At 41.3% G+C, this 115343-nt stretch carries 97 protein-coding genes and 1 tRNA gene (2 of these 98 only partly in view); 52 read left to right on the top strand and 46 right to left on the bottom strand.

All coding sequences use genetic code 11. The features are described from left to right. The 3 genes from D3P12_RS13920 to D3P12_RS15695 all read right to left on the bottom strand — a co-directional run. On the bottom strand, nucleotides 1–59 hold the start of the coding sequence (locus tag D3P12_RS13920) for a plasmid mobilization protein (protein ID WP_118196481.1). Its footprint begins 337 nt before the window's first position; the window shows 59 of its 396 coding nt (coding positions 1–59); it begins with the start codon at nucleotides 57–59; its stop codon lies off the left edge, out of view. Nucleotides 60–209: 150 nt separating this feature from the next. Next, entirely contained in the window at nucleotides 210–485 is a 276-nt protein-coding gene (locus D3P12_RS15395; protein WP_165438713.1) for a hypothetical protein, read from the bottom strand. Next, nucleotides 461–601, bottom strand: a complete 141-nt coding sequence (locus D3P12_RS15695) for a helix-turn-helix domain-containing protein (RefSeq protein ID WP_317124667.1) — start codon at nucleotides 599–601, stop codon at nucleotides 461–463. The genes D3P12_RS15395 and D3P12_RS15695 overlap by 25 nt, the downstream gene beginning before the upstream one ends. 621 nt (nucleotides 602–1222) lie before the next feature. Between D3P12_RS15695 and D3P12_RS13905 the strand changes: the two genes are divergently transcribed. The 6 genes from D3P12_RS13905 to D3P12_RS13880 all read left to right on the top strand — a co-directional run bounded on the left by D3P12_RS13905 (nucleotide 1223) and on the right by D3P12_RS13880 (nucleotide 6503). After that, nucleotides 1223–1780 (top strand): YeeE/YedE family protein, encoded by a 558-nt coding sequence (locus tag D3P12_RS13905; RefSeq protein ID WP_118196477.1) that lies wholly within the window; start codon nucleotides 1223–1225, stop codon nucleotides 1778–1780. 67 nt (nucleotides 1781–1847) lie between these two features. Then, nucleotides 1848–2261 (top strand): YeeE/YedE family protein, encoded by a 414-nt coding sequence (locus D3P12_RS13900; protein ID WP_118196475.1) that lies wholly within the window; start codon nucleotides 1848–1850, stop codon nucleotides 2259–2261. A gap of 11 nt (nucleotides 2262–2272) precedes the next feature. After that, on the top strand, nucleotides 2273–2911 hold the full coding sequence (locus D3P12_RS13895) for a Crp/Fnr family transcriptional regulator (protein ID WP_118196473.1): 639 nt from the start codon (nucleotides 2273–2275) through the stop codon (nucleotides 2909–2911). Nucleotides 2912–3002: 91 nt separating this feature from the next. Next, nucleotides 3003–3815 (top strand): sulfite exporter TauE/SafE family protein, encoded by an 813-nt coding sequence (locus D3P12_RS13890; RefSeq protein ID WP_118196471.1) that lies wholly within the window; start codon nucleotides 3003–3005, stop codon nucleotides 3813–3815. A 10-nt stretch (nucleotides 3816–3825) separates the two neighbouring features. Next, nucleotides 3826–5214, top strand: a complete 1389-nt coding sequence (locus D3P12_RS13885) for an MBL fold metallo-hydrolase (RefSeq protein WP_118196469.1) — start codon at nucleotides 3826–3828, stop codon at nucleotides 5212–5214. Nucleotides 5215–5279: 65 nt separating this feature from the next. Next, nucleotides 5280–6503 (top strand): bifunctional alpha/beta hydrolase/OsmC family protein, encoded by a 1224-nt coding sequence (locus D3P12_RS13880; RefSeq protein ID WP_118196467.1) that lies wholly within the window; start codon nucleotides 5280–5282, stop codon nucleotides 6501–6503. Between the two features lie 150 nt (nucleotides 6504–6653). Here D3P12_RS13880 and D3P12_RS13875 read toward each other — a convergent pair whose 3' ends face one another. The 3 genes from D3P12_RS13875 to D3P12_RS13865 are packed head-to-tail and all read right to left on the bottom strand — an operon-like array spanning nucleotide 6654 to nucleotide 12320. Beyond that, entirely contained in the window at nucleotides 6654–7748 is a 1095-nt protein-coding gene (locus tag D3P12_RS13875) for an efflux RND transporter periplasmic adaptor subunit (RefSeq protein ID WP_118196465.1), read from the bottom strand. A gap of 27 nt (nucleotides 7749–7775) precedes the next feature. Further along, nucleotides 7776–10946, bottom strand: coding sequence for an efflux RND transporter permease subunit (locus D3P12_RS13870; protein WP_118196463.1), 3171 nt, complete (start codon nucleotides 10944–10946; stop codon nucleotides 7776–7778). A 9-nt stretch (nucleotides 10947–10955) separates the two neighbouring features. Next, on the bottom strand, nucleotides 10956–12320 hold the full coding sequence (locus D3P12_RS13865; protein WP_118196461.1) for a TolC family protein: 1365 nt from the start codon (nucleotides 12318–12320) through the stop codon (nucleotides 10956–10958). Nucleotides 12321–12464: 144 nt separating this feature from the next. On the opposite strand from D3P12_RS13865, the gene D3P12_RS13860 reads away from it, so the two are divergent. Further along, the gene (locus D3P12_RS13860) at nucleotides 12465–12689 is read left to right on the top strand and encodes a hypothetical protein (protein WP_118196459.1); all 225 of its coding nucleotides are present in this window, start codon (nucleotides 12465–12467) and stop codon (nucleotides 12687–12689) included. A gap of 128 nt (nucleotides 12690–12817) precedes the next feature. Here the strand turns inward: D3P12_RS13860 and D3P12_RS13855 are convergent, their stop codons facing one another. The 10 genes from D3P12_RS13855 to D3P12_RS13805 all read right to left on the bottom strand — a co-directional run bounded on the left by D3P12_RS13855 (nucleotide 12818) and on the right by D3P12_RS13805 (nucleotide 23330). Continuing rightward, on the bottom strand, nucleotides 12818–13294 hold the full coding sequence (locus tag D3P12_RS13855; protein ID WP_118196457.1) for a DsrE family protein: 477 nt from the start codon (nucleotides 13292–13294) through the stop codon (nucleotides 12818–12820). Nucleotides 13295–13315: 21 nt separating this feature from the next. Continuing rightward, entirely contained in the window at nucleotides 13316–14422 is a 1107-nt protein-coding gene (locus D3P12_RS13850) for a TlpA disulfide reductase family protein (protein ID WP_118196455.1), read from the bottom strand. Between the two features lie 21 nt (nucleotides 14423–14443). Continuing rightward, nucleotides 14444–16540 carry a protein-disulfide reductase DsbD family protein gene (locus D3P12_RS13845; RefSeq protein ID WP_118197111.1) on the bottom strand — a complete coding sequence of 699 codons (2097 nt, stop codon included), beginning with the start codon at nucleotides 16538–16540 and terminating at the stop codon, nucleotides 14444–14446. 2 nt (nucleotides 16541–16542) lie between these two features. Continuing rightward, nucleotides 16543–17160 carry a TlpA family protein disulfide reductase gene (locus D3P12_RS13840; RefSeq protein ID WP_118196454.1) on the bottom strand — a complete coding sequence of 206 codons (618 nt, stop codon included), beginning with the start codon at nucleotides 17158–17160 and terminating at the stop codon, nucleotides 16543–16545. 617 nt (nucleotides 17161–17777) lie between these two features. Further along, entirely contained in the window at nucleotides 17778–18263 is a 486-nt protein-coding gene (locus D3P12_RS13830; protein WP_118196450.1) for an ADP-ribosyltransferase-containing protein, read from the bottom strand. Between the two features lie 128 nt (nucleotides 18264–18391). After that, nucleotides 18392–18928: an ORF6N domain-containing protein gene (locus D3P12_RS13825; protein ID WP_118196448.1), complete on the bottom strand. Its 537-nt coding sequence runs from the start codon at nucleotides 18926–18928 to the stop codon at nucleotides 18392–18394. Between the two features lie 13 nt (nucleotides 18929–18941). Next, entirely contained in the window at nucleotides 18942–20198 is a 1257-nt protein-coding gene (locus D3P12_RS13820) for a site-specific integrase (RefSeq protein ID WP_118196446.1), read from the bottom strand. 296 nt (nucleotides 20199–20494) lie between these two features. After that, a tRNA-Pro gene (locus D3P12_RS13815) sits at nucleotides 20495–20568 on the bottom strand. A 29-nt stretch (nucleotides 20569–20597) separates the two neighbouring features. Further along, nucleotides 20598–22337 (bottom strand): DUF4091 domain-containing protein, encoded by a 1740-nt coding sequence (locus D3P12_RS13810; RefSeq protein WP_118196444.1) that lies wholly within the window; start codon nucleotides 22335–22337, stop codon nucleotides 20598–20600. A gap of 69 nt (nucleotides 22338–22406) precedes the next feature. Then, complete coding sequence (locus D3P12_RS13805; RefSeq protein ID WP_118197110.1) at nucleotides 22407–23330, bottom strand: NAD(P)/FAD-dependent oxidoreductase; 924 nt, start codon at nucleotides 23328–23330, stop codon at nucleotides 22407–22409. A gap of 195 nt (nucleotides 23331–23525) precedes the next feature. On the opposite strand from D3P12_RS13805, the gene D3P12_RS13800 reads away from it, so the two are divergent. From D3P12_RS13800 to D3P12_RS13765, 8 genes are all read left to right on the top strand, one after another. After that, nucleotides 23526–24467 (top strand): ABC transporter permease, encoded by a 942-nt coding sequence (locus tag D3P12_RS13800; protein ID WP_118196442.1) that lies wholly within the window; start codon nucleotides 23526–23528, stop codon nucleotides 24465–24467. Then, nucleotides 24467–25414: an iron chelate uptake ABC transporter family permease subunit gene (locus tag D3P12_RS13795; protein WP_118196441.1), complete on the top strand. Its 948-nt coding sequence runs from the start codon at nucleotides 24467–24469 to the stop codon at nucleotides 25412–25414. The genes D3P12_RS13800 and D3P12_RS13795 overlap by 1 nt, the downstream gene beginning before the upstream one ends. After that, nucleotides 25411–26172, top strand: coding sequence for an iron ABC transporter ATP-binding protein (locus tag D3P12_RS13790; RefSeq protein ID WP_118196439.1), 762 nt, complete (start codon nucleotides 25411–25413; stop codon nucleotides 26170–26172). The genes D3P12_RS13795 and D3P12_RS13790 overlap by 4 nt, the downstream gene beginning before the upstream one ends. Before the next feature lie 41 nt (nucleotides 26173–26213). Continuing rightward, nucleotides 26214–27149, top strand: coding sequence for a siderophore ABC transporter substrate-binding protein (locus D3P12_RS13785; protein ID WP_118196437.1), 936 nt, complete (start codon nucleotides 26214–26216; stop codon nucleotides 27147–27149). Nucleotides 27150–27425: 276 nt separating this feature from the next. Next, nucleotides 27426–30458 (top strand): SusC/RagA family TonB-linked outer membrane protein, encoded by a 3033-nt coding sequence (locus D3P12_RS13780; RefSeq protein ID WP_118196435.1) that lies wholly within the window; start codon nucleotides 27426–27428, stop codon nucleotides 30456–30458. 24 nt (nucleotides 30459–30482) lie between these two features. After that, nucleotides 30483–32198 (top strand): RagB/SusD family nutrient uptake outer membrane protein, encoded by a 1716-nt coding sequence (locus D3P12_RS13775; RefSeq protein WP_118196433.1) that lies wholly within the window; start codon nucleotides 30483–30485, stop codon nucleotides 32196–32198. A 121-nt stretch (nucleotides 32199–32319) separates the two neighbouring features. After that, entirely contained in the window at nucleotides 32320–32667 is a 348-nt protein-coding gene (locus tag D3P12_RS13770; protein ID WP_118196431.1) for a PadR family transcriptional regulator, read from the top strand. Then, entirely contained in the window at nucleotides 32664–35864 is a 3201-nt protein-coding gene (locus D3P12_RS13765; protein ID WP_118196429.1) for a glycosyltransferase family 117 protein, read from the top strand. Before D3P12_RS13770 ends, D3P12_RS13765 begins: the two co-directional genes overlap by 4 nt. Here the strand turns inward: D3P12_RS13765 and D3P12_RS13760 are convergent. Then, on the bottom strand, nucleotides 35861–36670 hold the full coding sequence (locus D3P12_RS13760; protein WP_118196427.1) for a response regulator transcription factor: 810 nt from the start codon (nucleotides 36668–36670) through the stop codon (nucleotides 35861–35863). The two genes, D3P12_RS13765 and D3P12_RS13760, sit on opposite strands and share 4 nt — an antisense overlap. Next, nucleotides 36660–39827 (bottom strand): ligand-binding sensor domain-containing protein, encoded by a 3168-nt coding sequence (locus D3P12_RS13755; RefSeq protein ID WP_118196426.1) that lies wholly within the window; start codon nucleotides 39825–39827, stop codon nucleotides 36660–36662. Before D3P12_RS13755 ends, D3P12_RS13760 begins: the two co-directional genes overlap by 11 nt. Before the next feature lie 208 nt (nucleotides 39828–40035). On the opposite strand from D3P12_RS13755, the gene D3P12_RS13750 reads away from it, so the two are divergent. The 7 genes from D3P12_RS13750 to D3P12_RS13720 all read left to right on the top strand — a co-directional run bounded on the left by D3P12_RS13750 (nucleotide 40036) and on the right by D3P12_RS13720 (nucleotide 50071). After that, the gene (locus D3P12_RS13750; protein WP_118196424.1) at nucleotides 40036–41199 is read left to right on the top strand and encodes a cellulase family glycosylhydrolase; all 1164 of its coding nucleotides are present in this window, start codon (nucleotides 40036–40038) and stop codon (nucleotides 41197–41199) included. Between the two features lie 38 nt (nucleotides 41200–41237). Continuing rightward, on the top strand, nucleotides 41238–44342 hold the full coding sequence (locus D3P12_RS13745) for a SusC/RagA family TonB-linked outer membrane protein (protein WP_118196422.1): 3105 nt from the start codon (nucleotides 41238–41240) through the stop codon (nucleotides 44340–44342). A gap of 22 nt (nucleotides 44343–44364) precedes the next feature. Next, entirely contained in the window at nucleotides 44365–45921 is a 1557-nt protein-coding gene (locus tag D3P12_RS13740) for a RagB/SusD family nutrient uptake outer membrane protein (protein ID WP_118196420.1), read from the top strand. A gap of 11 nt (nucleotides 45922–45932) precedes the next feature. Then, complete coding sequence (locus tag D3P12_RS13735) at nucleotides 45933–46985, top strand: glycoside hydrolase family 43 protein (RefSeq protein ID WP_118196418.1); 1053 nt, start codon at nucleotides 45933–45935, stop codon at nucleotides 46983–46985. A 15-nt stretch (nucleotides 46986–47000) separates the two neighbouring features. Next, the gene (locus D3P12_RS13730) at nucleotides 47001–47972 is read left to right on the top strand and encodes a glycoside hydrolase family 43 protein (RefSeq protein ID WP_118196417.1); all 972 of its coding nucleotides are present in this window, start codon (nucleotides 47001–47003) and stop codon (nucleotides 47970–47972) included. Between the two features lie 105 nt (nucleotides 47973–48077). Continuing rightward, complete coding sequence (locus D3P12_RS13725; protein WP_118196415.1) at nucleotides 48078–49175, top strand: MBL fold metallo-hydrolase; 1098 nt, start codon at nucleotides 48078–48080, stop codon at nucleotides 49173–49175. Nucleotides 49176–49192: 17 nt separating this feature from the next. Continuing rightward, the gene (locus D3P12_RS13720; protein WP_157970358.1) at nucleotides 49193–50071 is read left to right on the top strand and encodes an alpha/beta hydrolase; all 879 of its coding nucleotides are present in this window, start codon (nucleotides 49193–49195) and stop codon (nucleotides 50069–50071) included. 30 nt (nucleotides 50072–50101) lie between these two features. Here the strand turns inward: D3P12_RS13720 and D3P12_RS13715 are convergent, their stop codons facing one another. Both D3P12_RS13715 and bla read right to left on the bottom strand, forming a co-directional pair. Then, nucleotides 50102–51133, bottom strand: coding sequence for a DUF937 domain-containing protein (locus D3P12_RS13715; protein ID WP_118196411.1), 1032 nt, complete (start codon nucleotides 51131–51133; stop codon nucleotides 50102–50104). Nucleotides 51134–51274: 141 nt separating this feature from the next. Continuing rightward, nucleotides 51275–52078, bottom strand: coding sequence for a subclass B1 metallo-beta-lactamase (gene bla, locus D3P12_RS13710; RefSeq protein WP_118196409.1), 804 nt, complete (start codon nucleotides 52076–52078; stop codon nucleotides 51275–51277). A 77-nt stretch (nucleotides 52079–52155) separates the two neighbouring features. On the opposite strand from bla, the gene D3P12_RS15605 reads away from it, so the two are divergent. Beyond that, on the top strand, nucleotides 52156–55515 hold the full coding sequence (locus D3P12_RS15605; protein ID WP_245977458.1) for a sulfatase-like hydrolase/transferase: 3360 nt from the start codon (nucleotides 52156–52158) through the stop codon (nucleotides 55513–55515). A 102-nt stretch (nucleotides 55516–55617) separates the two neighbouring features. Beyond that, a complete protein-coding gene (locus D3P12_RS15600; RefSeq protein WP_245977457.1) occupies nucleotides 55618–57708 on the top strand; it encodes a family 43 glycosylhydrolase in 2091 nt (696 codons plus the stop codon). A gap of 29 nt (nucleotides 57709–57737) precedes the next feature. On the opposite strand, the gene D3P12_RS13685 is transcribed toward D3P12_RS15600, so the two are convergent. Together D3P12_RS13685 and D3P12_RS13680 are read right to left on the bottom strand one after the other, a co-directional pair. Continuing rightward, nucleotides 57738–58820, bottom strand: a complete 1083-nt coding sequence (locus D3P12_RS13685; protein WP_118196407.1) for an NADH:flavin oxidoreductase/NADH oxidase — start codon at nucleotides 58818–58820, stop codon at nucleotides 57738–57740. Nucleotides 58821–58822: 2 nt separating this feature from the next. Next, nucleotides 58823–59377 carry a DNA-3-methyladenine glycosylase I gene (locus tag D3P12_RS13680; RefSeq protein WP_118196405.1) on the bottom strand — a complete coding sequence of 185 codons (555 nt, stop codon included), beginning with the start codon at nucleotides 59375–59377 and terminating at the stop codon, nucleotides 58823–58825. A 404-nt stretch (nucleotides 59378–59781) separates the two neighbouring features. Here D3P12_RS13680 and D3P12_RS15830 point away from each other — a divergent pair, with 404 nt between their 5' ends. Then, nucleotides 59782–59940, top strand: a complete 159-nt coding sequence (locus D3P12_RS15830) for a type II toxin-antitoxin system ParD family antitoxin (RefSeq protein WP_205941109.1) — start codon at nucleotides 59782–59784, stop codon at nucleotides 59938–59940. A 197-nt stretch (nucleotides 59941–60137) separates the two neighbouring features. On the opposite strand, the gene fabF is transcribed toward D3P12_RS15830, so the two are convergent. After that, the gene (fabF, locus tag D3P12_RS13670) at nucleotides 60138–61379 is read right to left on the bottom strand and encodes a beta-ketoacyl-ACP synthase II (RefSeq protein ID WP_118197107.1); all 1242 of its coding nucleotides are present in this window, start codon (nucleotides 61377–61379) and stop codon (nucleotides 60138–60140) included. A 261-nt stretch (nucleotides 61380–61640) separates the two neighbouring features. On the opposite strand from fabF, the gene D3P12_RS13665 reads away from it, so the two are divergent. Genes D3P12_RS13665 through D3P12_RS13635 form a run of 7 tightly spaced genes read left to right on the top strand, consistent with a single transcriptional unit; the run spans nucleotide 61641 to nucleotide 69548 of the window. Further along, nucleotides 61641–63704, top strand: coding sequence for a TonB-dependent receptor plug domain-containing protein (locus tag D3P12_RS13665; protein ID WP_118196401.1), 2064 nt, complete (start codon nucleotides 61641–61643; stop codon nucleotides 63702–63704). 56 nt (nucleotides 63705–63760) lie between these two features. Continuing rightward, nucleotides 63761–64864: an HmuY family protein gene (locus tag D3P12_RS13660; RefSeq protein WP_118196399.1), complete on the top strand. Its 1104-nt coding sequence runs from the start codon at nucleotides 63761–63763 to the stop codon at nucleotides 64862–64864. 23 nt (nucleotides 64865–64887) lie between these two features. Continuing rightward, entirely contained in the window at nucleotides 64888–65763 is an 876-nt protein-coding gene (locus D3P12_RS13655; protein ID WP_118196397.1) for a heme/hemin ABC transporter substrate-binding protein, read from the top strand. A gap of 11 nt (nucleotides 65764–65774) precedes the next feature. Beyond that, nucleotides 65775–66821: a FecCD family ABC transporter permease gene (locus D3P12_RS13650; RefSeq protein ID WP_118196395.1), complete on the top strand. Its 1047-nt coding sequence runs from the start codon at nucleotides 65775–65777 to the stop codon at nucleotides 66819–66821. 11 nt (nucleotides 66822–66832) lie between these two features. After that, on the top strand, nucleotides 66833–67618 hold the full coding sequence (locus D3P12_RS13645) for a heme ABC transporter ATP-binding protein (RefSeq protein ID WP_118196394.1): 786 nt from the start codon (nucleotides 66833–66835) through the stop codon (nucleotides 67616–67618). A 17-nt stretch (nucleotides 67619–67635) separates the two neighbouring features. After that, a complete protein-coding gene (locus D3P12_RS13640; protein WP_118196392.1) occupies nucleotides 67636–68661 on the top strand; it encodes a hemin-degrading factor in 1026 nt (341 codons plus the stop codon). Continuing rightward, the gene (locus D3P12_RS13635; protein WP_205941108.1) at nucleotides 68661–69548 is read left to right on the top strand and encodes a ChaN family lipoprotein; all 888 of its coding nucleotides are present in this window, start codon (nucleotides 68661–68663) and stop codon (nucleotides 69546–69548) included. The genes D3P12_RS13640 and D3P12_RS13635 overlap by 1 nt, the downstream gene beginning before the upstream one ends. Before the next feature lie 26 nt (nucleotides 69549–69574). Here D3P12_RS13635 and D3P12_RS13630 read toward each other — a convergent pair whose 3' ends face one another. The 7 genes from D3P12_RS13630 to D3P12_RS13600 form a co-directional block, all read right to left on the bottom strand. Continuing rightward, on the bottom strand, nucleotides 69575–70942 hold the full coding sequence (locus D3P12_RS13630; protein ID WP_205941142.1) for a glucoamylase family protein: 1368 nt from the start codon (nucleotides 70940–70942) through the stop codon (nucleotides 69575–69577). A gap of 65 nt (nucleotides 70943–71007) precedes the next feature. After that, a complete protein-coding gene (locus D3P12_RS13625; RefSeq protein WP_118196390.1) occupies nucleotides 71008–71838 on the bottom strand; it encodes a LamG domain-containing protein in 831 nt (276 codons plus the stop codon). A gap of 23 nt (nucleotides 71839–71861) precedes the next feature. After that, nucleotides 71862–73352 (bottom strand): RagB/SusD family nutrient uptake outer membrane protein, encoded by a 1491-nt coding sequence (locus D3P12_RS13620; protein ID WP_118196389.1) that lies wholly within the window; start codon nucleotides 73350–73352, stop codon nucleotides 71862–71864. An 18-nt stretch (nucleotides 73353–73370) separates the two neighbouring features. Beyond that, nucleotides 73371–76361, bottom strand: a complete 2991-nt coding sequence (locus D3P12_RS13615) for a SusC/RagA family TonB-linked outer membrane protein (protein ID WP_118196388.1) — start codon at nucleotides 76359–76361, stop codon at nucleotides 73371–73373. A gap of 107 nt (nucleotides 76362–76468) precedes the next feature. After that, complete coding sequence (locus tag D3P12_RS13610; protein ID WP_118196387.1) at nucleotides 76469–76972, bottom strand: VOC family protein; 504 nt, start codon at nucleotides 76970–76972, stop codon at nucleotides 76469–76471. A gap of 18 nt (nucleotides 76973–76990) precedes the next feature. Then, entirely contained in the window at nucleotides 76991–77395 is a 405-nt protein-coding gene (locus D3P12_RS13605) for a hypothetical protein (RefSeq protein WP_245977455.1), read from the bottom strand. 70 nt (nucleotides 77396–77465) lie between these two features. Then, on the bottom strand, nucleotides 77466–78410 hold the full coding sequence (locus tag D3P12_RS13600; RefSeq protein ID WP_118196385.1) for an NADP-dependent oxidoreductase: 945 nt from the start codon (nucleotides 78408–78410) through the stop codon (nucleotides 77466–77468). 243 nt (nucleotides 78411–78653) lie between these two features. Here D3P12_RS13600 and D3P12_RS13595 point away from each other — a divergent pair, with 243 nt between their 5' ends. Continuing rightward, nucleotides 78654–79127, top strand: a complete 474-nt coding sequence (locus D3P12_RS13595; protein ID WP_157970357.1) for a hypothetical protein — start codon at nucleotides 78654–78656, stop codon at nucleotides 79125–79127. An 86-nt stretch (nucleotides 79128–79213) separates the two neighbouring features. Here D3P12_RS13595 and D3P12_RS13590 read toward each other — a convergent pair whose 3' ends face one another. Both D3P12_RS13590 and D3P12_RS13585 read right to left on the bottom strand, forming a co-directional pair. Further along, entirely contained in the window at nucleotides 79214–80587 is a 1374-nt protein-coding gene (locus D3P12_RS13590) for a TonB family protein (protein ID WP_118196382.1), read from the bottom strand. Nucleotides 80588–80616: 29 nt separating this feature from the next. After that, nucleotides 80617–80988, bottom strand: a complete 372-nt coding sequence (locus D3P12_RS13585; protein ID WP_118196380.1) for a BlaI/MecI/CopY family transcriptional regulator — start codon at nucleotides 80986–80988, stop codon at nucleotides 80617–80619. 135 nt (nucleotides 80989–81123) lie between these two features. Between D3P12_RS13585 and D3P12_RS13580 the strand changes: the two genes are divergently transcribed. The 3 genes from D3P12_RS13580 to D3P12_RS13570 are packed head-to-tail and all read left to right on the top strand — an operon-like array spanning nucleotide 81124 to nucleotide 82797. Beyond that, a complete protein-coding gene (locus tag D3P12_RS13580; RefSeq protein ID WP_118196378.1) occupies nucleotides 81124–81801 on the top strand; it encodes a CDP-alcohol phosphatidyltransferase family protein in 678 nt (225 codons plus the stop codon). A gap of 4 nt (nucleotides 81802–81805) precedes the next feature. Continuing rightward, complete coding sequence (locus D3P12_RS13575; RefSeq protein WP_118196375.1) at nucleotides 81806–82210, top strand: GtrA family protein; 405 nt, start codon at nucleotides 81806–81808, stop codon at nucleotides 82208–82210. After that, nucleotides 82207–82797, top strand: coding sequence for a YdeI/OmpD-associated family protein (locus D3P12_RS13570; protein WP_118196374.1), 591 nt, complete (start codon nucleotides 82207–82209; stop codon nucleotides 82795–82797). The genes D3P12_RS13575 and D3P12_RS13570 overlap by 4 nt, the downstream gene beginning before the upstream one ends. A gap of 76 nt (nucleotides 82798–82873) precedes the next feature. On the opposite strand, the gene phoU is transcribed toward D3P12_RS13570, so the two are convergent. The 5 genes from phoU to D3P12_RS13545 are packed head-to-tail and all read right to left on the bottom strand — an operon-like array spanning nucleotide 82874 to nucleotide 87098. Next, nucleotides 82874–83527, bottom strand: coding sequence for a phosphate signaling complex protein PhoU (phoU, locus tag D3P12_RS13565; protein WP_118196372.1), 654 nt, complete (start codon nucleotides 83525–83527; stop codon nucleotides 82874–82876). Nucleotides 83528–83582: 55 nt separating this feature from the next. Then, nucleotides 83583–84374, bottom strand: coding sequence for a phosphate ABC transporter ATP-binding protein PstB (gene pstB / locus D3P12_RS13560; protein WP_118196370.1), 792 nt, complete (start codon nucleotides 84372–84374; stop codon nucleotides 83583–83585). Beyond that, nucleotides 84350–85213 (bottom strand): phosphate ABC transporter permease PstA, encoded by an 864-nt coding sequence (gene pstA / locus D3P12_RS13555; RefSeq protein WP_118196368.1) that lies wholly within the window; start codon nucleotides 85211–85213, stop codon nucleotides 84350–84352. The genes pstB and pstA overlap by 25 nt, the downstream gene beginning before the upstream one ends. Then, a complete protein-coding gene (gene pstC / locus D3P12_RS13550; RefSeq protein ID WP_118196366.1) occupies nucleotides 85206–86093 on the bottom strand; it encodes a phosphate ABC transporter permease subunit PstC in 888 nt (295 codons plus the stop codon). The genes pstA and pstC overlap by 8 nt, the downstream gene beginning before the upstream one ends. A 3-nt stretch (nucleotides 86094–86096) precedes the next feature. After that, complete coding sequence (locus D3P12_RS13545) at nucleotides 86097–87098, bottom strand: PstS family phosphate ABC transporter substrate-binding protein (protein ID WP_118196364.1); 1002 nt, start codon at nucleotides 87096–87098, stop codon at nucleotides 86097–86099. 191 nt (nucleotides 87099–87289) lie between these two features. Here D3P12_RS13545 and D3P12_RS13540 point away from each other — a divergent pair, with 191 nt between their 5' ends. Then, on the top strand, nucleotides 87290–89260 hold the full coding sequence (locus tag D3P12_RS13540) for a sensor histidine kinase (RefSeq protein ID WP_118196362.1): 1971 nt from the start codon (nucleotides 87290–87292) through the stop codon (nucleotides 89258–89260). A 36-nt stretch (nucleotides 89261–89296) separates the two neighbouring features. Here D3P12_RS13540 and D3P12_RS13535 read toward each other — a convergent pair whose 3' ends face one another. After that, entirely contained in the window at nucleotides 89297–90232 is a 936-nt protein-coding gene (locus tag D3P12_RS13535) for an LCP family protein (protein ID WP_118196361.1), read from the bottom strand. 362 nt (nucleotides 90233–90594) lie between these two features. Here D3P12_RS13535 and D3P12_RS13530 point away from each other — a divergent pair, with 362 nt between their 5' ends. The 14 genes from D3P12_RS13530 (at nucleotide 90595) to D3P12_RS13465 (ending at nucleotide 106524) form a co-directional block, all read left to right on the top strand. Then, on the top strand, nucleotides 90595–91683 hold the full coding sequence (locus tag D3P12_RS13530; protein ID WP_157970356.1) for a sensor histidine kinase: 1089 nt from the start codon (nucleotides 90595–90597) through the stop codon (nucleotides 91681–91683). 21 nt (nucleotides 91684–91704) lie between these two features. After that, entirely contained in the window at nucleotides 91705–92313 is a 609-nt protein-coding gene (locus tag D3P12_RS13525) for a response regulator transcription factor (protein ID WP_118196357.1), read from the top strand. A 116-nt stretch (nucleotides 92314–92429) separates the two neighbouring features. Beyond that, nucleotides 92430–92831: a response regulator gene (locus D3P12_RS13520; RefSeq protein WP_118196355.1), complete on the top strand. Its 402-nt coding sequence runs from the start codon at nucleotides 92430–92432 to the stop codon at nucleotides 92829–92831. Beyond that, nucleotides 92806–93900 (top strand): sugar transferase, encoded by a 1095-nt coding sequence (locus D3P12_RS13515; RefSeq protein ID WP_118196353.1) that lies wholly within the window; start codon nucleotides 92806–92808, stop codon nucleotides 93898–93900. The genes D3P12_RS13520 and D3P12_RS13515 overlap by 26 nt, the downstream gene beginning before the upstream one ends. Before the next feature lie 25 nt (nucleotides 93901–93925). Beyond that, nucleotides 93926–94618, top strand: coding sequence for a TolC family protein (locus D3P12_RS13510; RefSeq protein WP_118196351.1), 693 nt, complete (start codon nucleotides 93926–93928; stop codon nucleotides 94616–94618). Nucleotides 94619–94665: 47 nt separating this feature from the next. Continuing rightward, nucleotides 94666–96810: an exopolysaccharide transport family protein gene (locus tag D3P12_RS13505; protein ID WP_157970355.1), complete on the top strand. Its 2145-nt coding sequence runs from the start codon at nucleotides 94666–94668 to the stop codon at nucleotides 96808–96810. A gap of 9 nt (nucleotides 96811–96819) precedes the next feature. Beyond that, nucleotides 96820–98250 (top strand): O-antigen ligase family protein, encoded by a 1431-nt coding sequence (locus D3P12_RS13500; RefSeq protein ID WP_118196347.1) that lies wholly within the window; start codon nucleotides 96820–96822, stop codon nucleotides 98248–98250. Nucleotides 98251–98361: 111 nt separating this feature from the next. Beyond that, nucleotides 98362–99564 (top strand): glycosyltransferase, encoded by a 1203-nt coding sequence (locus D3P12_RS13495; protein WP_118196345.1) that lies wholly within the window; start codon nucleotides 98362–98364, stop codon nucleotides 99562–99564. Next, nucleotides 99561–100439, top strand: a complete 879-nt coding sequence (locus D3P12_RS13490; RefSeq protein ID WP_118196343.1) for a beta-1,6-N-acetylglucosaminyltransferase — start codon at nucleotides 99561–99563, stop codon at nucleotides 100437–100439. The genes D3P12_RS13495 and D3P12_RS13490 overlap by 4 nt, the downstream gene beginning before the upstream one ends. After that, nucleotides 100432–101787, top strand: a complete 1356-nt coding sequence (locus tag D3P12_RS13485; protein WP_118196341.1) for a lipopolysaccharide biosynthesis protein — start codon at nucleotides 100432–100434, stop codon at nucleotides 101785–101787. Before D3P12_RS13490 ends, D3P12_RS13485 begins: the two co-directional genes overlap by 8 nt. A 119-nt stretch (nucleotides 101788–101906) precedes the next feature. Then, nucleotides 101907–103103 (top strand): glycosyltransferase, encoded by a 1197-nt coding sequence (locus D3P12_RS13480; RefSeq protein ID WP_118196339.1) that lies wholly within the window; start codon nucleotides 101907–101909, stop codon nucleotides 103101–103103. Continuing rightward, a complete protein-coding gene (locus D3P12_RS13475) occupies nucleotides 103100–104254 on the top strand; it encodes a glycosyltransferase family 4 protein (protein WP_118196337.1) in 1155 nt (384 codons plus the stop codon). The genes D3P12_RS13480 and D3P12_RS13475 overlap by 4 nt, the downstream gene beginning before the upstream one ends. Nucleotides 104255–104370: 116 nt before the next feature. Further along, a complete protein-coding gene (locus D3P12_RS13470; protein WP_157970354.1) occupies nucleotides 104371–104826 on the top strand; it encodes a gluconate 2-dehydrogenase subunit 3 family protein in 456 nt (151 codons plus the stop codon). A 6-nt stretch (nucleotides 104827–104832) separates the two neighbouring features. Further along, on the top strand, nucleotides 104833–106524 hold the full coding sequence (locus D3P12_RS13465) for a GMC oxidoreductase (RefSeq protein ID WP_118196333.1): 1692 nt from the start codon (nucleotides 104833–104835) through the stop codon (nucleotides 106522–106524). A 54-nt stretch (nucleotides 106525–106578) separates the two neighbouring features. Here the strand turns inward: D3P12_RS13465 and D3P12_RS13460 are convergent, their stop codons facing one another. The 3 genes from D3P12_RS13460 to D3P12_RS13450 form a co-directional block, all read right to left on the bottom strand. After that, entirely contained in the window at nucleotides 106579–107376 is a 798-nt protein-coding gene (locus D3P12_RS13460) for a hypothetical protein (RefSeq protein ID WP_118196331.1), read from the bottom strand. 18 nt (nucleotides 107377–107394) lie between these two features. Next, a protein-coding gene (locus tag D3P12_RS13455; RefSeq protein ID WP_118196329.1) for an IS3 family transposase occupies nucleotides 107395–108515 on the bottom strand; the annotation gives its coding sequence in 2 pieces (ribosomal slippage) (nucleotides 107395–108263 and nucleotides 108263–108515; 1122 coding nt in all). Between the two features lie 50 nt (nucleotides 108516–108565). Next, nucleotides 108566–109084 carry a hypothetical protein gene (locus D3P12_RS13450; RefSeq protein WP_118196328.1) on the bottom strand — a complete coding sequence of 173 codons (519 nt, stop codon included), beginning with the start codon at nucleotides 109082–109084 and terminating at the stop codon, nucleotides 108566–108568. 250 nt (nucleotides 109085–109334) lie between these two features. On the opposite strand from D3P12_RS13450, the gene D3P12_RS13445 reads away from it, so the two are divergent. After that, entirely contained in the window at nucleotides 109335–109589 is a 255-nt protein-coding gene (locus D3P12_RS13445; RefSeq protein WP_157970353.1) for a hypothetical protein, read from the top strand. 64 nt (nucleotides 109590–109653) lie between these two features. Here the strand turns inward: D3P12_RS13445 and D3P12_RS15825 are convergent, their stop codons facing one another. The 5 genes from D3P12_RS15825 to D3P12_RS13420 form a co-directional block, all read right to left on the bottom strand. Continuing rightward, complete coding sequence (locus D3P12_RS15825) at nucleotides 109654–110844, bottom strand: acyltransferase family protein (protein ID WP_118196324.1); 1191 nt, start codon at nucleotides 110842–110844, stop codon at nucleotides 109654–109656. A gap of 60 nt (nucleotides 110845–110904) precedes the next feature. Beyond that, entirely contained in the window at nucleotides 110905–112095 is a 1191-nt protein-coding gene (locus D3P12_RS13435; protein ID WP_118196322.1) for a glycosyltransferase family 2 protein, read from the bottom strand. Next, nucleotides 112095–113012 (bottom strand): glycosyltransferase family 2 protein, encoded by a 918-nt coding sequence (locus D3P12_RS13430; protein WP_118196320.1) that lies wholly within the window; start codon nucleotides 113010–113012, stop codon nucleotides 112095–112097. The genes D3P12_RS13435 and D3P12_RS13430 overlap by 1 nt, the downstream gene beginning before the upstream one ends. A gap of 325 nt (nucleotides 113013–113337) precedes the next feature. Further along, nucleotides 113338–114360: a UbiA family prenyltransferase gene (locus tag D3P12_RS13425; RefSeq protein ID WP_118196318.1), complete on the bottom strand. Its 1023-nt coding sequence runs from the start codon at nucleotides 114358–114360 to the stop codon at nucleotides 113338–113340. Continuing rightward, nucleotides 114344–115343: the 3' portion of a prenyltransferase/squalene oxidase repeat-containing protein gene (locus tag D3P12_RS13420; RefSeq protein ID WP_157970352.1), read on the bottom strand. The gene runs 89 nt beyond the window's last position; only the last 1000 of its 1089 coding nucleotides appear in the window; the start codon falls outside the window, past its right edge; the stop codon is at nucleotides 114344–114346. The genes D3P12_RS13425 and D3P12_RS13420 overlap by 17 nt, the downstream gene beginning before the upstream one ends.

Genomic DNA, 115343 nt, shown 5'->3' with positions numbered 1-115343 from the left:
TCATTCGGCTTCAACCTAATCAAAATTACCCTGGAACGATTTTCATCCGTATTTTCCATAATTTGTCGTTTAAGAGTGCGACTTCGGAGGATATTTTTACAATGACAGAACCTGACTTCGGAAGGGCGGTCAATTTCCGTTTGTATTACAAACGTACATCTTGCTGATTGCAGAAAACGACGCAATCTACCTTCAAAGGGCCTTCGATTTTAAGGGATCATCAGCTTCGATTTGCTTCGGAGATATGGTCGGTTTTTTTGCCTTCTCCACATCCAATCCAAAGCCTTCGCTCGCCAGTTCTTAACCGGAATTCCTTTCGTTCCGGTCCAGTGCCTAGCCGAGTATTCTTTGAAAAAAGTTTCGGCATCCTCTCGGCCGAAACCTTTTTGATCAAAGAAAATGGTTACTTGTACAAAACAAGGAATATCAGTAATAGTGCTCCTAGCCACATCGTCGATTCTTAATACATATCTTCCTTGTTGCACTTCTTGGCTTCCATCATGGCGTGAATATCTTCGTAGTCGTAGTAGATGGATCCGCCGATTTTTGTGTAGGGTAAAGTCCCCGTATCACGAAGCGTTTGGAGGAAGCCGTGGGAAATCCCAAGTAGTTTTTAACCTCAGTTGACTTCAACCATTTTTTGCCGGGCTGCCCTTTACTTTCTTTGACGATCTGCTTTATTTCATTTAGCATTTCATCTTTAAAATTCTCTAAATCGCCAATGGTTAGCAATTGATCTTTTGTTGGAAGAAGAGACCGAACTCCTTTCTTTTGTTGAGATACTAGTGTCATAATTCATTGAGTTTTGAATTACAAAAGAAGAAAGGAAGCGTATTGTAAATTCACACCTTGTAGGGGAGTTGTGTGTTTTTAGTGATTCTGGAACCCGCATTCTTTTGAAATCAGCAAAGGTCTCACGTTCACTTCACCAGTAAAGAGCTTTCACGGCATAAATTCTCCTTCGTACCTCAGTCCGATTTATTCCATGTTCTCTTGACAGGTTCATTCACTTAGGAGAGGGGAGCTTTATCAAAAGGAATCCGAGGTTTTGCGTTTAATTTTGAAGGAGTAAAATTTAGAGAAAGAAAGATATTTAATGAGATATCTCCAGACACTTTTATTCATTTGACATCCTTGTAACCTTAGGTTTTCCATTTATGTAACCTATGTAACACACCATCGGTCCGGTTCTTCCTACATTTGCAGTACTTAAAATTTAATTATGGAATGGATAGTAGCCCCCTGGCCCTGGTATGTAAGTGGCCCTTTGATTGCCTTAACCATGTTTTCTTTGCTTTATACCGGCAAAAACTTTGGAATGTCCTCCAACTTGAGGACTTTATGCACGATGTGCGGTGCAGACAAAACTTCTGACTTCTTTCGGTTTGACTGGAAAGGTCAGCGCTGGAATCTGCTCGTAATGGTCGGTGCTATTATAGGTGGATCTATCGCCGCTCACTTTTTATCATCTAATCAAATCCCAGATATCAATCCCAAGACGATCGATATGCTCCATGCATCGGGATTCAAAAGTGCAGGGACTGCTTATGTTCCTTCAGAATTATTTGGTGACCAGGCGTTCACTTCTCCCAAAACCATTATCATCTTACTCATCGGAGGACTTTTGGTAGGATTTGGTGCTCGCTACGCTGGAGGATGTACTTCGGGACACTCGATATCAGGATTGAGTAATTTACAAGTGCCTTCTCTCATAGCTACGATTGGATTTTTCATTGGTGGGTTGCTCATGATCCATCTTTTCTTTCCTCTGATATTTTAGCTAAAAACAAGAAAAAAACATCAGCAACATAATTTATTATAAAGATATCAACTAATCAAATAATATAATGAAAGGACTACGCTATCTTATTATCGGAACATTTTTCGGCATAGTAATGTATAAATCTGAAGCTGCATCTTGGTTTAGGATCTATGAAATGTTTAACTTTCAATCAATTCATATGTACGGGCTGATGGGATCGGCATTAGCCGTCGGCATCCTGATCGTTCAATATATAAAGAAAAGATCAATCAAAGATATTGATAATCAACCGATCGTGATAACGAACAAAGACAAGAGTATTTCTCGGTATTTGATTGGAGGGATCATTTTTGGATTGGGCTGGGCGCTTGCAGGAGCGTGTCCGGGTCCGATGTTTGTATTAGCCGGAGCGGGATATTTACCCATTTTTATTGTTATATTGGGTGCACTATTAGGCACTTGGATATATGGGCTGCTTAAAGAAAGATTACCGCATTAAAACCTGTGACGATGGAGGACTTGATTTATAACACCTATAACGGGAGATTCGAAAAGGCTTTGGTTGATGAAATAGTCTCTTCAGCAAAACTGGTAGAATTTAAGGAAGGTGATGTGTTGATTGATATCGGACGATATATTAAAACAGTGCCTTTGCTCATCAACGGAGCGATAAAAATCATGCGTGAAGATCATGATAAAGGAGAACTACTGTTATACTTTATCGAAAAAGGCGACACCTGTGCCATGACCCTGGCCTGTTGCGTGGGCGATAAAAAAAGTGAAGTTAAAGCCGTAGCAGAAAACGATGGACTGGTAGCAATGATACCTGTCAGTAAAATGGAAGAATGGTTGGGGAAATACAAAACCTGGCGTGCCTTTGTGATGGAAAGCTACAACAATCGGTTTATTGAACTACTTGGCGCTCTTGACAATATTGCGTTTACGAATATGGATAGCCGGCTTTACAACTATCTATTAGAAAAGAGTCAAGTGAACCGTTCAAATACAATTAACAAAACTCACAAAGAAATCGCTGAGGATCTGAACAGCTCAAGGGTGGTAATATCCAGGCTACTAAAAGTCTTGGAAAATGAGGGCAAAATCAAATTGAACAGAAATAGCGTTGAACTTTATCCTCCCAGGGATTAGTTTACAACCATTTATTACTGTGTAACACGTGTTACCATTTCCAACGTTTCGCCGCCGTAAATTTGTCCTATACTCATTTAACAAGTGAATAATGGAAGCAGAAGTAATCGGGTTCATTTTAGCCATTTTGGTTGGCATTTCGCTAGGACTTATCGGAAGTGGTGGTTCAATTTTAACAGTTCCGGTACTCGTCTATGTGATGTCTGTCGAACCTATTTTAGCAACGGCATATTCCCTTTTTGTTGTGGGAGCAACGTCTCTGGTGGGAGGCGTCCAAAATGTAATTAACAAGCAGGTCGACTTTAAAACCGTTCTCATATTCGGTATACCTTCCATTATCTCAGTTTACCTAACTCGTGCGTTTTTGATGCCTTTAATTCCTCACGAGCTGTTTTCTGTGGGACCCCTCGAAATCACGAAACCTATCGCCTTAATGGTACTTTTTGCCATTGTGATGATCTTTGCGGCCTTTTCGATGATTCGTCCATGCCCGGATTGTAATAATACAGACACGGGAAAAATCAAATACAACTACCCTATGATTTTATTAGAGGGAACAGTCGTCGGGCTACTAACTGGCTTGATCGGTGCGGGGGGAGGGTTCTTGATCATACCGGCCTTGGTGTTGTTGGCTAAAATGCCAATGAAGTTAGCCGTAGGGACTTCCCTTTTTATTATCGCAGCGAAGTCTTTGATAGGATTTCTGGGCGACGTACAAAGTAGTCAGACGATCGATTGGAGCTTGCTCCTTTCGTTTACGGGCCTATCCACTCTTGGAATACTAATAGGCTTTTATCTTTCAAGAAAAATCTCTGGTGTCAAACTCAAAACCGCATTCGGATGGTTTGTACTGGTTATGGGAATATACATACTTATCAGCGAATTATTTTTAAATCACTCTTAAATTCATAATTATGTTTTTTCAACACGTATACGACAAGTCTTTAGCACAAGCAAGTTATTTTATTGGTTGTCAGGCTAAAGGCGAAGCAATTGTTATCGATCCACAACGAGATGTTGACGTTTATTTGTCGATAGCCAAACAAAACAATCTCAAGATAACCCATATTGCAGAAACACACATCCATGCCGATTTTCTTAGCGGCTCAAGAGAACTTTCTGTTGTGACAGGTGCAAATCTCTATTTGTCTGATGAGGGCGGAGAAGATTGGCAATATCAATTCCCGCATACAGGCCTACTTCATGGAAATATCATGAAAGTCGGAAATCTGACTTTAGAGGTATTGCATACACCGGGGCATACCCCTGAGAGCATCAGCTTTTTATTAACTGATCATCCTGCAACTGTAGACCCCGTTATGGTATTCACGGGAGATTTTGTATTTGTGGGCGATATTGGGCGTCCCGATCTACTCGAAAAAGCCGCTGGAATGACAGGAACGATGGAAAAGGGAGCCAAACAAATGTATGAATCTATACAACGGTTTGCCGAGCTACCTGAGTATGTTCAAGTATGGCCGGGACATGGTGCGGGTTCTGCTTGCGGAAAATCGTTAGGCTCAGTACCCAGTTCAACTGTAGGATACGAAAAGATACGTAACTGGGCATTTCATTATCAAGATAATGAGGAAGGATTTATCCGTTATTTATTGGAAGGTCAACCCGAACCTCCCAAGTACTTTGCCATGATGAAACATCTTAATAAGGTGCCACGCCCCTTATTGATCGAGGTTCCTAGACACCCCAAATTAACTAAAAATCAGTTTTTAACCGCTTATAACAATGGCCTGAAGGTAATTGATACCCGGAATAAACTTGATTTCGCAAAAGGATTTATTCCCGGTAGTATTAATATCCAGGGGAACAATTCACTTTCAACCTGGGCCGGATGGCTGCTAAATTATCAGGAACAGTTTTTATTAGTGGCTGAGGATAGTCAGATCGAAGAGTTGACTCGTAAATTGATGCGCATTGGTCTGGACAATATTTATGGATACGTCTCCAATATCGAGGATTTGGATTTGAGTTTACAAACCGCTGATCTCATTGATATAGAAACTTTTAAGTCCCTGCAGGGGAAAGAAGGCGTTCAGGTTGTGGATGTTCGTGGACTTAACGAATATGATGCGGGTCATATTGCGGGCACAAAACATGTGTTCGTAGGAACGTTTCCGGACAATCTTGACAAAATAGATCCCAACAAACATGTGATAATTCATTGCCAAAGTGGAGACCGGGCTACGATTGCTTATTCTTTATTAAAGAGGCAGGGTTTTAAAAACGTTTCAAATTTTTCTGGAGGAATGAAGGAATGGGTAGATAAAGAAAACCCCATTGTTTAAAGCTTTGCAATAAATGTTGCTAAATTGCTTTTATTGGATTTGTTTTTCGGAAATTAGGGAAAAATATGAGGCGAAGTAAAGTTTTTTTTAAAAATAGCAATAATGAGCAATTGGTTGGGTACCTGGATCTACCCATTGAAGGAAAGCCACACACCTTTGCATTATTTGCTCATTGTTTTACTTGCACAAAAAACCTGAAAGCAGTTGGTAATATAAGCAATGCACTGACGCAAGCGGGTATCGGGGTTCTTCGTTTCGATTTTACAGGTCTGGGAGAAAGCGATGGTGATTTCTCAGATACTGACTTTTCAGGAAATGTGGAGGATCTGGAAGTGGCGGCAGATTTTTTAAAGCAAAACTATCAGGCTCCGGCCTTAATTATTGGACATTCGCTCGGCGGTGCTGCAGCTCTGATTGCTGCTTCAAGGATTGATTCAATCAATGCAGTTGCTACCATTGCCGCACCAAGTAAACCAGAGCATGTCACCCATTTGTTTGAGGAGAGCTTGGAAGAAATACAAAAGAAAGGTAAAGCCAAAGTACAGTTGGAAGGGAGGCCGTTTACTATTAAAAAAAACTTTGTCGATGATTTAATTAATCAGACACTTTTAGAAAAAGTAAAAAAGTTAAAGAAACCCTTGTTGATATTTCATTCCCCACAAGACATGACCGTGGATATTGAAAATGCCGAAAACATCTACAAAGCTGCATTCCACCCCAAAAGTTTTGTATCACTAGAAGGGGCAAATCATTTGTTAACCGACAAACGAGACTCTCTTTATGTCGGTAAAGTAATTGCTGAATGGGCATTTAGATACCTTACTATTCCTGAAGAACAAAATCTGATCAGCCAAAGTCAGGTAGCAGCTTCTTTGGATAAAACAGAACTATTTACCACTACCATGAAACTTGGTAATCATTCCTTTTTGGCAGATGAGCCTACTCAGTTTGGTGGAAATAACTTAGGTCCCTCGCCCTATGAGTATCTCTCGGGGGCTTTAGCTGCCTGTAAATCCATGACTGTTCAAATGTACGCAAGAAGAAAAAAGTGGGATGTAGAAAATATCACCGTACATATAGACCATTCACGACAGCACGTCGTTGATTGTGAGCAGTCAGAAAATAACGCCGCTAAAATAGATACCTTTCACTGCAAAATTTCCCTGGAAGGTGATTTAACCGAAGAACAGGAAATCCGGTTATTGGAAATTGCTGATCGCTGTCCCGTACATAAAACATTGAGTAATAAAATTCAGATAATTAGCCAGCTTTCTAATCCCAGGCCTTAGACTACGGAAATACCGTAATTGTATCCTAAGAACTTTATTTCTGTTCTCACCGACGCTACTTACTATATACGGATACTGCTCTAAGAGAAGATGACAAGATGGGGTAATACCCAACGTTGTCATCTTCATGCTTAACCTCATTAATCAACTCTAAGGTGAACTGAATATAACCCATGAACCTTCTTTAAGCTCTTCGGAGGCATTTTTGATGAGTTTGTCTGCTATATCGATTTCTCCAAAAACTTCCTGCAAGGAATCTACTCTCATACCCTCAACCACAGCGACTCGTTTAACTTTCTGCTGATGGTCAGCTTTCAAAACATAATTTCCTGACTGAGTCCGGATAACGCTACTCGTAGGAACCCATACTGATTTATCAGATCTTTGAAGCTGAAGTTGTACCTGAGCATATTCTCCACCATTTAAATTTCCGGTATTGTTGATCACATCATATTCTGTAAGAAGTGCTCTGCCATCTTTTTGAATGACATTTCCTGATCTGGACAGTACTGCCTCGAACGAATCACCGGGAAGGCTATTCACCGTAAATTTAACCTTCATTCCTTTGTGGACAGATTGCGAGTACTTTTCCGGAACCGCTATGGTCAGCCTTAATTTGTCGGTTTGGGCCAGTGTGAATAGCTCTCCGGTGTTGTCACCTACCAGAGCTCCTTCAGAAACGTTCCTCTCCATTACAATCCCGTCGAAGGGAGCTGTAATTCTCAGATAGGAATTCATCTGAGCCGGAATGCCCGACTGAGCTTTTGAAGCCTCAACAGCTGCTTTTGCAGCATTCAATTCACTGAGGGCCCGGTCTAATTCTATTTCGGCTACCGCGCCTCCAGTTTCGCCTGCTTTTTTTAATCGCTCATAAGCCTGTTTCGCAAAAATGTATTCCTGGTCGTATTTAATTTCATCTGATTTTGCAGAAAGATACTGTTGCATTATTTCAGGAGCTTCCAGAACCGCAAGCAACTGTCCTTTTCTAACCAAGCTACCCCGGTCTACATGGATTTTCTTGACGAATCCTTTGATTTTTGCATGTATTTTCACTTCTTCATAAGGCTTTAGTTCACCAGGCAAGTTGACGGTATAAAATGGTTGATCTAAAGTGGGCGAAATGATTTCAACGGTCGGTTTTACGTTGTCTTCTTGTCTTGTTTGGTCCACTGCTTCTGAACATGCGCTTACTACTAAAAGAAAAACTGAAAAGAAAAATAGTATATGTTTTGATGTTTTGTACATGATTGCTTTATTAATTTGGTTATTGAATTAACTTGAATAGTCAGGCGTAGAATATTTGCTTGCAGGGTCATCAGGGTCTAGGGACGGATTGGAGCGCTTTGCTTTTTTCTGTACCCAACTAAATAAGTTCGGTAATACAACAAGCGTGGTAATGGATGAAAAGATCAACCCCCCGATAACTGCCTGCCCCAGGGGAGCTACCTGCTCTCCGCCATCACCGAAACCTGACGCGATAGGTATCATCCCGGCGACCATGGCGATCGTAGTCATTAAAATTGGCCTCAATCTGGAAGACGCTGCCCATTTAGCCGCCTGTCTGGCTGAAAAATTAAATTCTTTACGATAGTATTCGGCTTGATTGACCATCAGCACCGCGTTAGAAACGGAAACACCGATAGACATGATAATCCCCATATATGACTGCAGATTCAACGTGCTTCCAAATATCAACAGAAACAGTAAGCTTCCACTTATCACTGCAGGAACAACCGATAGTAGCAGTCCGGAAATCGCAAAGGATTGATAATAAGCTGCCATCATTAGAAAGATTACCACAATGGCAATCAGTAACCCACTTTGAAGGCTATCCATCGTTTCTTTTAGCAAAGACAACAATCCCTCGATTTTCAACATCGTCCCTCGTGGCACCTCTCCCGCATTTTCAATGGCCAGATCTACGGCCTTGGCGGCTGAGCCCAGGTCTTTTTCGTGAATATTACCCAAAACGGTGACATATCGGTTGGGTCCCTGCCGGTTTATCTGCGCGGGAATATTAGTTCGCTGAATCGTCGCTACGTCTGCCAGGACAGGCCGGGCGGCACCGCTCTTGAGCGGGAGCGACATCAGCATCTCCGTCGACGTCACCTCTTGTTCCGGAAATTGCACTTGTACCTGGAACACTAGTCCTGATACAGGATCTATCCACATATTTTTATCCGTAAACCGGGACGATGAACTGGCCAGATTTAACACTTTAGTCACGTCTTTCATCGTGAGCCCAAATTGCGCTGCCAGCTCCCGATCCACTTCAATCTGTAGACTCGGATAGCTTATTGGCTCAGAAATCCGAACATCTCTCAGAAACGGAACCTTTTTCATTTCTGTTTCGATTTTTTTAGCGAACTGCCCGGCTGTTTGTATCTGACGGGAAGCGACCTTTATCTCCACTGGGGTCATTGCTCCCTGGCTCATAATTTTCGATACCAGTTCCATCGGTTCAAAATTGATCTTAACTTCCGGGAAGCGCTGCGCAACACGATTTCTTATCGAATCCTTTAAGCCCGCGCTGTGACCGGTATAGATGTCCTTATCGATCGAGATTTGCAGGATGGCCTCGTGAGAAGCGCTCGTAAACGAGAATATGGGATTGATGGGTGAAGAAGATGGCTGCAAACCCGCGTATGCAGAAGAGATAGTCAACGCGCCGTCCGCCATCTCACCTTTTATGATTTCGGTGATTTCGTGCACATATGATTCCGTTTTCTCCAGGCGCGTCCCTTCAGGGGCCACAATCCGCAGTTGCAAATCTTTTTCGTTGGATGTTGGTAAGATATCGGTACCAATAAAAAATCCGGTGATGGTTATCAGGACTCCGGCCACCAACACATACATCGACACGACAAGCGGCGTTCTCCTTTGAATCTTCCCGATAAAGTGCGTGTACTTAATTTTGAACCGGTTGAAACCCGATTGTCTTTTGCCAGCAATACGCCGCTGGTGTGGCTTTTTCTTCATCAGCCAGTTGGCCATAATCGGCACAAAGGTTTGTGAGAAGATAAAAGAAGCGATCATGGCACAGCCCACGGCAATTGACAAAGGCATAAACATATCTTTCGGTATGCCTGTCATCAGGAAAGAAGGGATCAGAACAGCCAGGATAGAAAGTAAGATCAGCAATTTTGGAATTGAGATCTCCAGCACCGCATCCAAAATGGCACGCGCCTTTCCTTTTTTCATTTCAAAATGCTGATGGATGTTCTCTATGGTTACGGTAGCCTCATCAACCAGAATTCCGATCGACAGGGCTAGTCCACTTAAGGTCATCATATTAATCGTCTGCCCCATCAGATAAAGAGCAATAACCGCCGTGAGCAGAGAAATCGGAATGGTCAAAACGACAATCAATGCACCCCTCGGATCTCTTAAAAATAAGAATACCATTAAACCCGTCAGGATAGCACCCAGAATCCCTTCAAATATCAAAGTGGACAAAGAGTTCTTGATATGTCCTGACTGGTCAAATACATAACTGATCCTTACGTCTTCGGGAAGCGTGTTCTTCAGCATGGGCATTGCCGATTTCAAGTTTTCTACTACATCAAGGGTAGAAGCATCAGCCTTTTTGATTACCGGTAAGTAAATTGAACGCTGTCCGTTAACAATGGCATAGCCGGTGGTAACGTCGCCTGCGTCCTCAACGGTAGCGATATCCCTGATAAATATGGTTTGGTTCTCATTAATACGAACAGGCGTATTTAGGAATTCCTCCGGGCCGTTTGCAATGGAGTTTACCGGGCTCATTAAGTTCTGTTCACCGATCCGAACGTTACCGGCAGGAGAGGGAAGGCTGTTCTGCGTGATCGCCAGCGTAACCTCTTCGGCCGATATGCCGTAAGATTGCATAAGGGAAGGATTGACCTTCACCACAATGGTGCGTGCATTACCCCCAAAAGGCGCAGGAGCAGTTACGCCGGGAACATTCACAAACATTGGACGAACCCGCGTTATAACTAAATTCTGAAGTTCGTTCAATGACCTTTGTGGGCTTTCAAACACAAGTTGTCCAATCGGAAGTGAACTGCCGTCGAAGCGAACCACCATAGGTGGTGTTGCTCCTGCCGGCAGAAACCCCATGGCCCGCGATACCATGGTCGACACCTCGCCGGCCGACTGTGCCATGTCGGTACCTGGATAGAAGGTGAGCTTCATCAATGTGAGCCCTTGAATGCTTTTAAATTCGATGTCTTTAACACCGCTGACAAACAGTAAAACTTTTTGGAATTCATTAGCCATAAACCCATCCATATATTGTGGAGTCAAACCTCCATATGGCATCGAAATGTAAATTGCAGGCAATTCTACTTCGGGAAATATGTCTACGTTAATGTTTTTTATTGCTGAGAAGGAGAAGTAGGTGATAGCGAGAATCGCTACCATAATACTGATCGGCCTTCTTAATGCAAATCGTATAATGTTCATTTGAGTTGATTAAAATATTTCGAAAAGGTTGCTAAAATCTGCTTTGAGTTCAGAATGAATAATTACTTGTTCCCATAATCCCCGGAAGGCCTCTATCTGCTTTTCCTCCGCTAGTTGCAATAGCAGCTGGATCTGTAGCAGTTCCGTTAAATTGATCAGGCCATTCTCATAGCGCGTGCGATATAGCAAATAGGCTTGTTCAGCCTTTTCTACGCCCAGTTTGGTCTTGGCCACCTGCTTTATTTGTTCTGAAATTTGAGAGCTTGCAGATCTTACCCCCGCGTCTATTCTTAACTCTTGCTGTTGATAGCTCGACTGGGCCATTTTCCCAAGTTCAGCGGCCCTTCTCTTCTCCAGGTTTTTATCATACAGGCCGGTAATGTTCCAGGTCAGACCTACACCGACCAGATAGTTGCTAGCCTGGTTGTCGAAGCTGTTCGCCCAGCCGCCGCCATCATTCCGGCGGTGACTAAAGCCCCTCGACGAAAGGCCGGCCAACAAGGAGACCGATGGCAACATGGACCTTTCGGCAAGTTTTTGCTGTAAATTTTGATACTCGATCTGATGGGCTAACTTATCCAGATAGGGATGTTTACGCTGATTTTGTGTCGCGAGTTTATGGGGCCTGGCCGTTAAAAATCGATGAGATGAAAAATCCTTTTGGTTCAAATCGACAGACAGGAATTCATTCAACTGATGCTTGCTGGCTTGAAGCTTCCCCCGCAGCAGATCTTCTTCTGAAAGAAGTTGATAATATGACGAAGATGCGAGAGCTGTGTCGGCACCCGGTGTCAAGCCTGCAGCTGCCAACACCTTTGAAACTTTATAAATTTCGTTGATACGCGAAACATTGTCTTGCGACCATTTTAACCGGACATCATTGTAAAGTATTTTTAGATACAACCTTGATATCAAACTTTGCAGGTCTAACTCGTAGATTGAAAGATCGCTCACCGCCTCCTGAACTTTCAGGTTTGAAGCTTGGTGTTCTGCATTCAGTTTACCAAAGGAAAATATTTCCCAATCGGCAAGGACAGAGCCGTACATATTAAATGACGTATTGATGTCATCTGAATCCGTACTACCGTTAATATTGAACATACCAGGTAATGGAAAGAACGCTCCTGAAGATGATTCCAGCGTCCCAAATGAATTCTGCAATTGAAGCTTGGCTTGCGGCAGTTGTTTGCTTTTAATAAGTTTCTGGTCCAGTTGGGCTGCATGTATTGCCGCAACTCTTTCATTGACACCCGGATACCTTTCTAAAGCAGTATTATAAACTTGATAAAGTTTGACTTCAGTTTTTTGTGCAAACGTATGTAAGAAGCTGATAATCAGGAAAAGTATCAATAAATAGTTCCAAGGTTTTCTCATGGAGATAATGATGGTTTGTAGTTAAATAAATTCTGATAATAGGAAGCTAAGGCCAATTAAGAACTAGCTAAAAAATAGAGAAGGAAGTGAAGGTATTATATAATTATTCTCTTGTTCTTCAAAAACAGTGGAACTGGAGATATAATGTACCGGAAGTTTGTTTTGGAGAAATTAAAAGGTTCTATAGAGCGCGAACTAGGTATCGTCGCGTTTATTTTAGTTAATAACCCGGTGATCATTAAATCTGTGCCGGCCGACCTTTCAACCTCCGACACAGAAATTTTAGTGCTTACTTCACTTAAAGTACAGGCATTTTCAAAATTCTTGTTTACAAGCGATTTCGGTTGTTTGGTAAGCCCCTCTTTGTAGTTAAAGCTACTCGATGTAATTTTATGCAAAGAACAATAACCCATGTTAAGACAAAACACGGTCAAGAGGAATATTATTGGCTTATTCATTTTTTGAATACAAGTCATTTGTTTGTGTATCAGATTTCCTTATGGATGGATAATTGCCCAGCCTTCATAATGACGAAGAATGATCTCGCCATTACCTGTTGGCACATATGAGATAAAAGGATAAAGTTCTGATTTGTCTATTTTCCGCTCTTTCAACGTGTTTTCACACTGCACCAGCGCAACACCCTTGCTTTTTAGATCGCTTAATGTTTCCTCGTACAAGCTACCCCGTTTGAAAATTTCTACTCCATCACCGAACACAACAAGCTCAATTTGGAGTTTTCCTTTAAGACGCGGATCGTTCAATGCATTTCCAATATTTTTTAGCGCCCCTTTTACTCGACGTTCATCGGATGAATTAATAATATACAGAGCCTTATAATTGTCTAACTTAGCGGTCGCCGGGGTGAATTCTGCTATCCCTCTCTGATTTTCAATTTGCGAAAACCCGGAATAAGGAATCAACAGGATGCCGATTGCTATTAGAAATGTCGTTATTACTATTATTGATTTCATGAAGTATAATTCAAATTAGGTTTAGAGATTTTTTTCTAAAAATTGCTTAAGGGCTGGTCCCCGTAGATTTTTCCCGATTATCTTACCGTCCGGATCAATCATAAAAGACGCTGGAATCGCCGTAATATTGTAAAGGCGGCCGGCTTCACTATCCCACATCTTCAGATCTGAAATTTGTGTCCATTCCAGTTTATCGTCTTCAATAGCTTTGAGCCAGGCACCGCGATCACGATCTAAAGAAACACCCAGCACAGTAAAGCCCTTATCCTTGAAACGATGGTACTGCTCTACAATATTCGGATTCTCCTGCCTGCACGGTCCGCACCAGGCCGCCCAAAAATCCAACAATACATACTGCCCTCTCAGATCAGATAATTTCGCTTCTTTCCCCTCCGGTGTCAGCGAAGCAAAGTCAGGTGCCATCTGCCCGATGCTTAGCGGTTTGATCTCTGCCATATGGTTAGCAAAAGATTGTACAACTTCGTTGTTTGGAAATTTACCTTTAGCTTCTTCAGCATAGCTAACTAAAACCTGTTCCTGTCCCACCGGATCAACCGAATAGAGCATCAGCATCCCGAAGAAGCCTGCCAGATTATCTTTGTTTTCTAATGAGAATTGAACAACCTGTTCTGAAAGATCAGCAATAAAGCGCTCGCTTTTTGCCATCAGATCAGTCTGGACAACAGCTGCCTCCTCACCATTTTCTATTCGCTTCTCAAACTCCTCCCCCAAAGCAGCCTGCTGCTTTTGAAAGGTTTCGCGAACAGCGCCAAGCTCTTTCAGTTTGGCGGAAGTCTCTGAACCGCTCACCTTATAATCGTTTGGGTTCTTCAAATCAACCTCAAACTCTACAGCTTCTCCGTTTTCCAGGACCAACATATAGGATTGTTCGCCGACCAGCAAAGTATACAGACCAGCGTGTGGTGCACTGCCTTCAAGGTTAAATTCTTTATTTTTATCCAACGTTGCGGTTTCAATTTGTTTGTCTCCTTCGAACAGTACAACATTATGGACACTATCTGCATTTTCTACTTGCCCTTTCAATGTAAATTTCGTGTCGTCAACCGCACCGCATGATGCTAAAAAAATCAATGTAAACATCTTGGTTAATATTAATCCTAATTTCATGGTTATCTTAATTTTTAGTTTCTAATTTTTATTTTTATATACTTCAAAGGCTTCTGTTCCTTTTCTCAGGAATTCAGCATAGTTTCCAATATTCAGATCAAATGCCGTAGGTGGAACGAGCTTTTGACCGTCGTGGTCCACGATTACGTAATAGGGTTGGGAGTTCGTCCCATAGACCGAAGCCTGCATATCGCTCCATTTTTGACCAATACGGGAGATATTCTTTCCGCTAAATTCAGAGGTATATTTCTCCGATTCTTCCAGTTCGGTTTTATCGTCGACGTAGAGAGAAATTAACACATAATCCGATTTCAGCTGATTCAATACAGAAGGATCAGGCCAAACGGAAGCCTCCATTTTTCGGCAATTTACGCAGCTCCAACCTGTAAAGTCAATCAAGGCCGGTTTATTCACCTTTTTTGCATAAGCAAGTCCCTCTTCATAGTCATAAAACGCATTCAAACCATGTGGCGCATGAAAAAGGTCTGCATATTTTTTTCCGGAGGATTCTCCATTTTTCTTGCTTTCCTCGCTAAAGTCTCCGTATGTAAGTTTATTCAGGTCAAAATCCTGCGTAGGTTGTGGCGGAAGCCAGGCACTTATCCCTTTCAAAGGAGCGCCCCACATACCTGGCACCATATACACAGTAAACGAAAAGATCAGCATGGCAAAAAACAGTCGCGGCAGGCCTATAATACCTCCTTTATCATCGGCCGATAGCTTCAGCTGGCCTAACAGGTAAAGGCCAAATAAGGTAAAGATGACAATCCAGAGAGATAGAAACACCTCCCTGTCGAGTATGCCCCAATGATAGGCAAGGTCAACGTTAGATAAAAACTTAAAGGCTAAGGCCAGTTCTAAAAATCCCAGAGACACTTTTACTGTATTCAGCCAGCCGCCCGATTTAGGCATTTCTTTTAGAAAGGATGGGAATAAAGCAAAAATAATGAAGGGAATAGCCAGTGCGACTGAAAAGCCCAGCATACCAATAGCTGGCCCAAGAAGGGAACCCTTGGATACAGCCTCAACCAGCAAATAGCCGATGATGGGCCCTGTGCACGAAAACGAAACCAGGGCCAGCGTAAAGGCCATGAAGAAAATGCCAATTAATCCGCCACGGTCTGATTTAGAATCAACTTTGTTAATGAAACGCGATGGTAAGGTAATTTCAAAGGCGCCCAGAAAGGAAACGGCAAAGACGATAATGATTGCAAAAAAAAGAAGGTTAAACAATGCGCTGCTGGCTGCCTCATTCAAGGCAGAGGCACCAAAAATAAGGGTCACAATCATCCCTAGAGACACGTATATGACGATGATAGAAATGCCGTAAATGACAGCGTTCCAGATTCCACTTGATCGGCTGCCACTTCGTTTGGTGAAGAATGATGTCGTTAAAGGCACCATGGGATAAATACAGGGCATAAGGAAAGCGGCAAAGCCACCAATCAGGCCGGCGAGGAAAATACCCCAAAGCGTGTCATTCTGTTCTGAGCGATCAGCTACCGGTTGAGATTCTGTAGCACGAGTAGAGTCGCCTGGCTCATTTGCAGTCTGCAGAACATTTTGGTCCGGTGTTTCTATTGCTGCTCCGGGGCCGGAAGCATCTGATTCGAAGGCTGTGTCTTTAAGTTTATCCTTCGATGCCGCATTCGACGCAACGGTAGCGGCATCTATCAGAACCTCAAAGGAAACCTCTTCCGGAGGAAGGCAGTTGGTGTCATTACAAACCATGTATTCGAGCGTACCAGAAACTTTAACCTTTGGCTTTGTAAGCTTAATCTTTTGCGTAAAGCGAGCCTTTGATTTATGCCAGGCAATCTGCATGTTAAAATTAGGATCGAAAGCTGATATAGCTTTAGGGCTTTCGCTTACAGAGCCGAGTAAAGAATAACCATTCCCTTCTTCAAATTTGAACGTGGTGGGGATGGGGCCTCCTTCTTCAATGAACTGGGAATATACATGCCAACCCGGTTCTATGGTTGCTGTTATTACTACGTTTGCCTCGTCTTCTCGAATGTCTTCAGCTGTCGTCTTCCATTTGACGGGATCATAGATTTGCGCATTAGCATATACTGCTCCTACTACTGTCAACAAGAACATCGATAATATTCTCTTCATCATTACTCAATAGTTAGTTTAGTCAAAAAAGTCTTAAATTCTTCGTTGGAAAAGTCGCCCATTCCTTCATGCTTGAAAACCACTTTGCCGTATTTATTTAAGACCAGGGTGGTCGGGATAGCACCACTCATATAGGAAGAGGGGATGGAGCTGGCTGGTGTGTAAACCGGTAATTCAAACTTTTTTTTATCCATAAACTTCTGGGACGAGGTGCGATTATTATCTACGTCTACCATCAGGAACATCACTTTCTCGTTGTCGCGAAATTCAGAATAGAGCTTGTTGATCGATGGCATTTCTGCAATGCATGGTGGACACCATGTTGCCCAGAAATTAATGAAGACAACTTTGCCTTTCTGGTCAGATAATTCTATAATCTCACCGTCAGGGTTTTTGAATAATATTTCTTCACTTTTACTGTTGGCGCTAATTCCGGCAGCTAATTCATCTGTCGGTCCCTTGGGCACTTCGGGTTGGAATAAGCCAATCTTCATAAGATTCTGCGTCATAAGACCCTTAAAGTCGGGACTTAGCAGCATGGCGAGCACGAAAATCACTATGATTCCCGTAAATATGTTGGAGAGAGTTAGCTTCTCCTTTATTTTCATTATATAATCCATTATACAATTATTTTGCTAACGCGTAGGGAGCATCAGCCATTCACACTAAATCAATACGTTGTAATATCGGAGTGAAGGGGTATTATATAATGATTGATCTGTTTTGAAGAAACAGTGGAAGAGAATTCGTTATAGTCCGTTTTCTCTCTATCCGGAATGATTTAAAACCTAAGCTTAGAATCGATAAGGAAAGATATAAACTGATGACTGTTAGGAATAGTGGAAGAGGTAAGGTGTTATTAGTTAATGTTGAAAAATCCAATAAAGATGCCTTTGTGATTTGGGTCTCAACGCATTGAAGGTCATCGTACACAAAAGCATCCGCGCTAACCGACTGTTTACCGCTCTTCTCCTGTTTTGAAAGCTCTACTGAGGGCAGAAAAGCGCTACTCAAAAGATTTCGAACCGGACAACTACTCGCCATCATGAAAAAAAGACACAGCAAAAGTACTGTTGCCTTAATTTTTCTATAAATGGTTGGATATTTCCGATTCATTAATTATAATTTATTATCTCGATACAAATATAGAAAATATTAATCAATTCATTTGTTTTTTTATGGAAGTAGTGTAATCTTAGGCATTAATATTACTTTTATGACAGATTGAATGGTGTATTTAGGATAACAGCGTTATTTGTTCCGCTGTAAAAAAAATGTATTCTAGTTCATCGTCGCCCAACGAAGAGATTATGCCATCATATCCTGCTTTTCTCATCGAATGGTGACTTCCTTCGGAATTCAATGCATCATACAATTCGTCTAATTCACCTAGGGAAATATTTTCATCCAATTGAGTCAGTGCATCTTCCTCTGAACGCAATTCACCTGTCAGCATTTCCCAGATGAGCGAGGCTTGGTTCTTCTCTGAAAAAATGCCTTCTATAGTTAGGTCAATTGCTTTTTCAATAACGATTCGTGCTTTGATAATCCTATTACCAAATAGTGCGGCATTTTCTTCCTTTTCGGTAAAGAAGAATCCATGGACTGTATTGGGGAATCCGGTATTAGTTCCTTTCTTAGTTTCATCAAAACGGTCGAATATTGCATTTGTTCCGTGATAAACTATTTTTGAGATCTGGGGTAGTGCTCTAAGGTTGCTCATGATTTTTGTTAAGCAATCAACTTGAATGGAGTAAACCGTCAAGGGCATGAGGCAACGAATGTTTATATACCCTTGATGGTTATGTGGAACGAAAGTAAATTTGAGATACAAAATGGGCGAACTAGCTCTTAAAGATCATCAGGTTTGAAACCGATCCGTTTTCTCGGTGGCTTAGGTTGATTCTGCTTCTCCAACAGTTCGTCAAGGTATTTAAAAACGATCTCCATGTTTTTATCCTGATTATCCAGCTTGTTTTTGATTTTTTCAACTTCTAGACGTATCTCGGTATTATCTGCTAGCATTTGACGTATTCTTGTAAAAATCCGCATTACCTGGATGTTAACCTCAATGGCTTGTTTGCTGTTCAATACGCTAGAAAGCATCAATACACCATGTTCGGTAAATACAAGAGGAAGCGCTCTTCTTCCACCCCATCTTGAGGTCGCAAATTGCGACCTCAAGTGCTGAAACTCTTCCTCATTCAATCTGAACATAAAGTCCTCCGGGAAACGGTCAATATTTCTGTTGACCTGTTCATTCAATCGTTTGGTCTGGATTCCGTATAATTCTGCCAAGTCACTATCCAACATGACTTTCTGGTCTCTGATGTAATAAATCTTGCTGATCACAATTTCATCGGGTACTATCAACTTTTTATTTTCCATTACCTAAATATAATTAGCCGTTTAAAACTTTCAATGTATTCTGCTCATTTTCCTCTAACCGATTCCTAAGATTTGCCATATCCTGACTGACCTTCTGCTCAACAACCTTGGCATAAATCTGGGTTGTTCGTATGGTAGTGTGTCCAAGCATCTTGCTGACCGTCTCAATAGGAACTCCGTTAGATAAAGTCACCGACGTAGCGAAGGTGTGTCTCGCCAAGTGGAACGTTAAGTTCTTCTTGATGCCGCATAGGTCGGCCACTTCTTTTAGGTAGCTGTTTAGCTTTTGGTTTGAAATCACTGGAAACATTGTACCATGTGCAATTGCCCGGGGGTTATCTTTGTATTTTTCGATGATGGCATCGGCCTTTGGAAGGATCGGGACATTCACTGAAGTGTCGGTTTTTTCACGCGTCGTTTTAATCCAACGATTTCCATCGGTCCCCAGCAGAATATTATCCGGAGTCAGCTGCATTACGTCTATATAGGCGATGCCGGTGTAGCAGCTGAAAACAAAAAGGTCTTTTGCGTATTGAATCCGCTGAACCGAGAAGTCTTTTTTCTCAATTTTTGATAGTTCATCGCTAGTCAGAAAATCGCGCTCTACCTTCTGCAACCTAAGTTTATAAAGTTCGAATGGGTTCTTTTCGATCCAGCCAAGTCTCACAGCTAGGCGGACCATCTTACGAAACCGTTCCAGGTGCTTCATGACGCCGTTATTCGCCATCCCTTTGTGATAATCGGTCGGTTCATACGTCCGCAGGAAATATTCAAACTGGGTAATGAACTGGTAATCCAATTCAGTAAGATAGATATCTGGCTTCTTAAATTGTTTCAGTAAAAACTCCTTGAGATATTTGACCGTGGTGAAGTAATTTTTGAGCGTGCCATACGCCAGCACTTCTTTCATATGCAAATTATGATATTCCATCAGCGATTGAAGTGTATTTTCCTGCTCTACAATTCCAAGGTATTTGTTTTTGATTGCATCAGCCGTTACGAGCTGTTTCTTGATAATGAATTCCTGGTAGTGGGAGGTAAGAAGTCCCCGGGTTTCTTCCAGATAACTATTTAAGGCTTTCAGCTCTACATTTTTCGGTTTGGCCATCCCTTTTACCTTGTTCCAGTCAGCGATATCAATTAATCGTTTAAGGGCGATCTCACTACGGCTTTTGTTTACCACGATACGAACATAAATTGCTGCCTTCCCATTTTTTCCACGGCTCATTCTCAAAACGAAATGAATTCCGAATGTGTTGGTTGATCTCATTTTACTCCTTTTAAATACTTAGATAAATTATTTCAAACTATTTTGTCGAAACAGTTCACCAGTGAACCAAAAAAGTGATTCATTTTGATACATTTGAGTTTACAGAATATCCATGTAAATATATGAATATCAATACCTTAACTCTTTCTGGTGAACAAATATAAAATTTATATCTGTTCACCTCTTTGTTCGCATGATAGGAAGAATAGTATGTATTGAAAAGGACGGTTTAAAAGCAAAAAAGCCTTTAAATCATATGATTTAGAGGCTTATGGATCCAGATGAACTGGCTTTCGTCGGGATGGCCGGATTTGAACCGACGACCTCCAGCACCCCATGCTGGCGCGATACCGGGCTACGCTACATCCCGAACTAACGAGAGCAAATATATAAAAAATGCTACTTGTTTAAAATGGCTTTCGCAGCATTGACGGTCACGGCAGCTGGTGTTTGCTCCAGCGTTTCGGCCTCGAAGGCATTGATCGCAGTCTCAAGTGCTTTTAGTGTTTCGGTATCTCCTGATTTCTTGAGTTCTTCAATAAGTATTTTTGCTTTTTCAAAGTCCTGGATACCTTCTCTTAGTCTCTCAAAACGAATGGATGTACGATTGCCGGGATAAACCAGGTAAGTGTCTCCGGCCGCCCAGGTGCGGAAGCGTGAGTCGCGAAGAGGATCTTCGTTCCAGCAATTGTAAGCCCACCTTAGATATCCATCGAAACCTTTATTTAAAGCGTGCCATGATAGCCAGGTAGCTTCTGCGTACGGAGAAGAGGTAAAGGTATTTGGGTAAGGTTCCGCACAGCAGGTGTAAAAGGTAGTGGTAAAGCCTTTTGCTCTCCGTTCTTGGATAACGTCATCCGTAATAGGCTGTTCATAAGCTACACAGTAGTCAATGAGGTCTGCTTGTAGATCTGGATGATAGTTTCCAGCCATTGAAATAAGAAAATTTGGGTCAGCAGCTTTAATAATTGCAATAGCGGCTTTCATATCTTTTTCTGGTCTTTCGTCCATAGCAATGGTGGTTTTGTCGAACCAGCCTTTTCTTTTTAAATGCCTCGCAAAATCTTGCAGCATGTTTTGCCAGTGGGCTTTGTATTCTTCGGTTTCGGGTTTAGCTACGAGAACTTGTTCGCTGTTTGAAGCCTCGTCAAAATAATAGAACTTCAAGTTCCAGGGGATCATGCTGTAACAGTTGATGAATTTATCGATCCCTAAATCCATCATGTATTCTACCCATTTGTCAAAATTTGTATAATCATACTCCCATGAACCATCTTTCTTTTTGGTCCACTGGATCATGCTGCCGTAGATATCATAGGTTTGAGAGTTCCATGGGTCATGGATGATGGTAGCAGTAATGCTTTTTTGTCCGGCGTCCGCTAAACGTGTCATAATGGGTTTCATGACTTCAAAATGTTTGTCACTCCAAGGTTCTACTCCATAGACACGGGCTACGCTGTACGGGTTTTGCCAAAGGTCTAAATGAAAGGACCATTCGCTAGCTGCCGGCAGGGTACGGTCGGTTACCTCTACTTGAAAGGGTAGGTCGGCCCTGTAGTCAGCTGATGATATTTTTAATGTGCCTTTGTAGATTCCAGCTTGAGCATTGTGGGGGATATCGATGCTGAGCCAAAGGGGTCTGCTGGTTTGAGCTTCTATTGAAAATGAGCTGATGTCATCGATTAAGTCTGCATGCAATGAGGTATCTAGTCCGGCAGGAATTCCGCAACCTGACTTTAAATCGCCTAAGTGATCGGTTAGTACATAACGAACAAAATTAGCGCGTATGTTTTCTTTGGGAATAGTACGTAAACCTGGTCCGGTTAGTTCATCCACCGTCAGCGTTACGTCTTTTAGGGCTTTCGCTGTCCAGATAAGAGCCTGGGTATGTACGCGCTCACCTTTCCATCCTTTTCCTTCCCAAGTAGATGATATCTGTGATTCAGAAGGTGCCGATGAGCGATGGAAGTGTTCATCAGCCGATACGAAACCGCTATAAGCGTCGGACGTAAAGTTTTTCCAGCTTGCTAAGTCTTTCGGCTTAGGATCTTCAAGTTCTTGAAATTGTACGTATTCTTTTAACTGGGCTTGTGCAGTAAAAGATGCGATTAGAAAAATTAGCGTAAGAATTTTGTTCATCCTGCTAATTTATTCTTTTTATTTAAATTTAAGGAAAGCTGTTTTTTCTAGTGGTCAATTGTAAGATTGTTAGACAAAACTTTCATCGCAGAGTTTTTTGTTGATCATCGCTCCAGCTAAGTTGCCGGTGGATACCGCATTGGCAACAGAGCGCATACCCGATGAATTATCACCAGCAGCGAAAACACCCTCGACACTGGTTTCCTGGAGCTTGTTTACGGAAATAAATCCATGATCATCGAGTTTGCAACCTAATTTTGCTGGAATATCGCTGTGCTGCTCAAAAGGAAGGCGGGCATAGAGAGCATCAAGTTCGATCATTGTACCATCTTCTATAATGAGATGTTCTATGTAGCCGTCTTGATGTTTGATTTTTTTTATGGGGGTTTCGATGACAGCGACGTCGTTTCGTATTAGCAGATCCAATTGCTCGCTCGTCAGATTTGTTCTTCCATTAGAGAAAATACTCAATTTATCTGTCAGGTTTTTGACCAGTTGTGCATGATGCATGGCTGCATCTCCGTCAGCTAGAATTCCTGTTTTTTTATGACGGTACTCAAAACCATGGCAATAAGGGCAGTGGATGATCGATTTGCCCCAGCATTCAGCAAAGCCGTCAATGTTTGGTAGGATATCCTTAATGCCAGTTGCCAGCAATATTTTTTTTGAATGGAAAATATTACCTGATTTAGTTTCTACTTTGAAACCATTGTCGCCGAATGTACAATTTATTGCCAGATCGGTTTTTATGTCGACAGTGTTATACGCAAGAACTTGCTCTTTGGCTAAATTGGCGATTACAACAGGGGCTTTCCCATCTTGTGTCAGGAAATTATGGGAGTGTGGAGTCGGCTTGTTACAAGGAGTCTCATGGTCAATGATTAGGACTTTTCGTAGCGATCGGCCTAGCGCCATGGCTGCAGAGAGTCCAGCGTAACTACCACCGATAATTATTACTTCATATGAATGATTGCCTGTTGTTTGGGTTTTCATAAGTGGAATTTCTATTTTATTTTTATTTATTGACATAAATGCAATGCAGTTGCAAATATATAAATAAAGATGCATTTAAGTTGCATTCGGTAAACTTGTTTTCTTCATATCAGACCCAATATTGACAAATTTATTACAATAACTTTGCTTCGATTCTTCTAATTAAGATTTATTATAAATAATATTGCAACGATTTTGAAAAAGCTTGCATTAGGCGGACTGTTAATAGCTCTGTCCATAATTTCTTTGTTTGTCGGCGTCGCTGATATTTCTCTGTCTGATTTGTTAAAGTCTGACGCAGAAACGATTCTGTTATTCTCGATAAGTCGTATTCCACGTACCGTCGCCCTGATACTAGCAGGGGTGGGGCTGAGCGTGTGCGGGTTGATTATGCAACAGATGACACAAAATAAGTTTGTGTCACCAACAACGGCGGGAACATTGGATGCCACGAAGATGGGCTTGTTAGCTGCTTTGATTTTTTTCCCATCGGTGGGTTTTATGGGGAAAATGATCTTCGCTTTTCTGTTTACTTTTTTTGCGAGTCTTTTGTTTTTGAAAATTATTCAGAAAATCCGCTTTAGAAATGTGGTGTTTGTACCATTGGTTGGTTTGATGTTCGGTGGTATCTTGAATTCAATTTCAACCTTTGTAGCTGTCCGTTTGAATATTGTGCAAGATACAAATGCGTGGATGATGGGGGATTTCTCAAGTGTTTTGCAAGGTCGCTATGAGTTGATCTATTTGAGTCTCCCAGCGGTTTTGATTACCTATTTATACGCAAACAAATTTACGATCGTGGGGATGGGCGAAGATTTTTCGAAAAATCTGGGATTAAACTATAACGCGGTAATGCAGATTGGATTGTTTTGTGTGTCACTCACCGTGAGTACGGTTGTTATCACAGCTGGTGCCATCCCATTTCTGGGTTTGGTGATACCGAATATCGTCAGCATGATGTATGGCGATAATGTGCGCAAAACGCTTCCGCTGATTGCGCTGTTTGGTGCTGTATTCTTGCTCGTTTGTGATATTATCGGCCGCGTCGTTATTTATCCTTTTGAAATTCCCATCGGGATGATGGTTGGAGTTATTGGCGGGGTTATTTTTCTAATCTTATTATTAAGGAAAAAGTAATGGGAGATAGAAAAAAGATTATCATTCTGGGGGGTACAACTTTGTTGGTCATCGCTGCTTTTTTATTCTACCGATTAGGAAACAGCTGGGAGTTCGCATTACAACTAAGATCTACAAAGATCTTGGCAATGCTTGTGGTGTCTTGTTGCGTGGCTTATTCATCAGTTGCATTCCAAACCCTTACGGCGAACCGGATTTTAACACCATCAATTATGGGTTTTGAGTCGGTTTATCTGCTCTTGCAGACCGTAATTGTGTTTATATACGGTGACCTGACCTTCAAGGTATTGAACAGTGTAGATAATTTTCTGCTCTCTGTTGTGTGTATGATTGGTTTTGCTTTTTTCTTGTATATTCTGATCTACAAGAAAGGGAAGAGCAATATGTATCTTCTGTTATTGATTGGTTTGGTGTTAGGGGTGCTGTTCAACACGCTGAGCTCTTTTATGCAGTTGCTAATTGATCCGAACAACTTTTTTATTATCCAGGGGAAAATGTTTGCCTCGTTCAATAAAATTAACGATGATCTGCTCGTCTATTCGCTAATATTGGTTGGTGGGTTGATGATCGTTGGGTTTTGGCTGGCGAAGTACCTGGATGTGATAGCTTTGGGCAGGGATCAGGCGATTAATTTAGGCCTGAACTATAATCGTATGATTCAGGTATTTTTAGCCATAATCGCTGTCTTGGTATCTGTTTCAACTGCTTTGGTAGGGCCGATAACATTCTTTGGTCTGTTGGTGACGAATGTGACTTATGAACTGATAAAAACGCACAAACATAGTGTTGTTATCTTTGCTTGCTGCCTGGTGTCGGCCATTACCGTTATCGGAGGGCAGCTTCTGATGGAGAGGCTGTTCGCTTTGTCAACGCCTGTAAGTACGATTATTAATTTTATCGGCGGACTGTATTTTATGTATTTGTTATTAAGAGTTAAAAAGATATGATCGAAGTAAAAAATGTAACGAAACAATATGGTGATCGGGTCATATTGGATGATGTCTCGATCCAGTTTCCAAAAGGTAAGATTACTTCCTTGATCGGTAGTAACGGTGCCGGCAAAAGTACATTATTATCCATTATCAGTAGATTGCTGCAACAAGATGATGGGGTGATTTTAGTGAACGAGAAGAATATCACTGATTATAAGAATAGGGTGTTGGCTCAACACTTGTCGATATTAAAACAGTTCAATCAGGTAGGACTGCGCCTGACAGTAAGGGAACTGGTTGCATTTGGCAGATTTCCGTACAGTCAGGGAAAATTATCCAAATCAGATAATGAAAAGATTGACGAAGCTATTGCGTTTCTGAACCTACAGGATATAGAAAATTCCTACGTTGATGAGTTGAGTGGCGGACAGAAACAGCGTGCCTACATGGCTATGGTGGTTGCGCAGGATACAGAATATATTTTACTGGACGAACCGTTGAATAACCTCGATATGAAGCACTCGGTTCAGATTATGAAAACATTGAAAAAGTTAGCAGATGAGCTTGGAAAAACCATCATCATCGTATTGCACGATATCAATTTTGCCTCACACTATTCTAACTTCATCGTTGCTTTAAAAGATCGGAAAATCAAATATTGCGACAAGACAGAAAATATCATCACAGAATGTGTTTTGAAAGATATATTTGATATCGACTTTAATATATCCGAATATAAAAACAAGAGGATCTGTAACTACTTTAATCACTAAATAATTAACTATCAGTCACTAATAATTTTAACTTTTATCTTATGAAGAATGTAATTGGTCTTTTCGCAGCAGTTTTGTTAATGGTATTTACGAGCTGTAATAGCGGTCAGCAAGGAGGGGGAGAAGAAGGCTCTCAGGAAACAGTTTCGGTAACGCATAATCTGGGGACAATTGAAGTGCCGGTTAATCCGCAACGCGTGGTCGTTCTTGAGTTCGGTGCTTTGGAGAATCTGGATGCCATTGGTGTAAAGCCAGTCGGGATTGCAAAAAGGGCGCTACCTGACTATTTAAGCAAATTTAAAGATGATGCTTCGATTGAAGATGTAGGAAATATTACGGAAGCCGATATTGAGAAGATCAATGAATTACAACCAGATTTGATTATCATCGGCGGTCGCCTAGCTGAGTCTTACGAAACTTTATCTAAGATTGCTCCAACCTATAACCATGCGAATAACACCGAGGACATTTTGGGGTCATTAGAAAATAATCTTACAAACTTGGGTAAGATTTTCGATAAAGAAGAGGAGTTTAAAGATGCTTTTAATGAAATTATGGCAAAAGCAGAGGCTGTAAAAGAAAAAGCAGATGCTTCGGAAGATAAAGCACTCGTAGTATTGCATAATAAGGGCAGGTTTAGCGCCTATGGTAGTAAATCAAGATTTGCTATTGTGCATGATGTATTGGGTGTTAAAGAAGCAAAGGAAGGCCTGGACACACATACACATGGAAACGTAGCTTCTAATGAATTTATTCAACAAACCAATCCGGATATCTTATTCGTAATCGACCGGAGTGCAGCAATAGGTGATCAAGCTTTAAATAAAGCCGATGTCGAAAACAAATTAATTCAGCAGACGAATGCTTATAAGAACGACAAGATTGTTTACTTGAACTCACAAGCTTGGTATTTGGCCGGTACTGGCATTACTTCTGTTAATATGATGATTGATGAGGTAGGCAGTGTGTTTAACTAAAGCTGAATGATTTGAATTTCAATCTGAGGCCACAGGTTCAGGTTTTGAGAAAAAGGGCTATATCATACTAGGATACGGCCCTTTTTATTTAAGCTCTTGGTTTCGATAATATCTATGTTTGGTAATTTTTTACGGCAATTTTTGTTTTCAATTTCCAAAAAATATTTGAAAATACTAAATATTTAATTTATCTTCGGGTACGGACACGATACCAGTGGGTACGAACCCAATATGTCCTAACCTAAAATTTATGATTAACCATTAATCGACTTGGATATGAAAAAAAACCAGTATGCCTCCTGGGCTTTAAAATCCCTATTGCTTATTTCCTTGCTATCGCTCATCAGTATCACTTCCTATAGTCAAAATACAGAAGTCAGTGGTAAGGTTACAGATTTGGAAACAAATCAACCATTGCAGGCTGTGAGTATTAGTGTCAAGGGGAAAATGACGAGCACTGCTACAAATGCAGAGGGAGCCTTTTCTATACAAGCTTCGCAAGGCGATGTGTTAGTTTTTTCATTTGTTGGGTTCAAAGATCAAGAAATTCCAGTGGATGGCGCTACGCTGGATGTGCAAATGGAAGAGGATCTGGCAGAACTCGATGAGGTTGTTGTAATTGGTTACGGGACACAAAAGAAAAGTGATTTGACTGGCTCGGTTGCCAGAATATCGATGGAGGATAAAGCGACACAATCTAACGTGAATTTGTTTCAAGCTTTGGTCGGTGCTTCGGCAGGTGTGAATTTAGAAGGAAGAGGCGGTGCAGCGAGTGAACCTTCACTGTCGGTACGTGGACAGACGTCTTTATCAGCGTCCGATAAACCTTTGATCGTTTTGGATGGGGTTATTTATAATGGAAGTATTTCGAATATTAATATCAATGACGTCGAATCAATAGACATTTTAAAAGACGCCAGTGCGGCCGCTGTCTATGGATCGAGATCAGCAAATGGAGTTATGTTGATCACGACCAAAAAAGGTACTTCTGAAAAACCTGTCGTTACGTTGAACGCATATACCGGTTTCCAAGATATGACCAACAACCCAATGCGTGTTATGAATGCGGAGGAATTTGCCGTGCGATTACTTGACTGGGATTGGCAAAGTAAGGTTTATGCTTGGTATAAAACAAATCCCACTAGCGCAGCGGAAAGGCCAGAACGTCCAGATGCAACGAACAGAGAAACCGTTGCTTCATATTTGAAGACACTTGAAGAGAAAGAGAATTATCTAGCGGGTAATTCCATCGACTGGGTTGATGAAGTTTTGAGAGTAGCACCGATGCAAAATTATAATCTGAGTGTACAGGGCCGTTCTGATCGTGCGAACTATTATATATCAGGCTCATATTCTGACGTGGAAGGTATTCAATTAAATGATCAGTTTAAACGGGTAACACTACACAGTAATTTAGAGAGCCAAATAAATGACTGGCTTACAATCGGACTTAATGCCTCTTTCAGTTCGCGTGACAATTCAGGAATTGCCGCCAGTCTTGCTGCCGCTAGAGATGCTAGTCCTTTGGTGAACAATTACATTGGACAGCCAAATTATGACATCTATTTAGGGGGAGAGTTATTTCAACCATACCCGTTAGTTAATACTTTTATCGATAATTCAGATATAAGTACCGAGCTTTTTGGAGTAGGTACTGCGAAAATTGATATTCCGTGGATTGAAGGCCTTCGCTATGAATTTAACTATTCCTATGTGTATGGAACACGAAATAATAATTCATTTCATAATAGCAATACACCATCGGGGGTTTCCAATAGAGGATTTGCACAAAAAGTGCCGTCGGAGTCGAGAGATTGGAATCTGAATAATATCCTGACTTATTCGCGAGACTTTGGTGATCACAGTATTAACTCCACGCTTCTGTTTAGTAGAGAAGGTCGAACTGGAAGTGGCTCTACTTTAGAGGCGTCCGGTTTTGATAACGAAATCTTAGGGTATAATAACATGGGGTTGGGGGAAATTGCTGAGGCTTCATCTTCGGCCTATGAGGAAAATAGCCTTTCATATATGGCTCGGGTGAACTATAGTTATCTTTCTCGTTATATGTTTACAGCCACTGTTCGCCGTGATGGGTTTTCAGGCTTCGGTGCGGGTAATAAATGGGCAACATTTCCGTCTGCTTCATTAGCTTGGGTAGCTTCAGAAGAGGATTTTCTTAAAGATCAGGGGCTTTATTTAAAACTGCGGACATCGTACGGTAAGAATGGTAACCAAGGTATTGGACGGTATTCGAGTCTCTCGCGGATGGGAACTCGCTACTATGTCTACGGACAATCGACTGCGATTGGTATATTTCCAAGTACCTTAGGAAATGAGGAATTGGCTTGGGAAACAACCTCATCTTACAATGTGGGCTTAGATTTTGGTTTTCTGCAAAATCGGATTACTGGTTCATTAGATTTGTATACTGCTAATACAACTGATGTCTTAGTGCAAAGGCAATTGCCTAGAAGTGCTGGTTATGCAAGTATCTGGACAAATATTGGTGGGATTAAGAATAAGGGAATTGAGCTTGATCTCAAGTCTAATAATTTAAGAGGCGAACTGACTTGGGAATCGAGTTTCACCTTTGCCTTAAATCGTGATGAAATTACGAAACTTTATGGAGGAGAGGATGATAATGATATTGGAAATGGTTGGTTTGTTGGAGAATCATTGAGTGCACTCTATGATTATCAAATGACGGGCGGCGTATGGACTGAAGAAGAGTTTTTTAGCGGAAATATTTTAGATGGATGGTATCCCGGACAGTTTAGATATGCTGATTTGAATAATGATGGCGTGATTGATCCGACTAATGACAGGAAGGTAATTGGCTATGAGGCCCCGAACTATCGGTTTAGTCTTGGTAATACTTTATCATATAAAAATTTCAGTCTATCTGTATTTATAAATTCTATTCAGGGAGGAAAAAATTATTATATGGCAAATAACGCCGAAATTATCAACCCTTTATTCTACTTCCCTGAGAGGCATAATAATTCGGCTGTTAATGACTATTGGAGACCAGATAGACCAACAACGAACACGACCGGTATTTATAACGTTCCACTTCGCCAGAGTGGTATCTACCAAAGCAGAAGCTTTGTGAGGATACAAGACGTTTCATTAGGATATAGCTTTGGAAAGGATCTATTGGATAAATTACAAATTCAGTCGGCACAAATATATGTCGCCAGTAAGAATCCTTATGTATGGACGAAGTGGCAAGGTTGGGATCCTGAATCTGGCGTAAGTGACACACCGGTAATGCGCAACTTTATTTTTGGTTTAAATATCAGTTTATAAGACATTTTGTTAAAAAACAATCATATGAAATTTTCACGAAATATACTCAATAGCTTCTTTTTGTTCATGGCTATGTTGATGTTGGGCTTGGTGTCTTCTTGTAGCAAGGATGTTTTAGAAGAAAAACCACTTGATTTTCTCTCGCCCGATAATGCTTATCTGACAGAGCCAGGCGCTCAACAAGGAATTACTGCGATTCACGACCGTGTTCGCGCAGCCTATTACTCATTTGGTGAATTCGGTGTTATGAATTGGGCCACACATGGTTCGGACATTGGGTACAACGGAGAAACGCCTGCCGCTGGTAGCTTATATTTGAATTCATACGAAGATATGACACCTGTGTGGAGGAACGTAGTCGATACCTGGAATGTGGGTTTTCAAGTTATCCAATGGGCGAATGTGTTGATGGATAAAGTCCAGAAGGCTGATCCGGCTGACTTCCAGGGAGGGGAGGCAGGACAGAATGTTTATATTGCTGAAGCGCGATTCTTCAGAGCCTTCGCTTATCGCTATTTGGTTTCTACATATGGTGATATTCCTTTAATTACAGAACCTGTCGTAACAGCGAAAGCAGATTTTACACGCGATCCGGTTGCAGAAATACATAATTTAATGGTTTCCGACTTTCAATTTGCCGCCGAAAATCTTCCGCGTCCGGGAGAGGAAGATGCGCCGGGTCGGATCACACAGGGACCCGCATGGCACTATCTTGCAGAAACTTATTTAGAACAAGGTAAACCTGAACTGGCGGTAGAAGCTGCATCTCATGTCATTAATGATTATAACTACAAATTAATGACTTCTCGTTTTGGGACTAGATTAGGTAACGACGTATTTGGCTCTGGAGACGTATATTTTGATCTTTTTGGTTATGGAAATCATAACCTTCCTGAAAATACCGAAGCAATGTGGGTAGTTCAGGTTGAACCGTTTATCACAGGAGGCGGACAGATTGCAAGTGCATACATTTTTGGACCGCGTTATTTTGACCTGGATTTAACCCCGGATGGCAAGAAGGCAATTTTAGGCGAGATGTATAATGGATTGCATACTGGCTATTCTGATACACTTGGTAGACCTACCGCAAATGCTCGAGGTACCAGCCTAGTGTATTATGGTGTATGGAAGGACAATTGGAATAATGATATCCGTAATGCTGAACATAATTTAAAACGGAATTTTTATTATGATAACCCTCAATCTGCCTATCACAAAAAGAAAATCGATTTTAGTCTGTATAGCCCGGCTAGAACCGATCCATTGACAGATACAACGAAAATTATTTTCCCGATTCACACCAAGTTTACCGATCCTTTGAATTATTTTCTACAACCGAATCGTTCTGGAGGTGGAATTACACATAAAGACTGGTATGCACTTCGTTTTGCCGAAACTTTATTGCTTAGGGCTGAAGCATACCTTGGTATTGGAAATACCGCGTTGGCAGCGGCTGATGTAAACGCGGTGAGAGAGAGATCGAATGCTAAGCCGGTCTCTGCAGCTGATATCGATATAGATTATATACTCGATGAACGCGTCCGGGAACTATACGGTGAAGAATGGAGGTTGATAATTTTAAGACGTACCGGTAAACTATTAGAACGTGTCCGAAAATACAACGATAATCCTCTTTGTCCTGGAGCGTTTATCAAAGAACATAATTTTAGGTGGCCTATCCCTCAGACTCAGATCGACTTAAACGTTGACGCTGATTTTCCACAAAATCCTGGTTACTAAAGGTTTTCATTTTTAGGTGATGAACGGAGCCGGCGCAATCTCCTCTTGGAGACCGTCGGCTTTTTTATTGCTTTTATATATATAATTTTCTTAGGTATATAAGAAAATTATATATTTGTGTATGAATTCGAATAAACAAATCGGTTTGCTAAAGGGTAGCCTTCAATTGATTGTCTTAAAACTATTGCAAGAAAAAGGCAGAATGTATGGATATGAGCTTACCCAAGTCGTTAAAGAAATTACCAACGGGGAGGTGCTATTGACTGAAGGTGCGCTTTACCCGGCATTGCATAAGATGGAGAAGGAAGGGCTTCTGGTAACTACTGTTGAACTGGTCGATAATAGAGCCCGTAAATACTATTCCCTGACACCACTAGGTCGAACAGAAGTGGAGGTTAAAATGGAGGAGACAAAAAGCTTTTTGGATAATTTGTATCTGTTACTCAATTTAAAACCTAAACTTTCATGAAATTAAATGCTCAAAAACGCCTGGAAATTCGTGCATATTTGGAGCAGGTTACAATTGATCGAAAAAATATCGATGAGTTGTTTGATCATATTGTCACTGACTTAGAGCAACGATCATCTTTTAGCAAAGTGGATGCTCATGAGATAAAGAAAATAATTGATCAGGAGTTTGATATTCTGATTAACACCGAACGAGATAAGAGAAATTATCGGCGATTGAACAATGTCGTAGGCTTATCCATTTTCTTTTTCGCACTGACTGTCTATTGGCTGACGATGGAACCGACAGTTAGCTTTTGGGATTGCGGGGAGTTTATCGCGGCTGCATTTAAGATGGAAGTAGGACATCAGCCAGGGGCGCCATTATTTCTTGTGGTCGGTAAATTATTTAGCTTTCTTCCCTTAGGGGATCTTTCGAAAGTAGCCTATTGGGTAAATTTCAGCTCTGTAGTGGCAAGCGCAGCGACGATTATGTTCTTGTTTTGGACAATAACCGCATTGGCCTCTAGTATTTTTTCTAAAGATAAGCTCAGACATAAGAAATTTAGCATTATATCTACAGGGGTGATTGGAGCCTTAGCTTATACCTTTTCTGATACATTTTGGTTTTCAGCGGTTGAGGCAGAAGTATATGCATTATCATCATTATTTACGGCAATTACATTTTGGGCAATCTTAAAATGGGAACGATATATAAATGATCGCTGGTTGATTTTTATTGCATTTATGATTGGTTTATCTACGGGTGTTCATCTGCTCAGCTTGTTAACGATTCCTGCCATAGCGCTTGTATATTATTTCAAAAAAACGAAAACAGCTTCAACTTGGGGTGTTATTAAAGCTTTAATAGTGGGATGCTGTTTTGTAATTGTTGTTCAATTTGGCATTCTTCAATATTTCGTGCTTGCAGCTTTTAAAGCCGACCTGTTATTTGTAAACGGACTGGGTTTCTCTTTTGGTTCCGGAGCGCTCTTCTTTATATTGATAACGCTCTTGATCCTCGTTTTTGGTATCTGGTATTCGGCACGGAAAGAAAAGTATCAACTGAATTTAAGTTTGATATGTACTGGTTTTATTTTGCTTGGATTTAGTTCATATATGATGATTGCAATAAGGGCAAATGCGAATCCGCCGATCAATTTGAGTGACCCCGATAATGCCTATTCACTTTATAACTATCTGGGCCGAACCAATTATGGTTCGACACCTTTGCTCTATGGAAATACATTTGATGCGGAACGTATCGATAGTGAAATAACGGGCAAGGCTTACAGAAAAGGAGAGAAGGGCTACGAAGTAGCCGGAAATACCTACAAAGCAATCTATGACAAAAATTTACTATTTCCGCGTACTCATAGTCAGGAGCCGCATCATGTCAAGTTTTATAGAAGTTGGATGGGGCTGGGTGGGGACAGTACCCCTACCTTTGCACAAAACCTGGGTTTCTTCACATCATGGCAAGTCGGTGTGATGTACTGGCGCTATTTTTTATGGAACTTTTCGGGCAAGCAGAACGATATCCAAGGATATGGCGATATAAAGAATGGCAATTGGATTACAGGGATCAAAGTTTTGGATACGATCCGGTTAGGAAATCAAGAGAAATTACCTCCAAGCATCGCGAATAATGAAGGTAATAATGTTTTCTATGGCTTACCATTTTTACTGGGTTTGGCTGGTATATACTGGTTATTTAGAAGAAAAAAGCAGGTTTTAACGGTGGTTATGACCTTGTTTTTCTTTACCGGATTAGCTATCATTATATACTTAAACCAAGATCCTATGCAGGTCCGGGAACGAGACTATGCCTACGTTGGTTCGTTTTATGCTTTTGCAATCTTTATAGGTTTTGGCTTTTTACTGGTAAAAGACGTTATACAACGAATTACAGCCCATCGAGTAGCATCGGCTATTGCTATGCTGCTTTGTCTTTTCGCTGCCCCATTTTTAATGGGAACCCAAGGCTGGGACGATCATGATCGCTCTGGAAAGACAACTGCTCTAGCCTGGGCAAAAAATTATCTGGATTCATGCGCTCCCAACGCAATTTTATTTACCAACGCAGATAATGATACATATCCTCTATGGTATGTACAAGAGGTTGAAGGTTATCGAACGGATGTCCGTGTGATCAATTATCAATTTCTGCACGATGCATCCTTTATCGATCAGATGAAGGTGAAGGTCAATGAGTCTGAACCTCTACCATTGAGCTCGGCGCATGCTACCTATAAAACTGGTGAGCGGGATTTCTTTCCTTATGTAGACTATGGTATTACGGATAGTGTGGAATTGAAGGATCTAATTGCTGTGATGACATCTAATCACAAGAATGATCAGGTTCAAATGGCTGATGGATCCTTTATGAATTCAATACCTGCTCGAAAACTCAAGCTAACAATCGATGCCGAACAGTTGATTGACACAAATACCATTCACGCTGATCAGGAATCGCAAGTTGTGTCTGAGATGGAATGGAGCTTTGATAAGTCCTATGCAACGAAAGCTGATCTAGTAATATTTGATATCTTGGCCACTAATAATTGGGAACGACCGATCTATTTTGCTACATCCGTTTCTGCCGATACCTATGTTGGTCTCGATAAGTATCTCTATCTTGAAGGTTATGCCTATCGGCTATTGCCTATAAATTCTGATGAACCAGAAGTTGACAAAACCCAGCGTACCAATACCGATGTTATGTACAGCAATCTGATGAATAAACTTGATTTTTCCTCATTTCATCAGGCTCGCTATCTGGATGTTGAATCAAGACGGGTTATTAATGGAACCTGGCAATTGAATAATGCATTAACGGCTAATCTACTTAAAGAGGATAAGGTAGATAAGGCAAAAGATATTTTATTAAAGAGTATGAGGGACTTACCACTCCGTAATTATTCGATTGCAGATACGTTGAACAAGTTAAATACAGTTCAAAATTTATATGCTTTGGAGATGACCGAAGTAGGAAATGGTTTAGCAAAAGCGACTACTGACTTTGTGAAAGCTGAACTTCTGTACGTTGCTACACTTGCTCCGGCTCATCAGGCTTCCTATCGAGATGAGGTTCAGCTTGGTTTATATGTATTAGACGAGCTACAGCGGATGACCGCGCGATATCAACAAGTGGAAATTCATCAGCAAATAAGACAATCGCTCGAACAAATGCTGAAAGCCTTTGCGATTGAGGCTTAGTCACCTATTGTATTCATTGGTTTTGCATTATTTAATGTCTCGCCAATGTACTGGGAAGGGGTCACGCCAAATTGTTTGTGAAAGTTCCTGCCGAACTGCGTTTGTGAGCTGTATCCGACCTGCTCTGATATTTCGTATATCTTTAATTGGCCTTCACTGAGTAAGATAGCTGCCTTTTTAAGTCGCGCCAAGTTGATGAAGTCATTTGGTGTCAAATCTGAGATCGCATTGATCTTTCTATAAAGTGTGGTTCTGCTCATACACATAAGGTCGGCTAAATGCTCAACGTCAAAGTGTATATCGGTCATATGTTCCTCTATTATCTCATTTAATCGTTCCAAAAAACAATGGTCAGCTTTTGAACGGGCCATTGTTCTCAAATGTACAAGGGGTGATTCAACAAAGTAGTCACGGAGTTTATTTCGATTAGCTAAAAGACTTTGTATCTGAGCGTTTAAATGCGCTATTGAAAATGGTTTTTCTATGTAAACATCAGCTCCTTGTTCTAACCCTTTGATTTTGGATTGCAAGGTGTTTTTTGCTGTTAACAAGATCACAGGAATATGACTATATGAGATATCCGATTTAATCGTGTGGCAAAATTCATAACCATCCATTTCAGGCATCATGATATCGCAAATAATAAGATGCACATTATGTCTGTCCAACAAGTCAAGACCAGTTTTTCCATTGGAAGCTTCCAGCACATCGTAAGACTCACTCAGATCATCTACAAGAAACTCCAGAATCTCCGGATTATCGTCAATGACCAATATCAAGGATTTCGTAGTTTTTTCATTTTCCATTTTCACTCTGATTTCTGTTGTGTATAAAAGGTAGTTTCAATACAAAAATGTTCATTTCATCTTCTGGGAGTGCCAAATACAATTCACCATTGTGTAGCTGCGCGAAGGATCTGGCTAATGCTAGTCCAAGTCCAGATCCCTGTCCTCCCTCTTTCAACCTGACAAACGTGTCGAATATCTTTTCCCGCATATGTATTGGTATAAGTTGCCCATCGTTTTTTACCAAGACGGTTAGCATATCATTGATGTCGGGTTTTTCGTCTAAATGAAGTATAATAACACGTTTAGCATATTTTAGTCCGTTCGTCAGCAAATTGCTTATAATCTGTGTCAGCGCTTCTTTGTCGACATATGCTATGCAAGGCATGGAAGGCAGATGCAATTTCAAACGAATGTTCTTTTGTGCAGCTACCATTTTGAACCGTTGGTAGTTATCTGTGAGAAGTTCATTCAAGTTGACTGATACGAAGTTTAGTTTATAACCCTGAACTTCTATCTTCCGAAAGTCAAGCAGCTGATCGGTTAGTTCCAAAAGCCGATCCGTATTTCTATCCATCGTTTGAAGGTGCTTTTGGATCAAAGGTTGTTCCTCCGTCTTCTTTAAGACCTTTTCTAAAGGCGCTTTAATCAACGTTAATGGAGTGCGGATTTCATGAGTCACATTGGTGAAGAAATCTACTTTAGCATGATACACTTCTTCTTCCTTCCGGTGCCGGATGAGCTCCAATTTTCTTCGGTTTCGTTCTCTGGTTCGGGAATGATAACTATAAACCAGATACCAAGTAATTCCTGCCGCGATAAGCAAATAGATTACATAGGCAAAGTGGGTTGCCCAGAACGGTGCCATGACAGTAATGCGGAGTGTTGTCTCCTTACCTTTAAAACTACCAGCTCCGTCTGCTACATTGACGCGGAAGGTATAATCACCGGGTGGAAGTTTTGTAAAATATGCTCTCCGGTTTGTCCGGATATGTGTCCAATTTTTATCCAAACCTTCCATTTTATAAGCATATTCTGTCATTCTTGGAGACACATAGCTTAGCGCAGCAAAATCGATGCTCAATGAAGATTGATCATGTTGAACGTAAATGTGGTCAGTAAAGGTAACTGATTGATTCAGGATGGTTTGATTTTCGCTATTAACCTCTAAGTCTTGGTTATGAATCTGCAAACCAGTAATGTAGACAGGGGGGTGGTAGGTGCTTTGATGGTAATTGGCAGGATTAAACCGGATTAGGCCTTTCACACTTCCGAAGTAAATATTTCCCTTATCGTCCTTCTGCGCAGAGTTATAATTAAACTGATCGCTTAACAAACCGCTACTCTTTGTAAAAACCCGGATGTCCTCACTTTCCGGATGAAAACGAACAAGCCCTTTTGACGTGGTAATCCATAAATACCGATCATTGTCTTCTACCATTGCCAAAATAAGATTACTCGGCAAGCCATTTTTCGTTGTGTAGCGTTTGAAGCTTCGTGAGGATGGTTCATACAGACAAAGACCCCCTTCTGTAGCAACCCACAAATTATGCTGACTGTCTTCAAAGATCCGATTTACACGATTGCTTCCTAAGCTTTTCTGATCACCCATCTTATGTAAAAACTTTCCTGCTTTTCCCGTTTTGGGGTTAGAAAAATAAAGTCCGTCGCGCCAAGTTCCCACCCATATTGTGCCTTCAGAGTCTTCAAAGATTGTCGTATAGAATATATACTGCGGAAAACCCCGAACGTATTGAAAATTCCTTTCTTTTTGATTGTACTTTAGTAGTCCGTTACCAGTCGCTAAAAGGATCTGTTCGTTTTGTGTTTTGTAAATGTTGAAAATAAAATTATTTGGCAACATGCCTTTTTCTGCATCGATACTATAATGTTTGATAACCTTGCCACTGGGAATGTCCATTAGATCCAATCCATGTTCAAAAGTGCCGACCCATAGCGTGTCACCACTTGCAAGCAATCCGTGTATATTGCTAAATGAAATACTTTGTGGCGTGCCTGACGGTTGATAATGTGTGATTTTCCCAGTAGGCAAATGCAGTTTATTTAAGCCATCGTCTTCTGTTCCAATCCACAGATTGTTATAATCGTCAAAAGTCAGCTCTCTTACAGCGTTCCCCGATATTCCGGTTGCTCCGTCATGAGGGAAATATTTTTCAAAAAAAGTGTTGCTGGATTCGTAATAATTAATTCCACCGAAGTAAGTACCACACCATATTCCCCCTTCCTGATCCTTACATAGTGTGTAAACCGCGTTATCGGATATCGCCCACGGGTGACCTCGTTGCTTCTTTAGGTTTGTAAATTGATTGCTCTCAATATTATAAATGAACACCCCGGCTTCTGTCGCAAACCAATACTCTTGGTTCCGGTGATGCATGATATCCCGGACAAAAATATCTGATCCAATTTCATGTTCGATAAAAAGGTCGGTATACACTCCTGAAGATATGTCAAACCTCTTCACCCCCTGTTTCGTTGTTCCTACAAAGAGGTAGCCCTTCCCACTGTCATAAATACTTTCAATCCACCGGGTTTCAACGTCAGGAGAATGACTGTACATCGGGTTCAGCTGAATTTTTTTCAGATCAGTATCATACGCGAGAAGATCACCATTCGTGGTACCAATCCAGATGCTATTTTCTTTGCCTAGTCGAAACGAACTGCAATTAAAACGACTGTTCGGAATAACCAACATGATTTTTTTCTCGTAAATATTGTATTGGTAGAGTTGAAAGTTATTAATGAACCAGATGTTCCCATCCAAGTCTTCCTGAATATCTAAAACTTCATTAACAATTTTATTGCTGAATAAAGAGAAGCTTTCGAGATCAGGGTTAAATATAAAAATGCCCTGATCCGTTCCCACCCATATTTTTCCATTTTTGTCTTCGCAAAGTGCACGGATAAAATTGCTTCCTAAACCGCTGGGGTTATCTGGATCGCTATGGAATACCTTAAAGGAATACCCGTCGAAGCGATTTAGTCCATCCTTTGTACCAAACCACATAAAGCCAAGGCGATCTTGCATGCTACAAAGCACAGCATTATTTGATAGTCCGTTTTCCACTTGATAATGACGGAAATAATAAGGCTGCGCAAAGCTTAGCTCGATCAGCAGCAAGCTCAATACAAGAGATATTGAAATAATGTATTTCACAAATTAAGTTTCGTCTGGCTATCCAAATATAGATGAAATTATGAAAATAGTTAGCTGGTTACTATTAATTGGCTATGGGACAAATTAATGAAAGAATGGTACGAATTGATGTAAAGCAGCACGTTAAAATTATCGTCCTTTGTATAGATGAGAAGGCTAGAGTCTTCTTCACCAGTTTTTTTAATCTAAATTAAAACCAATCTTTATTATGAGAAAGTACAATGTCTTTTGTATTGTAATTGCGGTCGCGTCCCTCTTTTTATTTAGCTGTAACCAAACTCCCGCCAACAATACCGACGAGAATGATAGAGCCCATACAACGGCAACTGCTTCCAGATGGTCAGAGGAAAAAGCAAACGAATGGTATGCGAAGCAGGAATGGCTGGTTGGAGCAAATTTTAGTCCTTCAACAGCGATTAATCAGCTGGAGATGTGGCAGGAAGATACCTTTGACCCAGAAACCATCGACCGGGAACTGGGTTGGGCAGCAGATATGGGAATGAATACCATGAGGGTATATTTGCATGACTTACCTTATGAGCAGGATTCAACAGGTTTTATTGATCGCATCGATCAGTTTTTGAAAATCTCAGAAAAGCATCATATCAAACCGTTACTTGTTTTCTTCGATTCATGTTGGGATCCTTTCCCCGAAGCAGGTAAGCAGCGAGCACCCAAGCCACATGTTCATAATTCTGGATGGGTACAGAGCCCGGGGCAATATGCGTTAAAGGACTCGACACAATACCCTCGGTTGGAACGCTATGTTAAAGGTGTCGTATCTCACTTTGCTGAAGATGATCGTATACTCGGTTGGGATATCTGGAATGAACCGGACAATATGACCGGTCCGTCTTATGAGGCAATTGAAATCAAAGATAAAGTAGATTACGTAATCCCTCTTTTAGATAAGGCATTCAAATGGGCTCGTTCTGTAAATCCTTCACAACCGTTGACTTCTGGTATCTGGGGAGGTGGCGATTGGTCTTCTCATGAGCAGCTTAAACCTATCGAGAAATTACAGATCGAAAATTCAGACATTATCAGTTTTCACCACTATGAAGAACCTGCTGACTTTGAAAAGAGACTTACAGAGTTACAGCGGTATAATCGGCCATTACTTTGTACCGAATACATGGCCCGACCCAATGGGAGTACGTTCGAAGGGTTTTTGCCGATCGCCAAAGAGAATCAAGTGGCCATGTTCAACTGGGGATTTGTGGATGGTAAAACACAGACAAAATACCCTTGGGACAGCTGGACAAAGACTTATACAGCTGAACCAGAATTGTGGTTCCATGATATCCTCCGTACAGATGGAACCCCGTATATAGCCGAAGAAGTAGAACTCATAAAAGAAATGACAAAATAATGCAATAAACCTTTTTATCACCTAATAAACCGTGTTGTATGAAAAAAAATATAAAAGGTAAGAGCCAATGGCCTAATCCGGTGAAGGTTGCTATATGCCTGCTGGTAAGCATCGGTACGGTAGGTTCGCTCAGTGCTCGTGAGCCAGCACATATGATACCGACCACCACAAAATTAACAACATCACTGGCTCAAACAAAGGTAACCGGTCGTGTTACCGATCAGCAGGGCACAGCTTTGCAAGGAATCAACGTGCAGGTCAAAGGTTCAGAAACAAGTACAGTGACGGACGGGGACGGTGTTTTTACAATCCAAGTGCCTTCTAACGAAACCATCCTCGTATTCTCCTACTTAGGGTATCAGAGTCAAGAGGTTACCGTAGGTTCGCAGCGAGAACTTCAAGTGGTACTGGCTGAATCACTGGAAGAGCTAGAGGAAGTGGTTGTTATCGGATACGGGTCTGTTCGGAAGAAAGACCTGACCGGTGCAGTATCCGTTGTCGATACTCGTGAGATGGCAAAGACGGGTTCAGCAACCATCGCTCAGTCTATCCAGGGCTTAGCAACCGGTGTCAATGTTCGTAATACCGGAAACGCGGGTAGTGATGCAAGTATCGAAATTCGCGGGGTAGGCAATCTAACCAATAACAACCCTCTTTGGGTTATTGACGGGTTGATCACATCTGCAGGTGCCGATTTCAATCCCAATGATGTTGAATCGATTCAAATTCTGAAAGATGCGTCCGCAGCAGCTATTTATGGATCACGTGCAGCCAATGGGGTTATAATTGTCACGACAAAGAAAGGAAGGAAAGGTCCTGCAGTAGTTGATTTTTCCGTACGTGAGTCTTTTGACTGGTCGCCACGTTACGACCTGATGAATGCCGAAGAGTACAAGAAGTATAACGACATGGCTTACAAGGAGGCTATTAAAGACGGAGTCTGGAATGGTACTCTTCAGGACCATGCTGATATTGATACAGATTGGCAGGAAGAAACCATGCAAACTGCCTTGGTACAGGACTATAATGTGTCTATTTCCGGAGGTGGGGATGCTGGTAACTACTTTATCTCGGGTGGCTACTATAACAACGATGGTATCATGTATGGCAATTCATTTGACCGTTATACATTCCGCGTGAATACCGAGGGCAACAAGGGGATCTTCTCATTTGGTGAATCGTTCAGTTTTTCGCAAACGGATAGAGATCCATTGCAGACGAGTTCTTATATCGATATTATCCGGATGTTACCTACAATACCCGTTCGGGATCCCGAAAATCTAGGGGGCTTTGGTTACGGAAATGAGGCGAACGCCCGGACTTTCGCTACGAATCCGATTGCCAGAGAGGAGATAGAAGATACAAATACGAAAATTTACAGAATGCGGGGAACATTCTGGGGGCAGGCGCAGATAACCAAATTTCTTTCATATAAACTGAATGTAGGTATCGATTATATTTTTGATGAGTATCGTTATTTCAGAAAAGAAGGAAACTGGACAATGAACCAGGAATACCGTGATCCAACTGGTAACAAAAACCGCATAAAAGAAACCAACGAACTCATTGAAAATACATTGAACTTTGACCATGACTTTGGCAAACACCATGTGGACGCAGTAGCTGGACTTACCTACCAACATCAATACTGGGAAGATGTGGGTGCTCAACGTCTTAAATTTCCTTTCTTGGGTGGCGACTACATCACGGTGTTGAATGCCGGACAAGAAAATCAAACCAATTGGAACAGTATTCAAGAGTATGCATTGATATCATATCTGGGTCGTGCTAATTATATTTACGATGATAAATATTTTGCTACGCTCACATTCAGAAGGGATGGATCGTCTAAATTAAGCCCTGCAAATCGTTGGGACAATTTTTACTCGATATCCGGTGCGTGGAGAATCAGCAATGAAGATTTCTTCGATGTTTCGTGGATCAATGATCTGAAACTGCGTGCTAATTACGGAGAGATCGGAAACGCTGCTTTTCCGGGTAACTGGAGCTACTTGGGGACCATTAATCCCAATATCGTAACCGTATTTGGTAGTGGACAGGGCTTGGTAAACGGAGCTACCCAAGTTCAGATCGTCAATGAAAACCTCCGTTGGGAGCGTACCGCTCAGACGAATATCGGGTTGGATGCTGTCTTTTTGGATAACCGTTTAACAGCAACGGCTGAATATTATAACTCGGAAACGCGAGATGTCCTTACGGGGATGCAGATCTCAATGACAACAGGTAATCAAGGAGGGGCTCCTCTTGCCAACGTAGCGAGCCTTAAAAATACTGGCTTTGAACTCGGTTTGATGTGGCGGGATCAAGTAGGTGAATTTAATTACAATGTCGGTACCAATATTACGACACTGAATAATGAGATCCTGGAGCTGGGTTACGGCAACGAAGTTTTTTACACCGGACAGACACGAAGCGAAATTGGTCGTTCGCTCGGTGAGTATTATTTGCTAAAAACCGATGGGCTCTTCCGTACTCAGGCGGATATTGATAGTTACGTAAATTCAGCGGGTACGCCGATTACCATCGAGGGTAAAAGACCACAATTAGGAGATCTTCGTTACATCGATACTGATGACAATGGCCAGATTACCACTGGGGACAGGCAGATTGTCGGCGATCCTTGGGCTGATCTTTTGCTGTCCGTTAATGCTGGCTTCTCATTCAAGAATGTCGACTTTTCGATGTTATGGAGTGGCCAAATGGGAAATGACATTCTCAATGGTGGTATGCGTCAAGGGCGACTATTTGCTGATAACTCAAATTACATCCGTTTTGAGTCGGGGCATGAGCCATGGCAAGAGAACCCGGATAGTGATTTTCCTCGTATTATTTATGCCGATACACGAAACACGAGAGGCGATAGCGACATCTGGCTCGAGAATGGTTCCTATCTGCGACTTCGAAATGTCCAACTAGGGTACACCTTTGATGATCAATTCCTGAACCGGATTCGTTTAAATGGATTGCGCGTGTTTGTTACAGGTAACAACCTGATAACGATTACGAAGTACAAAGGGTTGGATCCTGATTTTGTCAATACGAATGTTTGGGATCGGGGAACTGATAACATGGCTTTCCCAAATGCACGGACATTTATGCTTGGGCTGCAAGTGAGTTTTTAATTATCTGTAAAAAACTTAGACGATGAAAAGATTTAAATTAACAATATGCGGACTCCTGCTTCTTGGAATTGCAGGATCATGTAAGAAAAGTTTATTGGACATCAATAACCCCAATGAGCCCACCACAGAAACTTTTTGGAAAACTGAAGACGATGCACAAAAAGGCTTAAATGCAGCATATAGCAGGTTTTACAAAGAGGGAACCTGGATGCGTTGGCTATCGTTTCGTTACGATTTAGGTTCGGATGAAGGGTGGAGTACAAGCCCGTGGAATGAGCTTGCCGACTGGACACGATTTAACTACGTAAACTATAATTTCTGGGAGGGTAATAATGTTCACTGGGAAGACTTTTATGTGGGTATCTTCAGGGCAAATCAAGTTCTTAAGTTTACACCGGAAATACCCTTTGCCGACGAGACTACGAAAAACCGGGTCATAGGGCAAGCTGAATTTTTAAGAGCATTATGGTACTTCCAAATAGCTGTCCTTTGGGAAAAAGGCGCCCTGGTACTAGAACCAAAAGATGGTAGTTATAAGCCAGAAGAGGTTCCACAGGAGCAGATCTGGGCTCAAGTAGAGATTGATCTGCAAAGTGCGATAGCAAAATTGCCGGAGACCTGGGATGATGCCAACCTCGGGCGTGCTACTATTGGTGCGGCTAAAGCTCTTCTGGCCAAAGCATATATGCAACAGCATAAGTATCAAGAAGCTAAAAATGAATTGCAGTGGCTGATTGATAAAGAGGGTAGCCTTTACGGTCTGGTGGACGATTACATGGATAACTTCACTCACTATAATGAGAACAATAAAGAGGGGATATTTGAGATTCAATTTGACGATGAAAATAAAGGCGGAACAGGTAACAGCGCATCCATGGCGACGGGTTTTCAGCGTACGCAGTTCTACGCCCCTGGTGGCATAGGCTGGCAGGATGGAAAGGCACGTTCATGGTTTGTTGCTGAGTACAAAAAGGAAAAAAATCTTGATGGTGGAAATGATATTCGCTTATATCATAATCTGTATTACAAAGACAGTCCAAATGACTTTCCGGATGAATCACCTCTAATTTACGGTAGAAATTGGGACAATGCTTGGGGAAATGATATGTTTATTCGGAAATACTCGACAAGTTATTTCCGTGATCGGGAGGATTATTTTGCGCCTAATAATTATCGGATACTTCGTTATGCTGATGTTTTATTAATGTATGCAGAGTGTATCGTCGAAACAGGTGGCTCCATAACGGAAGCGGCAAGCTATGTGAATAAAGTAAGACAGCGCCCATCGGTTAACCTGCCGACTTTGCAGAACAGCGTGCATAAAGCCAGTCTGAATTCGAAAGAAGCTTTTATAAAACGATTGCAAATGGAGCGTTCGTTGGAGTTGTGTTTTGAAGGATGGCGATGGGCCGATCTAAAACGTTGGGGTTTGCTGGATTCGCAAGCTGGGATTGATGAGCTGAAAACCAGAGACGCTGATTTTAATAACTTTGTTGTCGGCAAACATAATCGTCTGCCTATCCCGCAGATCGAAGTTGATAACAGTGATGGTAAATTGACACAAAATCCGGGATACTAGATAAGAAACAAATGGATTTGTTAAGAAGAACGATTCTTTTATTGTTGCTGACCGTGATAGTCGCTTCGACTTACGGTCAGCAACCCGATCCGCCGGGACAGGTGGAAAATCAAAATGACGCGGTTCATCAGGCTTATCTATTTGCACATATGACGCATCAAGACTATGGCCGGCTTTATTATTCTGTCAGTCTGGATGGTCTGCACTGGAATGCACTCAATGGTCGAAAGCGTGTCTTTGAAGATTACAAAGGACATCCCGATATCACAAAGGGGCATGACGGGCGTTATTACCTCGCTGGCAATGATAATGACAGCTCACCTGATATCGTTATCTGGGTTTCTACTGATCTTGTTCGTTGGGAGAAGCATTCCGTTTATACACCCGACTTAAAAAGTACACCGGATTATCAAGACGCTTTGCAGCGGATCGGAGCACCAAAATTATACTATGATAAGTCAACATCGCAGTATATCCTGACATGGCATACACCCCATAAAGAAGGCACCAAAGAAGATCCGGAGCGTTATTGGGCCAGCCAACGCACGCTGTATGTTTTATCGAAAGACCTAAAGACATTTTCAGATCAACCGACAAAACTGTTTGACCTGGAAATGGGTACAATCGATGTGTTCATCCGTAAAGTCGGTGATCAGTACTTTGCCGTTATCAAAGACGAAACCTATCCAACCTTATATTGGCCAACCGGAAAAACAATCCGCATTGCCCGGTCGGCTTCGTTAACCGGTCCTTGGTCAGCACCTGCCGATCCGATCAGCCCAAATTTCAGGGAAGCACCGATGTTGATCCCTTCTCCGGATGATAAGGTATGGTATATGTATTATGAACAATACCCTGGCGTATCTTATGGGTTGTCGATTGCTGACAACCTAAACGGACCTTGGTACCAAGCATCCGGTTATACATTTTTTTCAGATTGGGATAAGTACAGTATGCCCGATTCTGTTCGCCATGGCTGCATGATTACCATCAGTAAAGACGAGTATGATCGGTTGGTTGCTGAATATGGCATGATTGAAAACGAAACCTCTAAAAGAAGATAAAACAAAAATTGAATTATGAAGAAATACATTTCGCTATTGTGTCTGGTACTAAGTTTAGGATGTCTGTCTTGTTCGGCAACGGAAAACAACGATCTCCCCGAATTCCCATCTGATACCTTGTCGATAGAGGTGCCATTTGGTGATCCTTTTATTATGCTCTACGAGGGGGTATACTATGCTTATGGAACAAATGCTGCTGATGGCATAGAGGTTTATACTTCAGACGACTTACTAACCTGGAAGGCGACTGACCGACGATTAGCACTGGATAAAAAAGACGTGTGGGCTGACAGGTGGTTCTGGGCACCCGAAGTTTACCACGTAAATGGCAAATTCTATATGTATTATTCAGCTGATGAACACATCTGTGTTGCAACGAGCGACAGTCCGCTCGGACCTTTTACGCAAGAAGCAAAAGAACCGATGATTGCGGGTGAAAAATGCATTGATAATTCTTTGTTTATTGATGATGATGGTAAACCTTATTTGTTTTTTGATCGTTTCAATGACGGATTAAATATATGGGTAGCTGAATTGGAAGACGACTTGATGACGATAAAAACAGAGACGATGAAGAAGTGCATCAATGTGTCTCAGGACTGGGAAGAGGTTTGGCCACGTGTAAATGAAGGACCCTATGTGTTAAAACATGATGGAAAATATTATATGACTTATTCTGCGAACAGTTACGAGAGCCCGTTCTACGGAATTGGTTTTGCAACCGCAGATCATGTCAACGGTCCGTGGACCAAATATGATGGTAATCCCATTTTGCAAAAGCCCGGCCATTTGGTTGGAGTAGGACATAGTGCCATGTTTGAAGATAAGGATGGACAGTTACGAATCGTGTTTCATTCGCATCGGAGCGAGAGCAAGATTCATCCGCGCTATATGAATATCAGTACAGTTAGCTTCGAGGAAAAAGATGGTGAAACGATCATGGTTATTGATCCGAATTTCATTACACCGAAATTGATTGTTGAATAAACTGACGCGTTTGAGATAAGTGGGTAATCAGGTTGGCATTTATCTAGAAAATTAGGATATTGTTCATCTTTAACGAGCAATATTTTGACCCTAATTAAAAAGGTAATGATCATCCTGATAAGCATTGTGGCACTTGCCGTACTCGCCATCGTGCTCTATATGCGGCAGCCAAAGTTTGGCCAAGCGCCTAAAGGCAAGCGACTAGAGCAGATTAAGCAAGCCGACAATTATAAGAACAATGCATTCCAAAATATAGAAGAAACACCGTCTTTAACGGAAGGGTATTCAATGGCGAAAGTTTTTTACAACTTTCTTTTCGCTAAGTTTCCAGAAACCACTCCGGTTGATTCGCTGCCTTCAATAAAAACCGACTTACATCAATTGCCAATTGATAGCAATGTACTCGTCTGGTTTGGCCATTCATCCTATTATCTACAGGTAGAAGGCAAGCGTTTTCTGGTAGATCCTGTTTTTAGTGGGAATGCCTCTCCACTTCCGGGCACCAACCTTTCTTTTAAAGGATCGGATATTTATTCAGGTGATGATATGCCTTCCATCGATTACCTGCTGATTACGCATGATCATTACGATCATCTTGATTATGAAACGGTTGTCAAATTAAAAGAGAAAGTAGGGACGGTGATTTGCGGACTTGGTGTGGGTCAGCATTTTGAACGATGGGGCTATCCGACAGATCGAATCGTAGAAAGAAACTGGTACGAAAGGGTGGAGCTGGAGAATAATTTGATGCTCTATACGGTGCCGACACGGCATTTTTCTGGTCGGGGCTTTGCCCGTAATAATACGCTGTGGATGTCTTTCCTCTTGGCTTCGCCGGAATTGAAAATATACATTGGAGGGGACAGCGGTTATGGAAAGCATTTTGCCGAGATCGGTAAAAAATACGGGCCGATAGATTTAGCTATGCTAGATAATGGACAATATAATCCAGCTTGGCAGGCTATTCATATGTTGCCTGAGGAAGTATTGAAAGCGGGAGCTGATTTGGGGGCAAAACGAGTATTTCCAGTGCATTCGGGTAAGTTTAGACTTGCTTATCATCCCTGGAATGAGCCATTAAATAAAATTACCGAATTAAACGGGGAGCATGGAATCCCTCTTCTTACGCCGATGATTGGCGAGGAAGTAAGTTTAACGGATACCACTCGTCACTATTCAAGATGGTGGGCCAACGTACACTAATCAAAAAAACCAAAACAATGAAATTAAAAAAGCTCTGTATCTTATTTATATGTTTTATAAGCTTTAAGAGTGCAATTGCTGATCAGTTAACGCAAGGCACGGGGAAAGATCAACCCTCCGATAGTGTGATCACCTTTCGAAACTTGCGTTATGCTCCGCAGCCTGATTCACTGAACGGTGATACCTCGTCCGATAAATTACTGGACCTTTATCTACCAGCAATTAATAACAGTAAAAAGCTGCCCATTTTTGTCTTTGTCCATGGTGGTGGCTTTGCTGGTGGTGATAAATATAACAAGACAGTAGCTGAAATTTGCTCAAAACTCGCTTCAAAAGGTTTTGCAGTTCTTTCTATAAATTATTGGCTTAGTTTGAAACACAATAAAATACCCGGCGCAAGTGCATCGGCTAATATGGCAAAGGGAGTGCCGTCTGGCGGCGAGTTCCACCCCGGTTTACAGATGGCTATTCAGAATGCATCAGACGATCTCGTGTCTGTCTTTAGGTGGGTTAAAAAGCATAAAAAAGATTATCATCTTGATGTTTCTAAGCTGGCAATTTCTGGTGGATCAGCAGGGGCAATGACCGTGCTTCATACAGCTTATGTATCTGGACAGCGAGTTCTACCGGTACAGGCAGTTGTGGATCTTTGGGGCGGCTTGGAAGATGCAAGTGTGATCAAAAGAAAAGCGCCTCCGGTATTGATCTATCACGGGGATCAGGACAAACTGATTCATGTCGACTTTGGTCACGCATTAAAAAAGCGGATGGATGAAATCGGCGATACACAGTCCATCCTCCACGTAATGGAAGGAAAAGGACATGCGATGTATCGGTATATTGCTGATGAGAAAATAGACGAGATCGCCCAGTTCCTCATCAGCGTTGTGGATTAATCCTTATAGGAAATCAATTTTAAAAGAAGCTTATAGGAGCCACCATAGGATCAGGATAATAAGGACGATGATCAAGACCCATCGTAACATTCCTCCTGACTTAGCTGGTGGTTCGGGGGGTATCGCTGCGCGTGGTGGAATCTGTTCCGGTTCATTCACTTCCTGTTCTACGACAGCCTCACGTGCAACCGTTTCTGGTGTTACAGGCTCCTGATTTAGTGATTCATCTTGTCTCTTACCAGCGTCTGTCAGCTCGGCCTCCATTATTTCAGGCTCTAACGGCTCCTCCCGGACAGGTGTATCCTCTATCGTTTCTAAAGGCTCGTTGGTGACATTTACTTCATCAACTTCAGGAACCTTTGGCTCTTCCACTACCTCTGGTTCGTCTACAAGTGGTGGAATGGGAGCGGGTGGAACCTCAATCGCACCCTCCGTGTCAGGTGATCGCTCTGTAGGTGGCGTATCGGTCTTCGGAAAGTCGGTCGGAGGTAAATCCACTTCCGGTGTATCAGTCTCAATAATAGGGCTCTCTGGCACATCCGGTACTTGTGGCACGCCGATATCAGCCAATCCGAACGAATTGCGCAAGCCTGTTGGTAAAGATGAGAATATCTCGTCTTTACTCGATACCACTCTGCCTAAAACATCTGAAAAATTCCAATTATGTTTGGTCATGAGCTTGCTTATCAAACCAGTTATCGTGGGGACGATCATTGCCAAAAGTCCGGATGAACGATCATGATTAAGTCCGGTTGCATTAGAAAGTTCATTTGTTAGTGATTCACGTTCGGTACCGAAGAGGTTACTTGCCATTGCACTACCACGATCCAATAACTGCGAATCATCCTCTGTAGGTTGATCATCCGTAGTGCCCTGAACAAATAAACCACTTAATAACCCCGAATTTTCACCATCATTGTTTTTCAGAATCCCGCCTAATACAGCCGGAATAGCAACGGAGAATCCATTTTCTGCTTGTTCCTCGCTAATACCCGCTTTTTGACTTATTGAAGAAAGAACACTGCCGTCTATTTCTTCTTTGATCATTTCGATTAAATTCATACCACATATTTTTGTTAGAAAAAAAATCTACTTTAAGTGATTCGTAATAACTTTTGTCCTTTGAGAATCAGCTTATTAGTTTAACTAACAATATGATAGATTTTTTGTTTGCAGTAGATCACGACCTGGGTATACCGATATTTACTCAAATAAAGCAATGGTGTAATCCAAAAGCTCCGGGCCGCCTGTCGCCCCATGACCCGGAACAACCAGTTGTATATCGGGGTATTTTCTTTTGATTTTTGATACGGTAGCAGACCACGCATCTGTATTCGCATCTTCAAGATTCCCCTTTCCTGCATCCATTTCTTTGATAAGACAACCACCAAACAGCACCTTTTCCGCTGGAAAATAACCGACAATATTGTCCTTGGTATGACCTTCACCAAAATATTTTGCATAGACTTTTTGACTGCCAAGCTCAAGTTCAAGGTCATTATCAAATCCGTTTTGTGGCATCGTTTCTGAATTTAATTCATCTAGTTTGACAATTGTGCGCGTGTTCGCGTAAGAAGGTATGTTCTGCGCATGGAACTGGTTTAGTCCGGCTATACAGTCTGCATGGAAATGTGTGGCAACGACTGCTTTTGTCCGAAGCCCCATTTCATCCAATTTCTTCAATAGCTCTTCGGAACTCGTCGCATCCGCTGGTGTGTCAAAAACAATCGCATCAGTTCCGTTAAAGACAATCATTCCATTGCATGGTACATTCCCGAAGTCCTCGGTAGACAGGTAGGAGGTATGTTCATAAACATGTTCTGAGATTTGACGGATTGTCAACGTTTCGCTCTCGTAGAGAAGCGAATCTTGTGGTTGTTGTCCAGTTTGAACGTGGAGCAACTGATTGGTATTGGTATTTTGGACGTTTTCTGTTTTGCTTGTGTTACAGCTGACTAGCAGTGTAGCAAATAGTAGTAAAGAGCTTGTAAAGGTTTTGATTTTCATTCTTTCTTTCTCGTCATAGTTTCGAAGACCCGAAAATAAATTTTATTTTTGATTAAGCAGAGACTGAACCCTAAATTATGAAAAACAGAATCATCAGTGTCTTATGTATTTTCTTACTGATTGCACCTTTAGCAAACGCACAAGACCGACCTAATATTGTACTTATTTTAGCCGATGATTTGGGCTTTTCTGATATCGGCAGTTACGGTGGAGAGGTTGAAACTCCGAATCTTGACCTGTTAGCTGCCAAAGGATTACGTTACAAACAGTTTTATAATGCAGCAAGGTGTTGTCCGACAAGAGCTTCACTGCTAACGGGTGTTTACCCCCACCAAGCCGGTATGGGCTGGATGGCCGCCGCCGACCTGGGCACTCCGGCTTATCAGGGAAACCTGAACGATAATTGTGTAACCATTGCGGAAGTTGTCAAGTCCGCCGGCTACTCAACTTACATGTCAGGAAAATGGCATTTAACGAACGAGCGGAAGATAGATGGAATGGTAACTGACAATTGGCCATTGCAACGGGGGTTTGACAGGTATTTTGGTATTATTCCGGGCGGAGCAAATTATTTTACACCTGTTGTATATAGTGGTAATTCCAGGTACAAAGCTCCGGAAGATTTTTATCTGACAACGGCCATCAGTGACAGCAGCGTACGTTATATAGATCAGCATTTCACTGAAGGAAATAAAAATCCATTTTTTTTATACGTGGCTTATACAGCACCACATTGGCCCCTGCACGCACTACAGAAAGAAATCGACAAATACAAAGAACGCTATTTGGCAGGTTGGGATAAGCTTAGGGAAGGGCGGTTTGAACGGCAAAAGGCATTAGGCTTATTTGGTGAGCATGTAAAAATGAGTCCACGTGATACACAAATAGAGGCATGGGACAGCTTGTCGGCAGAGCAGCAGGAAGAAATGGCAATGAGGATGGCTATCTATGCAGCTCAAATCGATATCATGGATCAGGGAATCGGGCAGATTGTGGGTAAATTAAAGGAAAAGGGTGTGCTTGATAATACACTTATTTTATTCCTGAGTGATAACGGTGCTTGTGCAGAATTTATCAGTAGCGGCAAGAGTAAGGAAGTTAACGGAAAAGAAGACACTTTTGAAAGCTACCGTATTAATTGGGCTAATTTAAGCAGCACCCCTTATAAAGAATATAAGCACTATACTTACGAAGGAGGTATCGCTTCCCCCTTAATTGTTCATTGGCCACAAGGGATCCCTAAGAGTTTAAATAACACCTTTGTGTCGGATTATGGACATATAACGGATATCATGGCAACTTGTGTTGAAGTGGCAGGTGCTGATTATCCCGAAAATTACAAGGGTCACCAAATCGTTTCAATGCAAGGGAAGAGTCTGATGCCTCATTTTTCCTCACAACAGAACGATAGGGGTATCATCTATTGGGAGCATGAAGCGAATATTGCGATGCGGGACGGGAAATGGAAACTGGTGTCCCGAACTCCCGAGGATAGCATGTTTAGAGAGGATGAGTTGGCACTTTATAACATGGATGATGATCCGGTGGAAATGAATAACCTGGCATCAGTCTATCCCGAGCGCGTTAATTCAATGTATCAAAGTTGGACGGCATGGGCAAAAAAGATCGGTGCATTTCCTCTTGATACACGTAATTATGGACTACGAGCACAGTCTAACAGGAAAAAAGTGAATGGCTCTTTCGAGGAAGATAAGTTGGGTGGTTGGGCGATCCAAGAGAGCGATCAGTTGAAGGGGAGTGTCCGTCTTGATTCCTCATCGGCTTTAACAGGGCAATATGCTTTGCATGTTTCACCAACAAAATCGCAAACACAGACCGATGACCTGAAGGTATTTTGGAGATTTCAAGCAAAGCGAGGTGAACGCTACCAGGTAAAACTAACTTCAAAAGCAAGAGATCATGCGAAATACACGCTTCGTTTTGAACGTCCTAACGGGGAAAGCCGATTGCTTGATCAAACTATTGAATCATCCAAAGAGGCATCGTCAGTCAGTACTTCGATAGTTGAGGTTCAGGAAGATGGTGCGTACGCGATTAGTTTATATTTCAATGAATTAGGTTTAGGTGAGGATCTATGGATTGATGATGTGGAGCTGATCGAAAAGACCAGTATCGCTCAGCCTTCTAAACCCAATATCGTTATCATCATGGCTGACGACCTGGACAGTCGTCAGTTGAGTGCTTATGGTGGACAAAATATCAATACGAAACATATTGATGCCCTGGCAGCTGAAGGATTGCAGTTTAATCAGATGATCGCTTCTGAAGCAATGTGTATTCCCACTCGAGCTTCCTTGTTTACAGGTTTATATCCGGCAAGAAGTGGCGCCTACCAAAATCACAAGTCTGTTAACCCAGGTCTCAAAAGTGTGGTCCACTACCTGGGTGATCTGGACTACCGGGTTGCCTTAACAGGCAAGGATCATATGACCAAACCGAAGAACATCTTTCCCTTTGAGATCATCCCCGGTTTTGAACCTAATTGTGTAGCGGCGACGGACGAGTATAATCTGGATAGTATCAAAACATTCATCGAAGACGCGGATGATCCCTTTTGTTTATTTGTCATGAGTATCAATCCGCATGCGCCGTGGACAGTGGGTGACCCAAGTGAGTTTAACGCAGATAGCTTGATCCTGCCTCCACACTGGGTAGATACGCGGTTGACGAGAAACCAGTTTACAAAATACTTGGCAGAAGTGAGGCGACTGGATGATCAGGTAGGGGATATTGTTAAGCTTCTGAAAGAAACGGGTCGGGAGCAGAACACGATCGTGATATTTCTTGGGGAACAGGGGCCGCAATTTCCTGGTGGAAAATGGACTTTGTACGACAATGGTCAGCGAAGTTCGATGATTATTAAATGGCCGGGAGTAATAAGTTCGAATACAGAAACTGATGCGATTGTTCAGTTCGAAGATATTACGCCCACCTTGGTAAGCATAGCGGGTGGCCAAGATATCCCCGATCTGGATGGAAAGAGCTTTCTGGATGTGGTGACCGGAAAGAGTCAAATGCACCGCGATTTTGCTTATGGTATCCATAATAATATCCCGGAAGGCCCATCATATCCCATCAGAAGTATCCGTGATACAGACTTTAAATTAATCATGAACCTCACACCGGAAAAAGAATATCATATTAAGTACATGACCGATACCACAAAGAAAAAACTCCCCTTTACAAGCTGGGTTCATAAGGCAAAAACCGATGATCGCGCCGCCTTCCTTACAAGACGGATCGTCAGTAAACCTCGCATTGAGTTTTATGATCTGAACAATGATCCCTATGAACTGGATAATCTGGCCAATAAAGCGGAGTATCAAGCGAAAATTAACGATATGCGAGCAAAGCTTGAGGCGTGGATGAAGAAACAAGACGATACAGGCACAGGCATGGATGTTCCCTTTAATTAATTCTCTGCGGAAAAACCAAGACAATAGTTATCTTTACGATTGGATCAGCTCTAAGCTGTTGATGAAAAACGACCGAACCTTATTTAAATGATTGAAACTCCTATGAAGAAGAATTTACTTGCTGCTTGTCTGATGTTTTTATTTATTACGAATGTTAGTCTGACCTACGCTCAAGGTACATCAGCGCAAACATATTTTACCAATCCCATTGCAAAAGGGGCCGATCCTTGGGTTACGAAGCATGAAGGGAATTATTACATGATCGCGGCAAGTGGTAAAAATGGCGGAACGCTGACCGTTACAAAATCAAAAACCCTGACCGAACCGGGGGAAAAGGTAACGGTCTGGGAAACGCCTGATACGGGTTGGAACCAAAGCTGTCTTTGGGCTCCGGAACTGCACCGTATTGGCGATAAATGGTATATCTATTATGCAGCGGGGCAGTCAGGGCCACCATATATCTATCAACGATCAGGAGTGCTGGAATCGGTAACCGACGATCCGCAAGGGGAATATATCGACCGTGGAATCCTCCAAACAGGCGATGATCCGAACGATTATGTAAAAACCATCTGGGCAATTGACGTGACTCCAATGGAGCTTAATGGTCAGCTATACGCCGTATGGTCGGGATGGGAGAAAAACGAAACAACCGATGCCACGCCGCAACATTTATACATTGCTGAGATGAGTAACCCCTATACCATCAGTTCGAAAAGAGTGAAAATATCCTCACCGACCGAATCTTGGGAAACAGGTGGCCCACTTAATTTGAATGAGGGTGCTCAGGTATTGCAGCGTGACGGACAAACCTTTATCATCTATTCTACGCGCGAATCCTGGCTAGAGAATTACAGACTGGGTCAGCTACGCTTGAAGGACCCTTCAAAATCACCTATGGACCCAGGGAATTGGGAGAAAAAAGGCCCTGTGTTTTTGGGTAATGAAAAGGTTCACGGCGTAGGCCATGCGAGTTTTACTACTTCGCCGGACGATTCTGAATGGTGGATTGTCTACCATAGCAAAAGAACTTTAGAACCCGGTTGGGATCGGGATGTCCGAACTCAGAAGTTCACTTGGAATGATCAAGGGGAACCCGTATTCGGTGAGCCGATACCTGCGGGGGTGGAGATTAAACGACCAAGCGGAGAAGCTGAAGTCATCGGCCATCAGCATAGCCACCGTCCGCAGTTGACAACCGGAAACAATCCGTTACCTGTTGCTTTTGGTGATCCTTATGTGATGAAAGATGCAGACGGTACCTACTACATGTATGGTACAGGAGGCGGAGCGAAAAAAGGCTTTGCTGCCTACTCATCTACCGATTTGAAAGACTGGAAGTTTGAAGGTCAGGTATACCATAGCGATAATAAAAACGGATGGGGGATCGACGCTTTTTGGGCGCCGGAAGTCTACCACCACAACGGTAAATATTACCTCTTTTACAGTGCACAGTGGAAAGTAAATCCAAACAATGAGTTGGAAAACTTTAAGATTGGCGTAGCGGTTTCGGACAAACCTACAGGGCCATTTATCGATATGTACGACCGACCTATTTTCGATCCGGGCTATCCGATCATCGATGCCAATGTCTGGTTTGAAGACGGAAAGGTTTATTTATACTACTCGCGCTGCTGTTATAAACATCCGGTAGAAAGCGAAGTTTCCGCATGGGCAAAGGAAAAAGGCTGGTATGATGAAATTGAGGAAAGCTGGGTATATGGTATAGAAATGAAACCCGATTTTAGTGGGGTTATTGGAGAACCGGAACTTCTACTAAGGCCACCATTGGAACTGGATGTACATACTTGGGAGAGCCGCTCGGTCACCGCCCGGGAAGCAAATCGCCGATGGACTGAAGGCTCGTACATATTTAAGAAGAATGATATCTATTATATGATGTATTCTGCCAATTTCTTCGGCGGAAAGAACTATGCCGTGGGTTATGCTACATCAAAGAGCCCGCTCGGCCCATTTGTAAAGGCCGCGGAAAATCCCATCCTTCAGAAGAATGGGAAAGTAACCGGTACGGGGCATAATAGCATTACTTTTTCTCCGGATGGAGAGGATATGCTATGTGTTTACCACGGTCGAACCGAAAAGACCGGCGATGAACGTTTGGTCTTTATCGATCGGATGGAAGTAGATAACAATGGTAAAATCGTTGTACATGGTCCGACGTTAGCCGAATAGCTGATCGGCGTAAGCCGACCAGCAAGATTTTATTTCCATTCACCGTGTTTAGGGAAAGCTCGTTCATATTGCGGTGGCCAGCTGATCTCATCGTTCAGCACCACACCGGCGTAAAGCGGGAAATGCGGATTGCGAAGGCTTTCTCGTGCAATCAAAATCAGATCAGCCTCATCGTTCTGTAGAATTTCCTCGGCCTGCTGAGGTGTATTAATCAAGCCAACACAACCGGTAATGATACCTGTTTCCTCTTTTATCTGCGCTGCGAATGGAACCTGATAGTTTGGTTCTGCCGGTATATTTGTAATGCGATTGCCACCGGTGGAGGTGTCAATGACCTGCACGCCACGTTCCTGTAAGATTTTCACCAGTTTTACCGAATCATCTATATCCCATGCGCCTTCTATCCAGTCGGTCGCCGATATCCGTACAAACAAAAGCTGATCTTCGCTCATAACCGATTGTACACGGTCGACTACCTCGAGCGTCAGGCGAATCCTGTTTTCAAAAGAACCGCCATATTCATCAGTCCGCTGATTACTGAGAGGCGAGTAAAACTGGTGCAACAAGTAACCATGGGCAGCATGAATTTCAATTACATCATAACCGGCTTTTACAGCCCGTTTCGTTGCCTCTTCAAAATCGCGTAATACTTTTTCTATCCCTTCAGCATCGAGCGCCACAGGTGCCTCTTGCCCTTCGGCAAAAGGTAACGCACTGACGCTGTAGGTTAGCCATCCATTTTCTTCATGTGATCTGATTTGTGCACTACCTTTCCAAGGTTTTTCCGAACTGGCCTTTCTTCCGGCATGAGCTAGCTGTATACCGACGAGCGACCCTTGACTGTGTAGAAAATCGACAATCTGCTTTAGTTTGTCGATCTGTTCGTCCTTCCATAGTCCCAAATCACCGTAGCTAATCCGTCCTTCCGGAGAAACTGCGGTAGCTTCCTGAATGATCAATGCGGCGCGACCGATAGCACGGCTGCCCAAGTGTACCAAGTGCCAATCATTAGCAAATCCGTCTTCTGCTGTATATTGACACATGGGTGAGATTACAATTCTGTTTTTCAATTCAAATTTTCCGATCTGAATAGGAGAAAGAAGTTTGCTCATATCTAATTACCTGTCTGTGCCCAAAGAGGCTCTGTTTTCAATATTTCGTGATAAATCTTACAGTCAGCATCATGTGCCCCCGGTAAGTACCCTATGCTCATCAAAAACTCATTTACGATTTCACCCCCGGTAAATTTGAAAGTCTTTTTGAATAACTTAACCCATTCTTCTTTACTCAGCGGGTGATGATGTTCCAACCACTTTTCAAAAGAACCGTATTCCTTTTGCAGCTTTTGAATCGTCTTGGCGTTTTCGATTGTAGCATTGATTTTTAGTCGGTTGCGAATAATGCCCGCGTCTGCTAAAAGGCGCTCACGGTCATTTTCGGTATATGCAGCAATCTTTTTGATATCATAATTGTCATAGGCATTCCGAAAAGCCTGTTCTTTTTTCAGGATCGTTTCCCAGCTCAGTCCTGCCTGATTAATCTCGAGGATCAGTCGACCGAACAATTCATTGTCGTCATGAATCGGAAATCCGTATAGAAAATCGTGATAGGCCTTATGAAGAGCCCGTCTGTCGCCCGTCATATTCTCAACGGCATTGCAATAGGACATAGGGTTGAGTTTTGTGTAGTGCAAATATCCATTTTTTATTTAGAAGCTGGGGATTGGTTGGCGGACAATTGACTTTTAAATGATCGAACGCGGAAACCCCAACCTAACCCGGATAAATTCTGGTTTTACAAACGGAGCTTATTAACTTTAAGGAAAGTCGGATGTTAAACATATCTAAGTCGGATGTTAGTCGTAGTCTTGTCGTGTTTACACGACCAATGTCCGAATGATGTCCGAACAATGTCCGACTAATCTCCGTCTAAAACTATCGCAAATTCAATACGAATTATCTCGAAAATCGGTGCCGGGGAGTGTGGAATAGGGCTGTTTTAGATTAAGTGTTCAATGTTTATTTAACTATAACGAAAAACGGAATGTCTTTTGTTTTGTACCAGTAATTGGTAGTGAGTGAAGTTATTAGGGCGGCGCTTAGGTTATTTGAATATGAAGAAACTAAAAAAGCAGGTCTGATGAATGAACTCAGGAAAGGAGAGGAGTCTGGTTTTGTTAAGAATTTCGATCGCCAGTCATTTTTGACGAATCTTAGGAAATCCCAAATCTAATCAAGTTCTATTTCAAAATATCGGAGAATAGCTTTGTAATTGTCTTGGACCGTAAGGCAGGAAGCCTCTATCGGCAAATATAGAATAAAAATATGCTTAAACCTTCATGTTTTTTGCCGATAACGGCATGGTGCAAAAAAAGAGCAGACCTTGTTAAAAAGTCTGCTCTTTAGAATATAGTGTTATTGTTTCTTGATCTAAGAAAACTTTTCAAATACCAGCGTACTGTTGTGCCCGCCAAATCCGAAGGCATTGCTCATAGCGTTATTCACACGTGTTTCCAAAGGTTGGTTTAATACGATATTGAAATCCCTGGAGATGTCAACGTCTAGTTTTTCAACATTGATGGTTGGTGGTATCACCTGATGTTGGATCGCGTTGATGGCAACAATGGCTTCGATAGCGCCGGCAGCACCAAGTAGGTGACCGGTCATCGACTTGGTTGCGCTGATCTGCAAATGGGGTGAGCTTCCGAATACCTTGGAAATTGCATTCAGCTCACTGATATCGCCGATCGGTGTAGAAGTGGCGTGCGGATTCAGATAATCAAGGTCTTCTGGATTAAGACCAGCCTCTTTAAGTGCCAGGTGCATCGCTTTAGAGGCGCCGATACCATCAGGGTGAGGTGAGGTCATGTGGTATGCATCGGCAGTCATGGCGGCACCTGACAGCTCTGCATAAATATGAGCGCCGCGCGCTTTCGCATGCTCGTACTCTTCAAGTATAATAGCTCCCGCGCCTTCGCCCATCACGAAACCATCACGGTCCTGATCGTAAGGTCGACTGGCAGTAGCCGGATCATCATTTCTTGCAGACATGGCCTTCATAGCGGAGAATCCACCCACGGAGGCAGCGGTGATAGGAGCCTCAGAACCACCGGTTACAAATACTTTTCCTTTGCCCATACGGATGTAATTGAACGCATCCATGATCGCTGTATTCCCTGTCGCACAGGCGGAAACCGTTGCATAATTGATACCCTGTAGACCAAACTTCATGGATATCAAGCCGGAAGCCATATTGACGATCAGCCGGGGTACGAAGAAAGGGCTGAAGCGAGGTACGTAATCGCCGTTTACATAGTTTTCCACTTCCGTTTCAAAGGTTTCCATCCCTCCCTGTCCGACGCCCCAAACAACACCGATATCGAAGGGATCCATTTTGTCAACCTCTAGTCCCGAGTCTTCCATTGCCTGGGAAGCGCTGTATAAAGCATATTGTGTAAATAGATCGCTTCTTTTGATCTCGTTCCTGTCGAGGTATCTCTTCGGGTCAAAATCCTTCACTTCGCAAGCAATCTGGGTGCGGAATAAGGAAGCATCAAAGCGAGTGATTTTTCCAGCACTGCTTTTCCCAGCCAATAGGTTTTCCCAGAACGACTGGATGTCATGACCAAGTGGGTTGACTGTTCCTAATCCTGTTACGACGACTCTTTTCATATGATTATTTATTCTTTTATCTTGTTCTCTTGCGTTGTTTAATCCCGAAGGTACTGATACCAACCTTCCTGCAAATTTTTATAAGGTGCAAAAATACGAATAATAAACTAATGCGCTTTGCTTTCTTGCCACAATTTAAAATGACGTTAAACGATCGAATATCTTATGAAAATGACGTAAGACGGAATATCTCAACTTTATTTTTAATGATTCTAAATAATGTGATACGTTTGTAGAGTTATTTTTAATCATTCTAAATAAATGAAGTCGATATATTATTTGTTGCCTGCGTTGTGCATATGTTTTAGTATAAAATCACAGGCGCAAGAGTTTGCTGATCCGGATACGATCAAGAACAGTTCGTTAGATGAAGTGGTTGTAACCGGACAATTTGCACCTCAGTCGTTGAATAAGTCGGTGTACCGTGTGCGTTTGATTAATAACGATCAAATCCGTCTTAGAGCGGCAACCAGTGTCGAAAATATCCTGAGCAATCAGTTGGGTGTTCGCTTTTCTAATGACCTGACCTTGGGCGAGAGTGATATCGAACTGATGGGGATGACTGGGCAAAATGTGAAAATTTTGATAGATGGTGTGCCGATCATAGATAGAGGGGCGACAAAACAGGGTTTGAGCCAGATTGATGTTAACAATATTGACCGGATCGAAGTGGTAGAAGGCCCGATGTCAGTAGTATATGGCACAGATGCGCTGGCGGGTGTGGTCAATATCATTACTAACAAAGCCAAAAGCGAGGATAATCTGATCGTTTCTGTCCGCGTGCAGGAAGAGACCGCAGGTGAAGAATATAGTACTTTCAATAATGAAGGTGTACACAATAATAACGTATCCATTGGGTGGGTGAAAAATGGGTTTAACGCGATGGTTTCTGGTAGCCGAAATAACTTCGGTGGCTGGCAAGGTAATAGTGTAGGCAGGGCGCTCGACTGGAATCCTAAAGAACAGTGGATTGCGTCGGGGTCGGTAGGTTATAAAAACCAGAAGAGTAATACCTGGTATCGATTGGATTATTTGGATGAGGACATTTATTCGCCTGGTGCGCTGAATGAATTGAACTTAAGGGCGACGGACAAGAACTATTTGACGCAGCGCTTTACGCATGTGCTCCAGTCAAACTGGAATGTCAATAACCAACTGGGCTTTTCCGGATCGGTATCTTATCAAGATTATGAACGTGCTACTCAAACCGTAAGGCATGATTTCAGAAACGGAACATCGGAGTTGACCAGCGGTGATGGGGAGCAGGATGTAGCGGGGTTCACATCCTTCGTTTTCCGTGGGACGATGCACTACAAACTGAATGATCAGGTGTCTTTTCAACCCGGAATTGAGGTGAGCAGCAACAAGGGTAGCGGTCAGCGGATTGAGGGTGAGCCTGTGATCAATGACTATGCATTTTTCGTATCATCTGAAATAAAACCTATTGAATGGCTGAACCTAAGACCCGGAGTCCGCTTGATTAAAAACTCCGTGTATGATGCACCACCGCTTATCCCTTCATTGAATGCCAAATTCGACCTAAGCAAGGATTTTGATCTGAGAGCGGCGTATGCACGTGGTTTCCGGTCACCAGCCTTAAGAGAGCTTTATTTTGTCTTCTTTGATGCAAACCATTCGATTCAAGGAAATGAAAATCTGAAAGCTGAACATTCAAATAGCTACAATACCTATCTGAGTTGGCATGGTCGTGATTTCGGTGATGTGAGCTTGTCATCGACGCTCGGCGGATTCTACAATGAGTTTGATAACCTGATCGATGTTGGCGTTGACGCGGAGAACAGTTCGGTTAATACCTACATCAACATTGACAAGTTTAGGACGATAGGGTCATTGTTAGAGAACCGTATCGAATGGAAAAATCTGACTGCAACACTCGGATTTTCTTATATAGGAAGGTATAATCGGTTATCAGAAGACGAAACCAATATACCATCGATGGTGTGGACTCCGGAAATTAACAGCGAGCTGATGTATCACATTCCGAAATGGAAAATGGGGGTTAATCTCTTCTATAAATTCAATGGGGATCGACCAAGCTATGAAACTCAGGTTCTTTCCGACGGAAGTTTGGCTACCCGTAGAGCAACGATTGCCGCACATCATTTGGCAGACTTGAGTATCAATAAAAATATTAACAAGTATGTGACTCTTATCGGAGGTGTACGCAACTTATTCGATGTTACCAGAATTGACAACACCTCACTAGGCGGGGGTGGAGCGCATAGCGAAGCTGCTGGTTCGGTGCCTGTAAGCTATGGGCGTTCTTTCTTCTTGGGTCTCAATTTACAATGGTCTAAAAATTAAAAAACAAAATAAACTAAACTCAATTCACAAACAATTTTAATACAACAAAGAATCATATGAAAAAATCATTTTACAACCCATCCCTGCTTTTTCTGTTAATGGGGACTACCGTTGCTTTTACTTCTTGCGAACGAGGTGATGACCCGATCCCAGATATTCCACCATCAGACGGTACTGAGCTTACGCTAGACGGTGGGGAAGGAGGCAGCAGTGCAGCGAACACTGTTTTTGTTGACCTCAGCGCTGATAAGCAATCCTCTGTAAAACGTACCAGTTGGAACCTGGGATTTTATAATGGCAGTCAATTTAGGGTGGTACTGAATAATACTGCAGGAGCCTCAGCAGTACAGGTAAATAAAGCCGATTTAAATGCTGTATCTGAAAGTGACGTCAATCTGGACGATTTAGCTATTGCCCTGGGTAGTCCGAACGCCTTTGACAACATCGATGATCTAACCGGCGATCTGAGTAAAACGTTGATCCCGGAAATATCAGCTACAGCAGATAATAATAAAGTTTTTGTTGTGAATCCTGTTGGTGGCAGTCACGGTGCTGTGATTACAGCTGACGATCTTTACAAAATCCGTATTCTACGGGAAGGGAATGATTATGTGCTCCAATATGCAAAATTGAACGATACGGATTTTAGCAGCCTTACTGTTAAAAAAGATGAAGGGTATAATTTCAACTACGTATCTTTTACTGAAGGGCCACTTACAGTTGAACCATTGAAAGCTGAGTGGGATTTCCAGTGGACCTGGAGTTTGTATGCGGGTAGCATGCCGAATGGAGATAGCTATCCTTACGGGTATTCAGACATGGTTTTCATTAATCATCACGCCGGTGTTTCAGCAGCAGAAATTGTTTTTGAAGATGCTGAAGGAGCCTCGACAGGTGAACCTACTTATGAAGACTTTGCCGAAGCTGATCTGGCTGGAGTAAGCTTTGCTAACACCAGAGGTGTGATTGCGAGTAGTTGGAGAAAAACAACAGGAACGCCGCTCGGTGCACAACCTGACCGTTTTTACTTAATTAAGGATGGAACCGGCAATGTTTATAAACTAAGGTTTATCAGCATGGGGGCAGGTGACCCGCCGACTGATGGAGGAAAAAGAGGCTATCCTGAGTTGGAATACAAACTTGTCGTAAGAGGGAATTAAAATAAAACAGAAAAATAGATAAGATGATTAGAAGTATTTTAAACACGAGTTTGCTCCTTGCTATCACGATCGTATTTTTTGCTTGCAATGGAACTGGATCCGCTTCTTCTGAGTCAGAAGCATCCTTTGCGGATTCTGCCAGAATCGTCTCAATCAATGGTACTGTTTCTGAGATTTTGGTGGATCTCGGATTAGAGGAACAGATCGTGGGCGTAGATGTAGCGAGCACTTATCCTGAACGATTGCAGGAAAATCCGAAGGTAGGACACAGTCGTCAGTTGACCGCCGAGGGTGTGCTGGCACTTAATCCGGATGTGGTTATTGCTACTACGAACGACCTGAAACCCGAAGTAAAGGATCAGATCGTCAGCGCTGGAGCCAAGGTATTGGTTTTCGACCATGAATATTCCGTTGAAGGTGCAAAGGGACTGATCCGTACGCTGGCTGATAGTCTGGATAAATCTGCAAAGGGTGATTCGATTATTACGGCGTTAGAAAGTGATCTTTCCAAAGTAGACTCTTTGGATCAGCCAGATTCAAAACCCAGTGTATTGTTCATTTACGCCCGGGGTGCTGGCACCATGATGGTGGCTGGAGAAGGCACCCAGGTTGAAAAGATTATTCAATTGGCGGGCGGCGAGAATGCTGTGAGTGGTTTTTCGGACTTTAAACCCTTAACGGCAGAAGCTCTGGTAGCAGCCAATCCGGATGTAATCCTCCTTTTTGACAGCGGTCTGTCGAGCTTAGGTGGAGCAGATATGCTATTGGAAATGCCAGGTGTGAAGGAAACCAATGCTGGTAGAAATCAAAAGATTGTTGAAATGGATGGACAGTTGCTGACGGGCTTTAGCCAACGTTTAGGCAAAGCGATCCTGGAACTTTCAGAAAAAATACATTAGGAAAAAATTAATTGAAACGACGCAAATTAATTTTAGGTGGCTTATTTATTCTCTTAATTGCGGCGAGTGTTTTGTCGGTGTGCGTAGGAGCCGTTAAAATAGGAGCCGGTGAGTTATGGTCAATTATTATGAACCAATTGGGTTTTAGCAATATACAGAACTATTCACAGCAACAAGAGGCTGTGTTTACCACGCTGCGTTTGCCTCGTACGTTGTTGGGGATTTTAGTTGGCGCCACGCTCGCTATTGCTGGTGCTACCATCCAAGGGTTGTTTAGAAACCCTTTAGCCGAACCCGGATTGATTGGTATCTCAGCGGGTGCAACCTTATTTGCAGTTATTATGATTGTCTTGGAAGCTCGTTTTTTCAGCTTTATGACCGCTACTTTTGGTTATTATGCTTTGTCGATCGCTGCTTTCTTCGGAGGGGCATTGGCTACCTTAATTGTCTACCGACTTTCGATGAACCGGGGAAAAGCAGATATCACAACCTTGCTGTTGGCTGGTATCGCTATCAATGCTTTGGCCGGATCCTTTACCGGTTTGTTGACCTATCCGGCGAGCGACGACCAGTTGCGCAATATTACATTCTGGAGTATGGGGAGTTTGGGGAGTGCGAGCTGGAAAACTGTTGGGGTGATTTTACCACTGGTTTTACTTCCGTTAATTGCCCTGCCTTTTTTTGCAAAGCCTTTAAATGCATTGGCTTTGGGTGAGGCGCAGGCCGGCCATATGGGTATTCATGTCGGTTTGCTGAAATCCATGACGATTATTCTGGCCACGCTGGGGGTCGGTGCTTCGGTTTCCGTTTCCGGAATGATCGGCTTTATTGGTTTGGTGATTCCCCATATCCTGAGGATGGCATTTTCAGCAGATAATCGTTTGGTGCTTCCTGGCTCAGCTTTGTTAGGAGCCTCCGTTTTGGTTTTGGCAGATCTGATTTCCAGGGTTATTGTTGCTCCGGCCGAATTACCTATTGGTATTATCACGGCGATTCTGGGTTGTCCTGTTTTTATTTACATCATTTTGGTTGAACGGAGAAAGAGAAGTTTTGTTTAAAAGATTGAGCTATGATTGAAGTAAAAAATATTCATTATTCAGTTGGAACCAAGAAGCTGTTGAACGATATCAGCTTCGATGTGCAGCAGGGTGAGCTTTTGGCTGTTATTGGCGCTAACGGAGCTGGAAAGAGTACATTGATGAAACTGCTTTGCAAGGAAATGAAAAGCGACTCAGGTGATATTTTGATTCACGGAAAACCAATCTCAACTTATAAACTGAGTGAATTGGCAAAGTTCAGATCGGTTTTAGCGCAGAGCAACACGATTTCGGTTTCATTTATGGTCAATGAGCTTGTCATGATGGGGCGGTATCCTCATTTTGACAATCAGCCTACAAGCAAAGATTATGAGATTGTTCGGGCCGTAATGGATGAAACAGGTATTGCTGAATTTGCGCAGAGAGACTACAACACTTTATCTGGTGGTGAACAGCAGCGCGTTCAGCTTGCCCGGGTTATTGCCCAGATTTATGATCAGCCGAAGGGTCTCCTTTTTTTAGACGAACCAACTAACGGACTGGATATTTTATATCAGCAGCAGATCCTATCGTTTGCACGGGATTTGGCCGACAGGGGATACTGCGTAATAAGTATTCTTCATGATATCAATTATGCATCTCGTTACGCGCACAAAGTGCTGATTTTGAAAAAAGGGGAACGAGTGGCTTTTGGTAAGCCCCAGGAAGTAATTAGCTGTGAAAATATACATCAAGCATTTAATATTCATGTAAAACTGGTTGAGGACGCGGAGTTTCATTGTCCGTTTGTTGTTCCCGCTAGAGGTATAAAAAACTAAATCTAATTTTTATTATTATGAAAAACACAACATTAACATTAAAAGATCAGTATGCTGCATTCAAAGCTGAAAATCCAAAGGTTCGCATTCGAGATGCAGCAAAACAGCTGGGCGTTTCTGAGGCCGAATTGGTGGCTACAGGAGAGAAGAATATTGCATTAAGACCTGATTTTCAAGAAATACTTAAAGAGATTAAAACGTTGGGATACGTAATGGCCTTGACCAGAAATGATCACGCGGTACACGAGCGTAAGGGTATTTACACGAAAGCAACCTTCAATGTTCATGTAGGTCTGGTTGTTAATCCAGATATCGATTTGCGTTTGTTTATGACTGCGTGGCATTTTGGATTCGCGGTTCAGGAGAAGGACCGGAAGAGTTTGCAGTTTTTTGATTTGGATGGCACCGCGGTTCATAAAATATACTTGACCGATAAAAGTGATAAAAAAGCTTATGATGCATTGGTAACAAAATATAAGGCCGATGATCAGGGTGCCCCTGTGCTTGTGCAACCTGTGGATAAGGCGATCGTGGAAACCCCAGACAGCGAGATCGATGTCGAAGGTTTTCGAGAAGGTTGGTTAGCGCTGACAGATACACATCAGTTTTTTGGGTTTTTAAAGAAGTTTGGTGTAAGCAGGAGACAAGCAATGAGGCTAGCGCCTGAAGGTCATGCCGAAGAAGTATATTTTGATTCGGTAAAGGGATTGTTGGAAGCGGTGTCTGAGCAAGATGTTGATATTATGGTATTTATCGGTAGTCGCGGTTGCATACAAATCCATACTGGAAAAGCAAAGAAGCTTTTACAAAGCGGTCCCTGGTTTAATATTTTGGATCCTGAGTTTAATATGCATTTGCGTGAGGATGCCGTTGATAGTGTATGGTTAGTGAAAAAACCTACCTCAGATGGGGTTGTCACGAGTATCGAGGCTTATGACAAAGAAGGAAATATCATCGTTCAATTTTTCGGAAAGCGTAAACCGAGAATTCCGGAAAGTGAAGCCTGGCGCAAGGTGGTTGCTGACTTTTTAGTTAAGAAATAATGAAATTGAAGAAACAGATTATGTGTAAGTCTGTGTGTTTTACTTTTCTTGTTTTTGTTTTGTTAAGCTTCTCTGGGCATGTATTTGCCCAGAGGGCTTTTTTAATATACAACAGCGAAGGCGAACAAGTGGACTTTGATCAGGTTATCCAGGAAACGGAGGGCAAGTCACACATTTTTTTTGGTGAACTTCACAATAATCCGATTGGTCATTGGTTGCAACTGGAACTTACAAAAGCTTTATTCCAATCGCACGGTGACCGGTTAGTGATTGGGGTGGAGATGTTTGAGGCCGACAACCAATTGCTTATCGATGAGTATTTCAGTGGTAAGATCAGTCAGAAAAACTTTGAAGATGAGGTGAGGTTATGGAAGAACTACAAGACTGATTACAAGCCTATTCTTGAATTTGCAAAGAAAAACAAATTGAAGTTTATTGCCACCAATATACCCAGAAGATATGCAAATATTGTTTATCATAACGGTATAGGGGTGCTGAATGAGCTTTTCGAACAGGCGAAAAGTTATATCGCTCCGCTACCCATCGAAATTGACACAACTCAGAAATCTTATCAAGAAATCAGCAAAATGGTAGAAGGCCATAAAGGTAAAAATATGATGGAAGCGCAAGCTGTTAAGGATGCTACGATGGCTCATTTTACCTTAGAAAATAGTGGCAGAAAGACGGTATTCCTACATCTCAACGGTTCTTATCACAGTGACCGGAAAGAGGGGATCGTTAATTTCCTGTCGCGTGATATTCCCCTCAAAAAGATTCTGACTATTACGACCGTTAGTCAGGATCAGATTGATGAGCTTGATGAGAGAAACCGACAGCTAGCGGACTTTATCATTGTTGTTGATTCGGATATGACGACGACTCATTAAACGCGCTTGCGGACATCAACAGAGACTTAATCCAAACGATGCTTTGAGCTGGTAAATCCTAATTTCGTCAGTCCTGCTTTAATTTCCGGTGCGCTCATAAAGAGATCCCAGATCATACCACTCCGATGGTTTTCGATCATGACGGGCATGGTCCCTTGGTCGATTGCTAAATAACGAGTCGGGAACCAGTTATCGGTTTCGCTTAAAGCGTCGTAGAAGCCGTATTCGCCCCAAACTTTGTCACCTAAATCTTCATAAAGGTGCCGGATGACCTCCATGCTGTATTCCGGTGTATAAGGGATGGATGAAGTTGCTGCTGTTGGCGTAATAACGCCCAAGTCGTTGTTCGGGCTGTGACCAGAATAACCGTTTACTGAATAACTTGATGTGAAGCCCCACATATTTGGGCCGTAACCTTTAAACTTCTTAGGATTGTCAATCGCGTAGGCTCGGTGAATCAGGGTGTGATTTTTTGTTAAATCCTCATAGTTAGCATATTGGTCTCGCAAACCCTGTGGGTCTAGGCCTAAATAGGAGTAATGGGACCAAAAAAGCGGTCCTACATTTCCATTTTGCCCATTGTGAGCGACGACGGTTTTTATTCCATATTGTTCGGAGTCTGATTTGATATCGCCACTTCTGGCCCAGCCTTCATGATAGACCTCGGCTGGTACTCCGTGTGTGGGAGAAGAAGCTGCAAGGATGTATACGATTAAGCACTCATCGTAACCGCGGATGGGGAAGTTCATTTCCCATCCAACGTTTGGGCTCCAGTGCCAGTAGAGGACATTCTGACCACCGTTTCGATAAAAGTCCCATTCGATTGTCTTCCAAAGTTCGTCAACTTTAGCAGCAAGTGCTTTTTCTTGGTCATTACCGTCCTGAAAATATTGACGGACGGTAATAAGCGCCTGTGCCAGAAATGCTGTTTCTACTAAGTCCCCACCATCGTCCTTCGGACTGAACGGTTTTACTTTGCCAGTTGGGCCATTCAGCCAGTGAGGCCAAACGCCATGAAAGCGATCAGCTTTTTCTAAATAGTCGGCTATCTTGTTAAGTCGAGTGTAGCCCTCCGAACGACTAATAAAACCGCGCTCGATACCTACCAAAATAGACATGATGCCAAATCCGCTCCCTCCGATGGTAACGACGTCCTGATCGTTTTGAGGATACTCGCCATCCATATGAATCCGTTCGCGCGCAAGTCCGGATGTTTCTTCTGCGCCATCCCAGAAATAGTTGAACGTCTGCTTTTGAACCAATGTAAGAAGCGAATCGTCGCTCAAACTCGTTGTGTCGTCTTCATCAGGCTGACTAACGTCTGTTTGTTTTGGGGAGGTACAGCTTGTTATGCCAAAGCTAATTAATGCCATGAATATCATGAAATAGCTCATGACAGTTGAAAAGAGATGTGTTTTTCTACTAGTCATAATCATAAATTTTCGTTCCAATGTCTTGTTTATTCAGCGTATAAATTGCCTATCTCCTCTGCGGTCAAAGCTTTTGTATAAACCTTAAACTCATCTAACATGCCGGTATAATGGAGCATCCAGGCGTCTGGGTCATTTCCAACCCCGATATGTTGTTGAAATGCACCGATAACAAATTGTGAAGCATCTTGAAAGGCTAAAGGACCGAGTGGTGCATCGTCCTTCTTCCTATCGGTTACCGCAGCTGGCAGATCAATCGCTTGCCCATCTAAATATGCTGCAAACTTTGAGGTGTTTTCATCATAGCTGAATGCCAGATGTCGCCATTTCCCGTACATATCGGGTAACCTTTCAACGCCGTTATTCCCGCTAAATTCAACCCAGTTGCCTGCGAAATTGAATTTCAATAGCATGCTGTTATCGTCCGCATCCTCATTACCCTCAATCATGGCGAAAAGATTTCCCCAGAAATCAGAAGTCCGGGGTAGCATAAAGATAGATTGTGCTCCACCACCATGTTTTTCAGTGTTCATCCAAAAAGCAACGGTAAAACTGGTCATCGGAGCCAACTTACCTGCATTTCCAAATTGGATTTGACCGGTCGACGAGCCTTTATAAGCTTTTCCTTTGTGTCCGTCGACAAATGTTACACCTGCAACGGATCCCTCTACATCGTGTATACTATCGAGTGGACTATCTTCAAATGCAAGAAATAGTTGCAAAGGGCCGTTTAGTCGAGCAGTATCGTCAGGGATAATGTTCATCGGCGGTCTTTCCATCTTTTGGCAGCTGACAAAGCTGCTAGCGATTAGCGTCAGGAAGAAGATACCTGTTAATGCTTTGGATATGATATTTTTCATAGTGAGCGATTTTAAGTCAGCGATTAATAGTCAGGGTTTTGTTCGAGAACACCTCCCGATTTATCGATTTCAGGCTGAGGAATGGGTAAAAAACGATTTCTATGTTGATATCCCGGTAAGTTGGCTGCAGCGGTACCCCAGCGTACCAAGTCAAAGAAACGTTGGTGCTCCATCCCGAGTTCCACTTGTCTTTCGTGTCGGATAGCGTTTCGCAGCTCTCCCTGATTGGTAGTTGTCACTTCTGGCAGCACGGCCGAATTACCACCTCTCGCTCGGGCACGGATCATTTCTAAATATTCCAAGGCTTTTTCAGTGTTTGTTGCGCCGCCTAGTTCGTTTGCCGCTTCAGCAGCCATTAAAACCACATCGGCATACCGGATGACACGCATATTGAACCATGCTCCCCCCAGGCTTCCAGTCGATCGTCTGATATCCGGATCGGTATATACTTTTTTATTCCAATAGGGTCTGGGCAGGTTTGAGGGCAGTGTTTCTCCGTAAGGCGAATTCATTTGGCCGGTATAGAGTAGGGTTTCATCCTTGCGTGGATCACCCTCTTCAAAAGCATCTGCCATCTTTTGGTTCGGCACGTTCCATCCCCATCCGAGATTCCAGTCGCCCGCACCCCGTACACCCTGACGGCTTGCGTAGGTAATTCCGACTTCCGTATTGCTTTGTGTATAGTGTGCCTGAATTTCAAATACAGATTCTTTTCCATTTTCCTCTGATTCACGGAAGATCTGATTGTAGGGTGTGCTCAGGTCATATACTTCTGAACTGATAACCATTTCGGCGGAAGCTAAAGCTTGCGACCACATCTGTCGGGTTAGAAAGGTTTTAGCCTGCAGGGCGAGTGCGGCACCCCGGGTAATGCGACCTTCGTATTGGCTGTCCCAGGTAGGGGGTAGGGAAGCTACCGCTTCTTGAAGGTCGCTGTCGATCAACTGGTAGATTTCAGCGATCGTTGATTTGGGTACAATGGCCTCACTCGGATCGTTAATTCTAAAGTCGATTTTAGGCACCTCGCCAAAGGACCTTACCAGATTGAAATAAGCGAAGGCTCTGAAGAACTTAGCTTCACCAATATTCGTTTGCGTGAGTGGCGTCTGATTCTCAAGCGAATCGGCTGCTGCCAAGACATTATTGGAGAGGTTGATGAGGTTATACTGTCCGGTCCAATAAGAATTGATCAGCCAGAAGTCGGTGACATACTGGAAATTGTCAAATATTCTTGCAGCATCTTCACCGTCGCCTGGCGCACTTCCTTTATCAGCATCATCTGCGCGCATATTATGTACCGCGATATAGGGGAGGCCACTGATTCCTTCGTGCCGGAGACCACCGCCATAAATAGCAAATACTTGTCCTTCCAAAGAACCCGGATCTAAGTCCTCTTCGGTTAGCTGACCCAATGGTTTCCGATCAAGCCAGTCTTTTTTACAGGCAGTTGTCATCATCGCAAATAATACGACAACAACTGAAAACTTAATCGATATATGGTTTAATTTTTTCATGATCGTACTTTTTAGCAATTAGAAATTTAAGTTAACTCCAAAGCTGTAGATGGTTGGAACCGGATAAGTACCGTTGTCCACACCAAAAGAAGTGGCGCTTCCACCGATTTCCGGTGTATAGCCTGTGCTATTGGTTAAGGTGAACATGTTTTGTGCATTTAAAAAGATGCGGAGCGATTTTAGCCGTAATCTACTCAAGAGTTCCGGTTCAAAATTATATCCTAACTGCAGGTTCCTTAAGCGGAAAAAACTGCCATCTTCAATGAAATAGGTAGATGACTCTTCGTTGTTCGACCTACTCGAATCCATAATCGGTTCCCAGTTGGAGGTTCCTTCGCCATGCCATCTTTCTAGTCTGTCTTTCAGGAAGTTAAATTGTGTGAATGCATCTCGGTTCCAATTTCTAAAAATCTCATTCCCATATACCCCCATAAAATCAGCTCCTAAGTCAAAACCTTTATAATTTAAGCTAAGTGAGAATCCGTAAGTCAGATCTGGAGTTGGATTCCCAATCATTACCCTATCTGCTTCATTGATGGTATTATTCCCATCCGTATCCCTAAACTTGATATCACCAAGTTGGGCATTGGGATGCGTAGGGGATACCCTGAACTCCTCGTTGGTCTGATAAATACCGTCCGATATATAACCAAAGAAATAACCAATCGGATAACCAACACTTGTTCTGGAAACCCCTTCGACAATATTGAAACCTTCATCCAGCAGTTTCGTTACCTCATTATCCATCGTCGTCAGGTTTCCTCCAATGGTTAAAGAGAGGTCTTCACTGAAGTTTTGTGTCCAGGAAGTTGATAGTTCAATACCTTTATTCCTCACCTCACCGGGATTGGATAAACCAGCTCGCACACCAAGTGATGCAGGAACGGTTACAATAATACCTTTCGTGTCTTTGTGATAGTAAACCGCTTCTAGCGATAGGCGGCTTTCAAATGCAGCTAACTCAAATCCGGCCTCCCACGCATGAACACGTTCCCACCGAAGATTTCGATCTGGAATGTAAGAAGGCTCGTAAGCCGGAATGATATTTTCACCGAAGACTGCCGAGTTGCCAGCTATAAGCAAAGGGAAGAGCGGATATTGATTGCCTCCCGTATTTTGATTCCCCAATACCCCGTAAGAACCTTTGAGTTTTAGTCGGTCGATCGTATTGTTATCAAGCAAGAATTCTTCATCAGACAGTACCCAGGCAGCACCAACAGCGCCGAAATTTTGCCATTGATTGCCATATTTATAAAAGCCGGATGTTCCATCGCGACGGAACGAAGCATTTAACAGGTATTTGCCTTTGTAATTGTAGAGCGCCCGGGCGAGGAAGGAAAGTGTCGCTCGTTCCCAAGCAGTTCCGTTACCGGTTTGCGTATCCGTAGCACCTATACCAACATACCATTTATCTGGGTCGTTAGGAATGGGGTCACCACTGCCTTGCGTGCGACTGGCATTGGTTGATTCATAAGAATTGTAATAGCTGGTCCAGCCCGCCGTAGCTGTCAGGTTATGGTCGCCGAAGCTGTTCTTATAGGTCAATAGCCAGTCGGTTTGTACCTTGGTGAAGATATTTTGATTTTGAGAAACCGATGTGACCCGGTTTAGTGGGTCGATTTTGTCGTCAATGTCTGGATTGTAAGCGTTTATAAGTGGAGAATAAGAACGCCCTTGGTTGAAGCCGTAATCCGCTAAAAAGTTGGCTTTAAATGTAAAGTTCTCAAGGAAGTCAATTTCGCCAAAAATGCTGGCCACAGCGCGGTACTCACGGTTGATTGCCGTATTCTTTCTATCCATAATATCAATCAATGGATTCCAAATCTGTGCACGCTGGAAATCTGGCAAGGTATGATAAAGGCCGTATTCATCATTATAAACGGGTCCTATCGGCGCTGCTCGAACAGCTGATACGACCGATCGCTCCTGTGGTAGTTGTGCACGGTAGCCATTAAAGTTGACACCAAAACGTAGGTTATCGGTAACTTGCAGTTCATCATTGATCGTGAGCGTAATTTTATTCAACTTCTCGTGGTGTATGATCCCTTCTTCGGTTGTATATCCAAGTCCCATATAGAATTTGTTCTTTTCCGAAGCACCACTGACACTTAGATTATTGTAGTTTAGCATTCCCTGTTGGAATATTTGATCTTGCCAGTCGGTATTCGCATTCCAATAGGTATAGTCGTACGCTGGATTTCCTTCATTGGCTAACTGCTCGTCATATAACATTTTAAATCCAGCGGCATCTGTCAATTCCATTCGATCCTGAACACTTTTGAATCCTACTGTAGAATTGAAATTAAAGTTGAGCTGTCCGGCTTTGGCCTGTTTTGTAGTCACGATGATAACCCCATTCGCGCCCCGTACACCGAATATAGCCAGCGATGAGGGGTCTTTGAGGATCTCCATGGACTCGATATCTGCCGGATTCACGAAGTTGATATTATCATTCAGTATACCGTCTACCACATACAGAGGCTTTACACTGTTAATAGAGTTTGTTCCCCGAATCCGCACGTCCGGCTCTGATCCCGGACGACCTGAATTGACGATCTGCACGCCTGCTACTTTACCCTGAATGGATGAAATTGGATTGCTGGCCGGCTTATTAGCCACATCTTCGCCTTCAACTGTAGCGATCGATCCGGTGAGGTCACGTTTGGTTGCTGTACCATAACCGATCACGACAACTTGATCGAGTTCTTGTGAAGAAGTTTCCAGGTTGACATCAATTCGCGTTTGATTATTTATCGGAACTTCTTGGGTGGTATAACTGATAAAACTGAAAACCAGAATGTCATCAGCCGCTACCTGTAAGCTATATTCACCTTCTATACCGGTTTGCGTTCCGGCACCTGAACCTTTGGCTTTGACTGTAGCGCCCGGAATAGTTTCTCCTGTCTCGGCGTCGAGAACAACGCCGCTTACGGTTATCAGCTCTTGTGCCTGTATGTGAGTGGTAAGAAAAAAGAGGGATGCCGCGAGACAATAAGTAATGATTTTCATACGCTCATAATTAAGTTAAAAATCGATCTCAAGAAGACACAGTTGTCCCCTTAATGAATAAAACTAATTAGTAAGCAGAATGTTTTACTTGATTGTTATTGATCTTATTAGCGATTTAATTCGTTCATTAAACCATGCAGGTCTAACGGTCTGGTATACATCTCCAGAGAACCATCCGGTTTTTGTGGCCATTGCTCTTTAGGCCGATCCCAGTAAAGTTCAACACCGTTACCGTCCGGATCATTTAAATACAGAGCTTCCGATACACCATGGTCACTCGCTCCTGTTAAAGGATACTTCGCTTCGCGAAGACGATCTAGGATCCGTGCCAAGTCCTTTCTTGTAGGATAAACTATTGCCGTATGATATAAACCTACGCCATAAGGCGATGCCGGTTCAGCACCTTCACTATACCATGTGTTTAGTCCTATATGATGATGATAGCCTCCAGCGGAAATAAATGCGGCTTGTTCTCCGTACATCGTTGTTATCTCAAATCCTAATAAATCGGTGTAGAAAGCGAGTGCACGTTGCAGGTCGGCTACTTTCAAGTGCACATGGCCGATACGGGTTTCGGCAGGAGCGACAAATTTTTCGTTTTTACTTTCCATTTGATTTAGATGTTAGTGCTAAAAGAATCGTATATAAGGCCTTGTTGTAAATGGTGAAAATGGCCATGGTATCGAAGTAAAGATAAATATAAATGCAATCGTATACCAAATGGCGATTGCTTTAAACTTCTTTTGTGAGTCTTTCGTTCTTCGCGCTATGCTGGAACCGATGGTGATGAAACTGACGGCCAGAACCATCATGGTAATGTGTTCCATGCCGAAGAAGCGTGGTTGTGTCATGTGGACTGCTTCATTGAAGTTATTCAAAAAGTAATCGACAATCGGACTGATCCAATAAAGCCAGGCACCTATAATCAGTTGGATATGAACAAAGGAAACCGTGATGATCCGAAGATAATTGTCAAATTTTGTAAAAGGCTTCTTTTTAAGCCATCCGCGATACGCGAAAAATAAAGATATCACCAAGCTTATCAATATAAACCAGCGAAGAATTGAATGTAAAATTAACAGCGTTGGAAACATGTTATAAGCACTAAATAAGAACGACAACTTTACCGCTAGTGTGGTGTGATTCAACCTGTCTATGGGCTTGCGCCATCTGGTTTAAAGGAAACGTCTCATCCACGTGTACCTTAAGCTGACCTTGACGCATGAAATCTGCTATCTGGCTTATTTGTTTTTGATCTGGATACATGAGCGGCCAAATTAGTTCAACGCCTTGTTCTTTAGCGAGCTTGATGGCAACGGGGTCATCTTTGGTAGAGGAGGGTAGGCATACGACCCGACCACCCCTTTTGATGCATTTGATCGTACGGTATAGAATTTCACCACCCATTGCATCCATGGCAGCGTCTAGTGAAGCTACATGATCTTCAAAGGTGCTGTTTTTATAGTCTATTGGATGATCGACACCCAATTCCTTCAAAAATGGAATGTTCTTTTGAGATGCTGTGCCAAAAACTTCAGCACCAGCGATCTTGGCAAACTGAACAGCCAGGTGCCCTACGCCGCCCGCTGCGGCCTGAATTAATATTCGTTGCCCTGCCTGGATCTGTAAATGATCGTATATGGTTTGATAAGCAGTTAACCCGGCCAAAGGAACAGCCGCTGCTTCTCCAAAACTGATATTGGGTGGTTTATGTGTTAAATGTACCGGATCTGCTGTTGTATACTCAGCATAGGCTTTGCCGAGCCCCGGAAATCCGATGCAGCCCATGACGTCATCGTTTACTTTAAACTTTGTTACGTTTTTACCAACAGCTTCAACTTTTCCGCTAACATCAAAACCCAAAATAACCGGTAAACTGATGTTTTTGCACATCCCGCTTGTGCCAGCTCGAATTTTCGTGTCAACAGGATTAATCCCCGCTGCTTTTATCCGTATAAGAACCTGATCGTCATTATAGGTTGGTTTTTCTATTTCCTTTAGCTCCAGATTGCCTGGTTGGCCATATTCCGTTAAAATTACTGCTTGCATACTATCTAGATGTGATAGGTAAATATACAGATAATTTCATTCACCGAATATTTTCTGCCGTTCACCGATTTTCTAATTGTACTGACCTAATTCATCTTTCGCAGGAGCACTTCGGTGCCTACTTTTGAATCAAACAATGCTGATAATCAAATAAATAATATTATGAAAACGAATCTAATTATCGAAACAAACCAAACCTTAGTAACAACTAAATCTATTAACAACTCTCAAAATTTTTCAATTATGAAAACCTTACAAATTTCTCTTCTAACCCTATTTGTTCTTATGTATGCGCTTGTCAATGTACAAGCTGCTCCCATCAACGCCGCTTCACCGGCTAAAGACCTAAAAGAAAACACAATAAAAGCTTCCAGATCTTACACCATTAATAAATTTATTGAAGGCGTAACAAGTGGCAATACGAAGGACTTTATTAAACTGTTGGATGACAACTTCCAACAAACTGTTGCCTACAATGGCAAATCCGTAACCTATAACAAAAGTCAGTTTGTTAAGATTCTTGGGATGTCGAAAGATATCGTTATGAACTGTACAACAACCTATACCGTGGTTGAAGAATGTGATGACTTGTCGATCGTTAAAGTGGAAATGAAATTCCCAACCTTCGTAAAGACCAGCTACGTGACCATGAAACCAGATCGTGCTGATGAATGGAAAATTACGAACGTATCTACTGTGTATGGTGCAGAGGCCTAGATACGTCACCATTATAAACGCAAAGCCTGCTCGATTCGTGCAGGCTTTTTTGGTTATAATTGACTGAAGATCGTTAGCAATGGGTACTAGCTTTTCACGGTTGTCGTGTCATCGTCGACCGGTCCTGCGCTAGGTAAATTGAGCTGAATAGGCAATGTGAATTGGATGCGGACCTTTCTGCCGTTTTGAATAGCCGGGTTCCATTTGGGACTGTTTTTCAAGACACGGATAGCTTCTTCTCCGGTACCATATTTTAGATCTTGGACAACAGTAATGTCCGATAAGCTACCGTCCTTTTCGATAATGAACTTAATGAGCATTTTGCCTTTGATGCCGTTCTTTACTGCTGCTTCAGGGTAGACATAGTTATCAGCGATATACCGGTAAAAACCTGGCATTCCTCCTTCGAAAGTGGGCATAATTTCCGTCACCGTAAACACTGGTTCATCATCATCCGAACTCAAACTGTCATCCTCATGCTTCGCAATCGCTGTTTCTGTCTGTGGTCGCGAAGAATCGTTCGGGTTCCCCGAGAATTCGATGTTAATCTTCCGTCCGGACGAATCAGACGTATCCTTTTCTGCCGAGGCTACTCCTTGAAACGCGACCCCGATTGTATTGATTTGATCAGATTGATTCGCCGATGAGGACTGACAGGCAATAACCGTCGCCAAAGCCGGGACTAGCAATATGAAACTCATCAGTGTTGTCTTTTTCGATTTGTCTTTAAATAACATAGCGATCCGCGGTTTCAGGATAGGCCTGTTGAAAAAGTTGTTCGTAAGCGTAGGGGTGTTCGTTGCCAGAGCTTTGCTCAATAAAAGATGTGCATATTCTATACGTTCTTCTGAAGAAGAGACACTTTTCTGATCGGCGATATACTCGTGGTTCAACTTCACCGAATTCGCCATAACATAGCTTATCGGGTTAAACCAGTTAACTATCTTAATAATTTCAAAAAGTAATACATCAATGCTATGCAATTCGTTCGCATGCGTGCGTTCGTGAATCAGAATCCGATCGTAACCTTCGATTTTAGGATCGATTACAATCCGCTTAAAAAAGGAGAACGCTCGTTGATCTGCTTGTGCATTCAGTGACTTGCGTGTCATCCATGAACGAACTGTCAGCCAGAACAACGATCCGATGACTCCTGTAAAATAGAGTAAAGCAAGCAGGTCCCATACCGATGTACTGTTTCGCGTTACTTCTACTGCCTGATTCATCTGCTGACCGATCGTCACTGCCGCTAAAACGATACTATTGCCGGTACTTGTCGTTGCCGTATTGTCGAGTGAAATAGTTTGACTCAATGAAACAAAAGGCAGAACAAAGGAACTGACAGCAGCCAATAGCAGATAGAAGCGCTTAAGCTGAAAAAAGGTTGTATTCCTTAGGAATATCCAATAGAAGCCATAAAAAATGATCAGGTAAATATTAATCCACAATAGGTAATTCATAATAGTAAGATTGGTGGTTAGCGCTCTTGTTATTTTTTCTTTGCTTGTTCTAAAATCTTCATGATTTCGTCAAGCTCTTTTGTGTCAATCTGTTTGTTGTCCAGGAAAAAAGAAAGCATATTTTGTGCTGAATCATCAAAATAGGATGACACCAGTTTCTTGGTTGCAAAGCTTTTGTAAGTATCTCTGTCAATTAGAGGGTAATACTGGTGACTTTTGCCAAAACTTTCATGACCGACAAAACCCTTGTTCTCTAGAATCCGAATAATCGTCGAAACGGTGTTGTAAGCCGGTTTCGGTTCAGGTAACTCTCTAATGATGTCTTTTACGAATGCCTTCTCCAGTGTCCATAGTTTTTGCATGACTTCTTCTTCAGCTTTTGTTAACTCTCTTATATCCATAGGTGAAAATGTTTGATATAAAGTTAAAACTAATAGTTTAGTTGTGCAACTATTTCTTTAGTTTATTTCTTGTGTGCGCTTGCTTTCTCTTCTTTTATTATCTTTGTCTTTACATTTAATTAACAATTAATTCGTATGGAGAGTAGGGAACAGAAGTCGAAGAATCGGAATCTATTTAAGGATCGTAAGCGAACCAATATCCTGAAAGATTCAGAACAGAAACTGATCCTATATCTGATTAAGAAGGTGCCTGGGTGGGTGAGTCCCAATATGCTGACAGGAATCGGTATCGCAGGTTCTGTCCTCATTTTTCTGGCTTTCGTATTAGCATATTATGTAGATACGACCTTTCTTCTTCTCGGTCCTTTTGGCTTCTTTGTCAATTGGTTTGGAGATTCATTGGACGGTCGTATCGCCTACTTTAGAAAGATCCCGCGAAAATGGTACGGCTTTTCGCTCGATATTATTATGGATTGGATCGGAACGGTCATTATTGGTTTAGGTTATTTTGTTTACGCAGACCCAGGCTATGAGATTGTTGCTTTTATTTTGGTAGCACTGTATGGCTGGGCAATGATTATTTCCCAACTCCGTTATAAAATATCCAATGTATACGCCATTGATGCCGGGATTGTCGGGCCGACCGAGATCCGGGTCATTATCAGCCTGATTATTCTGATAGAGCTGATCTTTCCTCACACCATCCATTACTTTATCAGTGCCATCTGCGTGATTCTCCTCCTTATCAATATAAAGGATACCAATGCGTTGCTGGATCTTGGCGATTTAAGGGATTTGGAAGAGAAAAAATAAGCATGTGAAAAAAGCATTTTCCATACAGACCTTTTCGAAAGCTCAATTATCTGCTTTTTTAGGTGGTTTGGTGGATTATGCCGTGATGATTATATGCACAGAGCTGTTTCATATCTACTACCCGATATCTATTTTGCTCAGCGGACTAGTCGGTGCGGTTGTTAATTTCTCTATTAATCGGTATTGGACATACCGCGTACAGCATTTGGGCATAGGCAAACAATTACTTAAATTTATTGCTGTAGTATTGGGCAGTATTATATTGAAGTCGCTCGGCACCTATCTGGTTACCAATTGGTTGTCGATAGATTATAAGATTAGTCGTGTGATCATTGATATCATCGTGTCCTTGGGGTTTAATTATACATTACAAACCTATTGGGTTTTTAGGAAAGGAAAAACATTATGAAATCAAGCACATCACCAGACTCTTTTTTCGACGGACTGGAAACATGGAAGGCCGAGTTAACCGTTCTTAGAAACATTTTTTTAAGTGCCGGCCTGGATGAAACGATGAAATGGGGTACGCCAACATATACGTATAATGGTAAGAATATTGTCGGTATTGCCGGTTTTAAGTCGCATTTCGCTGTTTGGTTCCATAACGGCTATTTCTTGAAAGATCCGCACGGTGTATTGGTCAATGCTCAGGAAAATAAAACCAACGCCCTCCGTCAAATGCGATTCAGTTCTATAGATGATATTGATCGGGATATTTTACTGGTCTATGTTAACGAAGCCATTAATAATCAAAAGCAAGGAAAGGTGTTCAAGCCCAATCGCGATAAGCCTCTGATCATTCCTCCAGAACTTAAATCATTTCTTGAGAGCAATCCCTCCCTTAAAGATTCTTTCGATTCAATGGGTAAAGGCAAACAACGCGAATTTGCAGAATACATTAGTACAGCGAAGCAAGATAAAACAAAGAATGCCCGTCTGGAAAAAATTATCCCCCTATTAGAAAAAGGGATAGGTTTAAACGACAAATACCGCTAACGCTGTACATTAACGGTATTTGTTGTTTGATTTATTCCTCCGAAAATATACGTCGGCAGACCATTGTCATGTCTTGTTATAAATGTTTTAGGACTTTTGCTTCGTGAGAGAAGATAATCTCTTCGGCAATATTCGTCAACTGGTCGCCGACACGTTCCAGTTTTCTGATAATCGAAAGGAAATTCAACCCTTGTTCTATCTTGTTCAGGTCAGAGCCGATATACTCCCTTATATTTTGGGTGGCGAGCATATTGATCTCATTTAAGATTTCATCTCTTTTAAAGATTTTCCTCGCAAGCTTGGTGTCCTCGTCAATGTAAGCTTTCAGGACATCTTCCATGATACTGATCGCCGCCTTATACATTTCATGAATTTCGGTAACTTTCAGTAGATCTTTATCGAAAGCATCCGATTCGCTGATAATGTGTTTGCAGATCCCTTCAGCCAAATCGCCGATACGCTCTAAATTGTTGTTTATTTTCAAGGTTGCCAATACAGTACGTAGGTCACCTGCTACCGGGTTGTATAAGGCGAATATATCTTCACAGTCACTATCGATTTTCAGTTCCATCGAGTTTACTCTCTTTTCGTTTACAATCACCTCCCTTGCCAAATCCTTGTCATTGTTGATTAGCGCCTGATAGGCTTTCTCAATTTGAGATTCAACGAGCACCCACATATTGATTGTGGTCTTCTTTAACTGCTCCAATTCTTTATCCAGATGTATCATAAATAACTGTTCTTAAAATTGTACCCTACTATGCAACCAGCTAATTGCTTCCGGATTATCCGAACCTACCGGTAATATAGTTTTCTGTCTGTTCCTTTGCGGGGTTCGTGAATATTTTCTCCGTTAAATCATATTCAATCAATTCCCCTAAGTAAAAATACGCAGTTTTATCACTAATCCTAGCAGCCTGTTGCATATTATGCGTAACGATCACAATCGTATAGTCATTTTTCAATGTGTGAATCAGTTCCTCAATCTTTGTAGTTGATATCGGGTCAAGTGCTGACGCTGGTTCATCCATTAATAAAACCGATGGTTTTACCGCAACTGCGCGTGCAATACAAAGGCGCTGCTGCTGTCCACCCGAAAGTGCCATTGCTGATTTGTGCAGATTATCTTTCACTTCATCCCATAGAGCAGCCTGCTTCAATGCATTTTCGACTGTTTCATCGATATATTCTTTAGACTTTTCACCATTGATCCGGAGACCAAAGGCAACATTCTCATAGATTGTTTTCGGAAAGGGGTTAGGCTTTTGGAACACCATTCCCACCTTTTTACGATATTCGTAGATATCAATTTCATTCTTATAGATATCTACATTATCGACTAGAACTTCCCCTTCAATTCTTGCACTTTCGATCAGGTCGTTCATCCGGTTGAAACATCTTAAGAAAGTTGATTTACCGCAGCCCGATGGCCCGATGAAAGCCGTTACTGTATTCGCCATCATTTGGATCGAAACATCCTTCAGAGCGTGTTTCGGTCCATAGTAAAGATTTAACTTCCTTGTTTCCAGTTTATAATTCGGATTTAACTCCTTTACTGACTTGTTTTTTTGTACCATTTGTTCCTTAAATAGATAGCAATACCATTTAATATAAAGGTGAATAATAGCAACACGATAATTCCTGCTGCCGCATTGATAACAAAACCATGTTGTGGTCGTGTTGTCCAGTTAAATATTTGAATAGGCAATGACGTATATTGATCCAACGGCCCTTCAGGTATAAAAGGGACATAGGCCAACGCACCCACTACGATTAATGGAGCTGTTTCGCCGATGGCCCGTGACGTTGATAAGATAATCCCCGTCATGATCCCACCAAATGAAGCAGGTAACACCACCCTTCTAATGGTTTGCCATTTTGTTGCCCCCAACCCATAAGCGGCCTGTCTTAACGAGTCTGGTACAGCCTTAATTGCCTCCCTTGTTGACACAATAATAATCGGCATGATCAATAATGACAACGTCAGTGAACCAGCTAAAATGCTATTTCCTAAATTAGCCATTCTTACGAAGACCTGCAAGCCCAGGATCCCATAGATTACCGAGGGAACCCCTGCCAGATTGGATATGTTGATTTCAATAAACTTAGCGAGACGATTCTTCTGTCCATATTCCTGCAAATAAATACCTGCCAAAATCCCGATTGGCAGAGCGACAATCAGTGTAAATAGCAAGAGGCTAACCATTCCTGCCAGCGCTGTATAGATACCCGCTTGTTCTGGGTGTCGCGACGGCAAGTTCATAAAGAACGACCAGTCCAGACGTGTAACTCCTTTTATCAGGATATCGATCAATAAAACTGCTAACATGAGCAATGCGAAGCTTGTGCAAGCAATCGCATAAATCCGAAAGAGCCTGTCTTTCGTTTTTGCAGAAACGAGAGGCTGTTTAGTCATAGCGGTTTTGATATTTTTTTTGAATCCAGAATGAAATATTATTCAATAAGAACGTAAATGCAAACAAGGTTATCCCCGCAGCAAAAATCGTTCTGTACTCTAATGAATCCTGTGGAACGTCACCCATGCTCACTTGCACAATATAGGTTGTAATTGTCTCAACCGGTTCCAACGGATTTAAAGTCAGATTCGGTTGTTGGCCAGCAGCGATCGCTACGATCATCGTTTCTCCCAATGCTCGGGAGATAGCCAGGATGATGGACACGATGATTCCCGAACTTGCTGCAGGTACGATTACCCTAAACGCCGTTTGTAATTTATTCGCCCCTAAACCATAACTAGCTTCCCGCAGACCTTTCGGCACCGCGCGCAAAGCATCTTCACTTAGTGAAGTAATGTAGGGGATGATCATGATACCCATCACAATTCCGGGTGATAATGCGTTGAACCCAGCGAGTCCCGGAATAAAGGTCTGAAGGAGAGGAGTCACAAATTGCAATGCGAAAAAACCATATACTACAGTTGGGATCGCAGCCAGTACCTCAAGTATTGGTTTAACTGCTGCTGTAAACTTTTTTGACGCATATTCGTTCAGGTATACCGCAATGCTTACGCCTACCGGAACAGCCAGCAAGGTAGCGATCAATGTTGTTAAAATCGTTCCCGAAAGTAGGGGTAGGATACCGAAATGCTGATCCTCAAACAACGGTGTCCACTCCAAATCCGTAATAAAATCGATAATTGATACTTCAGCAAAGAACTTTACTGTGTCGATAGATAGAACCAGGATAATCCCAATCGTGGTCAGTACCGAGATTAAACTGCAGACAATCATTAAGGCCTCAATGAATCTCTCAGATTTAACAGGTGATTTTGCCATTTCTTAGTCAGTCTGGTTTTTTAACAATTCTAAAAGATTTGCCCCTACGATTGATTTGTCTTCAAAGATAGAACCTGTTTTTAGATTTTTAAAGTTTTCGTAGGATAATTTATATACCTCTGCCGGAAGGGCCACATAGCCCACTTCTTTCGCCAGCGCTCCCGCATTTTCCATATAGAACTTAACATATTCCTGCACATAAGGCAGTTCTGCGGAACTCTTATTTACATAGATAAATTCTGGTCGCGCCAAAGGCTGGTAACTACCGTTCTGAACTGTTTCGTCAGAAGGGAGCACTGCTTCGCTGTTCTCATCTACCTTAATTGGAACCAATTTTAATTTATCGGCATTTTCCGTATAATAAGCCAGACCAAAATAACCCAAGCCATTCACATCTGTCGATACACCCTGCACCAACACATTATCATCTTCACTTGCTGTATAATCGCCCCTTGAAGCCTTTGCTTTTCCGTTAATTGCTTCCGTAAAATAATCGTAGGTGCCAGACGATGTGCCAGCCCCATATAAATTCAAGGGTCTGTCAGGCCATTCCGCTCTAATCTGATTCCATCGTGTAATTTTACCCTGGCTCTCTGGTGCCCACATTTTGTGCAGTTCCGCTACAGTAAGATAGTCGACAAAATCGTTTTGCGGACTAATGACTACTGCTAGGCCATCATAAGAAACCGGTAATTCGATGAACTCAATATTCGCTTCTTTTGCCCCCGCTATTTCCGAAGCACTGATAGGCCGGGATGCGTTGCTGATATCCAGCTCACCGCGCAGAAATTTCTTAAATCCACCTCCCGTACCTGATACCCCCACCGTCACCCGGATGTCTGGTCGTACCTCTCGGAATTCCTCTGATACCGCTTCTGTCAAAGGGTATACCGTGCTTGAACCGTCAATGTTGATTTTGCCCTCGTAGGTTTTAAAACAGGAAGAAAAGAGGCCTAAAAAGACGATTAGCCCAATTCGCTGTATAAGAGTTTTTTTTAGCTGCATCTCGCTGCAAAGATATTAAGAGAGTGTTTATAGAAAGTTAAACCAATGTTAATTTAATGTTAACAATCAATGTCTGTTATTAGTTTTTTTTCAAAGATAATCATTAGAAAAATATTCCCTATATTTGGCAGTCTAATCAAAAATTAATGCATATATTGCAATAATGTTACACAGGGGATTATAAACCTTCCATGAAATATTTTTTGACGATCGGCTTGGTGATTCTGCTTGGGGGGATAGGGCATGCTTCTCAAACAAAAAATGACATTGAGGAACTTTACAAAGAAGGTTTTAAAAAAATTAACGAAAATCTGAATGAAGCAAAATCCTTGATTGATCGGGGATTTCAGCTCTCTTTACATAGGAAAGACCAAGCGGGCATTGCCGATGGTTACTTTTACAAAGGCTGCCTGTTTGACCGTATGATGCAGGTTGATTCGGCCATACTCTACCTCAATAAGGCCAATACGCTCTTCCATATCCTTGATAAAACTGAAAATATTCCTGATGCCTACGGTCGTTTAGGCCTGCTTTTTATCAAAAAAAGCCAGCCTCAAGAAGGTTTGCGTCATCTTATAGAAGCACTAAAGTTAGCCGAAGAATATAAAAACCCCGCAGCTCTTGTTCGCAATACCATTGTTCTGGCCATGCACCACAATGATTATACGCGTGAGTACGATGAGGCCATCAAATACCTTCAACAAGCGGAAACCTCAGCCCGGCAATTGGATGATAGAAACCTGCTTGGTCATGTTTATCTTCAATACAGCATTTCGTATAATAACAAAGGGGAGTCTGGTGAGGCCATCGAATATAGTCAACGTTCGGCAGAAGAATTTAAAGCTATTCATAGTACCTATAATCAGATGCGGGCCTTGTTTACGCTCGCTCAGGTTTACAGGGAAATCGAAGAGCCTTTAAAAATTCAGCAGGTGCTTGCTGAAATTGAACCTCTCCTTAACGAAAACTCCGATAACTTAATGAAAGCCAATTATGCAAAATTGCTTTCAGAAGCCTATTACCTTCAGGATAAGTTTGAAGAGTCATTGGTCCATGCAGAAGAAGCTAGTGAATTATTGCGGCTAGGCGGTCAGACGCAGGGAGTATTTCATATGTCCGATCTGCTTTTCCGACTTTACTATTTGCTGGGAGACCGCGCCAAGGCAGACAGCATCTACAAACAATATGCAGCGATGGATGACAGTCTTTACTCCCGCGAGCGTATGAACCTCGATGCCGATTTGCGTCAAAAATATGAGTCCGAAAAGCGAATGCAGCAAATTGAACTGCAGAATCTTGAATTAGTCCATGCAAAATATTTTCGTCAGGGTTTAATCGGCATTCTCATCCTCGCTGTTATTCTTTGTGTGGTTGTTTACGGTCGTTTACGCGAGAAAGCAAAAAACGAACGTATTCTCAATCTCAAGAACGAGAAGATTGAAAGACAATTTTCTACTTTACGGCAATTGAACGAATACAACGAAACCCTTCTACGGGAAATTCACCACCGTGTGAAAAACAATCTTCAGATTATCAGTAGCCTATTTAGTATCCAGGCCCGGAATATTCATCATCCAGAGGTGATTAACTTGATTGAGAAAAGTAAAAGCCGTTTGAAGACTATCTCCATTATCCACAACACCCTCTACAGTCAAAAGAGCCTCAATCGTATCCGTATGAGTGATTTCATCAAAGAAATAGGGGAGTCGCTATTTGAAATTTACAATGTAGATGGGTCGTTCCTAGACACTTTAGACCTCAATATTAAAGGCACCAATATCTTCCTCAATGCAGACACCTCATTGCCGGTTGGGCTTATCGTAAACGAACTGATCACTAATTCGCTAAAATACGCCTTCTCTGAAACGAATGTCAGCAGATCTGGCAACTATTCAACAAACGATGAAGATACCATGCTTATGGAAGGTGGGGAGCACAACCATCAGATTGAAATCATCATCAATAAAATCGGTGAAAGCGAATACGAACTCAAATATTCAGATAGCGGATCGGGGTTGGATGATGCGATCGATGTACAAACCAGCAAAACCACTGGTATCCGTCTAATGCGCGGACTCATACAGCAGCTCAATGGATCGATGGAATATCATAAAGACTATGCATCACATTACTTCTTGATCCGTTTCAAAGAAGCTGGATAATCTTTTCCGCAGCTCGCTTCCTAACCAAGAATAATTCTATTCCGGATAAACATCTTTATAGATATAGTTATGAAGCGACTGCGTTGTTTTTGCCAGGTCAGCTGAAAGATACCATATTTTGTCGATCATTATACCCTTGCTAGCATTATCCAACGGAAAACGTACGTGCTCTAAGGATCTCGATTTTGCTTGCAATAGATTCGTCCCTATTTCAAATAATTCAGCATAGTCGAGGTTAGTTTCAATATTCGGAACAATATCCTTCAACACGATTGCGATAAAGTCATTCTTTTTCTCCTGAACGCTTTTCATCAGCGCGCTCATCACCAGTGCTTGCCTGTTAATCCTGCCATAATCACCCCGGCCAACAGCCCGAATCCTGGAATAGGCTACCGCCTGCTTTCCGTCCAGATGCTGCATACCTGCCTTCTTTACAAAATTAGCCGGTATTCCGTCAATCCCCGCTATTTCGCCGAGATAGTTATTCAGGAATTCCACCTCATCCTCCTTCACATCAATTTCCACTCCCCCGAGCGCCTGGATGATCTTCGCCGATCCGAAGAAGTCAACACTGATATAATCCCTTATTGCCAGATCAAAGTTTTCATTAAGCGTACGTATCGCCAGTCCCGGTCCCCCCTCCAAATATGCCGCATTGATTTTATTCTTTCCCCGCGCATAAATGGAAACGTAGGTATCCCGCATAATCGATGACAATTTAACCTTGTTCGATTCCATGTCGATGCTGACCACCATAATGATGTCCGAATTGCCAAAGTCACTCGTACTCCGCCTGTCCACACCAAAAAAAGCAATGTTGATCAGCTTATTAGAAAGAGTGTCAGGCGTCTCCCATTTCGTATGCGGAATGCCCAACGCGACAGGGTTCGCTTTGATATTCATCTGGCTTTTGGTAGTTGAAGTAAAGCCCAATGCCGAAAAAATAACAAAAAGCAGTAAAGATCTTTTCATATCGATTTCAATTATTGTTCTAATAAATTTTACGTTGGTAAAGTTCTTTTAAATCAACCCATACCCAAATACTTAACTATGGGTAATCTGACCCCGATAGCAGCGGTAAAATCAGCTAGTAAATACCCATAAATAGGTATGTGCACATCCTTTTAAAACTGTTATTTTGTTAGTATGTTTATTCTTTTATTTTAGTGTCCCGAATTAAAGAACCGATTATTACTAGATTTAACCGCTATCGCTGAATGTCATTGAGTGAAAAAATATCTGGTCAAGCACCACATTTTGGGTTGAGGCACCGAATATTCAATTTGTCCGTTTTTTTTGCCGCTTTTATCTGCCTGCTTAATCTCCTGTCAAGAATGATATACAGCCAACATCGATTTCAGATTGTACTGATTATCATCATATTTGTTGTCCTGGTCATTACCTTTTATTTTTCCAGAGTACGCCGCCGATATTCACAGACCGTCGTCTTATCGAGTTCGATCATTTTGGTATCCCTGCTGGGTGTCAGTTTTTTCTATAATTCAGGCACTGACGGCAAAGTCATTGCTCTTTTGCTTCTCAGTATGATGGTTTATTTTATGACCACTACCCATATACTGACCTATATCGTCATGGCGATTCACCTGGTTTGTGTCATCGTCATTCTGACCCTACAATACTATCATCCAGATTGGATCGTTACTTATCCCACAGGCAAAGAAAGGTTGATCGATAATTTCTCCAGTGTCTTTTTTATCATCATCATTATGTATTTTGTTCTGGACGTTGTCCGCAAGGAATTTGAAAAAGAACGCGAAAACATCCGAACAAAGAACCTTTATCTCGAAGAAAAGAACCAGCTGATCCAGGATCTTCTGAAGGAACTCAACCATCGGGTCAAGAACAACCTGCAAGTTATATCCAGTCTTCTTAGCCTACAAGCCTACCGTACCAAAAATCCAGAAGCCATCACTGCTTTGCAGGAAGGGAAAAACAGACTCTTATCCATGTCTCTCCTTCATAAGAAACTATATCAAGACAACTTTTTTAATCAAATATCCGTCAGTGAATACGTCAAGGACCTGATTGACCATTCCCTTGCACATCCCGATGTCAGCTTTGACATTCATACCGAAATAGAAGACATCATGCTTACCGCTGACCAGGCCGTGCCCCTGGGACTTATGTTACATGAGATTTTTTCTGGAGTCATCCGTCCCCTTTATGACAGCTTCGATACCGACCGGCGGATTGAAATCCGTAATGATGTAAATTTCAATAGGATTTCCCTATCCATCGTTTTTTACAAATTACGGTCTGCAGGTTCTATGTCAGGCAATAAAAAGACACTCAGCACCGAGCTGATCGATATCCTCATCAAACAACTTGACGGCACCCTTTCTATCGTAGAGACCGATGAGCCGAGCACCGAAATAAACATTCGATTTAACATTAAATATTAAACAAACACATAAATAAATATCATGGAAAGAATAATGATCGTGGAAGATGAGTTTATTGTCGCACAAAGCATGTCCTTTTTTTTAGAGAGCAAAGGCTATGAAGTTTGCGCTGTAGCCGACCGCTACGAATCTGCCATACGTAGTTTTATAAGTTACAAACCCGACCTTATCTTATGCGATATCCGTCTCCGCGGAGAAAAAACCGGTATTGAAGTTATCCAAGAACTCCGTAAAAACCACGCCTTCCGCCTGATCTATGTTACAGCCCATGGCGATGAGCAACTGTTGAAAGACGCACTCGGTACCCATCCCAATGCCTTTCTTCTAAAGCCCTATACAGACCAACAACTTTTGGTAAGCGTACAGATGGCTTTCAAGACCAAAGAGTCTAACCATACCAATGTTTCCGAGCATCTCAAAGACTTTCAAACCCTGTCTAAAGCCGAGCTTCGGATTGTTGCGTTGATGGTCGAAGGGAAGTCATCAACCGAAATTGCCGACGAACTTTTTATTAGTAAGCACACCGTTGATGTTCACCGCAAAAACATCCTGCGAAAAACCAATTTCAAAAATACCGTTCAGCTGATTGTATTCGCCCTAGAACACCGTTTATTAGAAGAATACCAATAAAACAGCACCATTTTTCCCCACGCTTTCTGCAAAATACCCAGTAATGGTTATAAAGCTTAAGCGATTAGTGATGTTCTTTGTATTGTAAATAATTAACAAAGAAAAAAGAACACACAATGAAAAGGACCGTACTGGTAGTGGATGGTGAACCCTCAATCTTAGAGCTATTACATTTTATATTAGGCAAAGAATATAAAATAGCTCTTGCCAGCAGTTGTTATGAAGCACTGATCTGGTTAGAGGACAACGACACCCCCGATCTGATTATTCTCGACTTTGCAATCAAGGGTTTCGGCGGAAAAGATTTCCTGAGAACCATCAAGGTGAGCGGCATGTACCGTAACATCCCGGTTGTCATTCTTTCCCAGACCGGAGATTTCGATCCCATTGCTGCCGAGGTGCCTTATGGGGTAGATCGATTCTTCCCCAAACCTTTCAACCCCATTGAACTAAAATCATCCGTTTCCGAAATCATAGCAAGCAGACAAGAACATGGAATGGCGCGTGTCTATAACTGATCAACAACCATTTCGCAACCTGGTGTACTATGCCGGAAAACAATTTGAGAAGAACGTCTCAAAAGGACTGGACGGGCACTTCAATATCCGGTCTTATGACAACCTTCTCGAGTTAGAAGTACACCTGGGGCAATTGAATTTATTAGATACTCCGGAAATATTGATTATGGAAGTTGATGAGCGAGGGAAAGTGTTTGATGTCATCAAAAGATTAAGAAGAAGTTCTTTGACATGCGGGTTAATTATCGTGTTGTTATCAGCCAGGCATGATAGCCGATATCGGCTATTAGCTAAAGAATTACGTGTAGAAGACTATTACGAATACCCTTTTGATATTGACCATATCAATGAGCGGCTTCAATTTTTACGGAAGTTTAAACTCATCCGGTCAGATGTAAACCGATTAAAGCAGTTGCCTCCGAAGCCTTATAAGATACCTATCTTCAAGCGCCTTTTTGATATCTGTTTTTCAGCCATTACCCTTCTAATCCTGTCGCCCTTGTTTTTAATCGTCGCCATACTGATCAAGCTTGATTCACCAGGTCCGGTCTTCTATAAAAGCAAACGCGCCGGTACCGGTTACAAGATCTTTGATTTCTACAAATTCCGTAGCATGAAGTGCGGAGCCGATAAAGAGCTGGAGAAGTTAAAAAAAGAAAAAAACCAATATGATCAGTACACCAATGGCCATGCTACTAAGCCGGCAGCCTTTGTTAAGATCAAGAACGATCCCCGGATTACCAAATTCGGTCACTTTTTAAGGAATACCAGTATTGATGAACTGCCGCAGCTGTTCAACGTATTAAAAGGCGATATGTCCATCGTTGGCAACCGTCCGCTGCCCTTATACGAGGCCAAAATGCTTACCTCCAATGAGTGGTGTCAGCGATTCTTAGGGCCGGCCGGCATTACCGGACTTTGGCAAGTCACCAAAAGAGGCCGTAGTGACATGTCAGACCAAGAACGGCGAGAACTCGACAACTACTACGTACAGCACTCCTCCATTTGGTTCGATTTACGAATCATCGGTTCTACCATACCCGCATTATTGCAAAAAGAAAAAGTTTAATAACGAATTATAAACAACTAAGACAATGAAAAAAACAATACTCATATTATCGCTACTCATTTTAGCCATCATTCCTTCGCTCAGAGCACAGGAAACTTTGATGGATGAAATTAACTACAATCAACTTCAAAAGTATATTGAGATGGCTAAAGAATATTATCCTCAACGCCAGATCTTGGCTGAGCAGGAAAAGATCGCCAAAAATGACCTAAGTGCGGCAAATATTTCGTTCTTAGATCCCTTCTCCGCGTCGTATTTTTATAGACCTGATGACCAAGACGCGATCAATCCAGCAAATCCTTATCTGTACAATGGATTTCAGTTTAGTGCCGTTCTGAACTTGGGTGATTTTCTTCAGAAACCTTTTCAATCAAAATCGGCTAAGTCGAGCCTGAAAATCGCTCAATTAGAACGTCAGGCATATGACGCTGAATTAGAAAAGGAAGTTAAGAGTAGATACTACAATTATATTTTGCAGTTGAAAGCATTAAAGCTTCAGACTTCAGCAGTACAGGATGTTAATTCAACATTTATGACTCTTTCTAACCGATTTGAAAAAGGCGAGGTTACAATCGAAGAATATAACGATGCGAGAGTAACCTTAGTTGAGACTAATACTCAAAAAATACAAACCGAACTCTCTTACCTAGAGGCGAAAGATTCACTGGAGGAAATTATTGGAAGTAAAGTCAGTAATTCTCTAACAGACCCGAAATAAAGCTATTAAAATAAAAAGACATGAACTTCGACCGATTTTTTAAAGTTTTGAACCGATACAAATGGTACTTGATTTTTATACCCATTGCAACGGTTTGTCTAACATCCTATTTAGTACAAGATCTTCCAGAGGAATATACGTCTAAGGCTCTTATCTCCACTGGTCTTGTCGACCCTTCACAACAGATTTCAGTTGGTAATAATAATTTAGATTATTATACGGTTAATCAGCAATTCGAAAATATATTGAGCTTCTTACAGCTAAAAAAGAATATCAGTATTCTTTCATTTAAGCTGATGATTCATGACATTGAGAATCCTGAAAACTCTTTCAGTAATATTAATGAAACATTATCATCATTAGATTCGTCCAAACGGGTTGAGGTGGTTAACGCCTATAAAAAACTTTTATCTAGCGAAAGCATAATAACCCCCGAGGACAATGGTGTTTATCCATTATTCGATTATATAAAAGAATCAGGCTACGATGAAAAAAGTTTATTGAAGAATTTAAACATTTCTAGACAAGGTGGTAGCGATTATGTTGAAGTCGAATTCACCTCATTAGACCCGTACTTATCTGTGTTTATTGTAAATACAATGTCTAAAGATTTCATTAATAAATATAAAGAACGGTATGATAATAATCAGCATAACTCAAAAGAACTGTTAGATTCCCTATTGAAGAACAAAGAAGCATCTATGGAAGCAAAAAATGCGCAGGTTCAGAGCTTCCAGGTTCAAAATAGCGTGATTAACTTGGCGAGTCAGGCACAAGTGGTTTTTGCACAAATTACCGAAAAAGAAACGGAGCGTGCTACAACAGTGGGCGATATACAATCGTTACAAGCAGCTATTGATGGAATAGAATCGAAGCTTAAAAACCGAAACTCAAATCTTATTTCTACAAACATAGATGAAAATAATCAGATTGTTTCGATTAAAAGCCAGCTTCAGAAAGCGAATGAAAGGTATGTTGACGGTGGATTTAAACCGTCGGATGCCCAGTTAATTGATTCATTGCAAGCACGCTTGACTTTATTGATAGCATCTACTGTAACCAATACTGCATCGGACCCTAAGTTATTACGTCAAAATCTTACTCAGCAAAAATTAGACATGGAAGTGGATTTAGACCGAGCAAAAAGTCGTCTAACGGTTATAATGAAGGATTTAGGGAGTCTTAAGCAGCAATATAATAGGATGGTGCCTAATGACGCAGGAATGAAGAACTATGAACGAGAAGCCGAGGTTGCCACTAAAGAATATTTAAGTGCATTAGATATGTTTAATCAAAATAGTATGATCGCGACTACAGGGATTACTCCTCAGTTAGTGCAACCTGGTGTCGTGGGCCCCCCTGAGAGCTCAAAGAAAATATTATATATTTTGTTGTCTGGTGTGGGATCCTTAAGTACTTGCTTTTTATTTTTAATTGGATCGAGTTTATTGGATAAAAAAATAAGATCAACAGATGACTTATCTTTGGTAACCAAAACTAGGGTAATCGGTCAAATTAACAATATTGTACCGAACGACACTGATCTACGAACTGTTTGGGAGAGTGGAGAGTCAACTAATGACTACAAACTCTATAAAGATCTCACTCGCGCTTTACGATTTGAGATCGACGATGCACTCAAGAAAAATGACGATAGAATTCTAGGAATTACGGCTCTTTGCGATAATGCCGGAACATCCTTTATCTCATCTAGTCTAGCCTATTCTTTTGCTATGACACATCGTCGTGTTTTGTTAATTGGCGGTGATTTTAAATTGGAAACATCTCGAACTGCCAAGGAGCTTCCAGAAAGTCAATTATTCGATTCTTTTGTGGCTAAACGGGAAATCCGTGCTGATGACTTTATTACAAAATTAACAACTAATCCTAATAATGAATCGTTATTGGAAATTTATAACGAAGAGATTCTAAAAAAGAGCTTTGATGAGTTGCGAAAAGAGTTTGATCTGATAATAATTGATATTCAGAGCTTACAACGTATTCATCGTTCAAAGGAGTGGTTAATGTTTGTTGATAAAAGTATTGCTGTGATTCCAGCCGGCGTAAAAATTAATAATTATGAGCAACAGTTGATTTCGATGATGAATGGTCAAAGGAAATTCATGGGCTGGGTACTCAATAAAACTAAAAAAACAGATATGGGCTCCCTAAAAATGATTCATTCTAACTAAGAATCTCTTATGAACGCCTCTTTAAGAAGCTACGATGAGAAAGTTCCTTTCCTCGTCGCTAGTATTATCAGCACATTATTGCTAGTGCTACTTATACCAGTAGTTGGAGTTTTAGCGCCTGTGATGTTAATGCTTACAGGTGGAGCCATAGTGCTTTTGATTATTATTCTTAAAAATCCGTTTAATGGACTGATGAGCTTGCTTGTATATTGTTTTGTCGTCGTTTTTATTGAGAGAGAGATAGACGGGTTTCCATTGAACTACGGTGTAGAGCTACTATACTTTGTGGTATTCGTAAGTATTATTGCTAATATTAATAAATATAAACTAGCCTTACTTAACAACGACTTGTGTATTTTATTTGCCATCTGGTTTGTCATCAGTTTTCTGCAATTGTTTAATCCTTCAGGTGCGAGTCCACGGGGCTGGCTTCATGAAATCAGAACTTCAGGATTGGACTCGTTCTTTCTGACCCTGTCTGGGTTTTTGATTTTTAAATCAAAAAAGCACCTGAACTCTTTTCTTTATATTATAATAGGCCTATCTCTGCTAGCTACTTTGGACGGTGTTAAACAATTGCATTTTGGGCTATTTCCCGGTGAGCAAAATTTCTTACTAAACAGTCCATCACATTTAGTTTGGGGGAAAATACGTGTATTCTCTCTTTACGGCGACGCGGGTCAGTTCGGAGCGTCCCAGGCTCACTTGTCTGTAATTTGTGGTGTATTAGCATTAGGGCCATTCAAAATATGGAAACGAATCGCGTTATTCGTGTTGTCGATAGTGTTCTTTTATGGGATGTTAATATCGGGTACAAGAGGAGCATTTTTCGCCTTGCTTCCGGGTATTTTTATGGCAATATTCTTATTTAAAAATATAAAAGTCTTGCTTTTGGGTACGCTATTTACGCTGGTGTTTTTAGGAGGATTGAAATATACTCACATTGGCAGTTCGAATTATCATGTATTTAGGTTAAGGACAGCATTGAACCCCGAAGATCCTTCATTGAACGTACGTTTTTCCAACCAAGAAAGATTGAGCAAATATATGAAGGATTATCCATTCGGAGGAGGTCTTGGGGTAATAGGATACGCTGGACATGAATATAATCCGGGTTTGATATTCGCAACTGTGGAACCAGATAGTTATTGGGTGAAGGTATGGGCGATGTATGGAATTGTGGGGTTTACATTTTGGTTTTGTATGATGATGTATATAATTGGGAAGTCCTCTGGTATAGTATGGAGGATAAAAGATAAAGACCTCAGAGTAAAATTAATTGCACTTGCAGCTGGATTTACGGGTATAATAGCTTGTAGTTACGGCAACGAAGTTATTAATGCTTTTCCATCTTCTATAATTGTATACTTCTCTATGGTTTTTGTGTTCTTGGGGCCACAATTAGATGAAAATAATGATAAGCTGATCAATCAAATATAACTTATGCCATTCGAAATATTTTTAATCCCAGGTGTTTTAGCCGGTTTGTTCGGTTTCTATTTAGGACTGCGGAAAAGCAGAGATATGTAAAATACATTATTTAATATAATTATGTTAGTAGGTGAAGACATTGTTATAGTAGGTCAACAAGCCTGGGATACAGACATTGGTAGTAATTGTAAAAACATTGCTATGGAGCTCAGTAAGGAGAACAGAGTTCTTTATGTCAATTCTCCACTTGATAGAATAACGAAAATAAGAAGACAAAATGACCCCAAAATTCAGCGTCGGCTGCGTGTAATCAAGGGTGAACAGAATGGCTTGATCGAAGTTTCAGAAAATCTTTGGACCTTATACCCAAACATAATAATTGAGTCAATCAACTGGATTAGAATCCCAGGGATGTTCAAGTACCTAAATCGGCAAAATAATATACGTTTTTCAGAGACGATTTTTTCTGCGTTGAAATTGTTGAATTTTGAAGAATTTATACTTTTTAATGACAGCGATATGTTTCGAAGTTTTTATTTGAAAGAGCTTCTATCACCGAGCTTATCCATATATTATTCTCGTGATAATTTGATGGCCACAAAATACTGGCGAAGACATGGTCGACGGTGGGAACCTCTTCTGATAAAAAAAAGCGATATATGTGTGTCTAACTCTGAGTATTTGACCGAATACTGTAAAAGATATAATATTAATTCACATTATGTAGGTCAGGGGTGCGATATAGAGCTCTTCAAAGAATTTATTCCGGAGAATAAGCCTGAAATATTCAATGATGTGAATAAGCCTGTTATTGGATATGTTGGAGCCTTAACAGTAGAACGATTGGACATAGATATTATTCACTTTGTAGCTACGCAGCAGCCAGATCATTCAATTGTACTAGTCGGACCAGAAGACAAAGCATTTACACAAAGTAAATTACATGAGCTTCCCAATGTATATTTCGTTGGGAGAGTAGGAACAGATGAATTGCCAAGTTACATTTATTGGTTTGATGTATGTATTAACCCACAAAAAATCAATGAGCTGACAATCGGTAATTATCCTAGAAAAGTCGATGAATATTTGGTTATGGGGAAACCTGTTGTAGTAACAAGAACCGAAACAATGAATTCTTTTCGAGACCATGTTTATATCGCCTCTGATAAATATGAATTCGAAGAGAGCATTAAGCAAGCAATGAAAGAGGATAGTACCGAATTGAGAAGGAAAAGAATGGAGTTTGCCTCGTCTCACACTTGGGGTAATTCCGTAGGAAGAATTTCATGTTTAATCGACAATCATAAATCTGTGTCCGAATGAGAGTTGCACACTTGATAATGGCTCATAAAAACCCTAAACAGGTTCTTCGTTTAGTAAATGCATTGAATCACCCAGAATGTGATGTTTATTTACACTTGGATAAAAAAATCGATTCCACACCGTTTAACGCTATCGCAGAAGTTGATCGTGTATATCTTATTGAAAATAGGATAGAGTGTAATTGGGGTGGATTTAGTTTTGTAAAAGCAATAGTATCCTCCTTGAAAGAAATAGTCAATAAAGATATTGATTATGGAGTTGTCAACTTGCTAAGTGGACAGGATTATCCACTTAAATCTTCAGACCATATATACAAATATTTCTGTGATAATTCGACAAGCTGCTTTATTTCTTATGAAGAATACAATGATGATCAATGGTGGATAGAGGCGGTTACCAGATACGAGAAATATCATTTAACTGATATAAAAGTAAAAGGACGATATTTTGTTCAGTCGATTATGAATAGTTTGTTGCCGAAGAGGAAGTTTCCTGTAAAGGCTGAATTGTACGGAAGTGCGAACGCTTCATGGTGGACATTAAGTATGGAATGTGTTGTTTTTATTCTCGATTATCTAGAAGCAAACCCAAAGTTGTTGAAGTTTATGAAGTACACTTGGGGAGGTGATGAGTTTCTTTTCCCAACCATCATAATGAACTCCAAATTTAAAAATGTAGCTCGAAACGGTAATCTTCGTCATATTGTTTGGGAAAAAGGGAAAGTAAACCCTAAGATCTTAAAATCAAATGATTTGAATTCGTTAACTAATTCCAAACACATGTTTGCTAGAAAGTTTGATAGCCTTATAGACTCTAAGATCATAGATGACTTAGACAAAAATATTATAATGAAAGATACCTGCTATAATGAATAGGTTTACGAAAAAACTAAAAAATATTTATGTTCAGTCCCTATTCGGGACAGGTGGTGTATCAATTCTTTCATTTATATTATCGTTGATATTATTTCGAATTTTACCAGCCAAAGACATTGGTGTGTGGTTCTTTTTTCAAGCATCGTTAGCCTTTGTTGATACCTTTAGACAAGGGTTTCTTACTACGACGTTCGTGAAATTTTACTCTGGTAGTTCTTCTGATCGACGTAAAGAAATATTAGGCTCTACATGGTATATCGCTACAGTTATTACAGCTACTTTTCTAATTATTTCACTGCCATTCATAATTAACACCCACTATATTAAGGATCATACCTTGAATTATTTTTTGAGAAATTTCGGGATTTATATGACCGTTTCATTGCCGATGGTAATAGCTATGTGTGTTTGTCAAGGTGAATTGCAATTTGATAAATTACTTTATATTAGACTTTGTCAAGTGTCTCTTTTGATTGTACTAGTATTACTGTTATACGCTACAGAAAACGTGACATTGAATAACTTGATGTATGTGAACTTAATAAGTGTTTTCCTGACAAGTTGTTTAGTATTATTGAAAGGGCTTTCGGGAGTAAAATATTTTTTTCGACGAACCAAAAGCTGCATGAAAGAACTTATCACATTTGGCAAATATACCGTTGGGTCGTCAATTAGTACAACTTTATTCAATTTAACAAATACATATTTGATTAATTTTTTTCTAGGTTCAGCTTCGGTGGGAGTTTATAATCTAGGGTGTCGCCTGATGGAAATCGTCGAAATACCTCTGAGAAGTTTTGTGGCAACAGCATTGCCATCACTTTCAAAGCTCTATAACGAAAAAAACAAAGGTAAATTTATTGAAGTGATGAAGCAGTATATCGGTTCTATAACAATAGTTCTCCTTCCGTTCTTGTTAATAGCCTTTATATTCGCGGATGTGGCAATGAAGATAATCGGAGGGAATCAGTATGATATTGGTACAGAAAATGGAATGACTGCAGCAAATATTTTCCGAATTCTAGCATTATATTCTCTTTTTTATCCATTAGATCGATTCATGGCAGTCGCTATTGATGTTATACACAAACCGGAAATTAACTTTATAAAGGTATTGATAATGCTGATCGTAAATTTCATTGCCTGTCTGATCGCTGTTCATGTTTTAGGGAATCTCTATGGAATAGTTATAGGTAGCATATTTCCTACATTAGTGGCGGTATTCATATCCTATACCTCTCTTCAGAAATATTATATCAAATTCAACTTATACGACACATTGCTTACAGGGTATCATCTACTGAGACATGTAGCAATCAGAAATTATAAACAATTAATAGTAAAATGATTTTTCTTTCTGAAAATAGCCCTAAATACCTATATATCAGTATTACTTTTTTAAGTAATAGAATTATTTTTGGATACTAAGTTTTGAGTTATCACTTACTATAAGAATCATATAAATATATGGATGTTGTATTTTTAGGTTACATTCTGTTTCAATTACTACTTTGTGGACATTTGGTTTTTCCAACATTTCTTTCTCTTTTAGGTAAAAGAAGAAACCTGAAGTCGGAATCATGGGAAGACGAAAGTCTAATGCAGCCCGACTACGCTATTATAGTTACTTATTATGAGAGATTGGACTTTCTCTCAAGCTTAGTCGACTCTGTTAATCAGCTAAATTATGAAAATTATGTGGTATATATTGTAGCCGATAATTTTAAAGGAGAGTTTGTCGATATAGAAAACGACTTTCAGAAGATCAAATTATTATTCCCAGAGTCACCTTTAAAAAGTAATGTTAGATCTCATTTGTTTGCTTTTAATAGCTTTATTCGCGAACATGACCGGATTACAATTATCGATGGAGATAACTTGATCCATCCCGATTATTTAGTGAATCTAAATCGAGCATTTGATAGAGGTTTTATAGCAGTTCAGGGTTCAAGGTATCCTAAAAATCTAGACACTGATTATGCACGTTTAGATGCGGTCGGCGACTTGTATTATCGATATACAGATCGAAAATTATTATTTGAAGCTGGTTCTTCATCAACCCTTTCGGGTTCCGGTATGGCTTTCGAGAAAGTTGTTTACGAAAATTTTATTGCGAATTATACTATGGAAGGTGCTGGTTTTGATAAGGTCTTACAGTACGAGTTAGTGAAGAATAAATATCGAATAGCATTTTGTGGCGAGGCAATCGTATATGATCACAAAACTGATAATTCTGACCAACTAGTAAAACAACGCGCAAGGTGGATGAGTACCTGGTTCCGAACATATAAACATGCGAATGTTTTGTTTTTTAAGTCAATAAAGGCCCTAGATTTAAATGGTTTCTTATTTAGTATTGTCCTTTTAAGACCACCGCTTTTTATTATAATACTGCTGGCAATTCTCTTTACTGTTTTTAATATAATATATGTGCCTTTTCTGCTTTTGATCTGGACGATAGCTGGGGCATCTTTTTTTAAAACTTTTTTTAATGGAATCAAAGAGCTTGGTGCTACCGACTCAATGTTGTCATCGATTAAAAGGTCGTACAGGTTTATTTTTAGTCAATTTTTAGCATTGCTTAATATTAGGAGAGCGAACAAGTTATCGGTTGCCACCGATCATACGTTAAAATTAAAAAAGGAAAACAAGATCATAAGATGAAAATATTACACGCGATAAGGCAGGGCGAGTTCGGTGGAGGAGAGACACATGTTATGGATCTTGTAAAAGGTATGCAATATAGCTTTTATGAATCATTTGTAGTTGCTTTTTCGGAAGGTCAGATGGTCGAAGAGTTAAGATTAATGGGTGTTCCTGTTTTTGTAATTCATACGAAAAGTCCTTTTGATATTTGGGTATGGCAAAAAGTTGGCCAAATAATAAAGGATAATAATATCAATATCTTACACGCACATGGCACAAGAGCTTTTTCCAATACGTTTTATTCAGCTAAACGTCTTTCAATCCCCGTTATTTATACTGTTCACGGGTGGTCCTTTCATGCAGATCAGAACAAAATTGTAAGATGGTTTAGAAAGAAAAGTGAAGGGTTCTTAATCAGCAAAGCAAACACGACTGTTTTTGTTTCAGAAGCAAATAGTAAAGAAGGTAAAACCTACTACGGTAACTTTAATTCTGTGATTATCCGAAACGGAATTGATCACACCAAATTCAATGTAGACGGATTACAAGGTAAATTAAGAGAAGAGCTTTCTGTGTCTGATAATACTTTTTTATTGGGGTTTATCGCAAGAATTACGAAACAAAAAAACTTGATCTCACTATTGAATGCAATTGCACTATTGCCTAAAGAGTATGATATTAAATTGATAATAGCGGGTGACGGTGATTTGAAGGAAGAGATGGAAAAGAAGGCCCAAGAACTTGATATTGCTGACAAGACTATTTTCCTGAATTATAGAAGTGATATTCGAAATATTTTGAATTCTATCGATGTATATTGTCTGCCTTCCTTATGGGAGGGATTGTCAATAGGGCTTCTAGAGGCTATGTCGATGCGTAAGGCTGTGATTGTTAGTGATATAGAAACTAATACAGAGGTGGTTAAGCATATGTACAATGGGTTTGTTTCTAGACCTTCCGCTGAAGAATTAGGGACGGGGATTTCAACCTTATATAAAAGTCGAGCGTTAAGAGAAAAACTTGCTACAAATGCTTATAAAACAATCCTAGAAGAATTCCAACTCGAGATGATGGTTGAAAAGGTAAAGTCTGTTTATTCTGCTCTCAACAATAGAAAAGAATATATTGATACAGAACATATTGACTCTAGAAAAACAATAGCGTTATGACCAGAAAACAGATGTTACTCTATCTAGTAATTTTTTTGTTTACAACCATGTTTGGATGGATGACGTTAAGATTCTATGATATCAAGAGTAGATTGCTACATAAACCTCTCGCGAGTATGAAGGAATTAATTTCAAGCATATCAGACGTAATCATTCCCAAGACCGATACTCCCGGTGCCGCTGAAGCTGGTGTTGCAGACTATATTGTTAAAGTCGGAAGCACCTGTATTTCTGATAGAGAGAGAATTGGCCTGATTAAGGGACTAGAAATATTGGAGAAATATAGTTATCAAACCTATTCTTCTTCCTTTACCGATTGCTCAGATAGTCAAAAAATAGAAATATTATCATATTTTGAAAAGAAGTCGACATACGGAGTCATAATCTTTGATAAGGTATACCGTAAATTATGGGGCCGACCTTTCTTTTCAATAATCAAAGAGTTAACGGTTTTCGGTTATTGCAGATCAAAGCTGGGTGCAACAAAGGGATTGTCATATGATCATATTCCAGTGGACTTTTTATCTTGTATTCCATTGAAAAATCGACAAAAATCTTGGGCAACTAAATAATGAACGATGTTCAATATTACTCAAAAAAAGGAGATTTATGATGCAATTGTAATTGGATCTGGTATAAGTGGAGGCTGGGCTGCGATGGAGTTGTGCAAAGGAGGACTTAAAACGCTTGTATTGGAGCGTGGTAGAGATGTTAAACACATTGAAGATTATCCAACTGCTAATTTGAAGCCTTGGGAATTTGAGCATGGACTAGATAATACCCTTTTGGATAGCCAAAACGACCCAATACAAAGTATTGCCTACGACGCCAGTAACAAACACTTCTTTGTGCGCGATTCAGAACATCCGTATATTCAAGAAAAGCCATTTAACTGGTTTCGCGGATATCAGGTTGGAGGGCGATCTTTGGTTTGGGGTAGACAATGTTATCGACTCAGTGATTTAGATTTTGAGGCAAATCTTAATGATGGTATTGGAATTGACTGGCCAATTAGGTATCGAGATTTGAGATATTGGTACGATCACGTGGAAAAGTTCATTGGTGTTAGTGGAAAAAAGGAAGGGTTAGTCCAATTACCTGACGGTGAATTCTTGCCGGCCATGGAACTGAATTGCATCGAGGAACATTTGGCAAGATCGTTAAAAAACAATCATGATGACCGAATCTTAACCATCGCTCGAGTTGCTAATTTAACTAAAGATTGGAAAGGGAGAGGGCGATGTCTAAATCGAAATCTTTGTTCGAGAGGTTGTCCGTTCGGTGCTTACTTTAGTAGCAATTCATCGACTCTTCCGGCGGCTTTTGCTACAGGTAACCTGAGCTTACGTCCGTTTTCAGTCGTATCTGAAATTATTTATAACGACGAGACTCAACGTGCTGAAGGAGTAAAGGTAATTGATGCGCTTAGTGGAGAGGAGTACGAATTTTATGCAAGAGTGGTTTTTGTCAACGCTTCTACCATTGCAACCGCGGCGTTACTATTGAATTCCCAATCGAATAGGTTTCCCCAAGGTTTGGGAAATGACAGTGGACAGTTAGGCCACAATTTAATGGATCACCATTCATCAGCAGGAGCATCTGGAGTTTTTGAGGGTTATAAGGACAGTTATTATAAAGGTCGAAGGCCGTGTGGTTTTTTAATCCCCAGATATAGAAACTTGAATGGAGGTAGACAAATGGGTTATCGTCGAGGATATAATTTACAGGGTCATGGAGAACGTCAAGAATGGATGGACAGATATTATAATACTTCAGGTTTCGGTGCTAAATTTAAAGAAACGATAACTACGCCTGGACCGTGGACTGTTTGGATGGCTGGGTGGGGAGAATGTCTTCCATATTTTGAGAATAAGATAGTTTTAGATAAACAAAAAAAAGATAAATGGGGGTTACCTTTGATAAGAATCTCATTTTCGTTTCAAGAGAATGAGCGATTGATGATGGAAGATATCCAAAGTTCGGCGGCTAAAATGCTTCGCGATGCCGGTTTCGAAAATGTTCATGAATTCAATTATAATCACGTTGGTGGTTCTACCGTTCATGAAATGGGAACAGCGCGAATGGGACTTGATCCGAAAACTTCGGTTTTAAATAAGTTCAATCAAGTTCATTCTGTAAAAAATGTATTTATAACTGATGGTAGTTGTATGACTTCATCTGCATGTCAAAACCCATCACTGACGTACATGGCTCTAACAGCGAGAGCTTGCCGTCATGCAATTGAGGAGATGAAAAAAAACAACCTTTAATAGCTCCATATCGAGATGTGCTATCAAAGGTCGTTAGAACTAAATTAGTGAATGCTATAATGAGGCACCTACTCCGGAAATTTTAGAAGTAAATGTAGTCAGATCACGAACGGCTTCTTGCGTATTTTTGAAATAGTGATTGTTTGATTGTTTAGTTATTTTTGTTGTTGACGCATCTGCCATATTATGTATAAGAACATCGTCACGCATGTCAAAACCTAAATTATTATATATTTCAACATTGCCATGTGTTCTATAAAGGTCAAGTAATCTGCCTTCGAAGAACTTCGGCTCTCCTGTATTGAGTTTTCCTACGGTATTATTATAAACTTTCGCGTTAGCTGGTTTGAAGCTCGAAAGATTTTCTGTAGAAGGCGGAACTTGTAGCTCAAAAGCACTATATCTTGTCGAGTTGTAGGCTACATTATTGTAAATTTCAACAATAGCTGGTTTTGTAATACTAAAGAGCCATGCTCGTACTAAATTTCCTTGGAAGTTTGTGGCTTTATTGTTAAATATTTTACCATTGCCTTGCGCGTAAAATATACCTGTATGGTTGTTTGCTCCATTAGGATATTTATCACTTGCATTCACATTGTCTATTACGTTATTAGACATCTCATAATCTTCGGCACAGCCAACGCTAGTGAGTCCATTTAAATAAGGAGAATTGACGACTTTAGAATTCGTTAGTTTGAAGTTCTTTATTAGTCCGTAAAAGCCATCATTTTGGATCCCTCCTTGACTAATAAATAATGTTCCAATATTCTCTGCATGTATATTTGTTAAGTGAATATTGTTGCTAAAACTAGAGGTTGACCCATCATATTTCTTATTGATATCGAATCTCACTCTGACCTCTCCCCATATTTAGGAGTCTTCTAAAATAGAAAGTTCTGCTGTTTTGACCTGCTTTTCGATGTACATTTCGGGTGTCAGATCCCCCAGACAGCTATGGGGCCGGAAGGTGTTATATTCCTCCCTCCAGACTTCGATTTTCTCCTTCGCGTCTTCCAATGACAGAAACCAGTTCACATTCAGGCATTCGTCCCGAAAGCTCCCGTTGAAGGACTCAATATACGGATTATCCGTCGGTTTGCCCGGTCTGGAAAAAATTAATTCAACCCGGTGTTCATAAGCCCATCTATCGACATCCTTTGAAATGAACTCCGATCCATTATCCACCTGGATCCTCTTCGGCTTTGCCCCCTGGAACAGCCTGAGCCCTTCCAGTACAGCTACCACATCCTTCCCCTTAAGCCCTTGCCCGGTCTGGATAGCCATACATTTACGGCTATAATTATCCACTACAGTTAAGCAGCGGATCTTCCGGCCGTCAAACAGCGCATCAGCCACGAAATCCATGCTCCAGCAATCGTGTAAACTGGAGAAAGCCGGTTTTTCCGAGCGGTGCGAGGCAGCTCGGCAACGCCGGGGGCGCTTCACACGCAGGTTTAGCCCCTCTTCCTTATAAATGCGGTAAACACGTTTATGGTTATCCTTCCAACCTTCCCGTTTCAATAGGACCACGATGCGTTCAATGCCATAACGCACACGGGTCTCGGCAATGCCCCGTATTCGCTGGCGAAGCGGGCCATCATTGCTGCGAACGTTTTTATAATACCAGACCGAAGTGCTCAGTAGGGATACTTGGCACGCCCGGCGTAATGAGACACGGTAATCCGATACAAGGTCTTTGACCATCTTTCTGCGCTGGGCGGGTTTCAGTACTTTTTTTTTAACACATCCTGCAGCATCTGCTTGTCCAGGCTCAGATCAGCGACCAGCTTCTTCAGCTGTGCATTTTCCTCTTCCAGTTGGCGTAACCGACGCAATTCTGCGACTCCCAAGCCACCGTATTTTTTCTTCCAATTGTAAAATGTGGCCTCGCTGATCCCCATTTTCCTGCAGACTTCCTCCACACGGGTGCCGGTCTCGGCCTGCTTGATCGCAAAGGCGATCTGGGCTTCGGTAAACTTCGATTTTTTCATCTGTGTTCCTCCTGTTTAAAATTAGTAATTCAATCCGTTTTTCTCTAATTTTAAATACTCCGGTTTTTAGGGGAGAGGTCAACTCCATAATTATTGATATTTTTTAATTTAATATTACTTAGAGTTAGATTGTTGGCAGAGGTGTGAACGTAAATGGCTGCCTGGTCATAATCGTGTATTTCTATTCCACTTAAAGTTAAATTATCAACATTCCCAATATCTACGTTTCCATTGGTGACTTTCACTTTACCTAATCCATCAATACTGACGTTTTTAATGTTCTGAAAACGGAGAGCTGTGTAGGTGCCCTCTTTTATTGTATACTTTTTATCAGAAATGTCTCTCAGCTCTAAAACTCCTGAACCTTTTCCTATCAACTCACTTTGAGATATTGTTTCGGACTTGTTTTGAGAGGTATTTGCTGTAAGGCTATCGATAGTTGATCTTTCTTCCTCAACTGGTTTCGCTGGTGCCAACTGCTCTCTTTCACACGATAACAGTCCAACAATCAGAATACTAAATAAAAAACCCATTTTTCGTGTATTCTTTAAATACTTAAAATTACCCATAATACTTTATACTAACATTTAATTTGAAAACATCGCAAATGTAGTATATAATAATTATTAAAGAAAATAACTTTCTGTGTACATCAAAAAATTTACATTTTACTTATAATGTGTAGTTCTTCTTTTCTTTGTTGCTACATCACTATATTGTAGTTGATCCTCTTTTCTCACGTTGTGAGAATTTGTATTCAGAGTTGATGTGTTAAGTAAAGAGGGGGTGCGATCTGACTCTGCTCAAAAAAATAAGCTTATGGAAAAAATAAACGAAATCAACAAGGTTATTGCTAACTACTTTATAACGAATGCAGCGATTCGAGAGGTGCAAGCAAAGGATTTAATGACGGAATTTATCGCTGCAGGTATATTTATAAAGAAGCACCGTGACGGATCACCTATTAGAGAGGTCTTGCGAAAACTAGATGCACGAAACGAATTATATAAGATTTCATATGTGTTTGCAGATCCAAAAAAAAATACAAATTGGTTTTTCAGAAACATGGGTTGAAAAAATAGGGAAGTCTTCAAAGGAAAATACATCTTTAAAGACCCTTTTGTAACGGGTGTCGTTGTTACTTTAGGATAGACTTTCCAAAGATTGGTGATAACCTTTTCGATTTTTTTATAATCTTTTCAATGCGTGTCCGTAGTTTATGGGGCCAATGTCGATCCATGAATGGACGTTCGAAATACTTATAAAAAATTACAGATATAAATAACACAACAATCATTGTTATGGTCATATGGAACAAATAGTTTATAAGCGCAGATTTAAAAGTCACCAAACCTAAAATTCTAGATAGGCCGTATATAATGCCATAGTGTATCAAGTATATACTATAACACATGCCACCGATCGTTGTAACAATAGAATTGCAAAATATCTTATTAATGACCGTACCTTTGAAAGCTCCTATCAAAATGAGCAAAAGACATAAGTCGAATGCGAAGTGACTAATCGTATTATCAGTAAAAATAAAGATTATCGCAATAACGGTAATAATATCCCATATGAAATTGTTTTTTCTAATCCTTTCCCAATATGAACCCGTATAAATTGATGTAAAAAGAATACCAACTAAAAAATGTTGTATAAAGACGGGGATAGTCATACTTAGGTGGGGATTAGTAATAAATAGACTGTTTTCATGTAATACCACTAGCGGTATAGCAATGATGAAAGCGCACAAAAGAAAATTTCGAAGATTCTCTTTAAGAAGAAAGAAAAATGCGCTTAGAAATGGTGCGAGCATGTAGAATTGTACTTCAACTTCTAGCGACCAAGTAACTGGATTTATTGGCGACCATCGTCCGAATATTATATTGTGCAGATAAGTTATAGAACCTAAGAAATTGGAAAATAATGATTTGAAGTCATATAGATAAAGCGCGGAAAATATAAAAAATATCGTCATTGATATTAAAAACGGAGGCTCTAATCTAGTCAATCTTCTCACATAATACGTTCTTAGGTTGAGCTCGTTCATACTTCTTTTGTTTATGTAAAAATGTTTGGCAAAGAAATAGGATAGAATAAACCCACTAATACCGAAAAACAACCAGACGCCCTTCCATCCATCATTAATGATTTGATTATAGACGTCGGATTGTATATGCAACGAGGAGTCAAAAGTTCTTAAATAATTGGTGTCGGCGTGCATCAGAACAACTGGCGTAATTGCTAGGAACCGAAGTCCATCTATTTCAGGTATGAATTCTCCTTTTGAAGTAATCCGTCGTAGAGATTTTATCGATATTTTCATCTTAATTTTTCATTTGAAGTAGTGAACTAACTATCCGCTTCAATAATATATTATAACTAGTTATGATATAGGTATTAAGTCTTTCCTCTCTGCTTTTTCCCATACCGCACTTCTTTTCGTCGTGAAATATTTGAATGTTCCGACAATTACTGCATAATTCATCACACAGAAATAATAGGGGATAAAGGCAATTTTTAATTTCAATTCTTTCTTTTCTAAACGATAACCCAGGAAGGCGAGTAAATAAAAAGCCACTTGCGACCCAAGCATCAGGTTATAAATCAAGCCTTCAGCGTCAATCACAAGTAGCCCGTTCAATATAAAGGTTATAATCAATAGTAAAGGTGTGATACTCCAGCGTAAAACCCTGTGGCTTAGGTACTGAAAACTCAGTAACCCATAAGCCAAAGGGTTTAATAACGATTTTAGGTTTATAATCGATTGTATTCCGCCCGTAGCGATCCGGATTTTTCGTTTTAACTCTTCCCTGACATTGGAAGAGGATGTTTCCAGTGCGTAAGCTTCAGGCTCATAAACGATCTTGTAGCCTTGCATAGCAATCTGCATGGAGATCATAAAATCATCTAAGATCGTATCGCTAGGCACTGCCTGGTAGAGCTCCCGGCGAATGCTGAACAGCTCACCCGCTGCACCGATGGCCGTGTTCAGTTCTGAATCCCACTCCTTTAATTTGGATTCATATTTCCAGTAGAACCCTTCGCCAGCACTGCTTGCATCTGCTTTTTCGTCTGTATATATACGTTTTTCTCCCGCGACACCACCTACCTGCGGATTGGTATAATGTCTGCAGATATTGAGCAATGCGTCTTCATTTAAAAAGGTATTTGCATCTGTGAAAACCACGACGTCAGAGCTGATTAAACTCATCGATCTATGTATAGCATTTATTTTACCGCTGCGTTTTGGCTCAAATAGTAAATTAACGGCGGGGTATTCTGAGACAATCTGATTCGTAGAATCAGTCGAACCGTCGGTAACGATAATATAGTTTATCAAATGCTCTGGATAATTTAAAGCAAGGGTGTTTTCAATCTTTTGTCGGATACAGCTTTCCTCGTTGTAAGCTGCGATTAGCACACTACACGTTGGTAAGGTATTGTGGTTCTTGATAACCGCTGGTTTTTTATTTTTTAAAGCTCTTTTTATCCTTACGAAAAGGTATAACACAGCACCATAGCCAACAAAGGTGTATACTATAATACCAAAACTTATCCAGAAAAATAATTCCATCAATTAATCAATTTATACCCTAAAGTTGTGCTAGTTGTCTTGTTGCTGAAGTTCCATGCAATGGCTCTAATTACCCAAGGAATCAGGTCTTTTCGTTTTTGTAGAGCATAGCTGGCAATTGCTTTCGGACAGGCAATTGTTAAGTAAAATATGCTAAACAAAAACGTGTTGAACGCATTCGTGTTTTTTCGAATAAAGAGCATCCGGTTTCTATATAAAAAGTAGGTCTTTAAACTGCTTTCTTTTCCAACGGAGATTGATTCCTTGTGATATATCTTCGCTTTACCCGTAAACCAAATTTTCTTTCCGGTTCTCCGAAACTTTTCGCACCAATCCAGTTCTTCGTAATACAGAAAATAATTCTCTTCCATCAAGCCCACCTCATCCAGGTCTTTCCGCCGGCACATCATTGCCGCACCATGGGCATAGCCCGTTTCTTCACTGATTTGGTCGTACTGATTTGTATCAGTTTCAAGATTGCCAATACCTCTATTTCTACAGGTCAGGTAATTCATATTTGAGAAGCCTGCGTACTGTATCTTCGTTTTGTTTTCGTGATAAATAATAAGAGGGGAGAGAAGCCCTATTTGCGGATTCTTTTTAAATTCTTCAATCATGGTGGGGATCAGCCCTTCTGTTAGTTCTGTATCATTATTTAGAAAGAGCAGAAAATCTCCGGTTGCGGCCGGTACTGCTAAATTATTCCCTCCCGCAAAACCCAAGTTTTTATCTGAACGAATGTAAATAAGCTCGGGGTAGATATTCTTGAAGGTGTCTTCATGATTTATCAGACTGCCGTTGTCAACCAGAATAAGTTCTGTAGAGCCGACGTCCGTATACTTCTTAACCGACTTTAGAAAATCGATAGTCACCTGCGGTTGATTGTAATTGACCGATATGATCGTAGTTCTCTCCATTGTTTTCTGAAAATAAAGGTATTTGGAATCGCAGAAGTGGTCAATACCGACAAATAGGTATTTCCCAGATTTAAACTTATAGTTAATTGCCGGCTAACTTGTTAGAACTAAACACTGAATAAACAGTCATTATACAGTAGTTAAACAGTCCTTTTACCACAGGTTGAGGACTGTTTGAAGACTGTTTAACCACTGTTTGACCACTGTTATTCTCGGACAAGTTAATAACATTTCTAGTAGGTTTATTTTACATGGTGGATTACTGCTCAATACTTGAAAAATTTTGACTTAATGTCACTTCAGAAAATCCTGTAGGTTATAGTTTTTAAGGAGATGACATAAAATATCGCTTATTGGATACTAAAATATGATACGAATCGAGGATGACCTTTCGGAGTTTACTATTGAACAAAAACAGATGACCCAATAATATCCAAAAATTGCCGTGATTGAACCCTGAAAAAACAAGCAAGCCCAGAGGGAAAAATACAAGATAGAAGTCAATCATTAAGATCTGTAAGGGTGAATTCTTCGGGTTGATGATAATTACCGGTTTATAGCCTAAGCATTTATGGCGGAGTAACACAAATAGAAAATACAAGAGCAGTATAGGTAATATCAGCATCGGTTGTATCTTAAATGACATACCTATAAATAAAGGCAGCTCTAAAAAAAGGAGAACAAATTCAATGCGTTTTATTTCATCGGGTTTTCGTGCTGTCGCAAAGGTTCTTGTTCCTGATTCTAAATCGTTTTCCCGATCGTGAAACTGATGCCAAAGTATTCCGCGGATGCCGAATGTTAATGACCAGCCGCCAACTAAGGTGAACCAAGTCCAGTCGATGAGTGCGTTGTTCTTAAAACTAAGGCTGCTGACGATCAGGAGACTTATAAACACATGGGCGCCCAACGCATCTGCTAAAACACCCCAAAAACCTCGTTCTTTAAGACGAAAAGGTTTAAAAGAATAGAGACTGTATACGATCCAGGGTAGAATATAGAGTATAAGGGATATCAGATCAACCGACATTTGATAAGCAAAAAAGCAACCGGCTAGCAAACATACCAGTGGGGCAATGAAGCGGTATTTTGGCTGTATTTTAGCCATGCGGTTCTCCTTTCCACACCTTAGATCATCTTCCATGTCGGTGATATCATTAATTGTACTAACATAAATGGCACCTACAATAATCGATACCAAGAGGAATAATATCCATGAAATATTACTAAAAATCGAGATGTCAAGCTGAATGCAAGTGGCGTACGCAATAGCTAAAACGGGTACAATCTTATACTCCCACCATTCAGACAGACGAAATACGCGGTATATTTTACGAATCAGAGTCATATTTCATGAGTTTATCGTAGAGGGCAAGGGCCTCCAGGCAAAAGCCTGTGGTTAACTCTTCTGACCCCCAACCAACAACTTGTTTTGGTCCACTGTAAAAAAATATGGAACGCGCCCATTCTCCATTTTCAGCTTGAGATCGTAATAGAAAAGATATTCCTTCTTCTATCTCGACACCTCTGTAACCTAGGTTTATAAGTGAGCTAATAGCTAATGCAGTTTCAAGAATCGTATCGTTAAAGCCTTTATCGGGTTTGTAATGATCCAGGATATTTTCGATGATAAGCGGGTATATATTGATGAAGGCGTCGATTTTATGTTTCGCATTGCGGGAAAATAAATAGTAGAGAATAATAGGGCTACGGTACCAGCCATCGGTTTTGATGACATCCTTTTGGACGATTTGTTTGCTGATGAATTCGATAATCGGCTCGGTCGCTTTGCGTTTACCCAGAAAAGACAGAACATTCAGATTTACTCCCAGATCAACGTCATTTCGTCTACAGTCATTAATTTGCCAGAAGGCAAGCGTCTTTATTGGGCGTTTCAATTCTCGTAAGATCAAATTCCAGTACTGAGAATTGCCATTTTTTTTCATTCGAAGCGCAAACCAAGTGTATAAGACCCCGTTTCGGTTATGATTGGCTAATATGAGTTGAGAAGGATCAGGGCTATCCGTGTTTTGTGACTTCAGAAAGCTATATGCGAAGATGGTGTTATCGACATCAGGTGGAGAAATCGGGAATAATTTGTGCCATTTGGTGAAATGCTGCCAGGTACCGTATCGCATTCTCTGATAAATCAGAAAAGGAATTGTTTTGCTGTAGATGGTTTTTACCTCTTGACGTTCCTGAAGTATAAGAAGTGTATTTGCAATGATGGATGTGGGGAAAACCGTACTATCAGGCACACACCATTCCTTCATTGGGTCATCAGGCGAATAATATGTGCAAAATTCACCGTTTGGAAATTGATGGCTTACC

It is taken from the genome of Pedobacter indicus (genome assembly GCF_003449035.1).
In the GTDB taxonomy this organism is placed as follows: Bacteria; Bacteroidota; Bacteroidia; order Sphingobacteriales; family Sphingobacteriaceae; genus Albibacterium; species Albibacterium indicum.
The sequence above is the reverse complement of the archived record's forward strand: the minus strand, read 5'-3'. Positions and strand labels throughout refer to the sequence as shown.

Coding starts and splice junctions, on each gene's coding strand:
- D3P12_RS13875 (WP_118196465.1), bottom strand. CDS start 7,748: ATGTACAAAACATCAAAACATATACTATTTTTCTTTTCAGTTTTTCTT.
- D3P12_RS13625 (WP_118196390.1), bottom strand. CDS start 71,838: ATGAAAAATATCATATCCAAAGCATTAACAGGTATCTTCTTCCTGACG.
- D3P12_RS13825 (WP_118196448.1), bottom strand. CDS start 18,928: ATGGAAAATAAAAAGTTGATAGTACCCGATGAAATTGTGATCAGCAAG.
- D3P12_RS13515 (WP_118196353.1), top strand. CDS start 92,806: ATGGAATGGCGCGTGTCTATAACTGATCAACAACCATTTCGCAACCTG.
- D3P12_RS13860 (WP_118196459.1), top strand. CDS start 12,465: ATGTACCGGAAGTTTGTTTTGGAGAAATTAAAAGGTTCTATAGAGCGC.
- D3P12_RS13830 (WP_118196450.1), bottom strand. CDS start 18,263: ATGAGCAACCTTAGAGCACTACCCCAGATCTCAAAAATAGTTTATCAC.
- pstB (WP_118196370.1), bottom strand. CDS start 84,374: ATGGTACAAAAAAACAAGTCAGTAAAGGAGTTAAATCCGAATTATAAA.
- D3P12_RS13585 (WP_118196380.1), bottom strand. CDS start 80,988: ATGGATATAAGAGAGTTAACAAAAGCTGAAGAAGAAGTCATGCAAAAA.
- D3P12_RS13520 (WP_118196355.1), top strand. CDS start 92,430: ATGAAAAGGACCGTACTGGTAGTGGATGGTGAACCCTCAATCTTAGAG.
- pstC (WP_118196366.1), bottom strand. CDS start 86,093: ATGGCAAAATCACCTGTTAAATCTGAGAGATTCATTGAGGCCTTAATG.
- D3P12_RS15825 (WP_118196324.1), bottom strand. CDS start 110,844: ATGAAAATATCGATAAAATCTCTACGACGGATTACTTCAAAAGGAGAA.
- D3P12_RS13540 (WP_118196362.1), top strand. CDS start 87,290: ATGAAATATTTTTTGACGATCGGCTTGGTGATTCTGCTTGGGGGGATA.
- D3P12_RS13725 (WP_118196415.1), top strand. CDS start 48,078: ATGATCATCCTGATAAGCATTGTGGCACTTGCCGTACTCGCCATCGTG.
- D3P12_RS13490 (WP_118196343.1), top strand. CDS start 99,561: ATGAGAGTTGCACACTTGATAATGGCTCATAAAAACCCTAAACAGGTT.
- D3P12_RS13765 (WP_118196429.1), top strand. CDS start 32,664: ATGAAATTAAATGCTCAAAAACGCCTGGAAATTCGTGCATATTTGGAG.
- D3P12_RS13425 (WP_118196318.1), bottom strand. CDS start 114,360: ATGACTCTGATTCGTAAAATATACCGCGTATTTCGTCTGTCTGAATGG.
- D3P12_RS13545 (WP_118196364.1), bottom strand. CDS start 87,098: ATGCAGCTAAAAAAAACTCTTATACAGCGAATTGGGCTAATCGTCTTT.
- D3P12_RS13620 (WP_118196389.1), bottom strand. CDS start 73,352: ATGAAAAAATTAAACCATATATCGATTAAGTTTTCAGTTGTTGTCGTA.
- D3P12_RS13530 (WP_157970356.1), top strand. CDS start 90,595: ATGATATACAGCCAACATCGATTTCAGATTGTACTGATTATCATCATA.
- D3P12_RS13680 (WP_118196405.1), bottom strand. CDS start 59,377: ATGTCCTATTGCAATGCCGTTGAGAATATGACGGGCGACAGACGGGCT.
- D3P12_RS13720 (WP_157970358.1), top strand. CDS start 49,193: ATGAAATTAAAAAAGCTCTGTATCTTATTTATATGTTTTATAAGCTTT.
- D3P12_RS13820 (WP_118196446.1), bottom strand. CDS start 20,198: ATGAGATCAACCAACACATTCGGAATTCATTTCGTTTTGAGAATGAGC.
- D3P12_RS13850 (WP_118196455.1), bottom strand. CDS start 14,422: ATGAAATTAGGATTAATATTAACCAAGATGTTTACATTGATTTTTTTA.
- D3P12_RS13715 (WP_118196411.1), bottom strand. CDS start 51,133: ATGAATTTAATCGAAATGATCAAAGAAGAAATAGACGGCAGTGTTCTT.
- D3P12_RS13895 (WP_118196473.1), top strand. CDS start 2,273: ATGGAGGACTTGATTTATAACACCTATAACGGGAGATTCGAAAAGGCT.
- D3P12_RS13510 (WP_118196351.1), top strand. CDS start 93,926: ATGAAAAAAACAATACTCATATTATCGCTACTCATTTTAGCCATCATT.
- D3P12_RS13615 (WP_118196388.1), bottom strand. CDS start 76,361: ATGAAAATCATTACTTATTGTCTCGCGGCATCCCTCTTTTTTCTTACC.
- D3P12_RS13640 (WP_118196392.1), top strand. CDS start 67,636: ATGAAAAACACAACATTAACATTAAAAGATCAGTATGCTGCATTCAAA.
- D3P12_RS13785 (WP_118196437.1), top strand. CDS start 26,214: ATGAAGAATGTAATTGGTCTTTTCGCAGCAGTTTTGTTAATGGTATTT.
- D3P12_RS13445 (WP_157970353.1), top strand. CDS start 109,335: ATGGAAAAAATAAACGAAATCAACAAGGTTATTGCTAACTACTTTATA.
- D3P12_RS13495 (WP_118196345.1), top strand. CDS start 98,362: ATGTTAGTAGGTGAAGACATTGTTATAGTAGGTCAACAAGCCTGGGAT.
- D3P12_RS15605 (WP_245977458.1), top strand. CDS start 52,156: ATGAAAAACAGAATCATCAGTGTCTTATGTATTTTCTTACTGATTGCA.
- D3P12_RS13470 (WP_157970354.1), top strand. CDS start 104,371: ATGAAGGAATTAATTTCAAGCATATCAGACGTAATCATTCCCAAGACC.
- D3P12_RS13845 (WP_118197111.1), bottom strand. CDS start 16,540: ATGAAGAGAATATTATCGATGTTCTTGTTGACAGTAGTAGGAGCAGTA.
- D3P12_RS13865 (WP_118196461.1), bottom strand. CDS start 12,320: ATGAGAAAACCTTGGAACTATTTATTGATACTTTTCCTGATTATCAGC.
- D3P12_RS13745 (WP_118196422.1), top strand. CDS start 41,238: ATGAAAAAAAATATAAAAGGTAAGAGCCAATGGCCTAATCCGGTGAAG.
- D3P12_RS13840 (WP_118196454.1), bottom strand. CDS start 17,160: ATGGATTATATAATGAAAATAAAGGAGAAGCTAACTCTCTCCAACATA.
- D3P12_RS13780 (WP_118196435.1), top strand. CDS start 27,426: ATGAAAAAAAACCAGTATGCCTCCTGGGCTTTAAAATCCCTATTGCTT.
- D3P12_RS13630 (WP_205941142.1), bottom strand. CDS start 70,942: ATGAGCTATTTCATGATATTCATGGCATTAATTAGCTTTGGCATAACA.
- D3P12_RS13810 (WP_118196444.1), bottom strand. CDS start 22,337: ATGAACAAAATTCTTACGCTAATTTTTCTAATCGCATCTTTTACTGCA.
- D3P12_RS13730 (WP_118196417.1), top strand. CDS start 47,001: ATGAAGAAATACATTTCGCTATTGTGTCTGGTACTAAGTTTAGGATGT.
- D3P12_RS13525 (WP_118196357.1), top strand. CDS start 91,705: ATGGAAAGAATAATGATCGTGGAAGATGAGTTTATTGTCGCACAAAGC.
- D3P12_RS13580 (WP_118196378.1), top strand. CDS start 81,124: ATGGAGAGTAGGGAACAGAAGTCGAAGAATCGGAATCTATTTAAGGAT.
- D3P12_RS13805 (WP_118197110.1), bottom strand. CDS start 23,330: ATGAAAACCCAAACAACAGGCAATCATTCATATGAAGTAATAATTATC.
- D3P12_RS13610 (WP_118196387.1), bottom strand. CDS start 76,972: ATGGAAAGTAAAAACGAAAAATTTGTCGCTCCTGCCGAAACCCGTATC.
- D3P12_RS13795 (WP_118196441.1), top strand. CDS start 24,467: ATGGGAGATAGAAAAAAGATTATCATTCTGGGGGGTACAACTTTGTTG.
- D3P12_RS13870 (WP_118196463.1), bottom strand. CDS start 10,946: ATGAACATTATACGATTTGCATTAAGAAGGCCGATCAGTATTATGGTA.
- D3P12_RS15600 (WP_245977457.1), top strand. CDS start 55,618: ATGAAGAAGAATTTACTTGCTGCTTGTCTGATGTTTTTATTTATTACG.
- D3P12_RS13485 (WP_118196341.1), top strand. CDS start 100,432: ATGAATAGGTTTACGAAAAAACTAAAAAATATTTATGTTCAGTCCCTA.
- D3P12_RS13900 (WP_118196475.1), top strand. CDS start 1,848: ATGAAAGGACTACGCTATCTTATTATCGGAACATTTTTCGGCATAGTA.
- D3P12_RS13590 (WP_118196382.1), bottom strand. CDS start 80,587: ATGAATTACCTATTGTGGATTAATATTTACCTGATCATTTTTTATGGC.
- D3P12_RS13760 (WP_118196427.1), bottom strand. CDS start 36,670: ATGGAAAATGAAAAAACTACGAAATCCTTGATATTGGTCATTGACGAT.
- D3P12_RS13885 (WP_118196469.1), top strand. CDS start 3,826: ATGTTTTTTCAACACGTATACGACAAGTCTTTAGCACAAGCAAGTTAT.
- phoU (WP_118196372.1), bottom strand. CDS start 83,527: ATGATACATCTGGATAAAGAATTGGAGCAGTTAAAGAAGACCACAATC.
- fabF (WP_118197107.1), bottom strand. CDS start 61,379: ATGAAAAGAGTCGTCGTAACAGGATTAGGAACAGTCAACCCACTTGGT.
- D3P12_RS13535 (WP_118196361.1), bottom strand. CDS start 90,232: ATGAAAAGATCTTTACTGCTTTTTGTTATTTTTTCGGCATTGGGCTTT.
- D3P12_RS13480 (WP_118196339.1), top strand. CDS start 101,907: ATGGATGTTGTATTTTTAGGTTACATTCTGTTTCAATTACTACTTTGT.
- D3P12_RS13740 (WP_118196420.1), top strand. CDS start 44,365: ATGAAAAGATTTAAATTAACAATATGCGGACTCCTGCTTCTTGGAATT.
- D3P12_RS13595 (WP_157970357.1), top strand. CDS start 78,654: ATGAAAACCTTACAAATTTCTCTTCTAACCCTATTTGTTCTTATGTAT.
- D3P12_RS13665 (WP_118196401.1), top strand. CDS start 61,641: ATGAAGTCGATATATTATTTGTTGCCTGCGTTGTGCATATGTTTTAGT.
- D3P12_RS13465 (WP_118196333.1), top strand. CDS start 104,833: ATGTTCAATATTACTCAAAAAAAGGAGATTTATGATGCAATTGTAATT.
- D3P12_RS13770 (WP_118196431.1), top strand. CDS start 32,320: ATGAATTCGAATAAACAAATCGGTTTGCTAAAGGGTAGCCTTCAATTG.
- D3P12_RS13790 (WP_118196439.1), top strand. CDS start 25,411: ATGATCGAAGTAAAAAATGTAACGAAACAATATGGTGATCGGGTCATA.
- D3P12_RS13450 (WP_118196328.1), bottom strand. CDS start 109,084: ATGGGTAATTTTAAGTATTTAAAGAATACACGAAAAATGGGTTTTTTA.
- D3P12_RS13570 (WP_118196374.1), top strand. CDS start 82,207: ATGAAATCAAGCACATCACCAGACTCTTTTTTCGACGGACTGGAAACA.
- D3P12_RS13600 (WP_118196385.1), bottom strand. CDS start 78,410: ATGCAAGCAGTAATTTTAACGGAATATGGCCAACCAGGCAATCTGGAG.
- pstA (WP_118196368.1), bottom strand. CDS start 85,213: ATGACTAAACAGCCTCTCGTTTCTGCAAAAACGAAAGACAGGCTCTTT.
- D3P12_RS13655 (WP_118196397.1), top strand. CDS start 64,888: ATGATTAGAAGTATTTTAAACACGAGTTTGCTCCTTGCTATCACGATC.
- D3P12_RS13735 (WP_118196418.1), top strand. CDS start 45,933: ATGGATTTGTTAAGAAGAACGATTCTTTTATTGTTGCTGACCGTGATA.
- D3P12_RS13660 (WP_118196399.1), top strand. CDS start 63,761: ATGAAAAAATCATTTTACAACCCATCCCTGCTTTTTCTGTTAATGGGG.
- D3P12_RS13880 (WP_118196467.1), top strand. CDS start 5,280: ATGAGGCGAAGTAAAGTTTTTTTTAAAAATAGCAATAATGAGCAATTG.
- D3P12_RS13435 (WP_118196322.1), bottom strand. CDS start 112,095: ATGGAATTATTTTTCTGGATAAGTTTTGGTATTATAGTATACACCTTT.
- D3P12_RS13475 (WP_118196337.1), top strand. CDS start 103,100: ATGAAAATATTACACGCGATAAGGCAGGGCGAGTTCGGTGGAGGAGAG.
- D3P12_RS13635 (WP_205941108.1), top strand. CDS start 68,661: ATGAAATTGAAGAAACAGATTATGTGTAAGTCTGTGTGTTTTACTTTT.
- D3P12_RS13855 (WP_118196457.1), bottom strand. CDS start 13,294: ATGAAATCAATAATAGTAATAACGACATTTCTAATAGCAATCGGCATC.
- D3P12_RS13430 (WP_118196320.1), bottom strand. CDS start 113,012: ATGGAGAGAACTACGATCATATCGGTCAATTACAATCAACCGCAGGTG.
- D3P12_RS13685 (WP_118196407.1), bottom strand. CDS start 58,820: ATGAGCAAACTTCTTTCTCCTATTCAGATCGGAAAATTTGAATTGAAA.
- D3P12_RS13500 (WP_118196347.1), top strand. CDS start 96,820: ATGAACGCCTCTTTAAGAAGCTACGATGAGAAAGTTCCTTTCCTCGTC.
- D3P12_RS13890 (WP_118196471.1), top strand. CDS start 3,003: ATGGAAGCAGAAGTAATCGGGTTCATTTTAGCCATTTTGGTTGGCATT.
- D3P12_RS13905 (WP_118196477.1), top strand. CDS start 1,223: ATGGAATGGATAGTAGCCCCCTGGCCCTGGTATGTAAGTGGCCCTTTG.
- bla (WP_118196409.1), bottom strand. CDS start 52,078: ATGAAAATCAAAACCTTTACAAGCTCTTTACTACTATTTGCTACACTG.
- D3P12_RS13645 (WP_118196394.1), top strand. CDS start 66,833: ATGATTGAAGTAAAAAATATTCATTATTCAGTTGGAACCAAGAAGCTG.
- D3P12_RS13775 (WP_118196433.1), top strand. CDS start 30,483: ATGAAATTTTCACGAAATATACTCAATAGCTTCTTTTTGTTCATGGCT.
- D3P12_RS13750 (WP_118196424.1), top strand. CDS start 40,036: ATGAGAAAGTACAATGTCTTTTGTATTGTAATTGCGGTCGCGTCCCTC.